Source organism: Streptomyces sp. NPDC026206 (genome assembly GCF_040638465.1).
Classification (GTDB): Bacteria; Actinomycetota; Actinomycetes; order Streptomycetales; family Streptomycetaceae; genus Streptomyces.
In genome coordinates this window covers 1-114,088 of the sequence record NZ_JBEZYL010000009.1, presented here as the reverse complement: position 1 = coordinate 114,088, position 114,088 = coordinate 1, and the positions used below count along the sequence as shown (strand labels likewise).

The 114,088-nt window shown below is 72.0% G+C and carries 102 protein-coding genes, 1 pseudogene and 1 riboswitch (1 of these 104 cut by a window edge); of the genes and pseudogenes, 60 read left to right on the top strand and 43 right to left on the bottom strand.

Features of this window, described 5'->3' with window-relative positions:
- On the top strand, positions 1-908 hold the 3' portion of the coding sequence (locus AB0F13_RS15695) for a glycosyltransferase 87 family protein (RefSeq protein WP_362081235.1). 334 nt of this gene lie to the left of the window's left edge; 908 of the gene's 1,242 nt are visible here — the last part of the coding sequence; the start codon falls outside the window, past its left edge; the stop codon is at positions 906-908.
- Here AB0F13_RS15695 and AB0F13_RS15690 read toward each other — a convergent pair.
- From AB0F13_RS15690 to AB0F13_RS15670, 5 genes are all read right to left on the bottom strand, one after another.
- A complete protein-coding gene (locus AB0F13_RS15690; protein WP_362081606.1) occupies positions 898-2,133 on the bottom strand; it encodes a hypothetical protein in 1,236 nt (411 codons plus the stop codon). The two genes, AB0F13_RS15695 and AB0F13_RS15690, sit on opposite strands and share 11 nt — an antisense overlap.
- Positions 2,134-2,232: 99 nt before the next feature.
- A complete protein-coding gene (locus tag AB0F13_RS15685) occupies positions 2,233-3,288 on the bottom strand; it encodes an NlpC/P60 family protein (RefSeq protein WP_362081232.1) in 1,056 nt (351 codons plus the stop codon).
- Positions 3,289-3,563: 275 nt separating this feature from the next.
- Positions 3,564-4,634, bottom strand: a complete 1,071-nt coding sequence (locus AB0F13_RS15680) for an NlpC/P60 family protein (RefSeq protein ID WP_362081229.1) — start codon at positions 4,632-4,634, stop codon at positions 3,564-3,566.
- Positions 4,635-4,807: 173 nt separating this feature from the next.
- On the bottom strand, positions 4,808-6,160 hold the full coding sequence (locus tag AB0F13_RS15675; RefSeq protein ID WP_362081603.1) for an NYN domain-containing protein: 1,353 nt from the start codon (positions 6,158-6,160) through the stop codon (positions 4,808-4,810).
- Between the two features lie 40 nt (positions 6,161-6,200).
- Positions 6,201-6,440 (bottom strand): hypothetical protein, encoded by a 240-nt coding sequence (locus AB0F13_RS15670; RefSeq protein WP_362081600.1) that lies wholly within the window; start codon positions 6,438-6,440, stop codon positions 6,201-6,203.
- Positions 6,441-6,597: 157 nt separating this feature from the next.
- Here AB0F13_RS15670 and AB0F13_RS15665 point away from each other — a divergent pair, with 157 nt between their 5' ends.
- Entirely contained in the window at positions 6,598-7,317 is a 720-nt protein-coding gene (locus tag AB0F13_RS15665) for a rhomboid family intramembrane serine protease (protein ID WP_362081226.1), read from the top strand.
- Complete coding sequence (locus AB0F13_RS15660; protein ID WP_362081223.1) at positions 7,314-7,595, top strand: Lrp/AsnC ligand binding domain-containing protein; 282 nt, start codon at positions 7,314-7,316, stop codon at positions 7,593-7,595. The genes AB0F13_RS15665 and AB0F13_RS15660 overlap by 4 nt, the downstream gene beginning before the upstream one ends.
- A 39-nt stretch (positions 7,596-7,634) precedes the next feature.
- Here AB0F13_RS15660 and AB0F13_RS15655 read toward each other — a convergent pair whose 3' ends face one another.
- The 6 genes from AB0F13_RS15655 to AB0F13_RS15630 form a co-directional block, all read right to left on the bottom strand.
- Entirely contained in the window at positions 7,635-8,993 is a 1,359-nt protein-coding gene (locus AB0F13_RS15655; RefSeq protein WP_362081220.1) for an aminotransferase class V-fold PLP-dependent enzyme, read from the bottom strand.
- Between the two features lie 161 nt (positions 8,994-9,154).
- A riboswitch (SAM riboswitch) is annotated at positions 9,155-9,271 on the bottom strand.
- 77 nt (positions 9,272-9,348) lie between these two features.
- A complete protein-coding gene (gene trpD / locus AB0F13_RS15650; protein ID WP_362081218.1) occupies positions 9,349-10,413 on the bottom strand; it encodes an anthranilate phosphoribosyltransferase in 1,065 nt (354 codons plus the stop codon).
- Positions 10,414-10,564: 151 nt separating this feature from the next.
- A complete protein-coding gene (locus AB0F13_RS15645; RefSeq protein ID WP_362081215.1) occupies positions 10,565-12,211 on the bottom strand; it encodes a cytochrome bc complex cytochrome b subunit in 1,647 nt (548 codons plus the stop codon).
- The gene (locus AB0F13_RS15640) at positions 12,208-13,260 is read right to left on the bottom strand and encodes a Rieske 2Fe-2S domain-containing protein (RefSeq protein WP_362081213.1); all 1,053 of its coding nucleotides are present in this window, start codon (positions 13,258-13,260) and stop codon (positions 12,208-12,210) included. The genes AB0F13_RS15645 and AB0F13_RS15640 overlap by 4 nt, the downstream gene beginning before the upstream one ends.
- Positions 13,257-14,066 (bottom strand): c-type cytochrome, encoded by an 810-nt coding sequence (locus tag AB0F13_RS15635; protein WP_362081210.1) that lies wholly within the window; start codon positions 14,064-14,066, stop codon positions 13,257-13,259. Before AB0F13_RS15635 ends, AB0F13_RS15640 begins: the two co-directional genes overlap by 4 nt.
- 68 nt (positions 14,067-14,134) lie before the next feature.
- Positions 14,135-14,755 carry a heme-copper oxidase subunit III gene (locus tag AB0F13_RS15630; protein WP_071963529.1) on the bottom strand — a complete coding sequence of 207 codons (621 nt, stop codon included), beginning with the start codon at positions 14,753-14,755 and terminating at the stop codon, positions 14,135-14,137.
- A gap of 238 nt (positions 14,756-14,993) precedes the next feature.
- Between AB0F13_RS15630 and AB0F13_RS15625 the strand changes: the two genes are divergently transcribed.
- Positions 14,994-15,416 (top strand): hypothetical protein, encoded by a 423-nt coding sequence (locus tag AB0F13_RS15625; protein ID WP_362081207.1) that lies wholly within the window; start codon positions 14,994-14,996, stop codon positions 15,414-15,416.
- Positions 15,417-15,419: 3 nt separating this feature from the next.
- Here AB0F13_RS15625 and AB0F13_RS15620 read toward each other — a convergent pair whose 3' ends face one another.
- From AB0F13_RS15620 to coxB, 4 genes are all read right to left on the bottom strand, one after another.
- Positions 15,420-16,670, bottom strand: coding sequence for an Ig-like domain-containing protein (locus AB0F13_RS15620; RefSeq protein WP_362081204.1), 1,251 nt, complete (start codon positions 16,668-16,670; stop codon positions 15,420-15,422).
- Positions 16,671-16,787: 117 nt separating this feature from the next.
- Positions 16,788-17,186, bottom strand: a complete 399-nt coding sequence (locus AB0F13_RS15615; protein WP_362081201.1) for a cytochrome c oxidase subunit 4 — start codon at positions 17,184-17,186, stop codon at positions 16,788-16,790.
- The gene (ctaD, locus tag AB0F13_RS15610; RefSeq protein WP_362081198.1) at positions 17,183-18,910 is read right to left on the bottom strand and encodes a cytochrome c oxidase subunit I; all 1,728 of its coding nucleotides are present in this window, start codon (positions 18,908-18,910) and stop codon (positions 17,183-17,185) included. Before ctaD ends, AB0F13_RS15615 begins: the two co-directional genes overlap by 4 nt.
- Positions 18,907-19,878, bottom strand: coding sequence for a cytochrome c oxidase subunit II (gene coxB / locus AB0F13_RS15605; protein ID WP_362081195.1), 972 nt, complete (start codon positions 19,876-19,878; stop codon positions 18,907-18,909). The genes ctaD and coxB overlap by 4 nt, the downstream gene beginning before the upstream one ends.
- A gap of 347 nt (positions 19,879-20,225) precedes the next feature.
- Here coxB and AB0F13_RS15600 point away from each other — a divergent pair, with 347 nt between their 5' ends.
- On the top strand, positions 20,226-21,611 hold the full coding sequence (locus tag AB0F13_RS15600; protein WP_362081192.1) for an aminotransferase class V-fold PLP-dependent enzyme: 1,386 nt from the start codon (positions 20,226-20,228) through the stop codon (positions 21,609-21,611).
- A 92-nt stretch (positions 21,612-21,703) separates the two neighbouring features.
- Here AB0F13_RS15600 and AB0F13_RS15595 read toward each other — a convergent pair whose 3' ends face one another.
- Entirely contained in the window at positions 21,704-22,678 is a 975-nt protein-coding gene (locus AB0F13_RS15595) for a carbohydrate kinase family protein (RefSeq protein ID WP_362081189.1), read from the bottom strand.
- A 165-nt stretch (positions 22,679-22,843) separates the two neighbouring features.
- Here AB0F13_RS15595 and AB0F13_RS15590 point away from each other — a divergent pair, with 165 nt between their 5' ends.
- Both AB0F13_RS15590 and AB0F13_RS15585 read left to right on the top strand, forming a co-directional pair.
- Positions 22,844-23,068 (top strand): hypothetical protein, encoded by a 225-nt coding sequence (locus AB0F13_RS15590; RefSeq protein WP_362081186.1) that lies wholly within the window; start codon positions 22,844-22,846, stop codon positions 23,066-23,068.
- Positions 23,069-23,191: 123 nt separating this feature from the next.
- Positions 23,192-24,760: a hypothetical protein gene (locus AB0F13_RS15585; RefSeq protein ID WP_362081183.1), complete on the top strand. Its 1,569-nt coding sequence runs from the start codon at positions 23,192-23,194 to the stop codon at positions 24,758-24,760.
- Between the two features lie 111 nt (positions 24,761-24,871).
- Here the strand turns inward: AB0F13_RS15585 and AB0F13_RS15580 are convergent, their stop codons facing one another.
- Complete coding sequence (locus AB0F13_RS15580; RefSeq protein ID WP_362081181.1) at positions 24,872-25,228, bottom strand: iron-sulfur cluster assembly accessory protein; 357 nt, start codon at positions 25,226-25,228, stop codon at positions 24,872-24,874.
- A gap of 249 nt (positions 25,229-25,477) precedes the next feature.
- On the opposite strand from AB0F13_RS15580, the gene nadA reads away from it, so the two are divergent.
- Entirely contained in the window at positions 25,478-26,668 is a 1,191-nt protein-coding gene (gene nadA / locus AB0F13_RS15575) for a quinolinate synthase NadA (protein ID WP_362081178.1), read from the top strand.
- A gap of 76 nt (positions 26,669-26,744) precedes the next feature.
- Here nadA and AB0F13_RS15570 read toward each other — a convergent pair whose 3' ends face one another.
- From AB0F13_RS15570 to AB0F13_RS15555, 4 genes are all read right to left on the bottom strand, one after another.
- Positions 26,745-27,440 carry a response regulator transcription factor gene (locus tag AB0F13_RS15570; RefSeq protein ID WP_362081175.1) on the bottom strand — a complete coding sequence of 232 codons (696 nt, stop codon included), beginning with the start codon at positions 27,438-27,440 and terminating at the stop codon, positions 26,745-26,747.
- Complete coding sequence (locus AB0F13_RS15565) at positions 27,437-28,744, bottom strand: histidine kinase (RefSeq protein WP_362081172.1); 1,308 nt, start codon at positions 28,742-28,744, stop codon at positions 27,437-27,439. The genes AB0F13_RS15570 and AB0F13_RS15565 overlap by 4 nt, the downstream gene beginning before the upstream one ends.
- Before the next feature lie 112 nt (positions 28,745-28,856).
- Positions 28,857-29,135 carry a hypothetical protein gene (locus AB0F13_RS15560; protein WP_362081169.1) on the bottom strand — a complete coding sequence of 93 codons (279 nt, stop codon included), beginning with the start codon at positions 29,133-29,135 and terminating at the stop codon, positions 28,857-28,859.
- Between the two features lie 94 nt (positions 29,136-29,229).
- On the bottom strand, positions 29,230-30,015 hold the full coding sequence (locus AB0F13_RS15555) for a PspA/IM30 family protein (protein ID WP_362081597.1): 786 nt from the start codon (positions 30,013-30,015) through the stop codon (positions 29,230-29,232).
- Positions 30,016-30,309: 294 nt separating this feature from the next.
- On the opposite strand from AB0F13_RS15555, the gene AB0F13_RS15550 reads away from it, so the two are divergent.
- Both AB0F13_RS15550 and AB0F13_RS15545 read left to right on the top strand, forming a co-directional pair.
- Positions 30,310-30,903, top strand: coding sequence for a DUF3043 domain-containing protein (locus AB0F13_RS15550; RefSeq protein ID WP_362081166.1), 594 nt, complete (start codon positions 30,310-30,312; stop codon positions 30,901-30,903).
- Between the two features lie 86 nt (positions 30,904-30,989).
- Entirely contained in the window at positions 30,990-31,718 is a 729-nt protein-coding gene (locus AB0F13_RS15545; RefSeq protein WP_362081594.1) for a methyltransferase domain-containing protein, read from the top strand.
- A 78-nt stretch (positions 31,719-31,796) separates the two neighbouring features.
- Here AB0F13_RS15545 and AB0F13_RS15540 read toward each other — a convergent pair whose 3' ends face one another.
- Positions 31,797-32,012 (bottom strand): hypothetical protein, encoded by a 216-nt coding sequence (locus AB0F13_RS15540; RefSeq protein WP_362081163.1) that lies wholly within the window; start codon positions 32,010-32,012, stop codon positions 31,797-31,799.
- 136 nt (positions 32,013-32,148) lie between these two features.
- Here AB0F13_RS15540 and AB0F13_RS15535 point away from each other — a divergent pair, with 136 nt between their 5' ends.
- From AB0F13_RS15535 to AB0F13_RS15520, 4 genes are all read left to right on the top strand, one after another.
- Complete coding sequence (locus AB0F13_RS15535; RefSeq protein WP_362081160.1) at positions 32,149-33,348, top strand: bifunctional adenosylcobinamide kinase/adenosylcobinamide-phosphate guanylyltransferase; 1,200 nt, start codon at positions 32,149-32,151, stop codon at positions 33,346-33,348.
- A gap of 565 nt (positions 33,349-33,913) precedes the next feature.
- The gene (cobT, locus tag AB0F13_RS15530) at positions 33,914-34,960 is read left to right on the top strand and encodes a nicotinate-nucleotide--dimethylbenzimidazole phosphoribosyltransferase (RefSeq protein WP_362081157.1); all 1,047 of its coding nucleotides are present in this window, start codon (positions 33,914-33,916) and stop codon (positions 34,958-34,960) included.
- Positions 34,961-35,038: 78 nt separating this feature from the next.
- Positions 35,039-36,805: a phosphatidylglycerol lysyltransferase domain-containing protein gene (locus tag AB0F13_RS15525; RefSeq protein WP_362081154.1), complete on the top strand. Its 1,767-nt coding sequence runs from the start codon at positions 35,039-35,041 to the stop codon at positions 36,803-36,805.
- Positions 36,802-37,521: a hypothetical protein gene (locus AB0F13_RS15520; RefSeq protein ID WP_362081151.1), complete on the top strand. Its 720-nt coding sequence runs from the start codon at positions 36,802-36,804 to the stop codon at positions 37,519-37,521. Before AB0F13_RS15525 ends, AB0F13_RS15520 begins: the two co-directional genes overlap by 4 nt.
- Here AB0F13_RS15520 and AB0F13_RS15515 read toward each other — a convergent pair.
- Positions 37,488-38,225, bottom strand: coding sequence for a hypothetical protein (locus tag AB0F13_RS15515; protein WP_362081149.1), 738 nt, complete (start codon positions 38,223-38,225; stop codon positions 37,488-37,490). The genes AB0F13_RS15520 and AB0F13_RS15515 overlap by 34 nt on opposite strands.
- 70 nt (positions 38,226-38,295) lie before the next feature.
- Here AB0F13_RS15515 and AB0F13_RS15510 point away from each other — a divergent pair, with 70 nt between their 5' ends.
- From AB0F13_RS15510 to AB0F13_RS15485, 6 genes are all read left to right on the top strand, one after another.
- Positions 38,296-39,093 carry an adenosylcobinamide-GDP ribazoletransferase gene (locus AB0F13_RS15510; protein ID WP_362081146.1) on the top strand — a complete coding sequence of 266 codons (798 nt, stop codon included), beginning with the start codon at positions 38,296-38,298 and terminating at the stop codon, positions 39,091-39,093.
- A gap of 139 nt (positions 39,094-39,232) precedes the next feature.
- Positions 39,233-40,756, top strand: coding sequence for a leucyl aminopeptidase (locus AB0F13_RS15505; RefSeq protein WP_362081143.1), 1,524 nt, complete (start codon positions 39,233-39,235; stop codon positions 40,754-40,756).
- A 323-nt stretch (positions 40,757-41,079) separates the two neighbouring features.
- Entirely contained in the window at positions 41,080-42,468 is a 1,389-nt protein-coding gene (lpdA, locus tag AB0F13_RS15500) for a dihydrolipoyl dehydrogenase (RefSeq protein ID WP_362081140.1), read from the top strand.
- A 49-nt stretch (positions 42,469-42,517) separates the two neighbouring features.
- Positions 42,518-44,335: a 2-oxoglutarate dehydrogenase, E2 component, dihydrolipoamide succinyltransferase gene (gene sucB / locus AB0F13_RS15495; RefSeq protein ID WP_362081137.1), complete on the top strand. Its 1,818-nt coding sequence runs from the start codon at positions 42,518-42,520 to the stop codon at positions 44,333-44,335.
- 181 nt (positions 44,336-44,516) lie between these two features.
- On the top strand, positions 44,517-45,140 hold the full coding sequence (locus tag AB0F13_RS15490) for a GntR family transcriptional regulator (protein ID WP_362081134.1): 624 nt from the start codon (positions 44,517-44,519) through the stop codon (positions 45,138-45,140).
- 252 nt (positions 45,141-45,392) lie between these two features.
- On the top strand, positions 45,393-46,358 hold the full coding sequence (locus AB0F13_RS15485) for a WYL domain-containing protein (RefSeq protein ID WP_362081131.1): 966 nt from the start codon (positions 45,393-45,395) through the stop codon (positions 46,356-46,358).
- Here the strand turns inward: AB0F13_RS15485 and AB0F13_RS15480 are convergent.
- On the bottom strand, positions 46,349-47,278 hold the full coding sequence (locus AB0F13_RS15480; protein ID WP_362081128.1) for an SDR family oxidoreductase: 930 nt from the start codon (positions 47,276-47,278) through the stop codon (positions 46,349-46,351). The genes AB0F13_RS15485 and AB0F13_RS15480 overlap by 10 nt on opposite strands.
- Before the next feature lie 177 nt (positions 47,279-47,455).
- On the opposite strand from AB0F13_RS15480, the gene AB0F13_RS15475 reads away from it, so the two are divergent.
- The 3 genes from AB0F13_RS15475 to AB0F13_RS15465 all read left to right on the top strand — a co-directional run bounded on the left by AB0F13_RS15475 (position 47,456) and on the right by AB0F13_RS15465 (position 50,389).
- On the top strand, positions 47,456-47,974 hold the full coding sequence (locus AB0F13_RS15475) for a DUF4240 domain-containing protein (RefSeq protein WP_362081591.1): 519 nt from the start codon (positions 47,456-47,458) through the stop codon (positions 47,972-47,974).
- Between the two features lie 18 nt (positions 47,975-47,992).
- Positions 47,993-48,889, top strand: a complete 897-nt coding sequence (locus AB0F13_RS15470; protein ID WP_362081125.1) for a TIGR01777 family oxidoreductase — start codon at positions 47,993-47,995, stop codon at positions 48,887-48,889.
- A gap of 177 nt (positions 48,890-49,066) precedes the next feature.
- The gene (locus tag AB0F13_RS15465; RefSeq protein WP_362081122.1) at positions 49,067-50,389 is read left to right on the top strand and encodes an NAD(P)/FAD-dependent oxidoreductase; all 1,323 of its coding nucleotides are present in this window, start codon (positions 49,067-49,069) and stop codon (positions 50,387-50,389) included.
- A 183-nt stretch (positions 50,390-50,572) separates the two neighbouring features.
- Here the strand turns inward: AB0F13_RS15465 and AB0F13_RS15460 are convergent, their stop codons facing one another.
- Complete coding sequence (locus AB0F13_RS15460) at positions 50,573-52,030, bottom strand: regulator (protein WP_362081119.1); 1,458 nt, start codon at positions 52,028-52,030, stop codon at positions 50,573-50,575.
- A gap of 265 nt (positions 52,031-52,295) precedes the next feature.
- Between AB0F13_RS15460 and lipB the strand changes: the two genes are divergently transcribed.
- The 4 genes from lipB (at position 52,296) to AB0F13_RS15440 (ending at position 55,441) form a co-directional block, all read left to right on the top strand.
- On the top strand, positions 52,296-53,102 hold the full coding sequence (gene lipB, locus AB0F13_RS15455) for a lipoyl(octanoyl) transferase LipB (RefSeq protein WP_362081116.1): 807 nt from the start codon (positions 52,296-52,298) through the stop codon (positions 53,100-53,102).
- An 85-nt stretch (positions 53,103-53,187) separates the two neighbouring features.
- A complete protein-coding gene (gene lipA, locus AB0F13_RS15450) occupies positions 53,188-54,141 on the top strand; it encodes a lipoyl synthase (protein WP_362081113.1) in 954 nt (317 codons plus the stop codon).
- Between the two features lie 345 nt (positions 54,142-54,486).
- Entirely contained in the window at positions 54,487-54,747 is a 261-nt protein-coding gene (locus AB0F13_RS15445) for a hypothetical protein (RefSeq protein WP_362081110.1), read from the top strand.
- Positions 54,748-54,757: 10 nt separating this feature from the next.
- Positions 54,758-55,441: a DUF4191 domain-containing protein gene (locus AB0F13_RS15440; protein ID WP_362081107.1), complete on the top strand. Its 684-nt coding sequence runs from the start codon at positions 54,758-54,760 to the stop codon at positions 55,439-55,441.
- 97 nt (positions 55,442-55,538) lie between these two features.
- Here the strand turns inward: AB0F13_RS15440 and AB0F13_RS15435 are convergent, their stop codons facing one another.
- Entirely contained in the window at positions 55,539-56,006 is a 468-nt protein-coding gene (locus tag AB0F13_RS15435) for an RDD family protein (protein ID WP_362081104.1), read from the bottom strand.
- Positions 56,007-56,239: 233 nt separating this feature from the next.
- On the opposite strand from AB0F13_RS15435, the gene glnA (AB0F13_RS15430) reads away from it, so the two are divergent.
- From glnA (AB0F13_RS15430) to AB0F13_RS15380, 11 genes are all read left to right on the top strand, one after another.
- The gene (gene glnA, locus AB0F13_RS15430; protein WP_362081101.1) at positions 56,240-57,649 is read left to right on the top strand and encodes a type I glutamate--ammonia ligase; all 1,410 of its coding nucleotides are present in this window, start codon (positions 56,240-56,242) and stop codon (positions 57,647-57,649) included.
- A gap of 377 nt (positions 57,650-58,026) precedes the next feature.
- Complete coding sequence (locus AB0F13_RS15425) at positions 58,027-58,230, top strand: cold-shock protein (protein WP_030228921.1); 204 nt, start codon at positions 58,027-58,029, stop codon at positions 58,228-58,230.
- A gap of 280 nt (positions 58,231-58,510) precedes the next feature.
- Positions 58,511-59,866, top strand: coding sequence for a DEAD/DEAH box helicase (locus AB0F13_RS15420; protein ID WP_362081097.1), 1,356 nt, complete (start codon positions 58,511-58,513; stop codon positions 59,864-59,866).
- A 126-nt stretch (positions 59,867-59,992) separates the two neighbouring features.
- A complete protein-coding gene (locus AB0F13_RS15415) occupies positions 59,993-60,343 on the top strand; it encodes an SCO5918 family protein (protein ID WP_362081094.1) in 351 nt (116 codons plus the stop codon).
- A 301-nt stretch (positions 60,344-60,644) separates the two neighbouring features.
- Positions 60,645-61,589 (top strand): sphingomyelin phosphodiesterase, encoded by a 945-nt coding sequence (gene sph / locus AB0F13_RS15410; protein ID WP_362081588.1) that lies wholly within the window; start codon positions 60,645-60,647, stop codon positions 61,587-61,589.
- An 89-nt stretch (positions 61,590-61,678) separates the two neighbouring features.
- Positions 61,679-62,305 carry a hypothetical protein gene (locus AB0F13_RS15405; protein WP_362081092.1) on the top strand — a complete coding sequence of 209 codons (627 nt, stop codon included), beginning with the start codon at positions 61,679-61,681 and terminating at the stop codon, positions 62,303-62,305.
- Positions 62,306-62,751: 446 nt separating this feature from the next.
- Complete coding sequence (locus AB0F13_RS15400) at positions 62,752-63,360, top strand: winged helix-turn-helix domain-containing protein (RefSeq protein ID WP_362081090.1); 609 nt, start codon at positions 62,752-62,754, stop codon at positions 63,358-63,360.
- Between the two features lie 65 nt (positions 63,361-63,425).
- Entirely contained in the window at positions 63,426-63,878 is a 453-nt protein-coding gene (locus AB0F13_RS15395; protein ID WP_362081087.1) for a cupin domain-containing protein, read from the top strand.
- A gap of 147 nt (positions 63,879-64,025) precedes the next feature.
- Positions 64,026-64,646 (top strand): rhomboid-like protein, encoded by a 621-nt coding sequence (locus tag AB0F13_RS15390; RefSeq protein WP_362081084.1) that lies wholly within the window; start codon positions 64,026-64,028, stop codon positions 64,644-64,646.
- A gap of 49 nt (positions 64,647-64,695) precedes the next feature.
- The gene (locus tag AB0F13_RS15385; protein ID WP_362081082.1) at positions 64,696-65,505 is read left to right on the top strand and encodes a tyrosine-protein phosphatase; all 810 of its coding nucleotides are present in this window, start codon (positions 64,696-64,698) and stop codon (positions 65,503-65,505) included.
- 78 nt (positions 65,506-65,583) lie between these two features.
- Entirely contained in the window at positions 65,584-67,530 is a 1,947-nt protein-coding gene (locus tag AB0F13_RS15380; protein ID WP_362081079.1) for a hypothetical protein, read from the top strand.
- Positions 67,531-67,537: 7 nt separating this feature from the next.
- On the opposite strand, the gene pulA is transcribed toward AB0F13_RS15380, so the two are convergent.
- Together pulA and AB0F13_RS15370 are read right to left on the bottom strand one after the other, a co-directional pair.
- Positions 67,538-70,117 carry a pullulanase-type alpha-1,6-glucosidase gene (gene pulA, locus AB0F13_RS15375; protein ID WP_362081076.1) on the bottom strand — a complete coding sequence of 860 codons (2,580 nt, stop codon included), beginning with the start codon at positions 70,115-70,117 and terminating at the stop codon, positions 67,538-67,540.
- A 149-nt stretch (positions 70,118-70,266) separates the two neighbouring features.
- Positions 70,267-71,664 (bottom strand): alpha-amylase family protein, encoded by a 1,398-nt coding sequence (locus AB0F13_RS15370; RefSeq protein ID WP_362081074.1) that lies wholly within the window; start codon positions 71,662-71,664, stop codon positions 70,267-70,269.
- Between the two features lie 305 nt (positions 71,665-71,969).
- On the opposite strand from AB0F13_RS15370, the gene AB0F13_RS15365 reads away from it, so the two are divergent.
- From AB0F13_RS15365 to AB0F13_RS15340, 6 genes are all read left to right on the top strand, one after another.
- On the top strand, positions 71,970-73,271 hold the full coding sequence (locus tag AB0F13_RS15365) for an extracellular solute-binding protein (RefSeq protein WP_362081071.1): 1,302 nt from the start codon (positions 71,970-71,972) through the stop codon (positions 73,269-73,271).
- A 6-nt stretch (positions 73,272-73,277) separates the two neighbouring features.
- Positions 73,278-74,222, top strand: a complete 945-nt coding sequence (locus AB0F13_RS15360; protein WP_362081068.1) for a sugar ABC transporter permease — start codon at positions 73,278-73,280, stop codon at positions 74,220-74,222.
- Complete coding sequence (locus AB0F13_RS15355; RefSeq protein ID WP_362081065.1) at positions 74,219-75,070, top strand: carbohydrate ABC transporter permease; 852 nt, start codon at positions 74,219-74,221, stop codon at positions 75,068-75,070. Before AB0F13_RS15360 ends, AB0F13_RS15355 begins: the two co-directional genes overlap by 4 nt.
- 76 nt (positions 75,071-75,146) lie before the next feature.
- A complete protein-coding gene (locus AB0F13_RS15350; protein WP_362081062.1) occupies positions 75,147-76,787 on the top strand; it encodes an alpha-amylase family glycosyl hydrolase in 1,641 nt (546 codons plus the stop codon).
- A 25-nt stretch (positions 76,788-76,812) separates the two neighbouring features.
- The gene (locus tag AB0F13_RS15345) at positions 76,813-77,889 is read left to right on the top strand and encodes a LacI family DNA-binding transcriptional regulator (protein ID WP_362081059.1); all 1,077 of its coding nucleotides are present in this window, start codon (positions 76,813-76,815) and stop codon (positions 77,887-77,889) included.
- A 54-nt stretch (positions 77,890-77,943) separates the two neighbouring features.
- Positions 77,944-78,789 carry a phosphatase PAP2 family protein gene (locus tag AB0F13_RS15340; protein ID WP_362081056.1) on the top strand — a complete coding sequence of 282 codons (846 nt, stop codon included), beginning with the start codon at positions 77,944-77,946 and terminating at the stop codon, positions 78,787-78,789.
- A gap of 27 nt (positions 78,790-78,816) precedes the next feature.
- On the opposite strand, the gene AB0F13_RS15335 is transcribed toward AB0F13_RS15340, so the two are convergent.
- The 5 genes from AB0F13_RS15335 to AB0F13_RS15315 form a co-directional block, all read right to left on the bottom strand.
- Positions 78,817-81,906: a bifunctional [glutamine synthetase] adenylyltransferase/[glutamine synthetase]-adenylyl-L-tyrosine phosphorylase gene (locus AB0F13_RS15335; RefSeq protein ID WP_362081053.1), complete on the bottom strand. Its 3,090-nt coding sequence runs from the start codon at positions 81,904-81,906 to the stop codon at positions 78,817-78,819.
- A gap of 42 nt (positions 81,907-81,948) precedes the next feature.
- The gene (gene glnA, locus AB0F13_RS15330) at positions 81,949-83,310 is read right to left on the bottom strand and encodes a type I glutamate--ammonia ligase (RefSeq protein ID WP_362081050.1); all 1,362 of its coding nucleotides are present in this window, start codon (positions 83,308-83,310) and stop codon (positions 81,949-81,951) included.
- A gap of 264 nt (positions 83,311-83,574) precedes the next feature.
- Positions 83,575-84,054, bottom strand: coding sequence for a hypothetical protein (locus AB0F13_RS15325; protein WP_362081046.1), 480 nt, complete (start codon positions 84,052-84,054; stop codon positions 83,575-83,577).
- 127 nt (positions 84,055-84,181) lie between these two features.
- Positions 84,182-85,054: an alpha/beta hydrolase gene (locus AB0F13_RS15320; protein WP_362081043.1), complete on the bottom strand. Its 873-nt coding sequence runs from the start codon at positions 85,052-85,054 to the stop codon at positions 84,182-84,184.
- 46 nt (positions 85,055-85,100) lie between these two features.
- Positions 85,101-86,576 carry an APC family permease gene (locus AB0F13_RS15315; RefSeq protein WP_362081040.1) on the bottom strand — a complete coding sequence of 492 codons (1,476 nt, stop codon included), beginning with the start codon at positions 86,574-86,576 and terminating at the stop codon, positions 85,101-85,103.
- Positions 86,577-86,974: 398 nt separating this feature from the next.
- On the opposite strand from AB0F13_RS15315, the gene AB0F13_RS15310 reads away from it, so the two are divergent.
- Entirely contained in the window at positions 86,975-88,729 is a 1,755-nt protein-coding gene (locus AB0F13_RS15310) for an NAD+ synthase (RefSeq protein ID WP_362081037.1), read from the top strand.
- Positions 88,730-88,846: 117 nt separating this feature from the next.
- Here AB0F13_RS15310 and AB0F13_RS15305 read toward each other — a convergent pair whose 3' ends face one another.
- The 4 genes from AB0F13_RS15305 to AB0F13_RS15290 form a co-directional block, all read right to left on the bottom strand.
- Complete coding sequence (locus AB0F13_RS15305) at positions 88,847-89,059, bottom strand: DUF2277 domain-containing protein (RefSeq protein ID WP_362081034.1); 213 nt, start codon at positions 89,057-89,059, stop codon at positions 88,847-88,849.
- A gap of 40 nt (positions 89,060-89,099) precedes the next feature.
- Positions 89,100-90,194 (bottom strand): endonuclease/exonuclease/phosphatase family protein, encoded by a 1,095-nt coding sequence (locus tag AB0F13_RS15300; RefSeq protein WP_362081031.1) that lies wholly within the window; start codon positions 90,192-90,194, stop codon positions 89,100-89,102.
- A gap of 199 nt (positions 90,195-90,393) precedes the next feature.
- A complete protein-coding gene (locus AB0F13_RS15295) occupies positions 90,394-91,023 on the bottom strand; it encodes a TetR/AcrR family transcriptional regulator (RefSeq protein ID WP_362081028.1) in 630 nt (209 codons plus the stop codon).
- Positions 91,020-92,639 carry an MFS transporter gene (locus AB0F13_RS15290; RefSeq protein ID WP_362081024.1) on the bottom strand — a complete coding sequence of 540 codons (1,620 nt, stop codon included), beginning with the start codon at positions 92,637-92,639 and terminating at the stop codon, positions 91,020-91,022. Before AB0F13_RS15290 ends, AB0F13_RS15295 begins: the two co-directional genes overlap by 4 nt.
- Before the next feature lie 210 nt (positions 92,640-92,849).
- Between AB0F13_RS15290 and panB the strand changes: the two genes are divergently transcribed.
- The 3 genes from panB (at position 92,850) to AB0F13_RS15275 (ending at position 95,812) form a co-directional block, all read left to right on the top strand.
- A complete protein-coding gene (gene panB / locus AB0F13_RS15285) occupies positions 92,850-93,719 on the top strand; it encodes a 3-methyl-2-oxobutanoate hydroxymethyltransferase (RefSeq protein ID WP_362081021.1) in 870 nt (289 codons plus the stop codon).
- A 246-nt stretch (positions 93,720-93,965) separates the two neighbouring features.
- Positions 93,966-94,988, top strand: a complete 1,023-nt coding sequence (locus AB0F13_RS15280; RefSeq protein ID WP_362081018.1) for an ATP-binding cassette domain-containing protein — start codon at positions 93,966-93,968, stop codon at positions 94,986-94,988.
- Complete coding sequence (locus tag AB0F13_RS15275) at positions 94,985-95,812, top strand: ABC transporter permease (protein ID WP_362081015.1); 828 nt, start codon at positions 94,985-94,987, stop codon at positions 95,810-95,812. The genes AB0F13_RS15280 and AB0F13_RS15275 overlap by 4 nt, the downstream gene beginning before the upstream one ends.
- Positions 95,813-95,831: 19 nt before the next feature.
- On the opposite strand, the gene AB0F13_RS15270 is transcribed toward AB0F13_RS15275, so the two are convergent.
- Positions 95,832-99,647, bottom strand: a complete 3,816-nt coding sequence (locus AB0F13_RS15270) for a BTAD domain-containing putative transcriptional regulator (protein ID WP_362081012.1) — start codon at positions 99,645-99,647, stop codon at positions 95,832-95,834.
- Positions 99,648-99,772: 125 nt separating this feature from the next.
- Between AB0F13_RS15270 and AB0F13_RS15265 the strand changes: the two genes are divergently transcribed.
- A complete protein-coding gene (locus AB0F13_RS15265) occupies positions 99,773-100,582 on the top strand; it encodes a site-2 protease family protein (protein ID WP_362081010.1) in 810 nt (269 codons plus the stop codon).
- Positions 100,583-100,643: 61 nt separating this feature from the next.
- Here AB0F13_RS15265 and AB0F13_RS15260 read toward each other — a convergent pair whose 3' ends face one another.
- Together AB0F13_RS15260 and npdG are read right to left on the bottom strand one after the other, a co-directional pair.
- On the bottom strand, positions 100,644-100,838 hold the full coding sequence (locus tag AB0F13_RS15260; protein ID WP_362081007.1) for a hypothetical protein: 195 nt from the start codon (positions 100,836-100,838) through the stop codon (positions 100,644-100,646).
- 92 nt (positions 100,839-100,930) lie between these two features.
- Positions 100,931-101,644 carry an NADPH-dependent F420 reductase gene (gene npdG / locus AB0F13_RS15255; protein ID WP_362081004.1) on the bottom strand — a complete coding sequence of 238 codons (714 nt, stop codon included), beginning with the start codon at positions 101,642-101,644 and terminating at the stop codon, positions 100,931-100,933.
- 133 nt (positions 101,645-101,777) lie between these two features.
- Here npdG and AB0F13_RS15250 point away from each other — a divergent pair, with 133 nt between their 5' ends.
- A complete protein-coding gene (locus AB0F13_RS15250) occupies positions 101,778-102,404 on the top strand; it encodes a hypothetical protein (protein ID WP_362081001.1) in 627 nt (208 codons plus the stop codon).
- A gap of 76 nt (positions 102,405-102,480) precedes the next feature.
- Complete coding sequence (locus tag AB0F13_RS15245; RefSeq protein ID WP_362080998.1) at positions 102,481-103,794, top strand: MFS transporter; 1,314 nt, start codon at positions 102,481-102,483, stop codon at positions 103,792-103,794.
- A 205-nt stretch (positions 103,795-103,999) separates the two neighbouring features.
- Here the strand turns inward: AB0F13_RS15245 and AB0F13_RS15240 are convergent, their stop codons facing one another.
- Entirely contained in the window at positions 104,000-104,209 is a 210-nt protein-coding gene (locus AB0F13_RS15240; RefSeq protein ID WP_362080995.1) for a hypothetical protein, read from the bottom strand.
- A gap of 66 nt (positions 104,210-104,275) precedes the next feature.
- Here AB0F13_RS15240 and map point away from each other — a divergent pair, with 66 nt between their 5' ends.
- The 7 genes and pseudogenes from map to AB0F13_RS15205 all read left to right on the top strand — a co-directional run bounded on the left by map (position 104,276) and on the right by AB0F13_RS15205 (position 111,097).
- Positions 104,276-105,133 carry a type I methionyl aminopeptidase gene (map, locus tag AB0F13_RS15235; RefSeq protein WP_362080992.1) on the top strand — a complete coding sequence of 286 codons (858 nt, stop codon included), beginning with the start codon at positions 104,276-104,278 and terminating at the stop codon, positions 105,131-105,133.
- A gap of 146 nt (positions 105,134-105,279) precedes the next feature.
- On the top strand, positions 105,280-105,942 hold the full coding sequence (locus AB0F13_RS15230; protein ID WP_362080989.1) for a biliverdin-producing heme oxygenase: 663 nt from the start codon (positions 105,280-105,282) through the stop codon (positions 105,940-105,942).
- Positions 105,943-106,035: 93 nt separating this feature from the next.
- Positions 106,036-106,574, top strand: a pseudogene (locus AB0F13_RS15225) (ATP-binding cassette domain-containing protein).
- Positions 106,575-106,698: 124 nt separating this feature from the next.
- On the top strand, positions 106,699-107,835 hold the full coding sequence (efeO, locus tag AB0F13_RS15220) for an iron uptake system protein EfeO (protein ID WP_362080986.1): 1,137 nt from the start codon (positions 106,699-106,701) through the stop codon (positions 107,833-107,835).
- Positions 107,836-107,906: 71 nt separating this feature from the next.
- Positions 107,907-109,199, top strand: coding sequence for an iron uptake transporter deferrochelatase/peroxidase subunit (gene efeB, locus AB0F13_RS15215; RefSeq protein ID WP_362081585.1), 1,293 nt, complete (start codon positions 107,907-107,909; stop codon positions 109,197-109,199).
- Positions 109,200-109,230: 31 nt separating this feature from the next.
- A complete protein-coding gene (gene efeU, locus AB0F13_RS15210) occupies positions 109,231-110,208 on the top strand; it encodes an iron uptake transporter permease EfeU (RefSeq protein WP_362080984.1) in 978 nt (325 codons plus the stop codon).
- On the top strand, positions 110,195-111,097 hold the full coding sequence (locus tag AB0F13_RS15205; protein ID WP_362080981.1) for a hypothetical protein: 903 nt from the start codon (positions 110,195-110,197) through the stop codon (positions 111,095-111,097). The genes efeU and AB0F13_RS15205 overlap by 14 nt, the downstream gene beginning before the upstream one ends.
- Positions 111,098-111,174: 77 nt before the next feature.
- On the opposite strand, the gene AB0F13_RS15200 is transcribed toward AB0F13_RS15205, so the two are convergent.
- Entirely contained in the window at positions 111,175-111,903 is a 729-nt protein-coding gene (locus AB0F13_RS15200) for a bifunctional DNA primase/polymerase (protein ID WP_362080978.1), read from the bottom strand.
- Positions 111,904-112,033: 130 nt separating this feature from the next.
- Positions 112,034-112,636, bottom strand: a complete 603-nt coding sequence (locus AB0F13_RS15195; protein WP_362080975.1) for a TetR/AcrR family transcriptional regulator — start codon at positions 112,634-112,636, stop codon at positions 112,034-112,036.
- A gap of 142 nt (positions 112,637-112,778) precedes the next feature.
- On the opposite strand from AB0F13_RS15195, the gene AB0F13_RS15190 reads away from it, so the two are divergent.
- Entirely contained in the window at positions 112,779-112,964 is a 186-nt protein-coding gene (locus tag AB0F13_RS15190) for a DUF6243 family protein (RefSeq protein ID WP_362080972.1), read from the top strand.
- A gap of 92 nt (positions 112,965-113,056) precedes the next feature.
- Positions 113,057-113,911, top strand: coding sequence for a dimethylargininase (gene ddaH / locus AB0F13_RS15185; RefSeq protein ID WP_362081582.1), 855 nt, complete (start codon positions 113,057-113,059; stop codon positions 113,909-113,911).
- Positions 113,912-114,088 lie beyond the last annotated feature (177 nt).

Below are 114,088 nucleotides of genomic sequence, written 5' to 3'. Positions count from 1 at the left end.
GCAGCCCGCTGGGCGTGTGGGTGTGGGTGGCGGGGGTGCCGCTGCTGGGGCCCATCGTCTACGCCCGCTACGACGTCATGGTCACCGCCGTCGCCGTGGCGGCCCTGCTGACGGCCACGCGCCGCACCCGGCTCTCGGGGGCGCTGACGGGCCTCGGGGCGCTGCTGAAGGTCTGGCCGGTGCTGCTGCTCATCGGCACGCCGCGCGGCCCGCGCACCCGTTCCACGTGGAGTGCGGCCCTGGCGACGGCGCTGCTGCTGGCCATGTTCTGCATGGCGGCGATGCCGGGGGCGCTGGCCTTCCTCACCTTCCAGCGCGACCGGGGCACCGAGGTGGAGTCCCTGGGGGCTCTGGTCTTCCATCTGGCGCGGCACTTCGGCTGGCACGGCAAGGCGCGGCTGAACTACGGCTCGGTGGAGTTCCTCGGCCGGCACGTCCACGCGGTGAGCGCCCTGGCGCTGGGCCTGAGCGTGCTGGCCTTCGTCTGGCTGCTGCTGTGGCGGCTGCGGGCGCGCAGGTTCAACGCCACCACGCCCTACGACGCGGCGTTCGCGGCGGTGCTGCTGTTCACCACCACCAGCCGGGTGATCAGCCCGCAGTACATGGTGTGGCTCATCGGCCTGGCGGCGGTGTGCGTGGCGATGCGCACGCCCCGGCAGAGCCTGCCGGTCGTGCTGGTGCTCCTCGCGGCGCCGCTGACCCAGCTCGAGTTCCCCCTCTGGTTCTCGCACGTCGTGGCCAGCGACAAGCTCGGCGTCGCCACGCTGACGCTGCGCAACGGGCTGCTGGTGGCGGCGACGCTGGTCTCCTGCAGCCGGCTGTGGCGGGAGACGGTGTCCGAGCCGCCGGCGGCCGGCGAGCCGGAACCACCGACGGAACCCAGGGAGTCGGCGCTGGTCAGCCGGTAGAGCGGCCGAGCCCGGCCGCCACGTAGGAGCGCCAGCGCTCGGTGAACTCGTCCTGGCCGAGGCCGAGCACCTCGCGCAGCGCCGCCTCCAGCGCCCCCTCGCGGCGCCGGTGGCCGCCCACCGCGCGGTAGAAGGCGACGAGCTTCTCCTCGCCCCACTGCTCGGCGATCATGCGGCAGGCCAGCCAGCCCTCCTCGTAGGCGCGGGCCAGCCGGCCGGCCTCGCCCGCGAAGCCGAAGTCCGCGTCCTCGGGCAGCGCCTGCGGCAGCCGTCCCGCGGAGACGGCGGCGGCCAGTTCGGGGGCGGCCTGCCGGGCGGTGCGGCCGGTGTCGCGGTAGGCGGCCCAGTCGGCGAAGCCCTCGGAGAGCCACAGGGGCGTGGCGGGCGAGGTCAGGGCGCGGGTGGCCACGTGGGCGGTCTCGTGGGTGAGCACGATCCGGCGCCCGAAGTCGCCGAGCACGCCGTACGCCTCGGGGTTGACGATGATCCGGTCGGCGGGGGCCGCGCCGTCCCCCGTAAGGGCACGGGAGGTACCCCCGTCGCCGGCCTCGCCGGTGGTCACGGCCGCGATGCCGCGGTAGTGGGAGGCGGGCGCGCCCAGCAGGGCCGCCATCCGGTCCAGCGAGGCGGGCATCTCGACCACCACCCGCTCCGCCCAGGTGCCGGGCCAGGCCGCGGCCACGGCGGGCACCGCCCGGTCGGCGAGGTCCGCCAGCGCCCGCAGCCGCGCCCGGTCCTGGCCCACTCCCAGGACCAGGCTGTGCTCGCCGCGTACGGCCGTGACCGCGCCCTGCTCCCACAGCGGCCCGCCGCCGCCCGGTGCCTCCTGCCCGGCCACGTACCAGCGGTCGGCGCGCTTCACCAGCGTCAGCCGCAGCGAGGTGGTGACGGGTGCGGTGTCGTAGCCGTCGAGCCGGTAGCGCAGTTCGGTCTCGGCCGTGACGCGGCGGCCGTCGCCCGGGGCGGGGCTGAAGCCTCCGGTGCGCACCAGGCGGTACTCCCAGGAGGCCAGCGGTACGGCCGCGAGGCTGGCGAACGCCCGGCGCCGCTCGGTCCGGTAGCCGGCGGCGGCCGGGTCCACGGCCGCCAGGTAGGCGCTCTCGTCCCGGTCCCGTACGGCTGCCGCCCAGCGGTCCAGCAGCCGCTGCACGGAGGTGCCGGCGCTCTCGGGGCGGCCGCCGGGGGCACCGGAGCAGCCGGCCAGGGACTGGAGCACGAGCAGCATCGCGGCCAGGCAGCACCATGCCCGCCGTCCACTGCGCCCGCTGCCCGTCACGCCCGCATCGTACGAGCCGGACGGGCCCGGCCGGCGGTCAGGGCACGCTCATGGCCGGGTGACGGAGGAAATCGGCATCATGTCGGCGGGGTCGTAGCGGACCCGCGCCCCGGGGTAAGGGGCGTGCACCACCTGGCCGTTGCCGACGTACATGCCCACGTGGCTGGCGTCGTCCCGGTAGACGACGAGATCTCCGGGGCGGGCCTCGGACAGGGAGACGTGGCGGCCGGCGTTGCGCTGTGCCTGGGAGGTGCGCGGCAGGCCGACCCCGGCCCGTCCGTAGGCCCACTGCATCAGACCGGAGCAGTCGAAGGCGCCGGGCCCGGTCGCCCCCCAGGCATACGGGGAGCCGACCGCCGAGCGGGCCGCCAGGGCCGCGGCGGCGCCACGGCCCGACAGGGCGGTCAGGTCCGGCACGCTGTGCAGGGGGCCGGCCGCGCGGTCGCCGCCGCGCGAGGAGCGGACGAAGTCGGCCCGGTCGGACTCCGGCAGGGAGTTCAGCAGCCGGCGTGCGGCGGCGAGCCTGCCCTCGACCTCGTGCTTGTGGCGCTCGACGGCCGCCCGGCTCGCCTCCAGCTCCGCGAGGGTGCGGGTGGCCTCCAGGCGCTCCTGGCGCAGGCTGCGCTGGGCGGCCAGCAGGGCCCGCAGCTGTTCGGCCTGGCGGCCGGTGACGCGGTCGAGGGTGGCGGCCTTGTCGAGGTAGCCGTCGGGGTCCGAGGACAGCAGCAGCTCGATGGCGGGGTCCACGGCTCCGTTGCGGTACTGGGCAGTGGCGATCATGCCGAGGGCGGTGCGCATGCGGTTGACCTGTTCCTGGCCGCGTGCGACCCGGTCGGCGGCCTGTTCCACCCGCTCGCGCAGGGCGTCGGCGCGCTCGCCCGCCGCGTTGTACTTCTCGGTGGCCTTCTCGGCCTGCTCGTAGAGCCGGTCGAGCTGTGCCTTCACCGTCCCGGGGGCCTTGGTGTCATCGGCGGTGTCACCGGGCCGTGCGGTCGCCGGGGCCGCCGACAGGGCGGCCGCGGCAGTGGCCACGGCGGCGGACAGAACGGTGACCCGGACGCTCTGGGTGCGACCGGACTGCGAAGGACGGCGATGGGACGCCACGGGGTGCCGCACTCCCTTCCACTGTGTGCGGCCCCTGCCGCCCGGTTGACGGGCGGACGACAGCCGGGCACCGCGCGCCAGACAGTAGCGGCGCGCTCACCCTTGGTTCAAAGACCCGGCGGGGCGGGAAAACTGACGCCCCGCCGGAGGCGCAGGTCACCGGCGGGGCGTGGAGTCAGTTGCCGTAGCGGGGATTCGCCCGAACGGGCGGCGTGGCGCGGCGGCGGATTTGGGCCATGGGGGTACCCCCATGCCGTTCGGGCCATGGGGGAGGGTCAGCCGACGCGGACACCGAACTGGAAGGGCATGTTGCTCATGGCCTCGTAGCGGACGACCGTGCCGGTCCGCGGCGCGTGCAGCACCTGGCCGTTGCCCGCGTAGAGGCCGACGTGGTGCTGGTCGCCGTAGAAGATCACCAGGTCGCCGGGCTGGAGCTGGCTCTGGCTGTAGATGTGGGTGCCGGCGTTGGCCTGGTCCTGGGAGATGCGCGGCAGGGAGACGCCGGCCTGACCGTAGGCCCACTGGGTGAGCCCGGAGCAGTCCCACGAGGCCATGCCGGTGGCACCGTAGTGGTACGGCTTGCCGATCTGGCTCTGGGCCGCGCCCAGTGCGGCGCCGCCGCGGCCGGAGCCGGCGGGTATGTTCGGGTGGCTCGACGAGCCGCCGGTGCCGGCGGCGTCGCCGCCCCCCTTGCCACCGGTGCCCTTGGCGCCGTCGGCGCCCTTGTCCGCCCCGGTGATCTCGGCGCGCTCCTTCTCGGAGAAGCCGTTGAGCACCTTCTGGGCCTCGGCCAGCTTGCTCTGGATCTCCCGCTGGCGCTCGCCCAGCGCCTTGCGGGTGGACTCCAGGTCCGCCAGCTTGGCCGTGGCCTCCTGGCGCTGCTGGTGGAGGGCGCGCTGCTTGGCGGCGATCAGCCGCAGGGTGTCCGCCTGCTTGGCGCTGAGCTGGTTGAGGGTGGAGGCCTTCTCCAGGTACGAGTCCGGGTCGGAGGACAGCAGCAGTTGCAGGGTCGGGTCGATGGAGCCGCTGCGGTACTGGGCCGTGGCCATCGAACCGAGGCCGTCGCGGAGCTTGTTGAGCTCCTCCTGGCCCTGGGCGACCTTGTCCTGGAGCTCGTCCACCTGCTTCTGCAGCTTGTCGTGGTGCTCCTTGGCCCCGTTGAACTTCTCGGTGGCCTGCTCCGCGTCTTCGTAGAGCTTGTCGACCTCGGCCTTGGCCTCCGCTTTGGAGGGCCGCGGATCGGCGTGCGCGGCCTGTGCCGAGAGCGCGACGGCCGCGGCGGCGGTCGCGGTCAGGAAGGTCACCCGAGAACGGCTCGGCTGCTTGGGACGGCGGTGGGAGGCCACGGAGACGAGCCCCTCCTCTTCCTCGAACAGAAAATCACGGTACGAAGGTTCGAGGCCCGACCCTAGTGAGCGGAATGTGATCCATTCAAATTCTCGTGCGAAAAATCTGCACCGGCAGTGCAACCTTTACCAAGACGGCCCACAGGTAACGCAGACTTAATGGGACTTAACGCTCAGGTCCGTGCAAGTCGCTTGAGCAGCAAGGCCGATGCGACCGGCCGCGCCCCCGCCTTGGCGACCCCGTCCGCGACCTCGCGGTCGGTGGAGACCACCACGACCGGACGGCCCGGCGGTTCGGCCCGCACGAGCTGGCGGATCAGCTCGTCCGCCGTCACCCCCGGCTTGCTGAAGAGCACCCGTACCCCGCGCGGCGGCGCCAGCAGCACCGGAGCGGCCAGCTCGGCACCGTCGAAGACACAGGTCACCTCGGCGCCGGTCTGCGCCGCCAGCATCGCCAGCCCGCCCAGCAGCCGCAGCCGCTGCTTGTCCAGCGGCATCGTGGGATACCCGGTCTTGGTGACGTTGTAGCCGTCGACCACCAGATGCGCCTGAGGCAGCGCCAACAGCTGGTCCAGCAGCGCCGGGTCGGTCTCCGAGAGCGCACGCGTGGCGATGTCCCTGGGCGTCATCGTGCCCGGCTGGACGGCCTCCACCGTGTCCGCCGGGTGCACGGACGCGGGCGGCAGCGCCAGCTCGCGCCGCAGCCCCTGCGCCGCGTCCAGCACCGTGTCCAGCAGCAGCCGCAGCCGCATGTCCTCCACGCTGCGCCCCTCGCGGGCCGCCCGGCGCGTCGCCTCCAGGCCGGCCTCGGCCTCCGCCAGCCGCGCCTTGACGCGCCGCGTCTCGGCCAGGGCCGCCGCCTTCTCGGCCGCGGCTTCGGAGCGCAGGGACTCCAGCTCCGCCTGCGCCTTGCGCAGCGCCGCCTCGCCGCGCCGCACGTCGCTGACGGCGCTGCGCAGCTTGCGCTGGTGCGACTCGGCCTCCCGGCGCACCGCCTCCAGCTCACCGCGGACGCGCTCGGCCTCCGTCCTGGCCTCCGCGCGCGCCGCCGCCAGCTCCTCGCGCAGCCGGCACAGCTCGCGCCGGTCCTCCTCGCCGGCCCGCTCGGCGCTCGCCCGCTGGGCCTCCTCGCCGGCCGCCGTGACGAGCTTGACCCAGCCGGGCGGGCGCAGCACGAAGGCCATGGCCGCGACGTCCTCGGGGTCCGCGGCCGCCGGCGGCGAACCGGCGTCGAGCGCGTCCGCCAGCTCCGAGCCCGTCTCGCGCAGCCGCGCGGAGATGCGCTGGCGGAAGACGGTGTCGCTCTCGACGGCCGCCGCCATGGCGTTCCCGGCGAACTTGGCCCGCCGGCTGGGGGTGAACCGGGCGTACTGCCGCAGCTGCGCGGGGAGTTCGGCGACCGTCAGCCCGCCGAAGGCCTCCGCTACGAGCCCGACGACCCGCCGCCTGATCCCCTCGGGCAGGGGACGGTCGAGCACCTCGGTGACGCCGTCGTCGGCACCGCCGGCGTCACCGGCCGCCTCCACGCCGTCTGTGTGCTCCACCACCGTTCATCGCTCCCGTTCTTCAGGCACTCGGGCCCGGGCGGTCCACCAGCTCTACCTGGTCGACCGCGTTGCACCACCGGCACCGCACGGACTCGATCGTCTCACTGACGACCTCACGCTCTTCCACCTTGGGCTCCCCCGCGAGATCGAGGTGCACGTAGTCGACGGCCCTGGTCGTGCGCGTGACGTCGAACCGGGTGAGGTTGCCGCACAGCGTGCAGCGCCACCGGGTGTCGGCTGTCGGCCGGGGAACGCCCATCGTGTCGTCCGTCCTCGTCATACGGTCTGCCTACGGTCTGCGGGTGCTTGCCGTAACCCTACGGCCTGGTGGTGGCCGGGCGCGGTGGCACGGGCCCGAGCGGGCGGACCGGCGAGGCACTCTGTGCTGGTTGCGCCTGGTACGCCATGATCTGGCCATGATCAGAACGGCAGGGCGCCCGGACCGGCACGACAGTCCCTGGGTGACCGGGACGCTCATGGGCGGCTGCTGCGCGGCCTTCCTCCTCGGCCCCGTCTCCGGCCTGAACCCCGCCTACGGCACGGGCCCCGCGCTGCTGTCGGCGCAGACCGCCTACTTCGAGCGGTGGGGGGTCGTACCGCAGGAGCTCTGGCACGGGCCGCTGCCGGGTCTGTGCACCCCGCTCACGGCGCTCTTCGTGCACGGCAACTGGCTGCATCTGCTGGGCAACATGCTCTTCCTCTACGTCTTCGGCGCCATGACCGAGGCACGCATGGGCCGCGCCGCCTTCGCCTGCTGCTACCTGCTCACCGGCTATCTGGCCCTGCTCGGCTACGCGGCCGTGCACGCCACATCCGGCCGCACGCTCGTGGGAGCGTCCGGAGCCATCTCCGGCGTGCTGGGTGCGTTCCTCTATCTCTTCCCCAGGGCGCGCGTCACCAGCCTCTTCCCCTTCCTCTTCTTCCTGCCGCTGCGCTTCCCGGCCTGGGCCGTACTGCTGTTCTGGTTCGTCCTGCAGTGGCTGGCGACGGGCACGGCGGCCGGGCAGCCCGGCGTCGCCTATCTGGCCCATGTCCTGGGCTTCTGCCTCGGCTTCGGCTTCGCCTGGGTCCTCCGGACGGCTGCGGCTAGAGTGAAGGGCGCAGCCAGGTCCACCGAAGGAGACAAGCCGACGTGATCACTTCGATCGTGCTCATCAAGACCGACGTGGACCGGATCCCCGAGATCGCCGAGAAGATCGCCACGCTGGACGGGGTGAGCGAGGTCTACTCGGTCACCGGCGCGTACGACCTGATCGCGCTGGTGCGGGTGGCCCGGCACGACGATCTCGCGGAGGTCATCCCGGGCCGGATCAGCAAGGTGCAGGGCGTGACCTCGACGGAGACGCACATCGCCTTCCGTACGTACTCGCAGCACGACCTCGAGGCGGCCTTCGCCATCGGCCTCGACAGCTGAGGGCCCGGCGCGGGAAGTGCGCCGGGCCGGGGCGTCCGCTCAGGCCGCGCCGGCGGGGACGCAGCGGCCGCCCTCGGTGCGGTAGATCCACCGCGCCCCGTTGGAGACCAGCTCCCGCACGGCCCGTACGAACCGCTCGACGTGCTCGTCGGGGGTGCCGGCGCCGAAGCTGACCCGGATGGCGTTGAGCGACTGCCCCTCGTCCGGGGCGCCGCACTCCCCCGGAGCGTCCGGCTCGCCGCCGAGCAGCGTCCGCACCAGCGGATGCGCGCAGAAGAGGCCGTCGCGGACCCCGATGCCGTACTCGGCCGAGAGCGCGGCCGCGAAGTGCGAGCTGTTCCAGCCGTCCACGACGAAGGAGATCACGCCCACGCGCGGGGCGTCGTCGCCGAACAGCGACAGCACCCGGACCCCCGGCACCCCGGCCAGTCCGGCCCGGACCTCGGCGACGAGCCGCTGCTCGCGCTCTACCAGCCGGTCGAAGCCGGCCTCGGTCAGCGCCCTGCAGGCGGCGGCGATGGCGTAGACGCCGATGACGTTGGGCGAGCCCGCCTCGTGCCGGGCGGCGCCCTCGTGCCACTCCACATCGACGCCGCCGTCCGCCCGGCGGGACACCGCGCGGCTGGCCCCGCCGCCCGCCAGGTACGGCTCGGCGCCCCGCAGCCAGTCGGCGCGCCCGGCCAGGACGCCGGAACCGAACGGCGCGTACAGCTTGTGCCCGGAGAAGGCGACCCAGTCCACGTCCAGTTCGGTGATGTCCAGGGGGTGGTGGGGTGCCAGCTGTGCGGCGTCCAGCACGATGCGCGCGCCGTGCGCGTGCGCCGCCGCCGCCAGCTCCCGCACGGGCCACAACTCGCCCGTCACATTGGACGCGCCGGTCACGCAGACCAGGGCCGGTCCGTAGGGGTCACGGTCGGACAGCGCCCGCTCCAGCGTCTCGACGGCCTGCGCCGGGGTGCTCGGCGCGTCCAGGTAGGTGACGTCGGCGCCGCGCCAGGGCAGCAGGGCGGCGTGGTGCTCGGTCTCGAAGACGAACACCCGGCAGCCGGCGGGCAGTACGGACGCCAGCAGGTTGAGCGAGTCGGTGGTGGAGCGGGTGAAGACGACCTGGTCACCCTCGCGGCAGCCGAGGAAGCCGGCGACCGCCGCCCGGCTGTTCTCGAACAGGTCGGTGGACAGCTGCGAGAGGTACCCGGCGCCCCGGTGCACGCTGCCGTAGTAGGGCGCGTACGCGGCGACGTCGTCCCACACCCGTCGCAGGGCGGGCGCGCTGGCCGCGTAGTCCAGCGCCGCGTAGCTCACCTCGCCGCCGGTGACGAGCGGGACACGGACGTCGGCGCCGAGGACGGGCAGCGGGGCACACACCGCGGGACCGGCGGCAAGGGTGGAGACAGACATGGCGAACTCCCGTAACAGGCAGGCGAATTCCACCGCGCGGCCACAACGGGGGCCCGGCGCGGGAAGGGGAAGAGGGTGCACGGAAGAGGGGCTCTCGGAGCCCTAACGCATTCGCTGAATCACGGAGAGATCTCCCTCGACAACCAGGATCCCTGGCGAGGGATCCGCGCTTGCCGCAGACCTCACTGCCTGCGGCCTGGTCATCACCCGGGGCACCCCGCCACGGAAGGAGGGTTGCCGGACAGCAAGCCGGGGCCGTATCGCTGTCGCTCGTGACCTGGCCAGGAGTATGGCACAACCGGTCGTGCCGGCTCAACGGCCGGCGGGCGGGAGCGCCGCCCGCCGGCCCGCGGCCTCAAGCGTTGCTGGCCGCGACCCACCGCTCGAGCGCCCGCCGCGCCGCCCCGGAGTCGATCGACTCCGCGGCACGCGCCATCCCGCCACGGATCCGCTCCGCGAGCGAAGCGTCCGACGGCTCCAACGCCACCAGCGCCGCCGCCGAGTTGAGCAGCACCGCATCGCGCACCGGCCCGGCCTCGCCGGCCAGCAGCCGCCGCGCCACGTCCGCGTTGTACGAGGCGTCGGCGCCCCGCAGCGCCTCCACGGGCACCAGCTCGATCCCCACGTCCCGGGGGTCGAAGGGCTCCTCCCGCACCGCGCCGTCCCGGACGATCCACACCCGGGAGGTCGCCGTCGTCGTCAGCTCGTCCAGTCCGTCGTCGCCGCGGAAGACCAGCGCCGAGGAGCCGCGCTCGGCCAGCACTCCGGCCAGGATCGGCGCCATCCGGGCATCGGCCACGCCCGTCGCCTGGGCGCGGACCCGCGCGGGGTTGGTCAGCGGGCCCAGCACGTTGAAGGTCGTGCGGATGCCCAGTTCACGGCGGGCGGGCGCCACGTGCCGCAGCGCGGGGTGGAACTTGACCGCGAAGCAGAAGGTGATGCCGGCCTCCTGCGCCACCTCCACCACCCGGCGCGGGGTGAGGTCCAGATTGACCCCGAGCTTCTCCAGGACGTCCGAGGCGCCGCTGGCGGAGGACGCCGCGCGGTTGCCGTGCTTGACGACCTTCGCCCCGGTGCCGGCGACGACGATCGAGGACATGGTGGAGATGTTGACGGTCTTGGCGCCGTCACCGCCCGTACCCACGATGTCCACGCTCGGGCCGGGCACCTCGATCACCTTCGCGTGCTCGTACATCGCGCGCACCAGGCCGGAGATCTCGGCGACCGTCTCGCCCTTGGCCCGCAGGGCCACCGCGAAGCCGGCGATCTGGGCGTCGGTGGCCTCGCCGCGCATGATCCGGTCCATGGCCCAGGCGGTGTCGTCGGCGGTGAGGTCGACGCGGCTGAGCAGGGCGTCCAGTACGCGGGGCCAGGAGTAGGCCACCGAGCGCTCGCCGCCTGCCGGGGTCGCAACGTTCATGGTCCACACTCCTGGTGGTCTCTCGTGTCCGCGGGCCCGAAGGAGGCCCTGCTCCAGCCTATCGACGACCGGGGACAGCGAAGAGCCCCGTCCAGGCGATGGACGGGGCTCTCGCTGTGGCGATCAGTCGACTGTGATCAGCAGGCGGGGATCAGTGGTGGCCGTGGCCGCTGGTGATCTCCTGGTACTCCTCCGCGGTGGCCTTGGGGATGTGCGTCCCCTCGCCGTAGAAGCCCTTCGAGAGCTTGACCCGCAGCTTCCGCGTGAGACCCACCTTGCGGACGACACCGTTCTCGTCGACCGCCGGCCCGAGCTCGAGCGGCCGGGGCTGCTCGTGCGCGGTGAGGGTGTGCAGCTGCTCCTGCGAGAGCGGCTCGTGGACCTCGACGAACTCACCGTGCGGCAGGCGCTTGATGATGCCGGACTCGCGTCCGTGCAGCACCTTCTCCTTGTCGCGGCGCTGGAGGCCCAGGCAGATCCGGCGGGTGACGACGAAGGCGATGACCGGGCCGACGAAGAAGCCGATCCGGACGAACCAGGTGATGGCGTTGATCGACAGGTGGAAGTGGGTCGCCCACAGGTCGTTTCCACCACCGACCAGCAGCACCATGTACCAGGTCAGCCAGGCCACACCGAACGCGGTGCGGGTCGGGGCGTTGCGCGGGCGGTCCAGCAGGTGGTGCTCACGCTTGTCGCCGGTGACCCAGGACTCGATGAACGGGTAGACCGCGATGGCCGCGAGGACCAGCGGGAAGATCATCAGCGGGATGAACACACCCAGGACGAGCGTGTGACCCCACAGGTTGATCTCCCAGCCCGGCATCACTCGGATGAGGCCCTCGGAGAAGCCCATGTACCAGTCGGGCTGCGCACCGGTGGACACCTGGTCCGGGCGGTACGGGCCCATGGCCCAGATCGGGTTGATCGTCGCGACCGCGGCGATGGCCGCGATCACACCGAAGACCAGGAAGAAGAAGCCTCCGGCCTTGGCCATGTAGACCGGCAGCAGCGGCATGCCGACCACGTTCTTGTTCGTCCGGCCGGGGCCGGGGAACTGCGTGTGCTTGTGGTAGAAGACCAGGATCAGGTGCGCCACCAGCAGGCCGAGCATGATGCCCGGCAGCAGCAGGACGTGGATCGAGAAGAACCGCGGCACGAAGTCCGAGCCGGGGAACTCTCCGCCGAACAGGAACATCGAGACGTACGTACCGATGATCGGCACGGACAGGATGGCGCCCTCCATGAAGCGGACGCCGGTGCCCGAGAGCAGGTCGTCCGGCAGGGAGTAGCCGGTGAAGCCGGTGAACATGCCGAGCACCAGCAGCAGGAAGCCGAACAGCCAGTTGACCTCACGCGGCTTGCGGAACGCGCCCGTGAAGAACACGCGCATCATGTGCACGAACATGGCCGCGAGGAAGATCAGCGCCGCCCAGTGGTGGATCTGCCGGATGAGCAGACCGCCACGGACGTCGAAGCTGATGTTGACCGTCGACTCGAACGCCTCGGACATCCGCATGCCCTGCATGGGGACGTACGAGCCGTGGTAGACGACCTCTTCCATGCTGGGGTGGAAGAACAGCGTCAGGTACACACCCGTGAGGATGATGATGATGAAGCTGTAGAGGCAGACCTCGCCCAGCATGAAGGACCAGTGGTCCGGGAAGATCTTCCGCATGTTGGACTTGGCCAGGCTGTAGATGCCCAGCCGGCCGTCGGCCCAGTCGGCGACCCGCTCACCGGCGGGTGCCTTGCGGCGGCCCGGGGCGGCAGCGCCTGTCGAATGCGTGTTGTTGCTCATCCGCGCTCCCAGTAGGCAGGACCGACGGGCTCGGCGAAGTCGCCCATGGCCTCAAGGTAGCCCTTGTCGTTGACCTTGATCCGCAGCTGCGGCAGGGCATGGCCGGCCGGGCCGAAGATCACTCGGCCGCCGTCGGCCAGGTCGAAGGTGGACTGGTGGCACGGGCACAGCACGTGGTGCGTCTGCTGCTCGTAGAGGCTGATCGGGCAGCCGACGTGGGTGCAGATCTTGGAGAACGCGACGATGCCGTCGGTCGACCAGTCGAGCTCGCGCTTGTCCTTGATGTTCTCCGGGCGGAGCCGGACGATCATCAGGGCGGCCTTGGCGATCTCCTTCTGGAAGTCGTGGTCCTCCTCCTTCATGCCCTCGGGCATGGCGAAGGTGAGGGAGCCGACCTGGATGTCCTCGGGACGCAGCGGCTGCAGCGTGTTCTGGTTGATCAGCATCTTGCCCTCGGACCATGCGGTCTTGCGGAGCTTGGTGCCCGGCAGCGGACCGAGGTCGCGGAACAGCACCACGGCGGAGAGCGGCAGCATGGCCAGCGCGCCGAACATGGTGTTGCGGATCAGCTTGCGACGGCCGAAGCCCGACTCCTCGGCACCCGCCGCGAAGTCGGCCATGACCTTGGCCCTGACCTCCGGCGGCGCCTCGATCGGGTGCCGCTCGTCGGCGACCTCGACGTCGGACATCAGGGTGCGGGCCCAGTGGACCGCGCCCGCGCCGATGCAGAACAGCGCCACGCCGAGGGTGAGCCCCAGCGAGAAGTTCAGTGCGCTGATGTGCCCGATCGGGAACACGTAGATGTTCCTGTCGACCGGCAGGGACACGTAGGCGGCGATGAAGCCGATCGTGGCCAGCATCGACAGGGTGAACAGGAACGCGACCACGCGCTCGGAGCGCCTGGCGGCCCGCTCGTCGATGTCCTGGATGCGCGGCTCGTGCGGCGGCAGCCCGGGGTCCGCGAACGGGTCGGCGGCGGCTACGGCACCTTCGTGCGCGTCGCCCTGCGTGCTCGGCAGGGTCTCTTCTGGAATGTCTTGGCTACTCATGACTTCTTGGCCTTAGCGGTGTGGGCCGCGACCCAGATGGCGACTGCGATCAGCGCACCCAGACCGAAGATCCACGCGAACAGACCCTCACTGACCGGGCCGAGGCCGCCCAGTTCGAGGCCGCCCGGGCTCTTGGTCTTGTCGCTGTTGACCGTGTCGAGGTACGCGATGATGTCCTTCTTGTTCTTCTCCGACATCGTGGTGTCAGGGAAGGAAGGCATGTTCTGCGGGCCGGTCTGCATGGCCTCGTAGAGGTGCTTCGGGGCGACGCCCTCAAGGCTCGGGGCGTACTTGCCGTTCGAGAGCGCGCCGCCCTTGCCCGTGAAGTTGTGGCACTGGGCGCAGTTGGTGCGGAACAGCTCGCCACCCTTGGCGATGTCGGCACCGTCGGGGCTGTACTGGTTCTTCGTCGGGACCGAGGGGCCCGCGCCGAGGGAGGCGATGTACGCGGCCAGCTGGTCGATCTCGGCCTGCGTGTAGACGGCCTTCTTGCGGGGCGCCTGGGCACCCTGCTGCTGGAGCGGCATACGGCCGGTGGCGACCTGGAAGTCGACGGCGGCGGAACCCACGCCGACCAGGCTCGGCCCGTCGGAGCTGCCCTGACCGCCGGTGCCGTGGCAGCTTGCGCAGCCCACGGAGTAGAGCTTCTTGCCCTCCTCGATGGCGAGGGACTGGGCGGTGTCATCGGCCTTGGCCGTGTCCGCCGGCGCGAACGCGGCGTACAGCCCCCCAGTTACCGCCAGCGCGAAGAGTAGGACGACGACCGCCGCCAGCGGATGGCGTCGTCGTGCGGAGAGCTTTTTCACGGATTACCCCGGTGTCAGGATCTTCTGCGTCGATGCTGGACTGTTGGTCCGGTGCGGGACAGGACCGATTACTTGATCAAGTAGATCGTGGCGAAGAGCCCGATCCAGACCACGTCGACGAAGTGCCAGTAGTAGGACACGACGATGGCCGCTGTCGCCTGGTGATGGGTGAACCTCTTGGCCGCGTACGTCCTGCCCAGGACCAGCAGGAAGGCGATGAGACCGCCCGTCACGTGCAGGCCGTGGAAGCCGGTGGTCAGGTAGAACACCGAACCGTACGGGTCGGAGGACAGCGAGAGGCCCTCCTCCTTGACCAAATCGGTGTATTCGAAGACCTGGCCACCGATGAAGATGGCACCCATCACGAACGTGACCACGAACCACATGCGCAGCTTCTTCACGTCGCCGCGCTCGGCGGCGAAGACGCCGAGCTGGCAGGTGAGGGAGGAGAGCACCAGGATCGTGGTGTTGGTGGCCGAGAACGGAAGGTTCAGCGCGGACGCCATTTCCTTCCAGTGCTCGGCACCGGTCACCGATCGCAGGGTGAAGTACATCGCGAAGAGGGCCGCGAAGAACATCAGCTCGGAACTCAGCCAGATGATGGTTCCGACGCTGGTGAGGTTCGGTCGATTGACCGACGGGTGCGCGTGCCCGGTATCTGTTGCTGTTGCTGTCGCCACGACCGACATTATGTCGGTCGCTTATCTCGCGCTCACTCCGGGGGGTGCCGTTCGGTGTGTCAAGACGGTATGCCCTGCTCGTACGGCCCATTGCGAGCATCCCCCAAAGGGGGGAAGGAACGCTTCCGGGCCCTTGCGGGCCCTGCCGAACCCTCCTCCCGGACGGTCCTCGCGGAGTAGCATCCGCGCACAACAGCCCGACCCACAAGCTGTGCTGCCCATGAGTGTCCACACGCCTGGAGGAACGATGCAGCCGACTGCCACGGTGCTGGTCTACAGCGACGATTCGAGCACTCGCGAGCAGGTGCGGCTGGCCGCCGGGCGCCGCCCGGCGGCCGATGTGCCGCCGGTGCAGTATCTGGAGTGCGCCACCCTTCCGGCCGTACTGAGGACCCTCGCGGAGCACCGGGTCGACGTGTGCGTGCTGGACGGCGAGACGGCGCCGGCGGGCGGCATGGGGGTGTGCCGGCAGCTGAAGGACGAGGTGTTCCGCTGCCCGCCCGTGCTGCTGCTGATCGGCCGTCCGCAGGACGCCTGGCTGGCCACGTGGAGCCGTGCGGACGCGGCCGTCACCCATCCGCTGGACCCGGTGGCGTTCGCGGAGGCCCTGGCCGGCCTGTTGCGCGAGGCCGGCCGGCGGTCCCGGCCCGTGGGGTGCCAAGGCTCCTGAGACCTACATCCGGGGGCGCAGCCGGGCGGTGTCGGCGGGGCTCGTCCCCTCTCGTTTCCCGGCGGCCAGGGCGCTGCCCTCGCGCCACTGCCGCCACGGCATGTTCCAGTCGCCGAAGCCGTTGTCGAAGGGCGTCATGGTGGCGCCCGTGCTGCCCACGACCTTGACGATGTCCCCGACGCGGACGTTGTCGAAGAACCACTTGGCGTTGCCGGTGCTCATGCCCGTGCAGCCGTGGCTGACGTTGTCCGCCCCCTGCGAGCCCTCGGACCAGGGGGCGGCGTGCACGTACTCGCCGCTCCAGGTGACCCGGGTGGCCCAGTAGACCGGCAGGTCGTACGAGTCCGAACTGCCCTCCGCGATGCCGATGCTGGTGCCGCGCATCCGTACGAAGGATTCCCGGCCCAGGATCACCTTGACCCCGTTGCGGGTGGCGTATCCGGGCTTGCCGGTGGTGACGGGGATGGAGCGGATCTCCTGCCCGTTCTTGCGGACGGACATGTAGTGCCCGGCGGCGTCCGTGACGGCTTCGACGCGGTCGCCCGTGGTCAGCCGCACGGGCTTGGAGGCGCCGCCGTAGAGGCCGCCGCCGACCTTGATGCCGTCGAGGGTGGCGCTCACGTCGATCGTGGCGTGGGCGGGCCAGTAGTCCGGCGGGCGGTAGTGCAGGGTCCGGTTGTCCACCCAGTGCCAGGCGCCCTCGACGGCGGGCCGGGACCGCACCTGCAGGGTGCGCTCGACGACGGCGCGTGCGGCCGGGTCCTGGACGGGCTCGCTGAGCTCGGCGGTGATGGGCTGCCCGACGCCGTAGGTGCCGCTCTGCGGGCCGAAGGCGACCCGGAGCAGCCGGTCGGCCGGGTTGGTGTCGAAACCGATCGTGCGGCGCCCCTGGGCGCCGTCCGCGTCCTCCGTGCTGACGCGCACGGTGTAGTGCGCGCCGGCCGCGAGCGCGCCGGTGCTGTGCCAGCGGGAGCCGTCGGCGTCGAGTTCACCCTTGACGTACCGTCCGGCGGCGTCCGTGGCGGTGACGTCCGTGATCCGGTCGCCGCCGGTCGCCGTCACCTCCAGGGGTTTGCTCGGGTCCGCCTTGCGGCCGTCCCCGGCGCCGGCGAGATCCACCTGATCCGTGGCGTCGTAGGGCTTGTCGGCCAGCGGGTTCGACGAGCCGCCGCACGACGCGGTCGCCCCCAGCGCCAGGGAGACCAGCACCAGGGCGCAGAACGGCACCGGACGGATTCGAACTGAGTGACTCATAGTCACACCGTAGGAAGAATCGCAAGGCATGGCCTGCGGAGTGCCGCAAACGGGTGGATATGCGTCGGGCCCCGCACACCGTGAGGCGTGCGGGGCCCGAACTGCTCCGTGCGGAACCTACTGGTTCTGGTTCTCGCCGCGGTAGAACTCGAACACCCAGCCGAAGAGGCCGACCAGGATGATCGGGGCGGAGAAGTACATCAGCCACCAGCCGAAGCAGATGCTCATGAAGGCGAGGGCGCCACCCACGGCCAGGGACAGCGGCTGCCAGCTGTGCGGGGCGAAGAAGCCCAGCTCACCGGCGTCGTCCGCGACGTCCGCGTTCTTGTCGTCCTGGGCACCGGCGTCCACCCGGCGCGCGGTGAACGCCAGGTAGTAGCCGACCATGACGCACAGGCCGAAGGCCATGAAGAGAGCGGTCGTACCGGCCGCTTCCTTCGACCACACGCCATAGACGACCGCCATGGCGAGGATGAAGACGGAGAGCCAGATGAACATCCGGCCTTGGATCTTCACTTGCCGGCCTCCTTGCCACCCGCGAGGGCCTTGTCAGCGGCGAGGGTCTCCTCGAGCTCCAGTGCCACGATCTCCGGGTGGTGGAGGTCGAACGCCGGGGATTCGGAGCGGATGCGCGGCAGCGTGAGGAAGTTGTGCCGCGGCGGCGGGCAGGAGGTCGCCCACTCCAGCGAACGGCCGTAGCCCCAGGGGTCGTCGACCTCGACCTTCTTGCCGTACTTGGCGGTCTTCCACACGTTGTACATGAACGGCAGCATCGACAGACCGAGCAGGAAGGAGCTGATCGTCGAGATGGTGTTCAGCGTGGTGAAACCGTCGGCGGCGAGGTAGTCCGCGTAACGGCGCGGCATGCCCTCGGCGCCCAGCCAGTGCTGCACCAGGAACGTGCCGTGGAAGCCCACGAACAGCGTCCAGAAGGTGATCTTGCCGAGGCGCTCGTCCAGCATCTTGCCGGTGAACTTCGGCCACCAGAAGTGGAAGCCGGAGAACATCGCGAACACCACGGTGCCGAAGATGACGTAGTGGAAGTGCGCGACGACGAAGTACGAGTCGGAGACGTGGAAGTCCATCGGCGGCGAGGCCAGGATGACGCCGGTCAGACCACCGAAGGTGAAGGTGATCAGGAAGCCGACGGCCCACAGCATCGGGGTCTCGAAGGACAGCGAGCCCTTCCACATGGTGCCGATCCAGTTGAAGAACTTCACACCGGTCGGTACCGCGATGAGGAAGGTCATGAAGGAGAAGAACGGCAGGAGTACGCCGCCCGTCACATACATGTGGTGCGCCCACACGGTGACCGAGAGACCGGCGATGGAAATCGTGGCCGCAATCAGGCCCCAGTAACCGAACATCGGCTTCCGGGAGAACACCGGAATGACTTCGGAAATGATGCCGAAGAACGGCAGGGCGATGATGTACACCTCTGGGTGTCCGAAGAACCAGAAGAGGTGTTGCCACAGCAGCGCGCCGCCGTTGGACGCGTCGAATACATGCGCACCGAATTTACGGTCCGCCTCCAGGGCGAACAGCGCAGCGGCCAGCACCGGGAAGGCCAGCAGGACCAGCACACCGGTCAGCAGGACGTTCCAGGTGAAGATCGGCATGCGGAACATCGTCATGCCCGGGGCGCGCATGCAGATGATCGTGGTGATGAAGTTGACCGAGCCGAGGATCGTGCCGAAGCCGGAGAAGGCCAGACCCATGATCCACATGTCGGCGCCGACGCCCGGCGAGCGGACCGCGTCCGACAGCGGGGAGTAGGCGAACCAGCCGAAGTCGGCCGCACCCTGCGGGGTGAGGAAGCCGGCCACCGCGATCAGCGAGCCGAAGAGGTAGAGCCAGTAGGCGAACATGTTCAGCCGCGGGAACGCCACGTCGGGCGCGCCGATCTGCAGCGGCATGATCCAGTTCGCGAATCCGGCGAACAGCGGCGTCGCGAACATCAGCAGCATGATCGTGCCGTGCATCGTGAACGCCTGGTTGAACTGCTCGTTCGACATGATCTGCGTGCCGGGACGGGCCAGCTCGGCGCGCATGAGGAGCGCCATCAGGCCGCCGATGCAGAAGAACGCGAACGACGTGACCAGGTAGAGCGTGCCGATCGTCTTGTGGTCAGTGGTGGTGAGCCACTTGATCACCTGATTGCCGGGCTGCTTCTGGCGTACGGGTGGTGCTGCCGTGGCTGTTGCGGCGGCGGCACCCTGGGGTTCGTTGAGGATGCTCACTTGTTCTTGGTCTCCGCGTTCTTCGCGTGATCCGTCTGCGCGATACCCGCCGGCTGGTAACCGGTCTGGCCCTTGGCCGCCAGCTCCTTCAGGTGCGCCTTGTACCGCTCAGGAGAGACGACCTTGACGTTGAAGAGCATCCGGGAGTGGTCCTGGCCGCACAGCTCGGCGCACTTGCCGAGGAAGGTGCCCTCCTTGTTCGGGGTCACCGTGAAGCTGTTGGTGTGTCCCGGGATGACGTCCTGCTTCATCAGGAACGGCACCACCCAGAAGGAGTGGATGACGTCCCGCGAGGTGAGAACGAACTGCACCGTCTCACCCTTGGGCAGCCACAGAGTGGGGCCCGGGTTGTTCGTCTGCGGGTTGCGTTCGCCGGGGACGCCGACCTCGTAGACGCCCTCGGCGCCCTGCGGTGCCTTCTTCAGGAACCGGTCGGGGATCGCGTCGAGCTCCTTGTTGTCACGGAGCGGCTTGGCCGGGGTGGCGGCGTTGCCGTCGACGTTCTCCATGTAGTTGAACGCCCAGCTCCACTGGAAGCCCACCACGTTGACGACGTGCTGGGGCTTCTCCGGGTTGGCCAGAAGCTTGTTCTCGTCGCGCGCGGTGAAGTAGAAGAGCACCGACACGATGATGATCGGGACCACGGTGTACAGCGCCTCGATGGGCATGTTGTACCGGGTCTGTGTGGGAATCTCCACCTTCGACCTGCTGCGCCGGTGGAAGATGACGCTCCAGATGATCAGGCCCCACACCAGGACACCGACCGCGAGAGCGGCGGCCCAGGAGCCCTGCCAGAGGGAGAGGATCCGCGGCGCCTCTTCCGTGACGGGCGTTGGCATGCCCAGGCGGGGGAAGTCCTTCGATGTGCAACCGGTGGCGGTCGCCAGGACAGCGCCCGCGGCCAGCGCCTGCAGCAGCTTCCGCCGCACCGGGCGCCGCGACGAGCGGTCGGAGCCGTTGGGACTCACGTAGCGCCTTCCCGAGAGTCTCGCCCGTGCGGCCGGCTGCGGCCGTCTCGCTGGTCGGTCGCCGGCCCGCTGCGGGCAGGGGTTTGGATGTTTATGCGGACCAAACCCTACTGGACGCTATTTGGGGTCGCGCGGGGAGGGTGCCCAACGCGCCGGTCCGGTCCCCGAAGGGGTGGAATCTGGGGATCCGGGGGGCGTCTGCGGGACCGTCAGGGCAGCGTGTGACCAGGTCGCAGGGGGTGCGCCCGGTCGTACGGGGCGGAGTCCGCCGGCCGGGCGCAGCCCTGGCCCGCGACCGCCCGGCGACGGCCGGCCGCTCGCACGCGCGGGGGCGTTAGCGTTCGTATGTGCCCTACTTCGACGCGGCCTCCGCCGCCCCCCTGCACCCGGTCGCCCGCCAGGCGCTGCTGGCCGCCCTCGACGAGGGATGGGCCGACCCCGCCCGGCTCTACCGGGAGGGCCGCCGGGCCCGCCTGCTGCTGGATGCCGCGCGCGAGGCCGCGGCGCAGGAGGTGGGCTGCCGGCCCGACGAGCTCGTATTCACCCCTTCGGGGACGCGCGCCCTGCACGACGGCATCGCCGGCGCCCTGGCCGGCCGCCGCCGGGTGGGCCGCCATCTGGTCGTGTCCGCCGTGGAGCACTCCGCCGTCCTGCACTCCGCGGAGGCCCTTCAGGCGGACGGCGGCAGCGTCACCGAGGTCGCGGTGGACCGCGCCGGCCGGGTCGGGCCGGGCGCATTCACGGCCGCGCTGCGCCCGGACACCGCTCTCGCGGTGCTGCAGTCCGCCAACCACGAGGTCGGCACCGAACAGCCGGTGGCCGAGGTGGCCGGGGCCTGCCGGGCGGCGGACGTGCCGCTGCTGGTGGATGCCGCGCAGTCGCTCGGCTGGGGCCCGGTGGCCGGGGGCTGGTCGCTGCTGACGGCGAGCGCGCACAAGTGGGGCGGCCCGTCCGGGGTGGGCCTGCTGGCGGTGCGCAAGGGGGTGCGGTTCGCCGCCCGGGGCCCGGCGGACGAGCGGGAGTCGGGCCGGGCGCCGGGCTTCCCCGACCTGCCCGCCGTCGTCGCGGCCGCGGCCTCTCTGCGGGCCGTGCGCCAGGAGGCGGCGGCCGAGGGGGCCCGGCTGCGCGCCCTGGTGGAGCGGATCCGCTCCCGGGTGCCGCAGCTCGTGCCGGACGTGGAGGTGGTCGGCGACCCGGTGCGGCGGCTGCCGCACCTGGTCACGTTCTCCTGTCTGTACGTGGACGGCGAGACGCTGCTGCACGCACTGGACCGTGCGGGCTTCTCGGTCTCCTCCGGCTCCTCGTGCACCTCCAGCACCCTGAAGCCCAGTCATGTACTGCGGGCCATGGGGGTGCTGTCGGAGGGAAACGTACGGGTCTCGCTGCCGTGGGGGACGCCCGCCGAGGACGTGGAGCGCTTCCTGGAGGTGCTGCCCGCGACCGTGCGGTCCGTGCGGGAGCAGTTGGGCGCGCCCACGGGGACGGCTCCCGCCTCGGCCGGTACGACACCCGAGCGGGTCGTCGACTCGCTGGGGAAGCGGTGTCCGATCCCGGTGATCGAGCTGGCGAAGGTCATCGGGGATGTGCCCGTCGGCGGGCTGATCACCGTGCTGTCCGACGACGAGGCGGCGCGGCTCGACATTCCGGCGTGGTGCGCGATGCGCGACCAGGAGTACGTGGGCGAGCGCCCGGCGGAGCGCGGGGTCGCCTATACGGTGCGGCGCCGCGCCTGACGCCGCCGCTACCGCGGCGTTTTCTCCGACCACCCGCCCATCCGGTTGCCCGGAACGTCGATTCCATTCCGGGCAGCCGGGGTGGGTCAGGGTCAGGCCAGGTGGGCCCGGACCTCGGCGGCGGCCTCGTGGCCGTACGCCTTGGCGAAGCGCTCCATGAAGTGCCCGCGCCGCAGCTCGTACTCCTGGGTGCCCAGCGTCTCGATGACCAGCGTCGCGAGCATGCAGCCGACCTGCGCCGCCCGCTCCAGCGACAGCTGCCACGTCAGGCCCGCGAGGAAGCCCGCGCGGAACGCGTCGCCGACGCCGGTCGGGTCGACCTTGGCCTCCTCCTGGGCGCAGCCGACCTCGACCGCCGGCGCGCCGGCGCGCTCGATGCGCACGCCCTGGGCGCCCAGCGTGGTGATGCGGGTGCCCACCCGGGCGAGGATCTCCTCACCCGTCCAGCCCGTCTTGGACTCGATGAGCGCCTTCTCGTACTCGTTGGTGAAGAGGTAGGTCGCGCCGTCGATCAGGACGCGGATGTCGTCGCCGTCCAAGCGGGCGAGCTGCTGGGAGGGGTCGGCCGCGAAGGGGATGGCGCGGGCGCGGCACTCCTCGGTGTGGCGCAGCATCGCCTCGGGGTCGTCCGCGCCGATCAGCACGAGGTCGAGGCCGCCGACCCGGTCGGCCACCGGCTGGAGCTCGATCTGGCGGGCCTCGCTCATCGCCCCGGCGTAGAAGGACGCGATCTGGTTGTGGTCGGTGTCCGTGGTGCAGACGAAGCGCGCGGTGTGCAGCACCTCGGAGATGTGCACGGAGGCGGTGTCGACGCCGTGCCGGTCGAGCCAGGCGCGGTAGTCGGAGAAGTCCGCGCCGGCGGCGCCGATCAGGACCGGGCGCAGGCCGAGCAGGCCCATGCCGAAGCAGATGTTGGGGCCCACGCCGCCCCGGCGCACGTCCAGGTCGTCGACGAGGAAGGAGAGGGAGACCGTGTGCAGCTGGTCCGCGACGAGCTGATCGGCGAAGCGGCCGGGGAAGGTCATCAGATGGTCGGTGGCGATGGAGCCGGTGACAGCGATACGCACGACGGGTCTGCTCCCTGGGGGGCGAGGTAACGAGGAGGGTGACAAGAAGAGCCACACCACGTTACCGGGTCCTGCACCCGGAGGTCCGGATCCCCCCGTTTGATGCATATATCTACCCCATAGTAGGTCTTTCACGGCCCGCTCTCCGGTGCGTACGGTGCGGGTATGCCGAAGACTGTGAAGGACGTCACTGTCAGCACGGACCCGGAGTCGCTGGACGAGCTGCGCAGGGACTGCGCGCGCATGGCACCGCACTGGACCGGACCTGCCGGAGAGCCCGCCGGGGAGCCGGCCGGGGGCGGGCGGACACCGCTGTCGCTCATCCACGGGGTCACCGTCCCCGCGAGGTCGGCACGGCTGCTGGACGGGATGTCGGAGTACGGCGACTGACGGTCCCGGTTGGCTCACCGGAAGAGACGGTGGAACCGCTCGCTCCTGCGCTCCGTCCAAGCGACGTCCCCTTCACGGGGGATGCGGCAGTACACATATTGAGCGGAGCGAAGGAGCGATGCGGTGAGCACCGAAGGCAGCACTCCGGGCGGCAATCCCGAGAAACGGCAGCGGAGGCACTCGCCGCTGGCGGTGGCATCGGTGGCGGCGGCCGTGCTGCTGGCCGGAGGCGGCGGCGCGTACTGGGCGTCCACGGCGTCGGACGGTGACGGCGGCGGGAGCCCGGCGGGCGCCACCGGTGACGGCGGCTCCCCCGCGCCGCTCGTGCTGGACGGCTACGGGCGCACGGCCGGCTCCGGCGGCCCCTCCCAGGGCATCGCGGTGGGCGAGCCCGACCCCCACGGCACGCGGTACCGGGCCGAGGGCGAGCTGCCCGGCGGCCCGCGGACCGCGGCCGTCCACCTGCCCGGGCAGTCGGTCACGCGCGAGCGGGTGGCGGCCCTGGCCAAGGTTCTCGACGTGCAGGGCACCCCCCGGCTGGCTCAGGGCACCTGGACGGTCGGCGGCGGCCCGGACGCGGCGGGGCCCACGCTGCAGGTGAGCGAGCGGGGACCGGGCAACTGGTCGTACTCGCGCTACGGCGTGCCGGGCGCCACGCACTGCGTGCAGCCGAAGGGGCCGGACGGTACCGCCGGGCCGGAGGAGGAGCCGGGGGCCGGCTCCGTCTCCCCGGGCGGCCACTCCCCCGGGCCGAAGTGCCCCTCCTTCCGTGACGGCTCCCCGCCCCCGGACCCCGCCGCGGCACGGCCGGTGCCGGAGGAGAAGGCGAAGAGCGTCGCCGCGCCCGTGTTCAAGGTGCTGGGCCAGGACGGCGCGAAGACGGACGCGCGCAAGGTGTACGGGGCCGTGCGGGCCGTCACCGCCGATCCCGTGGTGAACGCGCTGCCGACGTACGGCTGGCAGACGAGCCTGCAGATCGGGTCGGACGCGCAAGTGGTCGGCGGCAGCGGACAGTTGGACATGCCGAAGAAGGGCGCGGTCTACCCCCTGGTCACCGCCGCCCAGGCACTCGACGAGCTGAACAAGGGGGCCGGCACCGGTCATGTGAGCGTCGGCGGCTGCGCGACGGCGGTCCCGTACAAGGACGGCGGCGAGTCGCCCTGCCCGGGGAAGCCGGACAAGCCGGAGCCGGTGACGGTGACGGGCGCCGTCTTCGGGCTGTCCGCGCAGTCCGTGTCCGGGCGGCAGGCACTGGTGCCGTCGTGGCTGTTCACGGCCAGGCCGCCGGGCGGCAAGGGTGACACGGTCACGATCGCCCAGCCGGCGATCGACCCGAGGTTCATCGCGAAGCAGGCCTCGCCCCCGGCGGGCGGCGACCTGGGCGGGAAGCCGACGGCGACCCCGCCGGTGTCCGGCCCGGTGCAGGTGGAGTCGTACACCTGGAGCGAGGACGGCAGGAAGCTCGTCCTGCACTTCTGGGGCGGGGTGTGCAGCGACTACGCCGCGTCGGCGGAGCAGTCCTCGTCGGCGGTGACGGTCAAGGTCACCGGCACGGAGAAGCAGCCGGGCCGGTACTGCGTGATGATGATCAAGCGCTTCGACACGACGGTCACCCTCGACGAGCCGCTGGGTGGGCGCAAGGTCGTGGACCTGGCGACCGGGAACACCGTCCGGGAGCAGCAGCAGAAGTAGACCCCGGGCACGCCCCGGGCACGCAAGGACACGCAAAAGGGCGGCATCCCCGGGACCGGGGTGCCGCCCTTTTCGCGGGCGCGTACGCGAGGCGTACGGCGGCGTACGGCTTTAGCTGAACGAGTCGCCGCAGGCGCAGGAGCCGGTGGCGTTGGGGTTGTCGATCGTGAAGCCCTGCTTCTCGATGGTGTCGACGAAGTCGATGGAGGCGCCGCCCAGGTACGGGGCGCTCATGCGGTCGGTGACGACCTTGACACCGTCGAAGTCCTTGACGACGTCGCCGTCGAGCGAGCGCTCGTCGAAGAAGAGCTGGTAGCGCAGGCCGGAGCAGCCGCCGGGCTGGACGGCGACGCGGAGGGCGAGGTCGTCGCGGCCCTCCTGCTCCAGCAGGGCCTTGACCTTGGCGGCCGCGGTGTCGGACAGGAGGATGCCGTCGCTCACCGTGGTCTTCTCGTCCTGAACGGACATCTGCTTCACTCCCGGGTCTGGTGCGGACTGCTTGCCTTCGGCAGCAACCCACGGCGTCCCGGATTCATTCCGGGCCTGGCCTATGTCTTCTTCCGTCTTTCATGCTCGCACACCGCTCACCCGTGCGGGAATGTGTCACATCGACGCGATGGGCATCGTCAAAGTGACGTGAACCGGTTATGATAGATAGCGTCAAATTGACGACAAGGCCCGTACCGGCCGTCCGCAGAAACAGAAAGGGTGCGTGTCGTGACCACCGCCCAGCCCTTGGATGTCCAGCCCAGCCCCCTCGCCCTCCTGCTGCTCGGCCGTGAGTCCGACCCCCGGAGCGAGCGCGGCGTGGAGTGCCCCGGCGACCTGCCGGCGCCGTCCGACCCGGACCTGGTGGAGCGCGCCCGCGCGGCCAAGGCGAAGCTCGGGGACAAGGTCTTCGTGCTCGGCCACCACTACCAGCGCGACGAGGTCATCGAATTCGCGGACGTCACCGGTGACTCCTTCAAGCTCGCGCGCGACGCCGCCGCCCGGCCGGACGCCGAGTACATCGTCTTCTGCGGTGTGCACTTCATGGCCGAGTCCGCGGACATCCTGACCACGGCCGACCAGCAGGTCGTCCTGCCGGACCTGGCCGCGGGCTGCTCGATGGCCGACATGGCCACCGCCGAGCAGGTCGCCGAGTGCTGGGACGTGCTGACCGAGGCCGGCGTAGCCGAGGTGACCGTGCCGGTCTCCTACATGAACTCCTCCGCCGACATCAAGGCCTTCACCGGCAAGCACGGCGGCACGATCTGCACCTCCTCCAACGCGAAGCGGGCGCTGGACTGGGCCTTCGAGCAGGGAGACCCCCGGACGAGCAAGGTGCTCTTCCTCCCCGACCAGCACCTGGGCCGCAACACCGCCGTCCGCGACATGGGGATGTCCCTGGACGACTGCGTCCTGTACAACCCGCACAAGCCGAACGGCGGGCTGACCGCCGAGCAGCTGCGCGCCGCCAAGATGATCCTCTGGCGCGGCCACTGCTCGGTGCACGGCCGCTTCTCCCTCGACTCGGTCAACGACGTGCGCGAGCGCATCCCGGGCGTCAACGTCCTGGTGCACCCCGAGTGCCGGCACGAGGTCGTGGCCGCCGCCGACTACGTGGGCTCGACGGAGTACATCATCAAGGCCCTGGAGGCCGCCCCGGCCGGGTCGAAGTGGGCCATCGGCACCGAGCTGAACCTGGTACGCCGCCTGGCGAACCGTTTCGCCGGTGAGGGCAAGGAGATCGTCTTCCTCGACAAGACGGTGTGCTTCTGCTCGACCATGAACCGCATCGACCTGCCGCACCTGGTGTGGGCACTGGAGTCGCTGGCCGAGGGCAAGGTCGTCAACCGCATCGAGGTCGACCCCGAGGTCGCGAGCTTCTCCAAGCTCGCGCTGGAGCGGATGCTGGCGCTTCCGTAGGGTCCCTCTGCCCTCGATCGCCGGACGGGCTGGATTTTCCAGCCCGTCCGGGGGCACCTCAGCGGGAAGGGGCGGGTCAGGGGAACTGATCCGTTCTCGGCCGCACCAGACCCGACTCGTAGGCGATCACGACCAGCTGCGCCCGGTCACGGGCGCCCAGCTTCGCCATCGCACGGTTGACGTGGGTCTTGACCGTCAGCGGGCTGACCGAGAGCCGCTCGCCGATCTCGTCGTTGGACAGGCCCCCGGCCACCTGTACCAGAACCTGCCGCTCCCGCCCCGTGAGCGCTTCCAGCCGCATCGCCTCCCGCGCCGGAACCGGCGCCGCCGTCGGCTGGGCGGCCAGGAACTTCGCTATCAGGCCCTTCGTCGCGGCAGGCGAGAGCAGCGCCTCCCCCGCCGCCGCGATGCGGATCGCGGCCAGCAGCTCGTCGGGCTCCGCGCCCTTGCCGAGGAAGCCGGAGGCGCCCGCGCGCAGCGACTGCACGACGTACTCGTCGACCTCGAACGTCGTCAGCATCACCACCCGCACCGCCGCCAGCGCGGGGTCGGAGCAGATCGCGCGGGTCGCGGCGAGGCCGTCCGTGCCCGGCATCCGGATGTCCATCAGCACCACGGCGGGGATGTGTAAGCGGGCCAGTTCGATCGCCTGCGCGCCGTCGGCCGCCTCCGCCACCACCCGCATGTCCGGCTCCGAGTCGACCAGCACCTTGAACGCGCTGCGCAGCAGTGCCTGGTCGTCGGCCAGCAGAACGGTGATCGGATCGGTCATGCGCCAAGCCTAGGCTCGGTCGCCGCGGCCCCCTCACCGCCCGTACGGGCCTGCAGCGGCAGCACCGCGCGCACCCGGAAGCCGGGCGCCCCCCGCTCGCGCGGGCCCGCCTCGCACGTGCCGCCGAGGGCGACGGCGCGCTCGCGCATGCCGATCAGCCCGTGCCCGCCGACGGGAGCCCCGGCTCCGGCGGGCCGGTCGCCGCCGTTGTCGACGACGGTCAGGTCCAGGCTGTCGCGGCCGCGCACCAGGGAGACCTCGGCGCGGGCGCCGGTGCCGGCGTGCTTGTGGACGTTGGTCAGGGCCTCCTGGAGCACGCGGTAGGCGGTCAGGTCGACGGCCCCCGGCAGCGGTCCGATGACAGCGGCGGCCGCCGCGGCGCCCGTGCCGGTGCCGGGCCCGCCGGGCAGGGCACAGGCGGCGGTGACATCGACGCTCAGCCCCACCCGGGCGAAGCCGTCGATGAGCTGGTCGAGCACGCCGAGGCCGGGCGCCGGCTCGGTGGGGGCCGCGGGATCGCCGTACTGGCGCAGCAGGCCCACGGTGGCGCGCAGTTCCTCCAGGGCCGAGCGGCTGGCCTGGCGGACGTGGGCGAGGGCCTGTTTGGCCTGGTCGGGACGGCTGTCCATGATGTGCGCGGCCACGCCCGCCTGGACGTTGACGAGCGCGATGTGGTGGGCGACGACGTCGTGCAGCTCGCGGGCGATGCGCAGGCGTTCCTCGGCGACGCGGCGCCGGGCCTCCTCCTCCCGGGAGCGTTCCGCGCGCACGGCCCGTTCCTCGATCGCGGCGACGAAGGCGCGGCGGCTGCGGACGGCGTCCCCGGCGGCGCCGGCCATGCCGATCCAGGCGAACAGGCCCACGTTCTCCTGGGCGTACCAGGGCGGCGGGCCCAGGAGCATGACGGCGGCGGTGAGGGCGCCGACGGTCACGGCGACGATGCGCCAGGCGGCGGGCCGCTCGGTGCGGGTGGCGACGGTGTAGAGGGCCACGGCGACGCTCGTGGCGATCTGGGTACGTGCCGGGCCGCCGCCGTCTGCGACGGCGGTGCCGGCGACCGTCAGGGCGCAGGTCACGCCGAGGACCGTGAGCGGCCGGCTGCGCCGGGCCACGAGGCAGGCGCACGCGGCCACCGCCAGCAGGAGGAAGGCGGGCCCCGGCGGCTGCTGCCCGGTGCGGCCCAGGTAGACGCTGGTGAGGATGAGGCCGAGGACGAAGAGGGCCACCAGGGTGTCGGCGGCGAGCGGGTGGGTGTGCAGCCAGCGGTGCGGGCGGGCGAGGCCCGTGGCGGCGAGGGAGGTCATCGCGGTCCCATCGGAGGGCGGGCCGGTGGTGGGAAGCCGCGACGCCCCCGTCCCGGGAGGGACGGGGGCGCGGCGGGTGCTGAGAGTGCCCGGTGCCTGAAGGCGGCTGCGGTCAGCCCGGGATGAGGCCGTCGTCGCTGAGCATCTCGCGCACGTCCGCCAGGGAGGCGCCGGGCGCGGGCAGGATCAGCTCGGAGGGTTCCAGCGCGTCGTCGGGCAGCGGCTCGCCGAGGCGGCGCACGGCGTCGAGGAGGGCGTCCAGGGTGCGGCGGAAGCCCTCCTCGTCGCCGCTCTCCATCTCGGCGAGCAGCTCGTCGTCCAGCTTGTTGAGCTCGGTGAAGTGGCTGTCGGCCACCTTCACCTGGCCCTCCCCCATGATCCGTACGATCATGACGGTCTCCCTCGTCTCAGGGCGAGCCGGTGCCGTCGGGCGCCTGCCGGCTCTGGTGGTCGGGCAGCTGTGGTGCCGTGAACCGGCCGGCGCGTCAGCTCTTGTCGAAACGCGGCTGCTCCTGGGACCGCTCCGGCCTGGCCTGCCCGGCGGGTCCGCCCTCGATGGCCTGCTGCTGGCCGCTGGTGCCGCCCGACAGCTCGGCCTTCATCCGCTGGAGCTCCAGCTCCACGTCCGAACCGCTGGAGAGGCGGTCCAGCTCGGCGGTGATGTCGTCCTTGGCCGTGCCGGTCGGGTCGTCGAGCGCGCCCGAGGCGAGCAGCTCGTCGATGGCGCCGGCGCGGGCCTGCAGCTGCGCGGTCTTGTCCTCCGCGCGCTGGATGGCCATGCCGACGTCGCCCATCTCCTCGGAGATGCCGGAGAAGGCCTCGCCGATGCGGGTCTGGGCCTGGGCGGCGGTGTAGGTCGCCTTGATGGTCTCCTTCTTCGTACGGAAGGCGTCCACCTTGGCCTGCAGGCGCTGGGAGGCGAGCGTGAGCTTCTCCTCCTCGCCCTGGAGGGTCTGGTGCTGCGTCTCCAGATCGCTGACCTGCTGCTGGAGTGCGGCACGGCGGGTCAGCGCCTCGCGTGCCAGGTCCTCCCGGCCGAGCGCGAGCGCCTTGCGGCCCTGCTCCTCCAGCTTGGTCGACTGGGTCTGCAGCTGGTTGAGCTGGAGCTCCAGACGCTTGCGGGACGTCGCCACGTCGGCGACGCCGCGCCGCACCTTCTGCAGCAGCTCCAGCTGCTTCTGGTACGAGTAATCGAGGGTCTCGCGCGGATCCTCGGCCCGGTCCAGGGCCTTGTTGGCCTTCGCGCGGAAGATCATCCCCATCCGCTTCATGACACCGCTCATGGGCCTCGCGCGCCCCCTTCTGACCGACAAGATCGGGCTTAGGCTCTCAGCACAACTATCAGAACCCACAGTACGGGCCCTGCTTCCATTACCGCACTGTTCGGCCCCGGATGCGCTCCTCCTCCAGGACGATCACAAGGTCACCCTCTCCGGCGCAAGGAGTAGATGCGCCTCCAGGGAGGGTGGGGGGACGCCGCCGCTCCGCCCGGAGGCGCGGGCCGTTGCCGGATCGTTCCCGGGAGGGCTGGGGCAGGACGCCGCGACCCCGTACCCTTGGGTTTCGTGTTCCGAAGCCGTTCGAAAGCGCAGGCCGCACCCACCGAGGTGACCGCGGACCAGCCCAAGCAGCCCCGTGACCCGCAGGCCCCCAAGGGCCGCCCCACCCCAAAGCGCAGTGAGGCCGCTACCCAGCGCCGCTCCCTGGCCAAGACGCCCGCCAACCGCAAGGACGCCGCCAAGCGCCAGCGCGAGGCGCGCCGCGTCGACATGGCCAGGCAGCGCGAGGCGCTGGCCAACGGCGACGAGCGTTACCTGCCCGCCCGTGACAAGGGTCCGGTGCGTTCCTTCGCCCGCGACTTCGTGGACGCGCGGTACTCCGTGGCGGAGTTCTTCCTGCCGCTGGCCGTGCTGATCCTCGTCCTGAGCATGGTCAACCGCGGCAGGTTCCAGTCGTACGTCCTGCTGGCGTGGCTTGTCGTGATCATCCTGATCGTCGTCAACTCCGTCATCACAGGCGTCACCCTCAAGAGTGCTCTCAAGCAGCGCTTCCCGGACCAGCCCACGCGTGGCGCCGTGCCCTACGCCCTGATGCGCACGCTGCAGATGCGCCGGCTGCGCCTGCCCAAGCCGAAGGTCAAGCGCGGGGAGAAGCCCTGAGCGGCTTCGCCTCGGGCAGCGCCTTCGCGTCGGGCTTCGGCGGCGGCGCGGAGGGATGGCTGAGCGGGCTCGGGGGCCTGCGGAACATCGTCCGTCAGGAGCTGGTCGCCCGGCAGGTGGACGAGCAGATATCCGCCCGGTTCCCCGTCGGGCGGCGGCTGCGCGTGCTCGACGTCGGGCCCGGCCAGGGCACCCAGGCGCTGCGCCTGGCCCGGGCCGGTCACGAGGTCACCGGCCTGGAGTCCGATCCCCGGATGGTCTCGGCCATCCGCGAGGCGCTGGCGGCCGAGCCCGAGGGCATCCAGGAGCGGATGCGCATCGTCGAGGGCGACGGCCGGGACACCGGCGCGCACTTCCTGCCGGGCACCTTCGACATCGTGCTCTGTCACGGCGTGCTGATGTACGTGCCCGAGCCCGACCCCATGCTCGCGGGCCTGGCCCGGGTGCTGGCGCCCGGCGGGGTGCTGTCCCTGCTCGTACGCAACGCCGACGCGCTGGCCATGCGGCCGGGGCTGTCCGGCGACTGGAACACCGCCCTGGAGGCCTTCGACTCCCCCGCGTACACCAACCGCATCGGCCTGCGGGTGCGCGCGGACCGGCTGGAGACGCTGACGGCGACCCTCGCCGGCATCGGGGCGCCGCTGCACACCTGGTACGGCGTGCGGGTCTTCACCGACCTGGCGGACGACGAGCAGCAGCCTCCCGCCGGGGACGAACTGCGGCGGCTGCTGGCCGCCGAGGACCGGGCGGGGCGCACCGACCCCTACCGCGCGGTGGCGGCGCTGCTGCACCTGTGCGGGGTACGCGGCGGCTGACGGCGCGAACAGCGACGAGAAATGCCGGGCGGGCCGTCATGACGGCCCGCCCGGCATTTCGTGCCGGCCGGCTGCCGGTCAGTCCTCCGCGGCGGCGTGCAGGCTCATCGGCGCCGCGTAGATCTCCTTGCCGTCCTCGAAGAGCCGCACCTGGTCCACTCCGCCGTCCAGCAGGGCCCGCCACTCCTCACCGATCCAGGACTCCGCGTCGCCCTGCGTGGTGAACTCCTCCGGCTCCACCGCGGGAGCCGTCTCCGTCCCGTCGGCCTTCTCGAACCGCCACGTCCACACCATGTCCGCCTCCTGGGGCTCCTGGGTCCTGGTCCGTACCGCGCGTACTGCCCGTGCGGGGGCAGCCTAACGGCCCGTTACGTACGAGAAAGGGTGAGCCCCGCGCGCCTGCCGTGCGGGGACGCGAGACGATCAGGGCGTGGAACTGACTCTCCTCGGCACCGGAGCCCCCCAGGGGCTGCCGCGCCCCGGCTGCCCCTGCGCCGCCTGCGCCACCGCCGTCGGCGGCGAGGCGCGGGCCGCGACCGCCCTGCTCATCGACGGCGCCCTCCTGCTCGACCTCACCCCGGGCCCGGCGTTCGCCGCCGCCCGCGCGGGGCGCTCGATCGCGGGGGTGCGCCAGGTGCTGCTCTCCCACCCGCACGACGGGCCCGCCGTGGAGTTCCCGGCCGGGCTGCCGACGCCGGTGCGGGTGCCGGACGGGCGCGAGCTGTCGGTGATCAGCGGGCACAGGGTGCGCGCGATCGCGCTGGACGCGCCGGGCACCGGCTACGAGGTGACGTCCCCGGACGGCGAGCGGCTGTTGTACCTGCCGCCGGGCGCGGCACCGGCCGGGCTGTCCGGGCCGCCCCGCCCGTACGAGATGGTGCTGCTCGACGTGCTCGGCCGGCCCGACGCGCTGGCCCGGCTGCGGGAGTCCGGCGCGGTGGCACCGACGACGGATGTCGTCGCTGTCCACCTCGACCACGACGTCCCGCCCGGCCGCGAACTGCGCCGCCGGCTCGCGGCGGCGGGCGCGCGCACGGTGGCGGACGGCACGACGCTGACCGTCGGCGACTACCACGAGGTGCCGGACGTGCCCCGGCGGACGCTGGTGGTGGGCGGTGCCCGCTCGGGCAAGTCCGTGGAGGCCGAGCGGCGGCTGGAATCCTTCCCCGAGGTGCTCTACGTCGCCACGGGCGGTACGCGCGAGGGCGACTCCGACTGGGCGGACCGGGTGAGCCGGCACCGCGAGCGCCGGCCGGGCTCCTGGCGCACGGCCGAGACGTGCGACCTGGTGCCGCTGCTGGCCGGGGAGGGCCCGCCCCTGCTGATCGACTGCCTGGCGCTGTGGCTGACCGACGCGATGGACTCCGTCGACGCGTGGTCCGACGCCACATGGGCCAACGGCGGCGCGGCGGCCCTCGCCGGACGGGTGACGGAGCTGGTGGCCGCGATACGGGCCACGGCGCGCACGGTGGTGGTCGTCAGCAACGAGGTCGGCTCGGGCATCGTCCCGGCGACGTCCTCGGGCCGCCGCTTCCGTGACGAACTGGGCCGCCTGAACGCCGCCGTCGGCGACGAGTGCGAGCACGTACTGCTCGTCGTCGCCGGCCAGACCCTGCCGCTACGCGGCTAGCACCGGCGCGCGAACGAACCCACGGTGCCGTAAGGACACGGCACCGGCCCACCCGACGTCCGAGACGCCACGCAGCCCACCCGGCGCGGAAGATACGGCGCAGCCCAACACCGACTGCCCGCCCGAAGGCTGCGGGCACGCCTCAGCCCGCCCGGCGCCTACGGGCACACCTCAGCCCGTCCGGCACCCGCGAACACCGGCTACCCGCCCGAAGCCCGCGGACACGCCTCAGCCCGCCGGCGCTTGAGAACACGACCCACCCCGCCCGCACCCGCGAACACCGGCTGCCCGCCCGGCGCCTGAAGGCACAACGCCGTCCGTCCGGCGCCTGAGCCAAGCGCGGCCTGCCCGGCGCCTACGGGCACACCTCAGCCCGCCCGGCGGTTACGGACACGCCTCGGCCCGCCCGGCGCCTGCGGGCACACCTCGGCCCGTCCGGCGCTTGAGGACACAACTCAGCCCGTCCGGCGCTTGAGGACACCCCACGGCGGGAGCCCCTGCGCACCGCGGCGCCGGACCGGCCGCAAGCCGAATGGCCAGGCCCCCCGCGGGTAGTGTGTCGCGGATGAGCGGTCTGAATCTTGATGACTTCGCCTCGCTGATCGAGCGCCCCGACTCCGGCGTACGGCGGGACGCCGAGGAACGGCGTGAGCGGCTCGGTCCGCGCCCCGGGGCGCTGGGCCGGCTGGACGAGCTGGCCGAGTGGCTCGCGGCCGCGCAGGGGGTCGTGCCGGTCAAGCCGGTGGAGCGGCCCAGGGCGCTGGTCTTCGCGGGCGACCACGGGGTCGCCGCCCTGGAGGTGTCCGGCGGCCCCAAGGGCGGGGCGCGGGAGCTGGTGCGGGCCGCGCTCGACGGGGAGAGCGCCGGGGCGATCCTGGCCCGGCGCTTCGGCGCGGAGCTGCGTGTGGTCGACATGTCGCTGGACTGCGACCCGGGCGAGCTGCCCCAGGACGTCACCCGGCACCGGGTCCGGCGCGGCTCGGGCCGCATCGACATCGAGGACGCGCTGAGCGCCGAGGAGGCGGAGCGGGCCTTCCGCGCCGGGATGGCGATCGCCGACGAGGAGGCCGACTCCGGCACCGACCTGGTGGTCCTCGGTGACCTGAGCGTCGGCGGCACCACGGCGGCGGGCGCCCTGATCGGCGCGCTGTGCGGCACGGACGCGTCCGTGGTCACCGGCCGGGGCGGCTTCGGGATCGACGACCTGGCCTGGATGCGCAAGTGCGCGGCCATCCGCGACGCGCTGCGCCGGGCCCGCCCGGTGCTGGGCGACCAGCTGGAGCTGCTGGCCGCGGTCGGCGGCGCGGACCTGGCCGCGATGACCGGTTTCCTGCTGCAGAGCGCGGTGCGCCGCACCCCGGTGATCCTCGACGGCGTGGTGTCCGCCGCGTGCGCGCTGGTCGCGCAGCGGGTGGCGTTCCGGGCGCCCGACTGGTGGCTGGCCGGGCAGGCGAGCGGCGACCCGGCGCAGGCGAAGGCGCTCGACCGGATGGCACTCAACCCTCTGCTCGAACACGGCGTCACAGTGGGCGAGGGGACAGGGTCACTGCTCGCTCTGCCATTGGTGCAGGCTGCCGCGGCCCTGGCGGCGGAGCTCCCCGAACGCTCCTGACGACGAGGGCCGGCAGGCCCGTAGCCGTCGTGGGCGCCCGGAATCCGCCGTATACGAGGCCCCATATGATTACTTTTCATGGGAGAAGTCCGCTTGACTCCGGATGAGGGCGCTCGCGGTGGCACCTGGCAGCGGCGCGCGGCGTCGTTCGCGGTGTGGTACCTGCGTGCCGTTACGTTCATCAATCTGCTCGGCGCGGTCTGGGTGTCCTTCGGCTCGGACATCCGCCGGCACAACGTCGAGGAGTACTTCACCCCGTATCTGCTGACGGCCGGCTTCGCACCGGCGGTGGTGTCGCTGTTCATGGCCGTCACGCTGCGCCGGCGCAAGCGGGCCGCGTGGATCCTGAACCTGGTGCTGGCAGGGCTGCTCCTGCTGCTGCTGGCGTTCGTGATGTTCTTCCCGGAGTTCCGGCGGCACGCCCTGAACTGGTTCTCCCTGGTGCTCACCGCGCTCTTCGTGCTCGCGCTGCTCGTGGGCCGCAGGGAGTTCTACGCCAAGGGCGACCGCTCCAACCCCAGGCTCGCCACGGCCGTCGCCGCCGGCGGCCTGCTGGTGACCTCGCTGATCGCCGCCGGGCTGGTCACGGTCACCAACCAGGCCACCGACGAGCAGCGCTCCACCTTCCTGGACCGTTGGCACTACGGCGTGATGCGGCTGATCTCGATCGCCGCCGACGACACCCGCTACGCGGGCATCGCCCCGCCGGGCTGGGTCGACGTCGTCATCAACGTGATGAGCACGGTCCTGCTGATCGTCGTGGCGTACGCGGCCTTCCGCTCGCGCCGCGCCACCGACCCGATCACCGCTGGGGACGAGGCGCGGCTGCGCGAGCTGCTCGCCAGGTGGGGCGACCGCGACTCGCTCGGCTACTTCGCCCTGCGCCGCGAGAAGAGCGTCATCTGGTCGCCCTCCGGCAAGTCCGCCGTCACCTACCGCGTCATCGGCGGCGTCTCGCTCGCCTCCGGCGACCCCATCGGCGACCCCGAGGCGTGGCCCGGCGCCATCGAGCCGTGGCTGGCCGAGGCACGCGAGCACGGCTGGATTCCCGCCGTGATGGGCGCGAGCGAGGAGGCCGGCACGATCTACGCCCGGCATGGCATGGACGCCCTGGAGATCGGTGACGAGGCGATCGTGGACACCGCCGAGTTCACCCTCGACGGCCGCGCCATGCGGACCGTGCGCCAGGCCTACAACCGGGTGAAGCGCGCCGGATACACCGTCACCGTCCGGCGGCACGAGGACATCCCCGAGGAGGAGATGGCCGAGCTGCTGCGCCGCGCCGACGACTGGCGCGACGGTGCCACCGAGCGCGGCTTCTCCATGGCGCTGGGCCGGCTGGGCGACCCGGACGACGGGCGGTGCGTGATGCTGGAGTGCACGGACGGCGAGGGCGAGCTGCGCGCCGTGCTGAGCTTCGTGCCGTGGGGCCCCAAGGGCCTGTCGCTGGACCTGATGCGCCGTGACCGGGACTCCGAGAACGGCCTCATGGAGTTCATGGTCATCGAGTTGCTCCAGCGGGCGAGATCCCTCGGCATCACCCAGGTGTCGCTGAACTTCGCCATGTTCCGGTCCGTCTTCGAGCGCGGCTCGCGGCTGGGCGCGGGCCCGGTGCTGCGGATGTGGCGCTCGCTGCTGAGCTTCTTCTCCCGCTGGTGGCAGATCGAATCGCTGTACCGAGCAAATGCGAAATACCGCCCCATCTGGGAGCCTCGTTTCATGCTCTTCGAGAAGAGCAGTGACCTGCTGCGGATCGGTATCGCCAGCGCCCGGGCCGAGGGCTTCCTGGAGGCACCCGGCCTGCCCAAGTGGCTCAACCGCAAGCACTTGGAGAGCCGGCGATGAACCGCGCGGCGCTGCTTCGCGCCGCGCGCACCGAGTGGGGTCCGCTGTATACGGCCGTGTGGGGGACGTTCGCCCGCAAGCGGATGCGGGCCATCCCCATGACGCTCTCGGCCGTCGCCCTCACCGCGGTCTTCCAGATCGTCCAGAACCAGTCCTGGGGCTTCGGGCCCGTCCAGCGACTCGGCTCGGTCCAGGCCCAGCTGCCCTGGTGGCTGGCGCTGCTGCGGACCCCGCTGTCGCTGTTCGTGCCCGCCCTGGACCTGCCCGTGTGGGGGGCGCTCGCCCAGGTCCTGATCGTCTTCGGCCTCGCCGAGGCCGCCCTGGGCATGTGGCGCACCCTGGCCGTCGCGTACGTCGCCACCCTCGTGGGGACGATGTACGCGCGGCTGGCCATCGCCATCGGGCCCGGCTCCGTCCTCGGACTTCCGCCGGAGGCCGCCAGGATCATCGACACCGGCCCGTCGGCGGCGGTCGTCGGCCTGGCGGTGTACGTCTCCTGGCGCTTCCGCGCCTGGTTCACCTGCGCCGCGGTGGCCCTCACCATGGTGGGCGAGGCCCTCATCAAGCCCAACCTGGCGGGCAAGGAGCACATCGCCGCCGTCGCGGCCATGCTGGTGATGTGCGGCCTGGACGAGTTGCGCCGGCAGCGCAAGCCGCACGGCGACGCCCACCGCGAGCGGGATCAGCGGTCGGGGGCGCCCGCCAGCAGGTCGTGAAGCTTGTTGCGCGTCGCTTCCCAGCGCGCGTCGTGCCGGTAGGCGCGCACCCGGGCCCTGCGCCGGGCCCGCGGCCGGTGCCGGTAGAAGCGCCGCGCCCACGGTGAACCCGGCCGGGCCAGCCGCACCGCGCCCACGATGGCCACGAACGGCACCACCGCACCGATCAGGGCGATCCGCGGCTTGCCCTTGGCCAGGGCGAAGAGGGCGATCAGAAAGTTGACCAGGGTGTTGGTCACCACGATGGTGCGGTTCTGCAGCTCGTCCGGCGTCAGCTCGTTCACCCCGAACGGGGCGAAGCCGGAGAGGACCAGGCCCACCAGAGCCGCCGTCAGCACCACCATCTCGACGCTCTTGCGGCCCTGCTCGGTCCAGTAGACGTCGTCCAGGTGCAGGACGAGCGCGAACTCGTCCAGCACCAGCCCGGCGCCCATGCCGAACAGCACCGCCGCCACCGCCGCCCCGAAGCCGTGCCGTCCCTCGGCCACCGCCCCGAAGCCGCCGACCACCATCAGCACCACGCCGGGCACCACGTGGTGGACGTGCATCCCACCGGGCTTGATGTTGCCGAACGGGCCCTTGCCCGCACGGATCAGGCGCGTGATGACACGGGTCACCAGGAACGTCAGTACGAACGCGGTCAGCGCCAGCAGCAGGGGCAGCTTGCCCGGCTCGACGACGTTGCGTGTCAGCCAGTGACCCATCAGACTCCGCTCCCGCATCGCGCCTACCGGCAAAAGTACTGCCCGGAAGGGGCGGGATACCCTGCCCGCGATGACCGACACGACATCCGCCCGCCCGACCCCCGGCGACGCCCTGCGCTTCGCCTTCGGCACCCTCACCGTGCTGCCCGTCCCGCTCACCCGCTGGGACCGGCGGGCCGCGCGCGGCGGGATGCTGGCGGCACCGCTGGCGGGGTTGGTGGTGGGAGGCTGCGCGGCCCTGGCCGGGTGGCTGTTGCTGCTGCTGGGCTCGGGCCCGCTGCTCGCCGCCGTGGCCACGGTCGCGGTGCCCGCGGTGCTCACCCGGGGACTGCACCTGGACGGGCTCGCGGACGTGGCCGACGGGCTGGGCAGCGGCAGGCCCGCCGAGGACGCGCTGCGCATCATGAAGCAGTCCGACATCGGCCCCTTCGGCGTCATCACCCTGCTGCTCACCCTGCTCGGCCAGGTCGCCGCCCTCGCGCAGTTGTACGGCGCAGGCCGGTGGCACGGCGCCGTCGCGGCGGCCGTGGCCGCCCTCGCCGCACGCTGCGCCCTGACCCTCGCCTCCCGCGCCGGCGTCCCGGCGGCCCGCCCCGACGGGCTGGGCGCGGCGGTCGCCGGCGTCGTCCCCCGGCCGGCCGCGCTGGCCGTGGCGGCGCTGACGGCCGCCGTGGCCGCCGGCGCCGGCGCCTTCACCGGCCCGTACGGTGCCCTGCGCGCGGGCCTGGCCGTGCTGCTCGCCCTGGCCGGCGGCGAACTGCTGCTGCGCCACTGCCGGCGCCGCTTCGGCGGGGTCACCGGCGATGTGTTCGGCGCGCTGGCGGAGACCGCCTCGACCGTCGCGCTGCTCGCTCTGACCCTGGGCTGACCGCGCTCGCGGAGATACGCTCTCACGTGCCCGAAGGCCCGAGCCCGAGCGGCAAAAGCGCGGCGCATACGATGCGCAGGGTGCGGCCGGCCACCAGCCATCGGCCGATAATTCGACGGAAGTAGGGACACCCACCACCGTGACTGCTCTGACTCTCAGCACTTCCAGCGCGGCGACGCTGCGCGCGGACGCCATTGTCGTCGGTGTGGCGAAGGGCCCGAAGGGCCCCGTCGTCGCTCCCGGCGCGGAAGCCGTGGACAAGGCGTTCGACGGCAAGCTGGCCACCGTCCTGGAGACCCTCGGCGCCTCCGGCGGCGAGGGCGAGGTGACCAAGCTGCCCGCTCTGTCCGGCCTCAAGGCCCCGGTCGTGCTGGCGGTCGGCCTCGGCGACCTGCCCGCAAAGGGTGACGGCTTCGACGAGGAGACGCTGCGCCGCGCCGCCGGCAGCGCCGCCCGCACGCTGACCGGCGTGAAGAAGGCCGCGTTCGCCCTGCCCGTCGGGGACGCGGAGTCCGTCGCCGCCATCGGTGAGGGCGCGGTGCTGGGTGCGTACACCTTCACCACGTACCGCAGCAACGGCGGCGCGAAGAAGGACGCCAAGGGTGCCCCGCTGGCCGAGGCCACGATCCTGGGCGCCAAGCCCCGCGACAAGGCCTTCAAGGCCGCCGTCGAGCGCGCCACCACCGTGGCCGCCGAGGTCAACCGCGCCCGCGACCTGGTCAACATCCCCTCCAACGACCTCAACCCGAAGTCGTTCGCCACCGAGGCCCAGGCCGCCGCCAAGGAGTTCGGCCTCAAGGTCGAGGTGCTGGACGAGAAGGCGCTGCTCAAGGGCGGCTACGGCGGCCTGATGGGCGTCGGCCAGGGTTCGGCCAACCCGCCGCGCCTGGTGCGCATCGCCTACACCCACCCCAAGGCGGCGAAGACCCTCGCCCTGGTCGGCAAGGGCATCACCTACGACTCGGGCGGCATCTCCCTGAAGCCGGCGGGCCACAACGAGACCATGAAGTGCGACATGAGCGGTGCCGCCGCCGTGTTCGCCGCGGTCGTCGCGGTCGCCAAGCTCGGCCTCGAGGTCAACGTCACCGGCTGGCTGGCCCTCGCGGAGAACATGCCGTCCGGCAACGCCACCCGTCCGGGCGACGTGCTGAAGATGTACAGCGGCAAGACGGTGGAGGTGCTCAACACCGACGCCGAGGGCCGCCTGGTCCTGGCCGACGCCCTGACCCGCGCCTCGCAGGAGAACCCGGACGCGATCGTGGACGTCGCCACCCTCACGGGTGCCATGGTTCTCGCGCTCGGCAACCGCACCTTCGGTGTGATGGCGAACGACGACGCGTTCCGCACCGCGCTCTACGAGATCGCCGAGGAGGTCGGCGAGCCGGCGTGGCCGATGCCGCTGCCGGCCGACCTCCGCAAGAGCATGGACTCTCCCGTGGCCGACCTCGCCAACATGGGTGAGCGCATGGGCGGCGGCCTGGTGGCCGGTCTCTTCCTGCAGGAGTTCGTGGGCGAGGGCATCACCTGGGCGCACCTGGACATCGCGGGCCCGGCCTTCCACGAGAGCGCGCCGTACGGCTACACGCCCAAGGGCGGCACCGGCTCGGCCGTCCGCACCCTGGTCCGGCTTGCCGAGCGCACGGCCGACGGCGACCTCGGCTGACCGCTGCGACCGGTCACGGCTGAACGGCCCCGGGCGTCCGCCCGGGGCCTCAGGCGTCTTTTCGCCACCCCCGCGTCCTGTTCGCTACGGACGAAACTGCACGAATCAGCACGTTCGTACGCGCCGGTAACCCCGTGAAGGTGACGCATCAGTCGTCCCGGACCCCGGCCCGGCGTCCCGTCGTCCGTCAACAAGTGCGAAGATGTTGTCTCGGCAGGACAGGGCCCCCTTATTCACAGGGCCGAAGCACAAGCGGCCGAACAACAGCCGCCGCCCGGTCACGGACGACCGGCAACGGCGTACCCATGCATGGAGGACGTGACGTGGCGAACGACGCCAGCACCGTTTTCGACCTAGTGATCCTCGGAGGCGGTAGCGGCGGTTACGCCGCTGCCCTGCGCGGAGCGCAGCTGGGTCTCGACGTCGCCCTGATCGAGAAGGACAAGCTGGGCGGCACCTGCCTGCACCGTGGCTGCATCCCCACCAAGGCTCTGCTGCACGCCGGCGAGATCGCCGACCAGGCTCGTGAGGCCGAGCAGTTCGGTGTCAAGGCCACCCTTGAGGGCATCGACATCGCGGGCGTCCACAAGTACAAGGACGACGTGATCTCGGGCCTGTACAAGGGCCTGCAGGGCCTGGTCGCCTCCCGCAAGGTCACCTACGTGACCGGCGAGGGCCGCCTGTCCTCCCCGACGTCCGTCGACGTCAACGGCCAGACCTACACCGGCCGCCACGTCCTGCTGGCCACCGGCTCCGTGCCGAAGTCGCTGCCGGGCCTGACCATCGACGGCAACCGCGTCATCTCCTCGGACCACGCGCTGGTCCTGGACCGCGTGCCGAAGTCCGCGATCGTGCTAGGCGGCGGCGTCATCGGCGTCGAGTTCGCCTCCGCGTGGAAGTCCTTCGGCACCGACGTCACCATCGTCGAGGCGCTTCCCCACCTCGTCCCGGTCGAGGACGAGAACAGCTCCAAGCTGCTGGAGCGCGCCTTCCGCAAGCGCGGCATCAACTTCTCCCTCGGCTCCCGCTTCTCGGGCGTGGAATACACGGCCGACGGTGTGAAGGTCTCCCTGGAGAACGGCAAGACCTTCGAGGCCGAGCTGCTGCTCGTCGCCGTGGGCCGTGGCCCGGTCTCCCAGGGCCTGGGCTACGAGGAGGCCGGGGTCGCCATGGACCGCGGCTACGTCCTGGTCGACGAGTACATGCAGACCAACGTGGAGACGGTCTCGGCCGTCGGTGACCTCGTCCCGACCCTCCAGCTCGCGCACGTCGGCTTCGCCGAGGGCATCCTGGTTGCGGAGCGTCTGGCCGGTCTCAAGCCCGTGCCGGTCGACTACGACGGCGTGCCGCGCGTCACGTACTGCCACCCGGAGGTCGCTTCGGTCGGTATCACCGAGGCGAAGGCCAAGGAGCTGTACGGCGCCGACAAGGTCGTCGCTCTGAAGTACAACCTCGCGGGCAACGGCAAGAGCAAGATCCTCAAGACCGCGGGCGAGATCAAGCTCGTCCAGGTGCGGGACGGTGCCGTGGTCGGCGTCCACATGGTCGGCGACCGTATGGGTGAGCAGGTCGGCGAAGCCCAGCTGATCTACAACTGGGAGGCGCTGCCGGCCGAGGTCGCGCAGCTCATCCACGCGCACCCGACGCAGAGCGAGGCTCTGGGCGAGGCCCACCTGGCTCTGGCCGGCAAGCCGCTGCACTCGCACGACTAAGTCCCGAGCGCACCACCATCCGCACTATTCGTAAGGAGCAACCGCAACCATGGCGGTTTCCGTAACCCTGCCGGCGCTCGGCGAGAGCGTGTCCGAGGGCACCGTCACCCGTTGGCTCAAGGCCGAGGGTGAGCGCGTGGAGGCCGACGAGCCGCTGCTCGAGGTCTCCACCGACAAGGTCGACACCGAAATTCCGGCCCCCGCGTCCGGCATCCTGGCCTCCATCAAGGTGGCCGAGGACGAGACGGTCGAGGTCGGCTCCGAGCTGGCGATCATCGACGACGGCTCCGGCGCCCCCGCCGCTGCCGAGGCTCCGGCCGCGGCCGAGGCCCCCGCCCCGGCCGCCGAGGCCCCCGCCGCCCCTGCCCCCGTGGCCGAGGCCCCCGCCGCCGCTCCGGCTGCCGCCGAGGCCCCGGCCGCTCCGGCCGCCGGTGCCGCCGAGGGCACCGACGTCGTCCTGCCCGCGCTGGGCGAGTCGGTCACCGAGGGGACCGTCACGCGCTGGCTCAAGGAGGTCGGCGAGAGCGTCGAGGCCGACGAGCCGCTGCTCGAGGTCTCCACCGACAAGGTCGACACCGAGATCCCGGCCCCGGTTTCCGGCGTGCTGCTGGAGATCGCCGTCGCCGAGGACGAGACCGCCGAGGTCGGCGCCAAGCTCGCCGTGATCGGTTCTGCTGTTGCCGGGGGCGTCGCGGCTCCGGCCGCCGCTGCTCCGGCCGCCCCGGCCCCCGCCCCCGTTCAGGAGGCTCCGGCCGCCCCCGCGGCTCCGGCACCGGCTCCGGCCGCCCCGGCTCCCGCCCCGGCTGCCCCGGCCCCGGCTGCCCCCGTCGCGCCCGCCGCGCCTGCCGCCCCGGCTCCGGCCGCCCCGGCCCCGGCTGCCGCGCCGAAGGCTCCGGCCGCCCCGGCCGCCGTCACCCCGGCTGCCGACGGCGCCTACGTCACCCCGCTGGTGCGCAAGCTCGCCGCCGAGTCCGGCGTCGACCTCACCGCCGTGCAGGGCACCGGCGTCGGTGGCCGCATCCGCAAACAGGACGTGGTGAGCGCGGCCGCCGCGGCCGAGGCCGCCAAGGCCGCGCCGGCTCCGGCCGCCGCCGCCCCGGCTGCCGCCGCCGCGCCGAAGGCCCCGGCTCTGGAGGCGTCCCCGCTGCGCGGTCAGACGGTCAAGATGCCGCGCATGCGCAAGGTCATCGCCGACAACATGATGAAGGCGCTGCACGGCCAGGCGCAGCTGACCTCCGTGGTCGAGGTGGACATCACCAAGATCATGCGGATGCGCAACAAGGCCAAGGACGCGTTCGCGGCTCGCGAGGGCGTCAAGCTCTCCCCGATGCCGTTCTTCGTCAAGGCCGCCGTCCAGGCGCTGAAGGCCCACCCGGTCGTCAACGCCCGGATCAACGAGGACGAGAACACCATCACCTACTTCGACTCCGAGAACGTCGGCATCGCCGTCGACTCGGAGAAGGGCCTGATGACCCCGGTCATCAAGGGTGCGGGTGACCTCAACATCGCGGGCATCGCCAAGAAGACGGCGGAGCTGGCCGGCAAGGTCCGTTCCAGCAAGATCAGCCCGGACGACCTGGCGGGTGCGACCTTCACGATCAGCAACACCGGCTCGCGCGGTGCGCTGTTCGACACGGTCATCGTGCCCCCGAACCAGGTCGGCATCCTGGGTATCGGTGCGACCGTCAAGCGCCCGGTGGTCATCGACCACCCGGAGCTGGGCGAGACCATCGCGATCCGCGACATGACCTACCTGGCGCTCTCCTACGACCACCGTCTGGTGGACGGTGCCGACGCGGCCCGCTACCTGACCACGGTCAAGCAGATTCTGGAGGCCGCCGAGTTCGAGACCGAGATCGGTCTCTGACCCGAGGGCTGCACGCGTTGAGGGGCGCGGCCCCGGTCTCGTACTCCGTACGAGCCGGGGCCGCGCCCTTCGCCTTGCCGGGCTGTATTTCCCGGGGACAACGCCCCGGCCCCCCGGCCGGGCCGGTAGCCGCGGGAAACGCCGATAATGACGTTCCCGGCAGATCCGACCAAGGAGAGAAATGACCCCGCCCGTCGTCCATTCGCTGCGCGAGCAGATCCGCGAGCACATCCTCGAGGGGATCGTCAGCGGGCGCTGGCAGCCGGGCGAGCGGATCGTGGAGCGGCGGATCGCCGCCGAGCTGCTGGTGAGCCAGACCCCGGTGCGCGAGGCGCTGCGCGAGCTGGAGTCGCTGCGGCTGATCGAGTCGGCCCCCAACAAGGGCGTGCGCGTCCGCGATCTGAGCGCGGCCGACCTCAAGGAGTCCTATCCGGTCCGGGCGGGCCTGGAGCGGGTGGCCGCCGAGCTGGCGGCGGACGCGCTGGCGGGTGACGTCTCGGCGCTGGAGCGGGAGGTGGCCGCCCTGCGGACGGCCGATCTGGCGGACGACAGCGAGGCGCAGGCCCGGCACACGGTGGCCTTCCACCGCGAGATCGTGCGGGCCTCGGGGAACTCCGTGCTGCTGCACACCTGGGAGTCGCTGGGCATCGAGGTGTGGACGACGCTGTCGATCCGCTGGCTGAGCCCGGAGCCACGGGCCCACGCGGAGGATCACGCCGCGCTCGTGCGGGCCTTCCGGCAGCGCGATCCGCGAATCGGCGAGCTGTTGAACGCGCACGTCCTGAGCTGCGCGCCCCAGGTCTGAGGCCGCCCCGGACCACCGGAGTCCGGTTCCACTCGTCCAGGCCATTGATCGATCATCGATCAAAGGCGTATCGTCTCCGCCGGAGCCGCGCCGCGCGCCCTGTCCTGTGACGCGGAACGGCTCAGGGGTGACGACAGGACCCCGCGCGCTCGTCCATGCCCTGGCTCGGCACGCGGGCTCCTGTCGTCACGCCCCACTGTCAGTGGCCCCCGAGCGGCGGAGCGCGACCGGCGAACCCGGCATCATGGGCTCATGCGTGCGGCTCGTTTGATCAAGATGGTGCTCCTGCTCCAGACCCGCCCGTCCATGACCGGCACCGAGCTGGCGCGCCACCTGGAGGTCTCCGAGCGTACGGTCGCCCGGGACGTCCTCGCCCTGTCCGAGGCCGGCGTGCCCGTCTACGCCGACCGCGGCCGCGCAGGCGGCTACCGCCTGATCGGCGGCTACCGCACACGTCTCACCGGCCTGGGCCGCACGGAGGCCGAAGCCCTCTTCCTCTCCGGCGTGCCGTCCGCGCTGCGCGACATGGGCCTGGCGGACGCGGCCTCCGCCGCCCGTCTGAAGGTCTCCGCCGCGCTCCTGCCCGAACTCAGCGACGCCCCCGCGAGCGCCGCCCAGCGCTTCCACCTGGACGCCCCCGGCTGGTGGGCCCACCACGACGCGCCCGCCCTGCTGCCCGCCCTCGCGGACGCGGTCTGGGACGACCGCCGCGTGACCGCCCGCTACAGCTCGCGGGGCACCGAGGCGGAGCGGGACCTGGAGCCGTACGGCCTCGTCCTCAAGGCGGGCGTGTGGTATCTGGCGGCCCGCGCCGGCGAGGACTTCCGCGTCTACCGGGTGGACCGCTTCACCGCGGCCACCGTGGGCGAGGAGAGGTTCCGCCGCCTTGCGGACTTCGACCTGCCGGCCTTCTGGGTGGAGCGTGCGGCGCAGTTCGCCCGCTCGATCCTGCGCGACCGGGTGAAGTTGCGCCTGTCCCCCGCCGGAGCGCGCGGGCTGCCGCATGCGACCGACCCCGCGGCGGCCCGGGAGGCCCTCGCGGAGGCCGGGGCCCCCGACGGCCTGGGCCGGGTCACGCTCACACTGCCGGTGGAGACGCTCGATGTGGCGTACGAACAACTGCTCGCGCTGGGCCCGGAGGCGGAGGTGCTGGGGCCGCCGGAGCTGCGCGAGCGGTTCGCGCGGGCGGCGGCCCGGGCCGGCGCCCTCTACCGGTAGTCGTCGGCGGTCCCGGCCCCGCCGCCGAAGACGACGTCCTTGAAGTACGCGAAGCAGTCGGGCCGTGACCCGTCGGCGTCGTCGAACCCGTAGACCTCGGCCAGCTCACCGCTGGAGACCGACCGGCCGTTCCAGCGCGCGCGGTCCGGGTCGGCGGCGAGCGCCGCCACGCCGCGGCCGATGAAGACCGGGGACTCGGAGATCGCGAAGTGCGGGCTCTTCTCCACCGCGTCCCGCCACGTGGCCTCGGTGACACCGAAGTGGTCGAGCATCGCCTCCGAGCGCAGGAAACCGGGCGTCAGGCACACCGCCGTACCGCCGTACTCCTTCAGCTCCTGGGAGAGCCCGAAGGCCATGCGGATGGGGGCGTACTTCGCCAGGTCGAAGAAGAGGTTCTCCCGGTAGGTCCGGTTGAACTCCTCCGTGCCGTCGGTGATCTCCACAACGAGTCCCCCGGGCCGCCGGATCAACAGCGGAAGGGCGAAGTGACTGGTGATGACGTGGGTGTCCACGGAGAGCCGCAGCATTCGCAGGCCCTTCTCCAGGTCCACTTCCCACACCTTCGTGCCGAACTCGATCAGGTGATCTCCGCCCCACACGTCGTTGACGAGGATGTCGAGCCGCCCGTGATCGCGGTCGATGCGCTCGACGAGGGCCCGCACCTGCTCCGGCTCCAAGTGGTCGGTGGGCACGGCGATGCCGGTGCCGCCGGCGGCGGTCACCAGTTCGGCGGTCTCCTCGATGGTCTCGGGCCGGTCGACCTCGCTGCGCCGAGCGCGCGTGGAACGCCCCGTCACATAGACGACGGCGCCCGCGGCCCCCAGTTCCACGGCCATGGCCCGCCCCGCACCCCGCGTGGCGCCCGCGACCAGGGCGATGCTTTCCGCCGGCAGCGGGCCTGCGGTCTCCGATGCAGTCACGAAAGGTGTCCTCTCCCTCGGCCTTCGATGACAGGAGCGACACTCGCAGCTATACCGGACACCTCCTGTCCTGTATTTCCGGCGACTGAACACCGGACCCACCGATAACAACACGGCCGCATCCGGCCCGCTCCGGGTGCGTCGCCCAGCGTCAGGACCGATGCTGGTCCCGTGATGATGGACGAGACGGAGTTCTGGGAGCTGATCGACAGCGCACGCGAGACCGCAGAGGGAGACCCCGAGGACCAGGCCGACGCCCTGATCGAGAGGCTGATGCAGCTCGATCCGGACGCCGTGCTCGACTTCGCCCGGCACTTCGAGGCGCGGTACAACCGGGCGTACCTCTGGGACCTGTGGGGTGCGGCGGCCGTGCTGCTCGACGGCGCGAGCGACGACGTCTTCGACTACTTCCGCTGCTGGCTGATCGGCCAGGGCAGGGAGGTCTTCGAGGGCGCCGTGCACGACCCGGACGCCCTCGCGGAGCTGCTGGACGACTTCGACGAAGAGGTGGACGGGGACGGTGAGGACCTCGGCTACGCGGCGGACGAGGCGTACGAGCAGCTGACGGGGGCCGAGACGCCCGACCTCGGGCTGCCGCCCCAGCCGGCCGAACCGCTCGGTACGCCGGTGGACCTGGAGTCCGAGGCGGTACTGGCCGAACGCTTCCCGAGGCTGTGGGAAAGATTCAGGACCTGAGGGGAGCACGGGCCAGACATGCGGATCGCGGTAACCGGTTCCACCGGCCTCATCGGCAGGGCCCTGGTGCGCTCCCTGGAGACCGACGGCCACCACGTCGTACGCCTGGTGCGCCGTCCGCCCGCTGATGCCCGCGAGGCCCAGTGGGACCCGCGGCGCCAGTGGGTGGACACCGGAGCCCTGGCCGGCTGCGAGGCCGTGGTGCACCTGGCCGGGGCCGGGGTGGGCGACCACCGCTGGACGGACGCCTACAAGAAGGAGATCCGCGACAGCCGGGTCCACGGCACAGGAGCGATCGCCGAGGCCGTGGCGTCCCTCGGCGAGCCGCCGCGCGTCCTGCTCAGCGCCAGCGCGACCGGCATCTACGGCGACACGGGGACGCGGACCGTCGACGAGAGCACCCCGCCCGGCCACGGCTTCCTGGCCGGCGTCTGCCAGGACTGGGAGGAGGCGACGGGCGCCGCGGCGGAGGCCGGCGTACGCACGGTGCTCCTGCGCACCGGCCTGGTCGTCTCCCGCGAGGGCGGAGCCTGGGCCCGCCTCTTCCCGCTCTTCGGACTGGGCCTCGGGGGGCGGCTGGGGAGCGGACGGCAGTACTGGAGCTTCATCGCCCTGCACGATCACATCGCCGCCCTGCGCCACCTCCTGGACTCCCCCTCTCTCTCGGGCCCGTTCAACCTCACCGCACCGCATCCGGTCACCAACCGCGAGGTGACCGAGGCGATGGGGCGCGTACTGAAGCGTCCGACGCCCTTCCCGGCGCCCGCTCCGGCGCTCAGGCTCGCGCTGGGCGGCATGGCCACAGAAGTGCTGGCCAGCCAGCGGGTCCTGCCCCGGCGGCTGCTGGACTCGGGCTTCGGCTTCGCGTTCCCGGACATCGAGAGCGCCGTACGCGCGGCGCTGGGGAAGAGTTGACGCACCCGGTCCCCGCACCGGAACGGCGATGTGTGCGACCGCTGTGCGACCGTGCTCGCCCTGTGCGCGACTGTTATTGACCGGATTTCTCTCTACGGTCGAGGCGAACTCGCGCATCGCCGCCGCCGGTTGAGGGCATCAGGCCCCCGAGCGAGCGGACCGACCCCGGGAGGGCACGTGCTCAGCAGCGCACGCCACACCGCACACCACGCTGACGTCGTCGTCGTGGGAGCCGGCCTGGCCGGCCTCTCTGCGGCTCACCATCTCATCAGCGCCGGGGTAACAGTCACCGTCCTGGAGGAAGCCCCTTACCCGGGCGGCCGCATGACGACCGAAGAGGTCGACGGCTTCCTGCTGGACCGCACGGGCCAGCTGCTCAACACCTCGTTCCCGGAGCTGCTCCGCACCCCCGGCCTGGAGGCGCTCAAGCTGCGCCCCTTCACCCCCGGAGTGCTGGTCCACACCGACGGGCGCAACCACCGCACCGGCGAACTCCGCGGCGCCAAGCGCGCCTTCACCACGGCCCGCGCCTTCGCGGCGGCCCGGGCCTCACGGAGCGCCGGCCTCGATCAGGCGCGGCTCGGCGCGGCACTGGCCCGCCTTGCCGCGCTGCCCATCGACCGGATGCTGGCCCGCCCGGACCGCCCCACGGCCACGACGCTCACCAGCCGCGGCCTGCCGACCCGCACGGTGGAAGGCTTCCTGCGCCCCCTCCTCGCATCCCTGCTGTCCGACCCGGACCTCACCACATCCAGCCGCTGCGCGGACCTGGTGCTGCGCGGCTACGCACGCGGGCGCCTGTGCCTCCCGGCCGGAGGCGCGGGGGTCATCCCCCGGCTGCTGGCGGCCCAGTTGCCGCAGGACACAATCCGTACAGGCGTCCAGGCCACGTCCGTCGGCACCACGTCCGTCGGCACGGCGGCGCACGGGGAGCTCAAGTGCCGTTCGGTGATCGTGGCGACGGGCGCCCGCGCCGCCGCCGAACTGATCCCGGGCCTGCGGCTGCCCGGCTTCCACCCCGTGACGGTCCTGCACCACACGGCGGACTCGCCGCCCCTGCGCGACGCCTCCCTGATCCTGACGGGGACCCACCGGGGCCCGGTCGCGCACACGACGGTGGCCAGCGAGGTGGACCCCGACCGCGCGCCCCTGGGCCGGACCCTGATCAGCTCGACGGTCCTGGGCACGGCGGCGGCGCTCCCGACGGCCGAACTGGACCGCGCGGCCCGGGCCCAGCTGTCCCGGGTCTACAACACCTCCACCACCACCTGGCGCCTCCTGGCCGCCCACCACGACCCGGACGCGGTCCCCGCGATGCCGGCCCCCCACGACGTCCGCCGCCCGGTCCGGCTCCTGTCGGGCCTCTACGTCTGCGGCGATCACCGCGACACCAGCACGGTCCAGGGCGCCCTCTTCTCCGGCCGCCGCGCCGCCCAAGCAGTCCTCCGCGACCTGGGCATCCGTCCGGGCTACGCCGCCCAGAGCCTGCGGGCGGCGTAACTCCGCCGCCCGCTGACCCGTACCCAGCCGATCGAAGGACGGCCCGCGGGCAGGCCACCGACGGTGGGCCGGGGCGGAACGGGCCGCCCCTGCCGCCGCGTGGTGCACGCGCCTGCGGCGGGTGGATCGAGCGGGCGGCCCGGCGACCCGCAACAGGCAGTGGGCTCACCGGGCGGCCGAACGTCAGAGCCCCGCCACCTTCTCCCGGTACGCCCGCACCGCCGCCGCATCCCGATAGGGCTCCAGCCGCCGCTCGAAGTCCCGCACACACTCCAGCGCCCGCACCGACCGCATCTCCATCGACTGCTGCGCCGCCTCGGCCCCCAGCAGGCAGGCCTGCTCCAGCTCCCCCAGCCCCAGCCGCGCCGACGCCAGCACCACCCGGCAGAAGAGCCGGCTCCGCGCGTACGCCGGGCTCCGCAGCTGCAAGGACCGTTCTGCGTGCTGCGCCGCGGCCCGGTACTGCTGCAGATCCCGGTGGCAGTGCGCGAAGTCGTCCGCGAGCTGCGCCTCGTCGAAGAAGCGCGCCCAGTACGGCACGTCGTCCCCCGCCCGCGAGGTCTCCAGCGCCCGCTCCGCCCGCGCCAGCGACGCCGAGCAGGCCCGTACCTCGCCCAGCACACCCTGCCCGCGCGCCTCCACCGCGTGCAGCAGCGACTGCACGACGGGCGGGGCGCTCGACCCCACCCCCTGCTGCGCCACCCGCGCCAGCTGGACGGCCTCGCGCCCGTGCCCGAGGTAGACGGCCTGCCGGCTCATCGTGACGAGGACGAACGAGCCGTAGGCCCGGTCCCCCGCGGCCTGGGCGAGCCGCAGCGCCTGCACGTAGTAGCGCTGCGCGAGCCCGTGCGCGGCGATGTCGTAGGAGGTCCACCCGGCGAGCCGGGTGAGGTCCGCGGCCGCCCCGAAGAGCCGCCGCCCGGTCGTCTCCCCGTACGTCCCGCGCAGCATCGGCTCCGTCTCGTGCTCCAGGTACCGCACGAGGGCCTGCCGGGCGTGGCCGCCGCCGTAGGCGTGGTCGATGGTCCGGAAGAGCTCTCCCACGGACCGCAGTGCCGCGATGTCGCCCATGGAGACCCGGCTGCCGGGTGCCCGCTCGGCGAGCCGCTGGCGTGGCAGCGACACCTGCCCGCCGCGCGCCTGGAGCGGTGGGCGCGCGCCCTCGCCCGAGGGCGCGGGGCTCGCGCCGCGCGCCACCTTCTCGTCCGCGCGCCCGATGAGCCAGTCACGGCTCGGCACCACGAGCCCGGCCGGGGTGAATGCGATCTTCCGCAGCTCGGTGTGGCTGCCGGAGTCCTTTCGCCACAGCCCGCTGACGATGTCAATGGCCTCCTCGGGCGACGCGGCGAATTCCAGCCCGGCGTACACGGGGGCGCATGCGTCCAGCCCCAGGTCCTGGGCCGAAAGCCGCCGCCCGAGCCGTCGGGTGAACACCTCGGCGATCAGCGCGGGGGTCGTGCCGCGGGGCTGCTGCCCGCGCAGCCACCGGGTGACCGAGGTCTTGTCGTATCGCAGGTCGAGCCCGTGCTCGAGCCCCAATTGATCGACGCGGCGGGCGAGGCCCGCGTTGGAAAAGCCGGCCTCCGCGATGAGCGCAGCGAGCTGACGGTTGGGGATGCGCTGTGGGGGTCGTTCCGTCATCAGCCTGCCGGTCTCCCTGGATCTTTGTTCCTGGAACGGCGTGAACTTAGCGGCCCCCGCCGCCCCGATCGCCACCTTCGCCCCGCATTCATCCGATCGTGTGAGGACAGATCAAATCGCCTCGGAAGATCACTCCGGGCGACGGCCGCCTGCTGGGTTGCCGGACCTCCGCCGTACAGTGGCAAGGACGTGCCGCATGCCGGGGCACGCCGAGACCGAACGAGACAGACCGAGTGACAACCAACCGGTTCGAAGAGGAGCTGCCGTGACTGAGCTGCGCTTTGTCCACCTGGGCTTCGGGGCTGACGCCGTCGAGTACCAGGAGGCGTGGCAGGAGCAGCGGAGGGTCCACTCGGCCCGGTTCGCCGACGAGATCCCGGACACCTGCCTGCTGCTGGAGCACCCGGCGGTCTATACGGCGGGACGGCGCACGGAGGACAGCGAGCGCCCCCTGGACGGCACACCCGTGGTGGACGTGGACCGGGGCGGCAAGATCACCTGGCACGGCCCGGGCCAGCTCGTCGGTTACCCCATCCTGAAGCTCCCCCGCCCGGTGGATGTGATCGCGCACGTCCGCCGCCTGGAGGAGGCCCTGATCCGCACGTGTGCGGAGCTCGGCCTGGAGACGACCCGGGTGGAGGGCCGCAGCGGTGTGTGGGTGCTGGGGGACGCCAAGGAGGCGGCGGACCAGCGCGCGGCCCTCGGCGGACTCAGCCTGGACTTCGACCCCCGACTGGCGGACGACGAGTTCGACCCCCGGCTGAACGGCCCGGAGTACGCCCCGTCCAACGCCGGCCAGCGCCGCGAGGACCGCAAGCTGGCGGCGATCGGCATCCGGATCGCCAAGGGCGTCACGATGCACGGCTTCTCGCTGAACTGTGATCCGGACAACACCTGGTTCGACCGGATCGTCCCCTGCGGCATCCGCGACGCCGGTGTGACCTCGCTCTCCAACGAGCTGGGCCGCCGGGTGGCCGTGACGGAGGTGGTCCCGCTGATGGAAAGGCATCTGCGGGAGGTCCTGGAGGCGGAGGAGCCCGTCCCCCGGGCGGTAGAGGCCCAGGCGAGCTGACCGGGTCCCCCCGGCCGTCAGGGCAGAGGAAATAACGGGCGTACCCTGGTGTTCGCCGAGGAATCGAAGTCATAGGGAGCCGGACGTGTCCGCTGTCGCACCCGACGGACGCAAGATGCTGCGCTTGGAGGTCCGGAACGCCCAGACCCCCATCGAGCGCAAGCCCGAGTGGATCAAGACCAGGGCGAAGATGGGCCCCGAGTACACCGAGCTGCAGGGCCTGGTGAAGCGCGAGGGCCTGCACACGGTGTGCCAGGAGGCGGGCTGTCCCAACATCTACGAATGCTGGGAGGACCGCGAGGCCACGTTCCTCATCGGCGGCGACCAGTGCACCCGGCGCTGTGACTTCTGCCAGATCGACACCGGCAAGCCGCAGGCCCTGGACCGCGACGAGCCGCGCCGCGTGGGCGAGTCCGTCGTCACGATGGACCTGAACTACGCCACCATCACCGGCGTGGCCCGCGACGATCTCCCGGACGGCGGCGCCTGGCTGTACGCCGAGACCGTGCGCCAGATCCACCTGCAGACCGCCGGCCGCGAGGGCGGTCACACCGGGGTCGAGCTGCTCGCCCCCGACTTCAACGCGGTCCCCGAGCTGCTCGACGAGGTCTTCGCCTCCCGCCCGGAGGTCTTCGCGCACAACGTCGAGACGGTCCCGCGCATCTTCAAGCGGATCCGCCCCGGCTTCCGCTACGAGCGCTCGCTCGAGGTCATCACGCGGGCCCGCGAGGCCGGCCTGGTGACGAAGTCGAACCTGATCCTCGGCATGGGCGAGACGCGCGAGGAGATCAGCGAGGCGCTGCACGACCTGCACGAGGCGGGCTGCGAGCTGATCACCATCACCCAGTACCTGCGCCCGTCGGTGCGCCACCACCCGGTGGAGCGCTGGGTGAAGCCGCAGGAGTTCGTGGAGCTGAAGGAGGAGGCGGACGAGATCGGCTACGCCGGTGTCATGTCCGGCCCCCTGGTCCGTTCCTCCTACCGCGCGGGCCGGCTGTACCAGCAGGCGATCGAGCGGCGTAGCCGAGCTGAAGCGTAGGTCGAGGGTCCGTCCGAGGAACGAGGGCGGGCACTCGGCCGCAGCGCAAGCGAGGCGGAGCGCGACCAACAACGCCGAGCGGCGTAGCCGAGCTGAAGCGTAGGTCGCCGCTCATCCCGGCCTTGACCCCAGCGGTCCGACGCGGCCCGCACCCCCGGTGACAGTCCGGGCGGTGCGGGCCGCGTCAACGTTTCATAGGTGTTTGACCAACAGGTCATCCGTTGGTAACACCGTTCAGTGACGATGGATGTACGCACAGCAGTACGACACGGCACGACAGCAGTGCGCGCAGCACGATCCACACCCTCCACGCCCCACCTTTTCCGCTTCCGAGGGGACACCGACATGCAGGCCGCGCCCGGTACCGCAGTCTTGGCGACCGCCACCCGCGCCTCTTCCGCTCTGCCTTCCACACTCTCCGTACGACCGCCATCCGTGACCGGGGCCCTGCGCGCACTGGAGGAATTGCTGATGCGCGGCGGTCAGCGCACAGCCCGCCGAAACGCCTGGACAGCGGTGCTGGAGGACCGCCGCAGGGCCAAGGACCGGCGCGAGGCACAGCACGTGCTGGAGGCCGTGGCCACCCCTGGCCCGCGAGCCACGTAAACTTCGCCGTATGGCGAGGAAGGAAACATCCGAGAACCCCGGGCGACTGAAGCAGATCGCCCTGACCTACAAGATGACCAAGAAGGTCGACTCGAAGGTCGGTCTTGTCGTCGCGGCTGTGGGCATTGTCACCTTCGGTGTACTCCTTGCCATCGGCTTCTGGATCGACCACCCGATTTACCTGGGCATCCTGGGCTTCCTGCTGGCGTTCCTCGCGATGGCGATCGTCTTCGGACGACGCGCCGAGCGCGCTGCCTTCGGGCAGATGGAAGGCCAGCCGGGAGCGGCCGCCGCGGTCCTGGAGAACATCCGGCGCGGTGGCTGGACGACCACTCCCGCGGTGGCGATGAACCGCAGCCAGGACGTCGTCCACCGGGCCGTCGGCAAGGCCGGCATCGTGCTCGTCGGCGAGGGCAACCCCAACCGGGTCAAGGCCCTGCTGGCCGCCGAGAAGAAGCGCATGGCGCGCATCGTCGCGGACGTGCCGGTGCACGACATCGTCGTGGGTGACGGCGAGGGCCAGGTGTCGCTGCAGAAGCTGCACACCACGCTGCTGAAGCTGCCGCGGGTGCTGCCCGGCGCGCAGGTGACGGCCGTGAACGACCGCCTGCGGGCACTGGGCGACCTGATGAGCAACATGCCGATCCCGAAGGGGCCGATGCCGAAGGGCACCCGGATGCCGAAGGGCCGCTGACCGAAACCGTAAGACGAAGGGGCGGGCGGGAACCGAATGGTTCCCGCCCGCCCCTTCGCCATGCGCTGTGCGTCGTCGCCCAGGCGTCGTTCGAGGATCAGATCCGGACCTGGACGGCCCGGGCGAACCGGTCGTGCAGGCCGCGCGTGTCGCGGTCCCAGACGACGGCGGGCACGACGAGCACCAGGAGCACGCTCCTCAGCAGCACCCGCGGCAGGGACAGCCGGGCGCCGTCCTCACCGATGACGCGCAGGCCCAGCAGGCGCTTGCCGGGGGTGCAGCCGACCGTACCCACGGTGAGCAGGCTGAGTACGAAGAAGATCGCCAGCGCCCAGTTGCCCGCTCGCTGCGGGTCACCGTGCGCGAGAAAGCCGTATGCGATGAGCATGGAGAGCGCCCAGTCGATGGCGAGGGCCCCGAAGCGCCGCCCGAGCGGGGCGATGGCCCCCGGCCCGCTCTCCGGCAGCCCCAGGCGCTCGCCCCGGTGGCCGAATTCGATGCCCATGTCCTCCGCTGCCGCACGGGGGCCGGAGAGCCATGATCCGATTGCTTGCCTGTTGTCCACCCATCCACGGTACTGCGACCGCATACGTTCCCCGGGGCCCGGGTCCTGCGAAAGCCACCGCGCGCACGTCGCGTGACAGGACACCGACCGCGCGGCGGTTAACCTCGGCGAAACAAATGGGTCATGCTTGGGAAATCCCGTCTCTCTAGGGTCGGCCGCAGCGCGCCATTGCGATACGGACCGCGCCACCGAAGCAATCCCCGACCGCGTTCGGCCGGGCTAGGAGGAGTTGGATGTTCCAGAACGCCGACGAGGCCAAGAAGTTCATCAAGGATGAGGACGTCAAGTTCGTCGACGTCCGATTCTGCGACCTGCCTGGCGTGATGCAGCACTTCACGATCCCGGCCGCGGTCTTCGACCCGAACGAGGAGCTGGCGTTCGACGGCTCCTCCATCCGTGGCTTCCAGGCCATTCACGAGTCGGACATGGCGCTGCGCGCGGACCTGTCCACGGCCCGGATGGACCCGTTCCGCCGCGACAAGACGCTCAACATCAACTTCTTTATCCACGACCCGATCACGGGCGAGCAGTACAGCCGCGACCCGCGCAACATCGCCAAGAAGGCCGAGGCCTACCTCGCCTCCACCGGCATCGCGGACACCGCGTACTTCGGCCCCGAGGCCGAGTTCTACGTCTTCGACAGCGTGCGCTTCAACACCGCCGCGAACGAGTCCTTCTACCACATCGACTCCGAGGCCGGCGCCTGGAACACCGGTGCGGTCGAGGACAACCGCGGTTACAAGGTCCGTTACAAGGGCGGCTACTTCCCGGCCCCGCCGGTCGACCACTTCGCCGACCTGCGCGCCGAGATCTCCCTTGAGCTGGACAAGGCCGGCCTGCAGGTCGAGCGCCAGCACCACGAGGTCGGCACGGCCGGCCAGGCGGAGATCAACTACAAGTTCAACACGCTGCTCGCCGCGGCCGACGACCTGATGCTCTTCAAGTACATCGTGAAGAACGTCGCCTGGCGCAACGGCAAGACCGCGACCTTCATGCCCAAGCCGATCTTCGGCGACAACGGCTCCGGCATGCACGTCCACCAGTCGCTGTGGTCCAACGGCGACCCGCTCTTCTACGACGAGCAGGGCTACGCGGGCCTCTCCGACACCGCCCGCTACTACATCGGCGGCATTCTCAAGCACGCCCCGTCGCTGCTGGCGTTCACCAACCCCACGGTGAACTCCTACCACCGCCTGGTGCCCGGCTTCGAGGCCCCGGTCAACCTGGTCTACTCCCAGCGCAACCGCTCCGCCGCGATGCGCATCCCGATCACGGGCTCCAACCCCAAGGCCAAGCGCGTCGAGTTCCGCGCCCCGGACCCGTCCTCGAACCCCTACCTCGCCTTCTCGGCCCTCCTCCTGGCCGGCCTCGACGGCGTCAAGAACAAGATCGAGCCCGCCGAGCCGATCGACAAGGACCTCTACGAGCTCGCCCCCGACGAGCACGCCAACGTCCCCCAGGTCCCCACCTCCCTCCCGGCGGTCCTCGAGGCCCTCGAGGCGGACAACGAGTACCTCCAGGCCGGCGGTGTCTTCACCTCCGACCTGATCGAGACCTGGATCGACTACAAGCGCACGCAGGAGATCGCCCCGATCCAGCTGCGCCCGCACCCGCACGAGTTCGAGATGTACTTCGACATCTAAGACGCGGCTTCGCGCCTGGAGCGCGGATGCCTCCGAGCCCCGTCAACGCCCATCGGGCGGTGGCGGGGCTCAGTGCTGCGCCCGGAGCGAACGAATATCTATTGCGGCAACCATAGACTTCGGGGTGCCGGTGGGGGCGAATTCGTCTTCCAACGGGTGACGTGAGGAAACTCGCCGTGCCCGGCGCCCCATCACGTGCTACTGTCGATTTCAGTTGCAGTTGTGGTTCCCAAAGACTTCAAGTGCGCTGACCGGCTTCCCATGCCGGTTAAGTGCACTTTTGTATTTCTGGTGTCTTTTCCGGACGGGGCAATCATCGCGGCGACGCAGGGGCCCGCACAGTGCGGTCCCCCGGAACTGCCCCAAGGAGATTTGACATGGCCAGTGGCACCGTGAAGTGGTTCAACGCCGAAAAGGGCTTCGGCTTCATCGAGCAGGACGGTGGCGGCGCCGACGTCTTCGCCCACTACTCGAACATCGCCACCCAGGGCTTCCGTGAGCTCCAGGAGGGCCAGAAGGTGAACTTCGACGTCACGCAGGGCCAGAAGGGCCCGCAGGCGGAGAACATCGTTCCCGCCTGATCGCCGACGCGTTCACGTGGCTGGGGCCCGCACCTTGGGGTGCGGGCCCCAGCCTCGTTGCTTTTCGTCGCTCTTTCTCGTGTGCCGAGGGACGACGTGTTGCGGGGTCGAAGCGTCCGCGGTGGCCCCGTCCGGGCGGAATACCCCGCCCGTTCGGATAATCCGCCTTTGTTCCGCCGACTTCGTTTCATCTTTTCTTCGGCTCGTTCCTGTGATTCCCCTCGCGGCCCATTCGCCGTCGAGAATTCCTCGCTACGCGCCGCATCGAGGAAGGTTCTGCATGAACGGCACAGTCCGCACGAACCATCACTCCCCCGCACTTCCGGCCGCGACCACTCCGGGACTTCCTCCCGTCGAGTCCTTCGCCGACCTGGACATGCCCCCCGTGCTGCTGGCGTCCCTCGCCGCCCAGGGCATCACCGTGCCCTTCCCGATCCAGGCCGTCACGCTGCCGAACTCACTTGCCGGCCGGGACGTGCTGGGCCGCGGGCGCACCGGATCCGGCAAGACCCTGGCCTTCGGCCTGGCCCTGCTGGCCCGCACCGCCGGGCAGCGCGCCGAGCCGCGGCAGCCGCTCGCCCTCGTCCTGGTCCCGACCCGGGAGCTGGCCCAGCAGGTCACGGACGCGCTCACCCCCTACGCCCGGTCGCTCGGGCTGCGGATGACCGCCGTCGTCGGCGGGATGCCCCTCGGCGGGCAGGCCAGGACCCTGCGCAGCGGGGTCGAGGTCGTCGTCGCGACGCCCGGACGCCTGAAGGACCTGGCCGGTCGCGGCGACTGCCGGCTGGACCGGGTGGGCATCACCGTGCTGGACGAGGCGGACCAGATGGCCGACATGGGCTTCCTGCCGACGGTCACGGAGCTGCTCGGCCAGGTGTGCGCGGACGGCCAGCGGATGCTCTTCTCGGCCACGCTCGACCGTAATGTCGACCTTCTGGTGCGCCGGTACCTGCGCGACCCGGTCGTGCACTCGGCGGACCCGGCGACGGACACCGTGACGACGATGGAGCACCACGTGCTGTACGTCCACGGCGCCGACAAGCACGCCACCACCACCGAGATCGCCGCCCGCGACGGGCGAGTGATCATGTTTCTGGACACCAAGCACGCCGTGGACCGGCTCACCTGTCATCTGCTGAACAGTGGCGTACGCGCCGCCGCCCTGCACGGCGGCAAGTCGCAGCCGCAGCGGAACCTCACGCTCGCCCAGTTCCGGGCCGGGGACATCACGGTGCTGGTGGCCACCAACGTCGCGGCGCGCGGCATCCACGTCGACAAGCTGGACCTCGTCGTCAACGTCGACCCGCCCAGCGACCACAAGGAATACCTGCACCGTGGCGGCCGCACCGCCCGTGCCGGGGAGTCCGGCAGTGTCGTCACCCTCGTCCTGCCCCACCAGCGCCGCGGCATGAGCCGGCTGATGACCGCGGCCGGCATCACCCCGCGGACCACCCGGGTCTGCTCCGGCGAGCCCGAACTGGGCCGTATCACCGGCGCCCGGGCGCCCTCCGGCGTCCCCGTCACCATCGCCGCCCCGGCCGTGGAGCGTCCCGGGCGCGGTACGTCCTCGCCGCGTGGCCGGCGCGGCCGGGCCGGCCCTGCCCGGCGCAGTCCCCCGCTCGGCGGCGCCGCCTAGGCGCGTACCCGCGCCCGCGCGTCCGACGCGCGTCGCTCCTCGCACGACCTCGCCCGATCCCCCTCGAACCACCTCGGGCCGGCAAATTCCGAGCCGGCCCACTCCTCACAACCCTGCGGAGGCACCATGCGCTGTGTTATCGCCCGTTTCCCCTTCGACCTGGTCAAGAGCGAGGTGGAGAAGTCGATGAAGGGCATCAAGCCCGAGCCCGTCACCGGGGCGTCCGTGACCATCGGCCGCCACACCTACCCCGTCAAGCAGGTGGGCGAAGTGATCACCGGACAGGACCGCCGTGACTTCACCGCCGGCGAGGTCACCCGGGCGCTGACCCGTCTCGGCTTCACGTGCCAGGCGCTCCCCGAGCCCGCCCCCGCCGCCGCGCCCACTCCGCTGGAGACGGCCACGGCCCTGTTCGGGACCCCGATGCCCGACTACCTGCCGCCCGCCGGCGATCACCACGGCGGCCAGGGCCACTGAACGCACCGGGCCCTCCTCTCCCGCCTCGCCGGGGGCGCTGGGCAGCGCCGTAAGGCACCGGTCCCGCTGGGCACGAGCCCCGTCACCGTCTTCGGACAGCGACGGGGCTCAGCGCTGTGCCGGGCGCGGCAGCCCGTAAAGGGTTGGGGCGGTGGTCTCCGGCAGGTCATCCGACGGCCATCTGCGGGTAACGGCAGCTGATTTGATGTGCGAGGCCCGTTCCGCACCAGCCCGCACAGGGTTTCACCCCACCGAGGGAGACGCAGTGCCGTTCTTGAAGAACGCCGGTTCCGCCACCCTGATCACAGCCGCGGCCGCCGCGCTCGCCGTGGCCCTACCGCAGCCGGCCGTTGCCGCGCCCGCCGCGCCGCCGCAGCTGAAGGTGCTCAGCTACAACACGTTCCTCATGAGCACGAGCCTGTACCCCAATTGGGGGCAGCAGCACCGGGCCGAGGCGATAGCAGCCGCCGGTTTCTTCCAGGGCAATGACGTCGTCGTCCTGCAGGAGGCGTTCGACAACGCCTCCTCGGATGCGCTGAAGTCCAGGGCGGCGGACCGGTATCCGTACCAGACGCCGGTCGTCGGACGGAGCAAGGACGGCTGGGACGCGACCGGGGGCAGATACTCCGCCACCACGCCGGAGGACGGCGGGGTCACCGTACTCAGCAAGTGGCCGGTCGTCCGCAAGGAGCAGGTCGTCTTCAACGACGCGTGCGGCGCCGACTGGTGGTCCAACAAGGGCTTCGCGTACGTCGTGCTGAACGTGGGCGGCACCAAGGTGCACGTCGTGGGGACGCACCTGCAGTCGACCGACGGCGGGTGCAAGGCGGGCGAGGCCGCGGCGGACCGCTCCCGGCAGCTCCGGCAGATCGACGCCTTCCTCGACGCGAAGAACATTCCGGCGGACGAGCAGGTCATGCTCGCCGGGGACCTGAACGTGGACTCCCGCAGCGCCGAGTACCGCTCGATGCTGGCCGACGGCGACCTCGCTCCGGCGGACATCCGCACCGGGCACCCCTACTCCTTCGACACGAAGGAGAACTCGGTGGCGGCCTACCGCTACCCGTCCGACGCACGCGAGGACCTGGACTACGTGCTCCACCGCAAGGGACACGCACGGCCGCAGGGCTGGAACAACACGGTCGTCAACGAGCGGTCCGCGCCGTGGACGGTCTCCAGTTGGGGCAAGGAGTACACGTACACCGACCTCTCCGACCACTATCCGGTGATCGCCGGCACCGGCTGACCGGCACCGGCCGGTTGTCAGTGGTGGGTGCCACGATGTTCCTCGTCGGGCCGCCGGTCACGGGCGGCCCACGGAACGAGGGGGAAATCGTGCTGCCCACCACCGGCGAGAACGCCACCGACGAGAACGCCGCCGCCCTGGACGCCCGGCTGCTGGAGGAGGCCGAGGAGCACGCCCGGGCGCTGATCCGGCGCGGTTCGGGCTCCGCCCGGCAGGTGGCGGAGCAGGTGTCCGACTACTTCTACGCCGACGGCGGCACCCCTCTCTCCCTGGCGGCCGCGGGAGACATCGTCGGCAGGCTCTGGCGCGAGCGCCTGGCCGAGCAGGAGACGTGGCCGGAGGTGACGGACGCCGACCGGCTGGCGGCGGCCTTCGCGGCCCTGGACGCCGGCGGCATCACGGCCCGGATGGACTTCACCTGCTGCGGTACCTGCGGAACAGCGGAGATCCGCGGCGAGGCCGCCGACGAGGACCACGGCTATGTCTTCTTCGACCACCAGGACGCCGAGGCGGCGGCCGACGGCCACGGTCTGTGGCTGAGGTACGGCGCCCACGGCGAGGATGCGGACGGCAGCCTCACCGTGGCGGTCGGGCAGTCGGTGGTGGCCGCCCTCGCGGAGGCCGGTCTCGGCGCCGCGTGGGACGGCGATCCCAGCAGGGCGATAAGCGTCGACCGGCTGGACTGGCGCCGACGGCTGGCCCCGCTGCCGGGCTGAGACGGACGAACAGCGGGACGAACCGTGCTGCCGAGCCGGGGCGGGGCGGGGGCGGGGCGGAGCGGAGGCAGGCCGGGGGCGGGCCGGACGGGCCGGGGGCGGGTCGGCGCCGGAGTGGAGGCATTCTGCGGGCCGGTCAAGGGCATTCCGCGCCAAAGGCCGGTATCAACTGCGCGAACTGATCTGCTGCCCCGTCGCGGGCCATGCTTCAATAGGGGGCATGGCCAGCTACCAGAACAGCGCGACGGGTCGCAGCGACCTCGAGCCATTCTGGCCTTCCCGACAGCACCACGACTTCGACCGAGTGTGTTGTCGCGCGTCCTCCGCGCAGGCCCTCTCCTTCCGCTGACGCCCACGTCGAAGTCAGCCGCCGGCACCGGTTCCGGCCAAGCGGCCCGCGCCCTGCACGTCCTCTCGACGTACTCCGCGCGAAAGAGCTGAGCCCCATGTCGAACCTCCGCACCCTGCCCTCCTCGTCCGCCGCCCTCACGGCACCCGCCGGTCACCCCGCACACCGCCACCGACTGCGGGCCGTGTCCCCGGACGAGGTGCCTCCCGTCGCCGACCTGCTGCACCCGGGGGCGACCTGGATGCCCGCGCCGCAGCACACCCTGCCCACCCTGCCCGGACAGCCCCCGATGATCGGCTACCTGGTGCTCGTACCGGCCGATCAGCCGGCCGCACCCGGCATCACACATCCCGGCACCACGCATCCCGGCGCCGGCCTGCCCGACGCCGGGCCGCCCGCCGGCACCGAGGGCGACGCCCTGGTGAGCATCGATCCCGAGCAGCGCACCGCGCGCGTCGAGGGCCGTCCGCTGGACCTGACCTACCTGGAGTTCGAGCTGCTGGCCCACCTCGTCGCGCACCCGCACCGGGTGCACACCCGCGATCAGCTGGTGACGACCGTGTGGGGCTACGGACACGTGGGCGACGGCCGTACCGTCGACGTCCACGTCGCCCGGCTGCGCCGCAAGATGGGTGCCGAGCACCGCTCATCGATCGTCACCGTCCGCCGGGTCGGCTACAAGTACGCGCCCCCGGCCGGTTACTGAAACGTCCTGGCCGGAGAGTGGCGCCAGGAAGGCTCCCGGTCGTCGGGCGGTGAGAACCTGGGGCCATGACCGATACCTCCGAGCTCGTCACGCTCCTCGGCCTCCAACGCCACGTCGAGGGCGGCTGGTTCCGTGAGACCTGGCAGACACGGGGCACCGCCGTTCCCGAGGGGTACGGCGGTCCGCGCGCGTACGCGAGCGGCATCTACTTCCTGCTGCACCCCGGCGAGGCCTCCCGCTGGCACAAGGTGCGCTCCGACGAGCTGTGGCTGTGGCACCGCGGCGGCCCCCTGCGGATGCGGCTGGGCGGTACCGGCGCGGCCCCCGACGAGGAGGCTGCCACGGATGCCGTGCTGGGCCCTGGTGTCGAGCACGGGCAGCGGCCCCAGCTGCTGATCCCCGGCGGGGTCTGGCAGTCCGCCGAACCGGACGGTGCCGAACCGGTGTTGGTGACCTGCGTCGTCGCCCCCGGCTTCCACTACGAGGACTTCACGCTGGCGGAGGATACGTCCGCGTAGTCCTCGCCGATGTGACCTGTTCCTCGTGCGGGAGGGGCTCGTCCGGCCGCTCGGGGCCTACGACTTCGGCGCGTCCCGGCCGTGCCGGCTCGTCCCGGCCGGGGACGAGGGTGGCCACCGGGGCGGGGCAGGGACGATCATTGCCGGATGACCTCCGCCGTTGATCGCCTGCCCCGTCTCGCTCCCGTCTACGTCGGGGGCGTGCAGCTCGGCGCGTACGCCGCGCGGCGCCTGCTCACGCCGGCTGTGCGCGAGCGCCTGTTGCGCCACTGCTCCACCAATGTCGACAACTTGCAGACCGGTCGCTGGTCCACCCTGGCCAGCAGTTCGCTGGTGGTCGAGGCGCCGATGGAGCTGCCGTACGCGCTGCTGCTCCTGGCGGTGCTGGGCTATACGGAGTACGCGTACGGCGCGTGGTGGACGGTGGGCGCCTTCCTGTACGGGCACGTGGGCGCGTCTCTGGTGGTGTACGGAGGGCTGCGCGCCCTGCGCGCGGGGGCGCGCACGCGGTCCGCGATCGACGTGGGCGTCAGCTACGGCTTCAACGCCATAGCCGGCGCCCTCGCCACCGCGCTGCCTCGCGGGCCCGTGCGCACGGGGGTCTGCGGCGGGCTGCTCGCGCTGGGTGCCCGGCCCTACGTGCGCGGACGCGGGCACACGAGCTTCACGGACGCGGGACACCTGTTGGCACTGGTCCTGGGAATGGGTCTGGGACCGGCCCTGGCCCAGGGGCGGCGTCGCGGACTCGGCTACCGTTCTTCACAATAAAAGAGCAGCAAATGCGATAAACAGAACAGGCACCTAGGGAGACCGGCCCATGCCGCAGCAGTTCGATGCCTCGACGATCATCAATTTCCGCGACCTCGGCGGCATCGCGCTCGCCGGCAACTCCGCCGTCCGCCCCGGCCTGCTGCTGCGCTCCGGCCAGCTGGACCGCCTGGACCCGGAGGCCGACCCCGCCGTCGCCGCCCTCGGTATCCACACGGTCGTCGACCTGCGCACCGGGCACGAGCGCCGCGAGCGCCCCGACCGCGTCCCCGACGGCGCCCGGCTGATCGTCGCGGACGTCATGTCCGGCATGCTCGCCCAGCGGGACGGCTCCCCCGAGGACCAGGCGCCCGCCCGGCTGGAGACGATCCTCGGCAACCCGGCCGCCGCCGAGGAACACCTGGGCGGCGGCAAGGCGGAGAAGCTGATGTGCGACACCTACCGGTCGTTCGTCACCTCCGAGTCCGCCTGCCAGGCCTACCGCCTGCTGCTGACCACCCTCGCCGAGCCGGACTGCGGGCCGCTGCTCTTCCACTGCACGGCCGGCAAGGACCGCACGGGCTGGGCGGCCACCGTGATCCTCATGCTGCTCGGCGCGGACGCGGCGGCCGTCGAGCGCGAATACCTCGACGTCGTCCCGGCCGTCCGGGCGGCCTTCGCCCCGCACATCGACCGCTTCACGGCCGCCGGCGGCAACCCGGACATCGCCGGGGCCATCCTGAGCGTCCGCCCCGGCTACCTCGCGGCGGCCCTGGAGGAGATGGACCGCGCGTACGGCGGCGTCGAGGCATACGTGCGCGACGGGCTCGGCATCCCCGACGCCGCCGTCGACCGCATCCGCGCCCGCTGCATCGCCTAGCGGGCGAAGGCCGCCGCCCGAGGGCCCGGAGGGCGCCTCCACAAGGGTGAAGTGACCATCCCACCATTCATTCGTTCTATGAATGTGGAGCAGCAAGCTACAGCCCTCCGGCCCTTCGCCCCGGCCCCCGTCGACGTCGAGCAGGCCGAGGCCGCGCTCATCGAGCACTACCCGCGCCTGGTCCGGCTCGGGTATCTCGTGCTGCCGCCGGCGCTGGGCCGCCACCGCCGCGTCCTGACCGCGCACGCCCTCGTCCAGCGGGCCCTGCCGCGCAATCGTTCCGCCGCCGCGTCCGGGCCGGCCGTGCCGTCCCCCCGCGACGCCGAGGGCTGCCCCGACGACCCCGGGTACGCCTACGTACGGCAGCGGGTGCTGCGGGCTGCGCTGCGCGCGGGCCGACCGCGCGGGCGGTGGCAGCTGCCCCGGCCGGGGCAGCTGCCACCGTTGCTGCCGCAGGTGTGGGGGCTGCGCCTCTTCCCGCGCTCGGGCGGTGCCGACGAGCTCGCCCTGGACCAGGCCCTGGCCGCGCTCTCCGGGCCGGGCCGGGCCGCGTACGTCCTGCGCGAGCTGGAGCTGCCCACCGGCCGCGACGTGCGGGAGCTGCTGGCCGCCGCCGGGGTGGGCGATCCGGACGCGGCGCTGGCCGAGGCGGACCGGGTGTACGCACCGGCCGGCAGCAGGGACGCCTCATTGCTGGAGTCGGTGGAGTTCGACCCGTGCTCCCTCCAGGCCAGGCCCACCGACCTGATGCGCCGCCGCCAGCACACCCGCGCGGCCCTCGCGGCCGCCGCCGCTGCCGTCGTGTGCGGCACGCTGCTGGGGCTGCCGGGCGAGAGCTGGGGCCCCGACGGCGCGGCCGCGCCGCCCTACGCGCAGAACGCGTCGGCGCGACAGGCCCTGGACCCCGCCCGGCTGGCCATGGCCGCCGACGCCGCCTGGAAGCGCGCCGACCGCCCCGGCTTCGCCGCCTGGCCCGCGCGCGGTCCCCGTACCGGCGACCGGCAGCTGCTGCGCCGGGCGCTCGCCGTCTGGGCCCGCCCGGGGCGCTCGGTCCAGGTCACGGCGACGCCCGGCACCGCCGCCGGCCCGGCGGCCGGGCCGCCGCAGCTGCTGTACGCGGGCGAGGTCGACTCCGCGGTGGTCGTCCTGCTCTACGACGGGCTGCGCGTGGTGCGTTACGCCGAGGCCAGGAGCGGCGACACCCGGTCCGCAGCGCTGGACTTCGCGCGGACCGACGCGGCGGACACCGGCACCGCCACGGCCCTCGTGGTCAGCCGCACCGACGGCAACGTCCGCTACCTCACGGCCCCGTGGGTGGACAGCGCCGCCGTGCGCGATCTGCTGCAGCCCACCGGTGCCGCCCAGCCGCTGCACCGGGACTCCGACGGCCTCACCGATGCCGTGCCCAGCCCGGCCGCCACCAGCGACTGCCACGGCTGGACCGCCCTGCAGTTCGGCGATCATCTGGTCACCGACCTCGGCGAGCTGCTCCCGGCCCGGCTCACCGCCGGTTCCCCCACCGCCCCGCACGACGTCGACGGCGGCAAGGAGCGCGCCGGCTGGGCCCACACCGCCTGCCACCTCGCCTCCGTCCGGGGGCAGGGCGTACGGTCCGTGAACTCCTGGCAGTTCGCGACGCAGGTGCTGCCCGGGGCCGCCGGGAGCGCGGAGTGGTTCTGCACGCGCGCGGAGACCTGGCGGGGAGCGGGCAGCCGCGTGCTGGCCCAGTTCCAGGCCCCCGGTACGAGGGCGGGAGCGCCCGGCGCGGTCGTCGCCCGCGCCGAGGACTCCCCCGCGTGCGGTGCCCGTGAGCCGCACGTACTGGCGGGCGCCCTGTGGAAGTCGGCCTCCGGCAGCTGGTACGCCCTCGCGGCGGGCGGCGGCAACGTCAGCTCGGTCGCCGCGAGCGGCGGGGTGAGCGGCAGCGCGCTCGGCCCGCTCCTGGCCGTCCCCGCGAAGCCGGGCGCCCAGGCTCAGCTGACCGCCCGGCTCACGGACGGCACGAGGATCACTCCCCTGCGCTGACCGCTTCTCAGTTGCGCCGGAACACCGCGACCGTCCGGCCGGGCACCGAGAAGGTGCCCGTCCCCGCCTCGTACGAGGCGGACTTGACGACGGCGTCCGAGCCGTGTGCCTGGACCGGGTGCAGGGCGTAGCCGGTGCCTGCGAGGGCACCGACCCGCTGACTCTGCTGCTGCGGTGTGGCGTTGAGGACGACGACGAGGTCGCCGGCGCGCATGGTGATGACGCCGGGGGTCTCGTCCTTGCCGGAGAGCGGGAACGACAGCGTCTCCTGGACGGCCTGGGCGGTCGGCCGGCTGAACGCCTTCTCCGTCGTGCGGATGCGCAGCAGGTCCCGGTAGGCGGCGGACGCCGCGGTGACCGTGGGGCAGCCGGGGCGCAGCGCCGGGTCGGCCAGGAGCGGCTTGGCGTACGGCCACTTGGCGGCGTTGTCGGCGGCCGGGGGCAGGCCCCGGCCGAAGCCGTTGCCTTCGGCGCAGTCCCAGTGGATGGCGTTGAACCAGTCGCCGCTGTCGTAGGAGTTGCGGTCCAGGGACTTCGAGCGCAGCAGGTCCGTACCGGCCTGGGAGAGGGCCGGGCCCTGGGAGAGCGCGGCCGTGGCCATGGCGAGGACCTGTGCCCTGGCCCGGTCGGCGGCGGGCGTCGACGGCGGGAGCTTGTATGCGAGGGCGTCGTGGAGGGTTTCGTTGTCGTGGGCGTCCGCGTAGGACAGGGCGTCGCCGGGGGCGGCGGCGTAGCCGGCGGGTGAGCCGTTGTAGTCGACGTCGGCGCCGCGGACGCTGCGGCCGGTGGAGTCGGTGAAGCGGTAGTCGGCGAGGTTGCCGGTCAGGCCGACCTTGATGAGGTCCTGGGCGTGCAGGAGCCGGGCCCGCTGTTCGTCGCGGGTGCCGCCGGCGGGCGAGCCGTTGGGGTCGGTGAACAGGCCCGAGGCGAAGCCCTGGACGCGGGGGTCGTCGTCGAAGGGGCCGCCGCCGCGGATGGCGTCGCGGGAGCGGTCGGAGAAAGTGGCGATGCCGGTGCCGGCCATGTTCTTCTGGGTGGCCTGGACGAAGCGGGCGTCGTTCGCGGCCTCGCCGAAGTTCCAGCCCTCGCCGTAGAGGATGACGGCCTTGCCGTCGACGCCGTCCCTGGCGACGGTCAGGGCGTCGAGGGCCTTGCGGACGGCCAGGACGTTGGCCTTGGGGTGGTGGCCCATGAGGTCGAAGCGGAAGCCGTCGACCTTGTACTCCTTCGCCCAGGTGACGACGGAGTCGACGACGAGCTTGCCCATCATGGCGTGCTCGGGCGCGGTGCCCGCGCAGCAGGTGGAGGTGGCGACGCCGCCGTCGTCGAGGAGGCGGTGGTAGTAGCCGGGCACGATGCGGTCGAGGACGGATCTGTCGTCCTGCCCGGAGGCGGCGGTGTGGTTGTAGACGACGTCCATGACGGTCCGCAGCCCGGCGCCCGCCAGGCCCTGCACCATCCGCCGGAATTCGACGGTCCGGCGCGTGCCGTCCGGGTCGGAGGCGTACGAACCCTCGGGGACGGTGTAGTGCAGCGGGTCGTAGCCCCAGTTGTAGGCGTCGCGGGCGGCGGTCTTCGTCAGGCATTCCTGCTGCCGCTCGGAGTCCGCGGGCAGGGCGGCGAGGTCGCAGCCGGGGACGGCTTGGTCGGCGCGCCTTTCGGGGACGGTGGCCATGTCGAAGACGGGCAGGAGGTGGACGTAGGAGGTCCCGGCGCCGGCGAGCTCCGAGAGGTGGCGCATGCCGGCCGAGTCGCGGTCGGTGAAGGCGAGGTACTGCCCGGGGTGGCGGGAGGTGCGGTCGGCGACGGAGAAGTCGCGGACGTGCAGCTCCTGGATCTGCGCGTCGCGCAGCGGTACGGCCGTGGGCTTGCGCAGGGTCCGCCAGCCCGCGGGGGCCAGCGCCGGGTCGGTGAGGTCGGTGACCAGGCTGCGGGCGGAATCGGCGGTCAGGGCGGTGGAATACGGGTCGGTGACGTGGTTGGTGACGACCTTCTGGACGGCCGGGGCCCAGACGGTGACGGCGTAGCGGTAGGGCCTGCCGGTCCAGCCGCGGTCACCGGTCACGCTCCAGACGCCGCTGGCGGCGTCGCGGCGCATGGGGACGGTGCGGCCGTCCAGTTCCAGGGTGACGCGCTGGGCGGTGGGGGCCCACAGGGAGAGGGTGGGGCGGCCGTTGCTGAATGCCGGGCCGAGCTTCGCCCTGGTGGCGGCGGGGGCGTAGAGGTCGTCCAGGACGCCGGGTATCTGGACGCCGGTGGTGAGGCCGTCCGTCTCGGCGACGAGGCGGCCGCGGAGCGCCGTGCGCTCCTGGCCGTGGGCGTCGACGCGGAAGGCGTCGTGGGTGGCGGCCAGGCGTGGGTACTTCGCCAGGCCCCCCGGCCGGTGGGTGAGGGCGAAGCTGCCGCGGTCGTGTACGAGGTGGTGGGGGTGGGTGGGGTTGCCGAGGCTTTTGGGCCAGGCGACGGTGTGCTGGTCGAGCCACTGGACCTTGGCGTGGGCGGGGGTGGGGTGTTCGGCGGCGTGGGCAGTGCCGGTCGTTGGCATCGCCAGCCCTATCGCTGCCGCGAGTGCGGCAAGTCGTTTCACGCGGGGTCTCCTTCGGCTGAGGTCAGAACATGGTGGTGTGCCCCGGTCCCGCCCTTTCGCCGTTTCCTGGGGCCTCGCCCCAGACCCCGGACCGCGCTGACGCGCGGTGTCCTCAATCGCCGGACGGGCTGAACTCGGGGAAAGCTCACTCAGCTGCACGTACGGGCGGCCGCGTGCAGCGCCATTGCCGTGTTCGGGGCGAGCGTGGCCGCGAAGCGGCCGGACGGGTCCACCGTCACGCGGCGGCCGCTCTGGACGTCGCAGTAGTCGCCGGCCGGCAGCGACGTCTGGAAGGTGCGGCTCAGCGGGTAGGTCTCGTGGTTGATGGCCACGTAACCCTTGTCGCCCCGTCCGAAGGCGACGGCCTGGTAGCCGTTGTCCCACCAGCCGGTCACGGCCGTGCCCCGCACGGCATTGCGGAAGGCCACCATGTTTTTGATCTCGGGCCACTTGTGCTGGCACTTCCAGCCGTCCTGCCAGCACGCGGTGACGGAACCGCCGTTGGGAGGTCCGGCGTCGCGCTCGGTGAACTCGTAGCCCGAGTGGATGTCGGGTGAGCCGTACGGCCAGGCGAGCATGAAGACGTTCGCCAGGGTGTAGTCCGCGCCGTCCTTGTAAGTGAGGGTGTCGCCGCCGCGCTCGGTGTCGTGGTTGTCGACGAAGACGGACGCCTGGGAGCCGGGCAGGTAGCCCCAGCCCTCGCCGTAGTTCTTGAGGTAGGCGAGCCGCTCGTTGCCGAACACCCGCTTGAGGTCCCGTGCGTAGCGGAACTCCTGGACGTCTCCCGTGCCGGTGTACTCCTGCGGCTGTACGGCCTCTGAGGCACCGTGGATGGTCTCCTGCTTCCAGTACACGCCGGGCTTGGCGAGCCTGGCCTTGATGGCGGCGAGGTCCTCGGCGGGGATGTGCTTGGCGGCGTCGACGCGGAAGCCGTCGACGCCGAGGGAGAGCAGGTCGTCGAGGTAGCCGGCGATGCGGTTGCGGACGTGGTCCTCGCCGGTGTCCAGGTCGGCGAGTTCGACGAGTTCGCAGTCCTGGACGTTGCGGCGGTCCCGGTAGTCGCTGACGACCGTCGTGCAGTCGTCCATGTCCTGGCGCTGGTAGGTGCCGGGGTAGTCGTACTTCGTATACGAGGTCCCGCCGGTGCCGGTGCCGGAGCCCGCCGCCATGTGGTTGACGACGGCGTCGACGACGACCTTCACCCCGGCGCCGTGGCAGGCGGCGATCATGCCGGCGAAGGCCGCGCGGTCACCGAGCCGGCCGGCGATGCGGTAGCTGACGGGCTGGTACGAGGTCCACCACTGGGGGCCCTGGATGTGTTCCTGGGGCGGGGAGACCTGGACGTAGCCGTAGCCGGCGGGGCCGAGGGTGTCCTTGCACTCCTTGGCCACGGAGGCGTATTTCCACTCGAAAAGGACTGCCGTGACGTCCTTGTCGCCGGGCGTGCCCGCCCGGGCGGGGGGCGGGGAGACGACCGCGGCCGCGACGAGGGCGAGCGCGGCGGCCAGGGCTCTGCGGGCGATTGTGGGCATGGCGGTGGGGGCCATGGTCCCTCCTGAGGTGGGGGAAGGAAGCGATGCGGCCTTGAGCGGCAACGCGCCGCGCCCGTAGGGCCCCTGAGGGGTGGAAGCTTCTTGCTGCAAGCTTGCCCGCACGGCAGCAAGCGCTTGCCGGTCGTGACCGTACGAGCCCCACCTTCACCGGTCAACCCTTTGGACACGGTCCGGTTACAACCAGGAAATCTCGCGATTCCCTTCTTGCAAGGTCTTTCGCAAGAGATTGCAGCCTGTTAGCTTCCTCCTCAGCTCGGGCCGCCCTGCCCCCCAGGCGGCCTCCTGGAAGAGGAGTCCATATGCGAAGAGGCATATCGGTCGCCGCCGTCGTCGGCGTGCTGGCCCTGACCGCGACCGCGTGCGGAGGTGGCGGCGACAACGGGAGCGACGGCTCCAAGGCGGCACAGGACCCGGGCAGTGTGAGCGGGACCGTCACCTGGTGGGACACCTCGGACGCCACCAACGAGGCGCCCGCGTTCAAGAAGCTGGTCGCGGCCTTCGAGGCGAAGCACCCGAAGATCAAGGTCGAGTACGTCAACGTCCCCTTCGACCAGGCGCAGCAGAAGTTCAAGACCGCCGCCTCCACCGGCAAGGGCGCCCCCGACGTGCTGCGCTCCGATGTGGGCTGGACCCCCGGCTTCGCGCAGCTCGGCTACCTCAAGGACCTCACGGGCACCCCGGCCCTCGACAAGTCGGACGACTTCCTCGAAGGCCCGCTGAAGAACGCGGCGTACCAGGGCAAGACGTACGGCGTCCCGCAGGTCACCGACACCCTCGGGCTCCTCTACAACAAGGAGCTGTTCCAGAAGGCCGGCATCGACAAGCCGCCGGCCAGCTGGCAGGAGGTCAAGGAGGCCGCCGGGAAGATCAAGGACAAGACGGGCGCCGCCGGCATCGGGCTGAGCCCCGACAGTTACTACTCGCTGCCCTTCCTCTACGGCGAGAACAGCGACCTGGTCGACGCCGGCAAGAAGAAGATCACGATCGCCGACGCCGCCTCGCGCAAGGGCATCGAGACCGCCGTCGACCTCGTCAAGTCCGGTGCGGCGCCCAAGCCGGCGGGCACGGACGGGTACAACGTCCTCAAGACGGACTTCAAGAACGGCAAGCTGGCGATGCTGATCGACGGTCCCTGGGCGACCAAGGAGATCTTCGGCGGCGACGCCTACACGTCGCGCGACAACCTGGGCATCGCACCCGTCCCCGCCGGCTCCACCGGCACTGCGGGCGCGCCCGTCGGCGGCCACAACCTCGTGGTCTACGCGGGTTCGAAGAACTTCGACGCCTCCTACCTCTTCACGCGCTTCATGACCGAGGCCGCGCAGCAGGAGAGCGTCGCCACCGCCATCGGCGTGCTGCCGACCCGCAAGTCGGCCTACACCAAGGACGTGCTGTCCGACCCGGTGCGCAGCGCCTACTACCACGCGCTGGACAAGGCCCACCCACGGCCGCCGATCCCGCAGGGCGGTGACCTGTTCACCGACTGGCTTCAGCACTACACCAAGATCCTCACGCTGAAGGAGGACCCGAAGGAGGGTATGGACGCCACGGCCAAGGCCTGGCAGTCCGCGCTCCTCAAGGACTACGGCATCGAGGAGTAGGACCTCATGTCCACAGTCGTCACCCGGGTCAGGCGCTCCTTCGACACCCACTGGTATGCGTGGGCGATGGTGCTGCCGGTGGTCGTGGTCCTGGCCGTGCTCGTCGGCTATCCGCTGGGCAGGGGCATCTACCTGTCCTTCACCGATGCCAACGAGGCGAACGTCGGCCGGACCATCGGCGTCAACCACATCGCCTCGACCTACCAGTTCGTCGGCCTCGACAATTACTGGAAGGTGCTCTCCGGCCAGGAGGGCCACTTCTACTCCCGCCTGACCTGGACCGTCCTGTGGACCGCGTCCTGCGTCGTCCTGCACTACACCATCGGCCTGGGCCTGGCGCTGCTGCTCAACCGCCAGGTGCGGTTCCGGGCGCTGTACCGGGTGCTGCTGATCCTGCCGTGGGCGGTGCCTGCGTTCGTCGCCACGTTCTCCTGGCGGCTGATGTTCAACGAGAAGTACGGCGTCCTCAACGCCTTCCTGACCGGCCTGGGCATGGACCCCGTGGACTGGCTGGGCGACAGCACCCTGCAGAAGGTCTCCGCCGTCGCGGTCAACGTGTGGCTGGGCGTGCCGTTCATGATGGTGGCCATCCTCGGCGGCCTGCAGTCGATACCGGCCGAGCTGCACGAGGCGGCGGAGATGGACGGGGCCTCGCCCTGGCAGCGGTTCCGGCACGTGACGCTGCCGGGGCTGCGGCCGGTGAGCGGGACGGTGATCCTGCTGGGCGTCATCTGGACGTTCAACATGTTCCAGGTCATCTACCTGCTGATCGGGCAGGGGGCGAGCTCGGAGAGCGAGATCCTGGTGACGTACTCCTACCGGCTCGCCTTCCAGGGCGTACGCGACTACGCGGGCTCGGCGACGTACGGCATCCTCATCCTCTCGCTGCTGCTGGTCTTCGCCGTCTCCTACCGCCGGATGCTCGCCCGACAGGAGGCCACGACGCGATGAGCAGCACCCTCAAGCCGCGCGAGCGCGGGCAGCGCTCGCGCGCGGCCTCCGTCGCCCTGCACACGGCGCTGATCGGCGCCTCCGCCATCTCCCTGTTCCCCGTCCTGTTCATCGTCTTCGTCTCCCTGCGGGGGCGGGACGGCTGGCAGGAGCCCACCCGCTTCGTCGGGTTCGGCTTCTCGAACTACACGCACATCCTGAGCGAGACCAAGTTCCTGACCTGGTTCGGCAACTCGGTGATCGTGGCGCTGGGCGCGACCGTGCTGGGCGTGCTCATCGCGGCGACCGCCGGGTACGCCGTGTCACGGATGCGCTTCCCCGGGCACCGGCCGCTGATGTGGACGTTCCTGGTGGTGCAGATGTTCCCGATGGCGGTGCTGATCGTGCCGCTGTACAACATCCTCGGGCAGCTGGGACTGCTGGACTCCTACGCGGGGCTGATCGTCACCTACTGCTCGGTGTCGGTGCCGTTCTGCGCGTGGATGCTCAAGGGCTACTTCGACTCGATCCCGGCCGAGATCGACGAGGCGGGCCGGGTGGACGGGCTGACGCCGTTCGGCACGTTCTGGCGGCTGATCGTGCCGCTGGCCCGGCCGGGGCTGGCCGTCACCGGCTTCTACTCCTTCGTCACGGCCTGGGGCGAGGTCGCCTTCGCCAGCCAGTTCATGAGCAGCGAGGAGCACTACACCCTGGCCGTGGGCCTGCAGACCTTCGTCGGCCAGCAGAAGGCCGAGTGGGGGCTGATGACGGCGGCGGCCGTGCTCATCACGATCCCGGCCGGCCTGGTCTTCTTCATCGCCCAGCGGCACCTGGTCGCCGGCCTGACCGCGGGCGGCACCAAGGGCTGACCTTGAGCCGCCGGCGTCGTTGAGCCCCACACACGCACCGCCCCGTCCTACGAGACTACGAGCCGATAGGAAGTACATGACCCAGGATCTCGCGCCCTCCGTCCGCCCGGCCGCCGAAGCCTGCGCCGTGCGAGCCGACGGCTGGTGGCGCAGCGCCGTCATCTACCAGGTGTACGTGCGCTCGTTCGCCGACAGCGACGGCGACGGCATCGGCGACCTGCGCGGGATCCGCGAGCGGCTGCCGTACCTGGCGGGCCTGGGTGTGAACGCGGTGTGGCTCACCCCGTTCTACGCCTCGCCGCAGGCGGACGGCGGTTACGACGTGGCGGACTACCGGGCCGTGGACCCGCTGTTCGGGCAGCTGTCGGACGCGGACGACCTGGTGCGCGAGGCACACCGGCTGGGCCTGCGGGTGATCGTGGACATCGTGCCCAATCACACCTCGGACCAGCACGCGTGGTTCAGGGCCGCGCTCGCGGACCGCTCCGGGGGGACGGCCCGCGAGCGCTATCACTTCCGCCCCGGCAAGGGGGCACAGGGCGAACTGCCGCCGAACGACTGGGAGTCCGTCTTCGGCGGCCCGGCCTGGACGCGCACGACCGGCGCGGACGGCACCCCCGGCGAGTGGTACCTGCACCTGTTCGCGCCCGAGCAGCCCGACCTCAACTGGGACAACGCGGAGGTCCGGGCGGAGTTCGAGTCGGTGCTGCGGTTCTGGCTGGACCTGGGCGTGGACGGCTTCCGCATCGACGTGGCGCACGGCATGGTCAAGGCCGAGGGGCTGCCGGACATCGGGCTGAGCGAGCAGGCCAAGCTGATCGGCGCGCAGGTGCTGCCGTTCTTCGACCAGGACGGCGTGCACGAGATCCACCGCTCCTGGCGGCGGCTGCTGGACTCCTACGAGGGGCAGCGGATCGGGGTGGCGGAGGCGTGGGCGCCGACGTCCGAGCGGCTCGCCCTGTACGTGCGCCCCGACGAGCTGCACCAGGCGTTCAACTTCCAGTTCCTGACCTGCGACTGGGGAGCGGGGCCGATGCGGGAGGTCATCGACGGGTCGCTGGCGGCGACGCTGTCGGTGGGGGCGCCCACGACGTGGGTGCTGTCCAACCACGACGTGGTACGGCACGCCACCCGCTACGGCGGCGGCGACGCGGAACTCGGCCTGCGCCGGGCCCGTGCCGCGGCGCTGCTGATGCTGGCGCTGCCCGGCTCGGCCTACGTCTACCAGGGCGAGGAGCTGGGGCTGCCGGAGGTCGTGGACCTTCCCGACGGGGTGCGCCAGGACCCGGCGTTCTTCCGCGGCGACGGCCAGGACGGCACGCGGGACGGCTGCCGGGTGCCGCTGCCGTGGTCGGGCGAATCGGCCCCGTACGGCTTCGGGCCGGGCGGCAGCTGGCTGCCGCAGCCCGAGGCGTGGCGGGGGCTGTCGGTTCAGGCGCAGTCCGGCGACCCACGCTCGACGCTGGAGCTGTACCGCTCGGCACTGGCGCTGCGGGGCGAGCTGCCGGGGCTGGGCGACGGCGAAATGACGTGGCTGGACGCGCCGGAGGGCGTGCTGGCGTTCTCCCGGCCGGGCTTCGTGTGCACCTTCAACACGCTCGGTGACGAGGTGGCGCTCCCTGTCCCGGGCCGTCCGCTCCTGGCGACCGCGGCCCTGGAATTCGCCGGTGGAACGGTCCGGATTCCTTCGGATACATGCGTGTGGTGGGCAGTCTGAGATGCGACCGGTACAGTCACCTCCTGTGACCGCCCGGCTTGCCGATATCGCAGCTCAGGCGGGTGTCAGCGAAGCAACCGTCAGCCGCGTCCTCAATGGAAAGCCGGGGGTCGCCGCCACCACCCGTCAGTCGGTGCTGGCCGCGCTCGACGTCCTGGGCTACGAACGGCCGGTCCGACTGCGGCAGCGCAGCGCGGGCCTGGTCGGACTGATCACCCCCGAGCTGGACAACCCCATATTCCCGGCCTTCGCCCAGGTGATAGGGCAGGCGCTCACCCGGCAGGGGTACACCCCCGTCCTCGCCACCCAGACGCCGGGCGGCTCCACGGAGGACGAGCTGACGGAGATGCTGGTCGACCGGGGCGTCGCAGGCATCCTCTTCGTCTCCGGACTGCACGCCGACACCTCGGCGGACACCCAGCGTTACGAGCGGCTGCGCGCCCAGGGCGTGCCGTTCGTGCTGATCAACGGCTTCTCCTCGAAGGTGCAGGCGCCCTTCGTCTCGCCCGACGACCGGGCGGCCATGGGCCTGGCCGTCACCCATTTGGCCGCACTGGGCCACCGGCGGATCGGGCTGGCCCTGGGGCCCAGGCGGTACGTCCCGGTGCAGCGGAAGATCGAGGGCTTCCTGCTCGGCATGAAGGAGCAGCTCGGGGTGGCGGGTCCGGAGGCCGAGCAGCTGATACAGCACTCGCTGTTCACCCTTGAGGGTGGTCAGGCGGCGGCCTCCGCGCTCATCGCGCGGGGCTGCACTGCGGTGGTGTGCGCGAGCGACATGATGGCGCTGGGGGCGATCCGGGCGGCGCGTCAGAGCGGCCTCGAAGTACCGCGCGACGTCTCGGTGGTGGGCTTCGACGACTCGCCTCTCATCGCGTTCACCGATCCGCCGCTGACGACGATCCGGCAGCCCGTGCAGTCGATGGGGCAGGCCGCGGTGGGTGCGCTGCTGGAGGAGATCGGCGGTACTCCGGCGCCGCACAGCGAGTTCGTCTTCCTGCCCGAACTCGTGGTGCGCGGATCGACGGCGTCCGCTCCGGGAGCGCGCACGCGGGCACCTGCCGGTGCTCCCGGGACCGGGGAGATACAGACCGGAAGCGGCTGAGACCAGACCTGGGGATGATCTGCCGCCGAGCGCTTTCTGGCAGACTCTTTCCCTATGGGTGAAGCGACAGTAAGGACCCTGGAAGGCCGGACGGCCGCTCCGCCACCCACCGAGGATCGCGCGGCGGCGTCGGCGGACAGCGGCTCGGCGCGAAGTCCACGGCGCGTTCCGCGGCGTCCTCGCCTGTGGTTCGAGGTGCTGCTGATCGCGGTCAGTTACTGGACGTATTCCCTCGTCCGCAATGCCGTGCCCGAGCAGAAGGCGGCGGCGCTGCGCAACGCCGACTGGGTCTGGCAGGCCGAGCGGACGTTGCACATCGCCGTCGAGCACACCGTCAACCAGGCCGTGAATTCGGTGACCTGGCTGGTGGTGGGCATGAACTACTACTACGCGACCTTGCATTTCGTGCTGACGATCGGCGTGCTGGTCTGGCTGTACCGCTGGCATCCGGGTCGTTACGCCGCGGCCCGGCTGGCGCTCTTCGCCACGACGGCCGTGGCATTGCTCGGTTACTACCTGTACCCACTGGCGCCACCGCGGCTGATGGACGGCATCGGTTTCGTCGACACGGTCGTGGTGCACCACACGTGGGGCTCGATGGCCTCGGGAAACCTGGCCAACGTCTCGAACCAGTACGCGGCGATGCCGTCGATGCACATCGGCTGGTCGACGTGGTGCGGGCTGACCATCGCCATGCTGGCGCGGCCGGTGTGGGCGAAGGTGCTGGGGGCGCTGTACCCGGTCCTGACGCTGGTCGTGATCGTGTCGACGGCCAACCACTTCTGGCTGGACGCGGTGGGCGGCGTGCTGTGCCTGGGCTTCGGCTCCGCCCTGTCCTACGCCTGGTTCGGGGCGTTTCCCTGCCGGCTCGCCCGCCATGTGGCGCTCCAGGGCGCATAGCGCGATGCTGGAGACGGCTCCCGCCGCTCAGGCGCCGTAGAACAGCTCCTCGACCACGGCCCGGGCCCGCCGCGTGACACGGCGGTAGTCGTCGAGCATGTCCCCGACGTGGCCCGGTCCGTAGCCGAGGTAGCGGCCGACGGCGGCCAGCTCGCGGGCGTCGCCCGGGAAGGTGTCCCCGGCGCGGCCGCGGACCAGCATCACGGCGTTGCGCACGCTGGTCGCGAGGACCCATGCCTCGTCCAGGATGCGGGCGTCCTCGGTGGGGATCAGGCCGGCGGCGCAGGCCGCGGCGAGCGCCTCGCGGGTGCGGGTGGTGCGCAGCCCGGGTTCGGCCCAGCCGTGGCGCATCTGCAGCAGCTGGACGGTCCATTCGACGTCCGACAGGCCGCCGCGCCCGAGCTTGGTGTGGGTGGTCGGGTCGGCGCCGCGGGGCAGCCGCTCGGACTCCATGCGGGCCTTGAGGCGGCGGATCTCGCGCACCGCGTCCTCCCCCAGGCCCTCGGCGGGGTAGCGCAACGGGTCGGCCAGTTCGATGAAGCGCCGGCCCAGGTCCGCGTCGCCCGCGACCGGCTCGGCCCGCAGCAGGGCCTGGCTCTCCCACACCAGCGACCAGCGCCGGTAGTAGGCGGCGTAGGAGGCGAGGCTGCGCACGATGGGCCCGGACTTGCCCTCGGGGCGCAGGTCGGCGTCGACGAGCAGCGGCGGGTCGGTGGTGGGCAGCTGCAGCAGCCGGCGCATCTCGCCCGCGACGGCGAACGCGGCCTTGGCGGCGTCCTCGTCGGATACGCCGTCGCGCGGCTCGTGGACGAAGAGGACGTCTGCGTCGGAGCCGTAGCCCTGTTCGTGGCCGCCGAAGCGGCCCATGCCGATGACCGCGAACCGGGTGGGCAGGGTGTCACCCCACTCGCCCCGTACGGCCGCGCGCAGGGCACCGGCGATGGCGGCGGCGTTGAGGTCGGAGACGGCGTCGCCGGCGGTGCGGGTGCGGTCCCCGGGGTCGCTGCCGGCCGTCTCGGCGTGGCCGCGGGAGCCGGTGCCGCGCTCGCCGTTGGCGTGGGCGCCGTCACGGGCGTGCCCGTAGGCCCCGATGATGTCGGCGGCGGCGGTGCGGAACAGCTCGCGGCGGCGCACGCCGCGTACGGCGACGATGGCCGCTTCGGCGTTGTCGGCGCGGCCCACGGCGGCCAGCACCTCCTGTTCGAGGGCTTCGCGGCCGCGCGGGCGCAGGCCGCCGGGGTCGCCGAGCAGGGCGACGGCCTCGGGGGCGCGCAGCAGCAGGTCGGGGGCGAGGCGTCCGGCGGACAGTACCCGGGCGAGGTTCTCGGCGGCGGCGCCCTCGTCGCGCAGCAGGCGCAGGTACCAGGGGGTCCTGCCGAGGGCGTCGGAGACCTTGTGGAAGTTGAGCAGGCCGGCGTCGGGGTCGGCGGAGTCGGCGAACCAGCCGAGCAGGACGGGCAGCAGGGTGCGCTGGATGGCCGCCTTGCGGGTGACGCCGGAGGCGAGGGCCTCCAGGTGGCGCAGGGCGGCCGCGGGGTCGGCGTAGCCGAGGGCCTTCAGGCGCTGGCCCGCCGCCTTGGGGCTGAGCCGGATCTCGCCGGGCTCCAGCTGGGCGACGGCGTCCAGCAGCGGGCGGTAGAAGAGCTTCTCGTGCAGCCGCCGCACCTCGCGGGCGTGCAGCTTCCACTGCCTGCCGAGCTCGGCCACGGGCTCCTTGCCGCCGGGCCACTGGTAGGTGCGGGCCAGCGAGCGGCCGAGGCGGCGCAGGTCGGCGTCGGCCTCGGGCACGAGGTGGGTGCGGCGCAGCCGGTGCAGCTGGATGTGGTGTTCCATGGCGCGCAGGAAGCGGTACGCGGCGTCGAGGGCCGCCGCGTCGGCCCGGCCGACGTAGCCGCCCGCGGCGAGGGCGGCCAGTGCGTCGAGGGTGCCGCCGACGCGCAGAGTGGCGTCGCTGCGGCCGTGCACCAACTGCAGCAGCTGGACGGCGAATTCGACGTCGCGCAGGCCGCCGGGGCCGAGCTTGAGCTCGCGGTCGACCTGGGTGGCGGGGATGGAGGCGATGACGCGGCGGCGCATCTGCTGGACGTCGGCGACGAAGTTCTCGCGCTCGGCGGCCTGCCAGACCAGGGGGGAGACGGCGTCCACGTAGCTGTGCCCGAGGGCGAGGTCGCCGGCGACGGGCCGGGCCTTGAGGAGGGCCTGGAACTCCCAGGTCTTCGCCCAGCGCTGGTAGTAGGCGAGGTGGCTGCTCAGGGTGCGGACCAGGGGGCCGTTGCGGCCCTCGGGGCGCAGATTGGCGTCGACGGGCCAGATGGTGCCCTCGGGGGTGACGTCCGAGCAGACCCGCATCATCCGGGACGCGAGCCGGGTCGCGGCCTGCAGGGCGGGCCCCTCGGGCGTGCCGTCCCGGGCCTCGGCCACGAAGATCACGTCGACGTCGGAGACGTAATTGAGTTCCTGGCCGCCGCACTTGCCCATGCCGATGACGGCGAGCCGGCAGGCGGCGGCGTCCGCCGGCTGCTCCTGGGCGGCGATGTCCAGCGCCGCGCGGAGCGTGGCGGTGGCCAGGTCGGCCAGTTCGGCGGCGGCCTGGGCGACATCGGTGGTGCCGCTGACGTCGCGGGCGGCTATGGCCAGCAGGCAGCGGCGGTAGGCGGCGCGCAGTGCGTCGGGTGGCGTGAGCCCGGCGTCGCGCCCGGCCCGGACGCCCGCGGCGAGGGCGCGCTCGAACTCCGGTGTGCCGGGGTGCAGATCGGCCGATTCGAAGCTGTCCAGGGCGTGCCAGTCGGCGGGGTGGCGGGCGAGGTGGTCGCCGAGCGCCTCGGACGCGCCGAGCACGCCCAGCAGCCGGTCGCGCAGCGGCTTGGCGGTGACCAGGGTGCCCAGCAGGGCCCGCCGCTCCCCGTCGTCGCCCTGCGCCTCCACCAGCCGTACGAGCCCGCGCAGTGCGAGGTCGGGGTCGGCGGTGGCGCCGAGCGCGTCGAGGAGCACGGGGTCGGACCCGGCGGCCGCCAGAGGGGGGTCCTCCAGCAGCCGCCCGGCGGCCGCCGGCTCGGTGAAGCCGTAGCGCAGCAGCCGGGTGTAGGTGCTGCTGCGGCGCCCCTCGGGCACGGTCATCGGACTCTCCTCGGGGCGGGGCCGGACCACTTCGGGTACGGGTCAGAGCACCGGCAGCATCTTGCGCAGCTCGAAGGCGGTGACTTCCGAGCGGTATTCCTCCCACTCCTGCTTCTTGTTGCGCAGGAAGAAGTCGAAGACGTGCTCGCCGAGGGTCTCGGCGACGAGCTCGCTGCGCTCCATGAGCTCGATGGCCTCGCCGAGGTTCTGCGGCAGCGGCTCGATGCCCATGGCGCGGCGCTCGGCGTCGGAGAGCGCCCACACGTCGTCGTCGGCGCCGGCGGGGAGCTCGTACCCCTCCTCGATGCCCTTGAGGCCGGCGGCCAGCAGGACCGCGTAGGTCAGGTAGGGGTTGGCGCCGGAGTCGATGGAGCGGACCTCGACGCGGGCCGAGCCGGTCTTGCCGGGCTTGTACATCGGCACGCGGATGAGCGCGGAGCGGTTGTTGTGGCCCCAGCAGATGTACGAGGGGGCCTCGCCGCCCGCGCCGGCGCTGCGGGCCGAGCCGCCCCAGATGCGCTTGTAGGAATTGACCCACTGGTTGGTCACAGCCGAGATCTCGGCGGCGTGCTTGAGCAGGCCCGCGATGAAGGACCGGCCGACCTTGGAGAGCTGGTACTCCGCGCCGGACTCGTAGAAGGCGTTGCGGTCGCCCTCGAAGAGGGAGAGGTGGGTGTGCATGCCGGAGCCGGGGAACTCCGAGAACGGCTTGGGCATGAACGTGGCCTGCACGCCCTGCTCCAGCGCCACCTGCTTCATCACCAGCCGGAACGTCATGACGTTGTCGGCGGTGGAGAGCGCGTCGGCGTAGCGCAGGTCGATCTCCTGCTGGCCGGGGGCGCCCTCGTGGTGGCTGAACTCCACCGAGATGCCCATGGATTCGAGCATGGTGATGGCCTGGCGGCGGAAGTCCATGCCCACGTTCTGCGGGGTGTGGTCGAAGTAGCCGGAGGAGTCGGCGGGCACCGGGCGGGTGCCGTCGACCGGCTTGTCCTTGAGCAGGAAGAACTCGATCTCGGGGTGGGTGTAGAAGGTGAACCCGAGGTCGGAGGTCCTGGCGAGGATGCGCTTGAGGACGTAGCGCGGGTCGGCGTAGGACGGCGAGCCGTCCGGCATGAGGATGTCGCAGAACATCCGGGCGGTGCCGGGAGCCTCGGCGCGCCAGGGCAGGATCTGGAAGGTGCCCGGATCCGGCTTGGCGATCATGTCGGACTCGTAGACCCGGGCGAAGCCCTCGATCGCGGAGCCGTCGAAGCCGATGCCCTCGTCGAAGGCCTGCTCAAGCTCGGCCGGGGCGACGGCCACGGACTTCAGATAGCCGAGGACATCGGTGAACCACAGCCGTACGAACCGGATGTCGCGCTCTTCGAGAGTGCGGAGCACGAACTCCTGCTGCTTATCCATAACTGTCATCCTCGCTGGTCAGGCCGTCCGCTCCCAAGCAGCGGGCCGCATCGGGGGCACATGAGCATCCCACCACACGGTTTCGGCGGCGTTGCCTGCGCACGTCCGAACATCTCGCGCCATGTGCGTGTACCCCCTCTTACGCGTCTGCGCCCATACTGCCTGCTGGGCTCGTGACCCATGCACCCCATTGTGGGGCACCGCCCAGATCTTGGTCGACTCCCTCCCGCGCGAAGGGGACGGGGAGGGCGCGGGGAAGGCCGGTTACGCGGGGGCCTTCAGCAGCTGCCACTCGTGCGCGGGGGCGCCGTTCGCGGGGAGGACCATCGTGATGCCGTAGGAGCCGTCGCCGGACTTGCGGCCCACGTGGACGGCGAGCTTGTCGGCGGTGGAGTGGCGGTGGCTCATCAGGGCACGGCCGGTCCAGTTCCAGCGCTGGGTGCGGTCCGCGGGGGTGGCGAGCCGCCGCAGGACGGGGCTGTGGCCGGCCGGGCCGAGGAGGAGGGTGAGCACGCGCGGCACGTGCTCGCCGGCGTCGGCGGCGAGGGTGACCACCCCGGTAGCGGTGTCGATGTGCCAGGCGTAGTGGTGCTCGGTGACCGTGCCGCGGTCCCGGACGTCGACGAAGCCCTCGGTGGCATGGCCGCACAGGACGTAACGGGGGTCCGCCTTCCACTGGACGGCGTACTTCACGCCCTGCTCGATCTCGCCGCCGAACGGGGTGTAGTGGTGCTGCGTGCTCACGTGGGTGCTCCTCGCCTGCGAAACGACCCGCCCCCTTCCGCTGCTCACACTGGCGCACCCGCACACCGCGCACCCACCGGCCGCGGCCAAGCGGGTGGCGGCACGCGGGCGGGCGGGCCGTTCGGCGTCAGACCCGGACGAACGGAGTGGCGAGCACCGCCGCGGCGATGGCCTGCGGCCGGTCGTACATCAGCAGATGGCCCGCGGGGGCGACCGCCTCGAAGCGGGCGTCGAGGCGGTCGGCGAGGGCGCGCTGGCGCTGGAGCCAGCGCCGCTCCAGCCAGGAACCGGTGCCCGGGGAGGCGGCGAGGACGGTGACGGGGGCGGGCGGCAGGCCGTGGTGGGTGCGCAGCTCCTCGAGCTCGGCGGCCACGTCGCGGTAGCGGGTGTTCTCCATGAGGATGGCGCGCACCACGCGCCCGGTGCCGTAGGTGCGGCGCACCAGGTCCGCGGGGGCGGGGTCGTGGCGCTTGACGGAGGCGGAGCGGACGGAGAACCGGCGCAGGGCGGGGCCCAGCGCGCGGGGCAGCCCGGCCGTGGCGAAGGCCAGGCCCCGCACATGGGCGGCGGCGGTGCGCAGCTCGCGGCCGGGCACGGCGCGGGCGTTCTCCTCCACGCTGCCGTCGACCAGGACGAGCCCGGCCGTGCGCTCGGGGTGGAGCCGGGCGAACGCCTCGGCGTGGAACCCGGCGAGGGAGTGCCCGACGACCGTCGCCGGGCCGGTCAGGCCGAGCGCGTCGAGGACGCCCGCTATGCGGGCGGCCTCGGCGGCGGCGGTGGGCGGTTCGGCGGGCGGGGCGCTGAAGCCCAGTCCGGGGCGGTCGAAGCGGACCACCGTGCGGTGGGGCGTGAGCAGCGGTACGACCGGCTCCCAGTCGAACCACCCCATGCCGAGCCCCGCGCTGAGCACGCACACGGGCCCGGAGCCCTCGCGTACGACGTGCAGTGCGATGCCGCCCACCCGCAGCATCCGCCCCGGTGGCCGTTCCGTACCGCTCATGCGGGTCCCCCTTCGGTCCGTCCCCCACCCGGAGGGCACGGACAAGCTACTCGACGGTGCCCGCCTGCCGGTGCCCGGCCGCCACCCAGTGCGGCTTGCGGAACTTCAGGAAGGCCAGCGGTGCGAGGAGGCCGAGGGTCAGCAGGCCGCCGCCGACCATCGAGACGTAGCGCCAGAGAGGGCCGCCGCCGAACTGGTCCGGCGGTACGAAGCCGATGCACATGGCCCCGGCCGAGGCCGCGAAGCCGATGCCGGCGACGAGGTGCACGGCCGGCACCCGGAAGCCGCGCGGCTGGTCGGGCCGGGTGGCGCGCAGCCGGATGACGGCGGCGAACATCAGCAGGTAGACGACGAGGTAGATCTGCGTGGTGACGACCGAGAAGATCCAGTACGCGCTGGAGACGTCGGGGATGAAGGCGTAGAGCAGGGCGATGAGCGTGGTCAGGACGCCCTGGGCGACCATGATGTTCCGCGGGACGCCGTTCTTGTTGAGCTTCTGCAGAACGGGCGGCAGATAGCCCTCCTGCCGGGAGACCATGAGCAGCCCCTTGGAGGGCCCGGCCAGCCAGGTGAGCATGCCGCCGAGGGCCGCCGCGACGAGCAGGACGCCGACGACCTTGGTCAGCCAGCCCACGTGGAAGTGGTCGAAGAAGCCCTGGAACGCCTGCATCACGCCCGCGGTGAGGCTGAGGTTCTCGCTCGGCATCACCCAGCTGATGGCCAGCGCGGGCAGGATGAAGATCAGCAGGACGAGGCCGGTGGCCGTGAACATCGAGCGCGGGTACTGCCTGCCGGGCTCGCGCAGCGCGGAGACGTGCACACCGTTCATCTCCATGCCCGCGTACGACAGGAAGTTGTTGACGATCAGCACGAGGCTGGCCAGTCCCGTCCACGGCGGGAGGAGGTGGCCGCCGTCCATGGGCGCGGCGGACGGGTTGCCCTGGGCGAGGAAGACCAGGCCGAGGACGACGAGGACGACGCCCGGTATCAGCGTGCCGACGACCAGGCCCGTGCTGGAGAGCCCGGCGACGGCCTTCGTGCCGCGCAGGGAGATCAGCACGCCCGCCCAGTAGATGACGACGATGACGATGGCGATGTAGAGGCCGTTGTCGGCGAGCGAGGGGTCGATGACGTAGGCGAAGGTGCTCGCCACGTACGCCAGCAGGCTCGGGTAGTAGGCGATCGTCATCGCGAACTGGCACCACACGGCCAGGAAGCCCAGCGGCTTGGACAGCCCCTCGCTCACCCACCGGTAGACGCCGCCGGGCCAGCCGGACGCCAGCTCGGCGGAGACGAGGGCGGTCGGCAGCAGGAACACGACGGCGGGCAGGAGGTAGAGGAAGACGGCGGCGAGCCCGTAGATGGCCATGGAGGGCGAGGGGCGCAGGTTCGCGACCGAGGCGGTCGTCATCATCGCGAGGGTCGCCCACGAGATGAACTGCGCCTGGCCGGTGCCCGGCGCGGGGGCGGCGACGGCCGTGGTGGGGGGACGTTCGTCCCGAACCTGTTCCGTGGTGGTCATGGGGAAGAGCGTCCTTCGGGCCGTGCGTCGTCAATCGTTTTCGCCCAATGATCGGGCCTTGGCACCGCTCTGTGCACATCCGGCCCATCGGTCACACCTTGAGTGCGGGGAGGGCGGATACCTGCGCATACCCGGAGGGGGTAGGCGCCCCGGGAAGGTCCGGGGCGGGTGGAGGCAGGTGACGCACGGGCGGCGAAGGGCCGGCGCCCGGCGCGGCCGGCTGCCGCCGTTCGCCGCGCCGGCGCCGGGCACGTGACCAGGCACACACCCGGGCACCCGCGCGCTCACGGCGGGTTGCCCGGTTCCGCGATGACGTCGTCCGCGGGCCGGGAGTGCGGCCGGCCCGTCGTGTCGGCACTCACACCACATTGCGTCAGTCAGACGATTAGACTGACGGCGTGGCTCAACTTCGTCTCGCCCTGAACCAGATCGACTCCCGCGTCGGCGACATCGCCGGGAACGCCGAGTCGATCGTCCACTGGACCCGGCACTCCGCCGAGCAGGGAGCCCATCTCGTGGCGTTCCCTGAGATGGCGCTGACGGGCTATCCCGTCGAGGACCTGGCGCTGCGCTCCTCCTTCGTCACGGCCAGCCGGGAGGCGCTGCGCTCCCTGGCCGCCCGCCTCCAGGCGGAGGGGCTCGGGGAGTTGCCGGTCGTCGTCGGTTACCTCGACCGCAGCGAGGAGGCGCGCCCCCGCCTGGGCCGCCCCGCCGGTGCCCCGCGCAACGCCGCCGCCGTGCTGCACCGCGGCGAGGCCGTGCTGACCTTCGCCAAGCACCACCTGCCGAACTACGGGGTCTTCGACGAGTTCCGGTACTTCGTGCCCGGCGAGACCCTGCCCGTGATCCGCGTCCATGGCGTGGACGTCGCCCTCGCCATCTGCGAGGACCTCTGGCAGGACGGCGGCCGCGTGCCCGCCGCCCGCTCCGCCGGTGCCGGGCTGCTGCTGTCCATCAACGCCTCCCCGTACGAGCGCGAGAAGGACGACACCCGGCTGGAGCTGGTGCGCAAGCGCGCCCAGGAGGCCGGCTGCACCACCGCCTACCTGGCGATGACCGGTGGCCAGGACGAGCTGGTCTTCGACGGCGACTCGATCGTCGTCGACCGCGACGGCGAGGTCGTCGCCCGGGGCCCGCAGTTCGAGGAGACCTGCCTGGTGCTCGACCTGGAGCTGCCGGACGCCCCGGACGGGGTCCCCTCCGGCGTCGTGGACGACGGCCTGCGCATCGAGCACGTGACGATCTCCGCCGAGCCCCTGCCCGGCTACGAGCCGCGGTTCGCCGGCGGGCTCGCCCCGCGCCTCGGCGACGACGAGGAGGTCTACAAGGCGCTGGTGACGGGCCTGCGGGCGTACGCCGAGAAGAATGGTTTCCGCAGCGTGCTCATCGGCCTCTCCGGGGGCATCGACTCGGCGCTCGTCGCGGCCGTCGCCTGCGACGCGGTCGGCGCGCGGAACGTGTACGGCGTGGCCATGCCCTCCCGCTACTCCTCCGACCACTCCATCAGCGACGCCGAGGAGCTCGCCCGGCGCACCGGCCTCAACTTCCGGACCGTGCCGATCGCGCCGATGTTCGACGCGTACATGGGCGCGCTGAGCCTGACCGGGCTCGCTGAGGAGAACCTCCAGTCGCGCCTGCGCGGCACGATGCTGATGGCGATCTCCAACCAGGAGGGGCACATCGTGCTCGCGCCGGGCAACAAGTCCGAGCTGGCGTGCGGCTACTCCACGCTGTACGGGGACTCCGTCGGCGCGTACGGACCGATCAAGGACGTCTACAAGACCGGCATCTTCCGCCTCGCCAACTGGCGCAACCAGGCGGCGGCCGAGCGCGGCGAGACCCCGCCCATCCCGGAGAACTCCATCACCAAGCCGCCGAGCGCCGAGCTGCGCCCCGGCCAGGTCGACACGGACTCGCTGCCGGACTACGAGGTGCTCGACCGGCTCCTGGAGCTGTACGTCGACCGCGACCGGGGCCGCGATGCCATCGTCGCGGCGGGCTTCGACCCGGCGCTGGTCACGCGCGTCCTGCGGATGGTGGACACGGCGGAGTACAAGCGCCGGCAGTACCCGCCGGGCACGAAGATCTCCGCCAAGGGCTTCGGCAAGGACCGCCGCCTGCCGATCACCAACAGCTGGCGCGAGGCCCTCTGACCCCTACCCGGGGCTCCGCCCCGGACCCCGGTCCTCGAACTCCCCCGGCTACCGCTGGCAGGTGCCCCCGGACGGGCTCGATCCGAGCCCGTCCGGCGCTTGAGGACATGGGGCACCTCACTGCCGGCCGCGCACGACCAGCCCGTCCAGCAGCCGCGCCGTGGCACCGGCCACCGCGTCGACCGCCTCGTCGAAGACCGCCTGGTTGTGCGCGGCCGGTGCGCGGAAACCCGACACCTTGCGCACGTACTGCAGGGCGGCCGCCCTGATGTCCTCCTCGCCCACTTCCGGCGTGGCCGGAGGCCTGAGCGTCTTGATGCTGCGGCACATGACTCCAGTGTGCCGCGCGCCCCGCCCCGTCGGGCAGAGGTCAGATCCTGACCCGCGCCGCGACCGGCAGGTGGTCGCTGCGCGTCGCGGGGAGCGTCCACGCCGAGAGCGGGTCCATACCGCGCACCATGATCTGGTCGATGCGCGCCATCGGCAGGCTCGCCGGCCAGCTGAAGCCGAAGCCGTCGCCCGCTGCGCCCTGCGCCGAGCGCAGCTGTGAGGTGATGGGGGCGAGCGAGCGGTCGTTCATGGTGCCGTTGAGGTCACCGAGGAGGACGACCCGCTTCTCCGGCTCCTGGGCGATGGCCCGGCCGAGCGCCTCGGCGCTGCGGTCGCGCTGCCCGGCGGTGAAGCCGGCGTTGAACTTCACCCGCACCGACGGCAGGTGCGCGACGTAGACGGCGACGGGGCCCTGCGGGGTCTTGACGGTGGCACGCAGCGCCCGCGTCCAGCCCAGGCGGATGTCGACGGGCTGGACCAGTTCGAGCGGGTACTTGCTCCAGATGCCGACCGTGCCCTGCACGGAGTGGTACTTGTGCGTGCCCGCCAGCGCCCGCTCGTACCGCGAGGCGTCGCCGAGCTCCTCCAGCGCGACGACGTCGGCGCCCGAGGCGGCCACGGCCCGGGCGGTGGCCGCGGGGTCGGGGTTGCCGGCGTTGACGTTGTGGGTGGCGACCGTGAAGTTGCCGCCCTTGCCGGACTTGTCGCTCAGCAGCCCGCCGAAGAGGTTGGCCCAGACCACCGAGGGCAGCACCAGGGCTATCAGGGCAGTCGCCGAGCGGCGCCACAGCGCCAGGCCGAGCAGCACGGGGACGAAGAGGCCCAGCCAGGGCAGGAAGGTCTCCGTGAGGCTGCCGAGGTTGCCGACCCGGTTGGGGATGTCGGCGTGCACCAGCATCAGCAGGCCGAGCAGCACGGCGAGCACCGCGACGACCAGGCCGCGCTGCCAGACGCCCCGGCCCGTCCACTGTTCCTTCCAGTTCTTCCAGGACGCCTTTTCCCGGTTCCCCTGGTTCCCCTGGTTCCCTTCGTTCCCCCGGCCCTGCCACTGGCCCAGGAAGCGCCGGGGTCCGGAGCCGGTCCGCTCCGGACCTGCTCCCTCGCGGCCCGTCTCCTCCATGTATGCCTGCGGCATCGGCTGTCCTCACTGCTCCGTGTGCTGCGTCCCCGCCACCTGACCATAGGTGATCACCGCGGCGCGGGGCTTACCGGACGCCCCTGGCGGGAGCGTCGGGGAGGAGGACGAGCGTCCGCCCTGCCGGGGTTCCTGCCCGCCGGGCCGCGGAGGGGGCTGTGACACAACGGGCACATTCGGGGCAGGTACGGCAGCGCGGTCAGCGGGCGGCGGGCCGGACCCCTTCCAGCAGGGTGTCGACGATCCGCTCCGCCAGCCCCTCGGGCAGCTCGCTCCGCTCGTGGAACAGGGCGCGGGAGAGCATCGGGCTGACGAACAGATCGGTGAGGAGCTCGGTGTCCAGGTCGGCCCGGATCTCCCCCTCGGCCATGCCGCGCCGCAGCACCGCGTCGAACGCCTCCCGCCGGGCCCGCACGACCGTGTCGTGGTACTCCGCCCACAGCCTGGGGTGCGTGCGCACCTGGGCCACCACGGTGCGCAGCACGGCGGACGAGCGCTTGGCCAGGCCGCGCCGGCGCAGGAACTCCAGCAGGGCGACGAGGTCGTCACGGGCGGAGCCGCCCGTGAGCCGGGGGCCGGCCTCCTCGTCCAGGGAGCGCAGCACGTCGAGCATCAGCGCCTCCTTGCCCGCCCAGCGCCGGTAGACGGTGGCCTTGCCCACGCCCGCCTCGCGGGCTATGCGCTCCATCGACAGCTCGGCGACGGTGACGTCCTCCTCCAGCAGCCGCAGCACGGTCTCGATGACGGCGGTGCCGACGGCGGCATCGCGCGGCCGCCCCCGGCGCCCGGCCGGCGCCCCGGGCCCGGTCATGGCGGTGGGCTCGCTCATTGCCCCGCTCCCGCCTGCTCCTTCTCCGCGCCGGGGCGGGTCCCGCCGGCGGCGGCGCGGGCCGGGATCCCGGCCGGCAGGAAGAGCACGGCGACGAGCGCCCCGAGCAGGGCGACGGCACTGGCGCCGAGGACGGTGACGTGCATGGCGTGGACGAAGGCGTCCTGGGCGGGGCCGATGAGGTCCCGGCCGGCCGGGCCGAGCCTCCCGGCGGCGGCGCGGGTGGCCTCGATGGACTCCCCGGCGGCGTGCCGGGCCTCGTCGCTCAGTCCGGGGACGCCGTCGAGCCGCCCGGAGATGCCGTCGCGGTAGGTGGTGGAGAGCACCGAGCCGAGCACGGCCACGCCGAGGGCGCCGCCGATCTGGCGGAAGGTGTTGTTCACCGCGGAGCCCGAGCCCGCCTTCTCCCGGGGCAGCGACTGCATGATCGAGACGGTGGCGGGCGGCGTGATGTGCGCCATCGCGGCGCCCTGGAAGAAGAACAGCACCTCCAGCACCCAGATCGGGGTGTGCGTGTCGAGCAGTGCGTAGCCGGCCATGGTGGCCGCCATCACCACCATGCCGCCGGTGCACACGGCACGGGCGCCGAACCGCTGGACGACGAGCCGGGCGCGTGGCGCGAAGGCCATCTGGGCCGCGGCGAGCGGCAGCATCAGCAGGCCGCTCTGCAGCGGGGTGAAGCCACGGGCGCTCTGGGTGTAGAAGACCATGAAGAAGGTGACGCCCATCAGCCCGAAGAAGACCAGTCCCAGCGAGGAGACCGCGGCGGAGAAGGCCGGATTGCGGAAGTAGCGGACGTCCATCGCGGGGTGGGTGCTGCGCCGCTCGTGCAGCACGAACAGGGCAAGGACGAGAAGGCCGCCGCCGGCGGTGCCGTAGACCTCGGGGTCGGTGAAGTCGGCGAGCTGGCCGCCCTTGATGATGCCGTAGACCAGCAGCACGAGCCCGACGACGGACAGCAGCACGCCGAGCGGGTCGAGCCGGCCGGGCCGGGGGTCCCTGGAGTCGGGCACGAGCAGCGCCATCACGGCCAGGGCGGCGACGACGATCGGAATGTTGATCAGGAAGACCGAGCCCCACCAGAACCGGCTGAGGAGGATGCCGCCGGTGATCGGCCCTATGGCGATGGCGAGCCCGACCGCCCCGGCCCAGATGCCGATGGCCTTGGGCTGCTCCTCCCGCTCGAAGACGTTCATGATGATCGCGAGGGTCGCGGGCATCACGAAGGCCCCGCCGAAGCCCATGACCGCGCGGTAGGCGATCAGCTCGCCGGGCGAGCCGGCCAGCGAGGCGAGCGCGGAACCGATCCCGAAGACGGTCATGCCGAAGAGCAGGACCTTCTTGCGGCCCAGCCGGTCGCCGAGGAGACCCGCGGTGAACAGTATTCCGGCGAAGACCAGTGTGTAGGCGTTGATCGCCCACTCCAGCTGGCTCTGTGTGGCCCCGAGCCCGGTGGGGGCGGGCGCGGCGATCGTCTTCATCGCCACATTGAGGACCGAGTTGCCCAGCACGACCACGAGCAGGCTGCACAGCAGCACGGCCAGGATCGCCCACCGTCTGCGGTGGACGGCCTCGGGGACCTTGCGGGGCGCCGGCGCGGCGTCGGAGGTTGCCATGGACACCACCCTAGGTGTTGCGATACGGGACCGTCTCGTATTGGGAAGGCCTTGGCCGACGCCGCCGCCGGCCGACCCGGCCCGGCCCGGCCGCCGGGCGTTCAAGCGCTCGGGGGGCCACTTCCGCCCCCGGACGCGGCGTGTCAGCATGGGAGGTGATCCGGGGACGCCGTCAGGGCGCCTCGAGACGACATCACAGGAGCCATGGCAATGACGCATGCCTTGAAGACCCCCGACAGCGGCCAGAAGAGCAACAAGGCGCTGTACGGCGGTACGAGTTCCCGTCGCATCACCGTCCGTGACATCGCCGCCGCCAAGGGGCGCGGCGAGAAGTGGCCCATGCTCACCGCCTACGACGCGATGACCGCCTCCGTCTTCGACGAGTCGGGCATCCCCGTCCTGCTCGTGGGCGACTCGATGGGCAACTGTCACCTCGGCTACGAGTCCACGGTCCCGGTCACCATGGACGAGATCACCATCCTCTCGGCCGCCGTCGTACGGGGCACCAGTCGTGCCCTCGTCATCGGCGACCTGCCCTTCGGCTCGTACCAGGAGGGCGCCGTCCAGGCGCTGCGCAACGCCACCCGGCTGGTCAAGGAGGCGGGCGTCGGCGCGGTCAAGCTGGAGGGCGGCGAGCGCTCGGCCCACCAGATCGAGCTGCTGGTGCAGTCCGGCATCCCGGTCATGGCACACGTCGGGCTGACCCCGCAGTCCGTCAACGCCTACGGCGGCTACCCGGTACAGGGCCGCGGCGAGGAGGCGGCCCAGCAGCTGCTCCGCGACGCCAAGGCCGTTCAGGACGCGGGCGCGTTCGCGGTCGTCCTCGAGCTGGTCCCCGCGGAGCTGGCCGCCGAGGTCACCCGCATCCTGCACATCCCCACCGTCGGCATCGGCGCCGGCGCCGAGTGCGACGCACAGGTGCTGGTGTGGACCGACATGGCCGGGATGACCAGCGGCCGGCTGCCGCGCTTCGTCAAGCAGTACGCGCAGATGCGCGAGGTCCTCGGCGACGCGGCCAAGTCCTTCGCGGAGGAGGTCGTGGGCGGCGCGTACCCGGCGGAGGAGCACTCCTTCCACTGACCGGTGCTCCGCCCGGACTCCGGTCCTCAAGTGCCGGACATGCCGAAAAGCAGCCCGTCCGGCGCTTGAGGACACAGGCACAGCCGGCCCGTCCGGCGCTTGAGGACAAGAAACGGGTGAAAGGCGGGGCAGGGACACCCTCCGCCGGTGCCCTGTCGGCGATCTGTCGGCGGCCTGTCGGCGCCCACGCGGGACCGTCGACAGGCTGTCGGACCGTTGTCAGTGGGACCTGGCACCGTTATCGGCATGACGCGAAACGACATCCCCCCATACGGCGGGAACGCCGTCGAAGTACGGGGCCTGGTCAAGCACTTCGGCGAGACCAAAGCTCTCGACGGGGTCGATCTGACCGTACGCGAGGGCACCGTCCTCGGCGTTCTCGGCCCCAACGGCGCGGGCAAGACCACCCTGGTGAGGTGCCTGTCCACGCTGCTCCGGCCGGACGCGGGCAGCGCCCGCGTCGCGGGCTACGACGTGCTGAGCCAGCCCCGGCAGCTCCGCCGGGTCATCGGGCTCACCGGTCAGTACGCCTCCGTCGACGAGAAGCTCTCCGGGTTCGAGAACCTCTACATGATCGGGCGGTTGCTCGATCTCTCCCGCAAGGACGCGCGACGGCGGGCGGCGGAGATGCTGGAGCGCTTCTCGCTGACGGAGGCCGGCAAGCGCCTCGCCATGAACTACTCCGGCGGCATGCGCCGCCGGCTCGACCTGGCCGCCTCCATGATCGGTCAGCCCGACGTGCTGTACCTGGACGAGCCGACCACCGGCCTCGACCCGCGCACCCGCAACGAGGTGTGGACGGAGGTCCGGCGGATGGTCCACGAGGGTGCCACCGTGCTGCTCACCACGCAGTACATGGAAGAGGCCGAGCAGCTGGCCGACGAGCTGACGGTCATCGACCGGGGAGTGGTGATCGCCGGGGGCCGGGTCGACGAGCTCAAGGCCAGAGTCGGCGGGCGCACGCTGCAGATCCGCCCGGCGGACCGCGCCGAGCTGCCGCGGATGGCCGACGCGGTGACGGTTGCCGGGCTGGCCGGGATCGCCGGCGCGACCGCCGACGAGGCGGAGGGCGTGGTCAACGTCCCGATCATCAGTGACGAGCAGCTGACCGCCGTGGTCGGGCTGCTGGGCGGCCAGGGCTTCACCATCGCCGGCATCGGCACCCATCTGCCCAGCCTGGACGAGGTCTTCCTGGCCGTCACGGGCCAGAAGGCCTCCGCCCCGGACGCGGCGGAGCACATCGACGAGCTCGAGGAGGTCGCGGCATGAGCGCGGCGACGGTCACCCCACCCGCAAAGACGGCGTCCGCCCGCGACGGCCGGATCGGCCTGCGCGGCAATCTGCGGCACATCGGGGCGCTGGCGCGCCGCAATATGCTCCAGATCAAGGCGGACCCCGAGTCGATGACCGACGTCCTGCTGATGCCGGTCATCTTCATCCTGCTGTTCACCTATGTCTTCGGCGGCTCGATCGCCGGCAAGGGCAACGAGCAGGAATACGTCAGCTACCTCGTCCCCGGCCTGATGGCGATGATGGGCATGAACATCGCCATGGCCGTCGGCACAGGCATCAACGACGACTTCAAGAAGGGGGTGATGGACCGCTTCCGCACGATGCCGATAGCCCGGTCCTCCGTCCTCGTCGCGAAGATCGTCGTCGAGATCGGCCGGATGCTCATCGCGACCTCGATCCTCCTGGTCATGGGCTTCGCCATCGGCCTGACCGTCAGCACCTCGGCGCTGCACCTGCTCGCGGCGGTGGCGCTCGCCATGGCCTTCGGCTCCTCGCTGATGTGGATCTTCATGCTGCTGGGCCTGACCATGAAGACGGCGCAGGCTGTTCAGGGGGTCGCCATGCTCGTCCTGATGCCCCTGCAGTTCGGCAGTTCGATCTTCACCCCGCCCACGAAGATGCCGGGCTGGCTGGAGGCCTTCACGAAGTACAACCCGCTCTCCAACCTCGCCGACGCCTCCCGCCACCTGATCAACGGCGGCGCGGTGGCCCACTCGGTGTGGATGACGCTGGCCTGGTCGGCGGGGATCACGCTGGTGACGGCGCCGCTGGCGGTCGCCAAGTTCCGCCAGAAGACCTGAGCTCCGCGCCGGGTGCGCGTCAGACGAGGGCGGTGGCCTCCCCCAGGGAGAGCCGGCCGCCCTCGGCGTACGCGTGCTCGTACGCCTGTGCGCTCAGCGCCGCCCGGATGCGGTCCTCCGTCCATTCGCGGAGATCACGCTCCATGGAGGGGACGTGGAAGCCCGGGGGTCGCAGCACGGTGGCGGCCCCCAGCAGCCGGGCCGCGGTCAGCGCGTGCGCCTCGCCGCCGAGCGCGGCGTAGGCCTGTGCGCCGTGCAACAGTTGCAGGGACATCATGTGCGGCGCGATCAGTCCCGCGAGCGGGTCTTCGCACTTCGCCAGGGCGTTCCGGACCTTCGGCAGCGCCTGCTCCGGATACCCCTGAAGGCTGTCGATCCAGGCGAGCAGCCCGCTGATCAGCCCCTGGAAGAGCGGTATGGCACGGCTACCGAAGTCCGCGGCGATCTCCTCGAAGGTCTCTCTCGCCTCGGCCAGCCGCCCCGAACGTCCGACCCGGATGCCGATCTGGAGGCGGATGAAGGTCGCGGCGTCGAGGCTGAGCCGCTCCACGCCCACGAGCGTCTCGCGCAGGCCGCGCTCGCCCTCCTCCGCGCCCATCCTGCCGTCCTCCATGAGCACCTCGATGAGGTGGGCCCGCAACATGGGCACCTGCCCGTTCGCGCCCAGCTCCTCGACGCGGTCGATGGCCTCCCGGTAGTCCTGCGCGGCAGCCGCGAACCTGCCGTACTTCTCCAGCGCCTCACCGCGGCCGGACAGCGCCTCGGCCACGCCCCAGGAGTCGCCGAGGCGCCGGAAGATCTCCACGCTCTCGTCGGCGTCCGCGATGCCCTGGTCGATGCGGCCCGGGCTGTCGTTGAGCAGCTTGGCCCGCAGCTGCAGGGCGTTGGCGAGCTCCCAGGTGTAACCGAGCTCGCGGCAACGGTCCACGGCGGTGTCACAGATGCCGGACATGTCGTCGACGGCGCCCGTCAGGAGGATCGCGTAGAACCACATCATGCCCGGTACACGGCAGTTCTGCGGCTGCCCGTCGCCGTAGGCGGCGACGATGCCCCGCAGTGTGCGCTGCACTTCGGGGGTGCCGAGCACCCTCATGTCGGATTCCGCGTTGGTGAGCGCTACCAGCCGTACGCCGCGCCGCGCCTCCTCCAGCACGTCCGGCTCCATCGGCGGCGGCGTCTCCGTGCACGCGACGTACAGCGGGCGGGCCGGTGTGATGGGCTCCGCGAACGGGTCGGGGCCCAGTGCGGCGGCGGCGTCCGCCCAGTGGAGGGCGTCGGCACGGTGGTCGCGCAGCTGCCAGAACCAGCTCAGCGACAGCACCAGGCACAGCGCCTCCTGCTCGTCCCGTGCCGCGACGGCGCGCCGCAGCGCGGAGCGCAGGTTGTCGTGCTCCAGCTCCAGCCGTTCCAGCCAGGCACGCTGCTCGGGGCCGCGCAGCAACGGGTCCGCGGTACGGGCCAGTTCGCGGTAGGCGACCAGGTGCCGCCGCTCCACGGTCGCCCGCTCACCGGCTTCGTCCAGGCGCTCGGCGGCGTACTCGCTCACGGTCTCCAGCAGCCGGTAGCGCATCTGGCCGTCGGCGGCGGGGGCCGCCACCACCAGCGACTTGTCGACCAGGGAGCCCAGTAGCGCGGCGATGTCCGCGCCGTCGACGCCGCCGCCCGCGCAGACCTCCTCGGCCAGGGGCAGGTCGCAGCCGCCCGAGAAGACGGACAGCCTGCGCAGCACGGCCCGTTCGGGCGCGGTCAGCAGGTCCCAGGACCAGTCGACGACCGCGCGCAGCGTCTGCTGGCGCGGCAGGACGGTACGGCTGCCGGACGTGAGCAGCCGGAAGCGGTCGTCGAGCCGGTCGGCGAGCCCGCGCGGGGTGAGCAGCCGCAGCCGGGCCGCCGCCAGCTCGATGGCGAGCGGCAGCCCGTCCAGGCGGCGGCAGATCTCGGCGCAGGCCGCGGGGTCGTCCTCCACCCGGAACCCGGGCCGGGCGGCCGCGCCCCGCTCGGCGAACAGCCGCAGCGCGACCGGGTCGGGCAGCGGCTCCACGGGGCGCACCAACTCGCCCGGCACGGCGAGCGGTTCGCGGCTCGTGGCGAGCACGCTGACGCCGGGGCAGTGCGCGAGCAGCGTCTCGGCGAGGAGGGCGGCGGCGTCGATCACGTGCTCGCAGTTGTCGAGCACGAGCAGCATCCGGCGGTGCGCGCAGTGCTCGGCGAGCCGCGCCAGCGGATCGAGCGCGGTCGCGTCGGCGACCGCCCGCAGCCCCTCCGCGGCGGTGCCGCGCACCACGGTCTCCCGCGCCCCCAGTGCCGTCAGCACCGCCTCGGGCACGGTGCCCTCGTCGTCCACGGGTGCCAGCTCAGCGAGCCACACCCCGTCGGGCCAGCCCCCGTCCGAGCCTGCCGCCGCTTCGGCGGCCTCCTGCGACAGCCGTGTCTTGCCGGCCCCGCCGGGCCCGAGCAACGTCACCAGCCGGTGCCGCGCCAGGTCCTCCCGGATCAGCACGAGCTCTTCCTCCCGCCCGACGAACGACGTCAGCCGCGCCCGCAGGTTGCCCCGCGGCGCGGGTGCGGACGCGCCGTACGGCGCGTCCGTGCCCCCACGGCCGCCGGGCGCGCCGTCGGCGCCTCCGCCGCCGGGCGCACCGGGCGCACCCGCGCCCGGCCCCGCCGACGCCCCCGGCCACCGCGCCTCGCCCGCCACCGCCGGTACGACGGAGGCGGGGACGCCCGACTCCGGTACGCCCCGGCCCGGGACACCCACCGCCGGGCCACCCGAGCCCGGGACATCCGCCGCCGGTACACCCGAGCCCGAGGCACCCGACTCCGGGCCACCCGAGCCCGAGGCACCCACCGCCGGTACACCCGAGCCCGAGGCACCCGACTCCGGGCCACCCGAGCCCGGGACACCCACCGCCGGTACACCCGAGCCTGGGCCACCCGAGCCCGGGACACCCACCGCCGGTACGCCCGAGCCCGGGACACCCGTCTCCGGGCCATCGCCCGACGAACCACCAGGCAACGCCCCCGGCGCCGCTCCCGACCCGGAGCCGCCATCCCCCGAGCCGCCCGCCACCGCCGGTACACCTGCCGCCGAGCCGTCGTCCGGCAGCGGGGGCGGGGGCGGGGAGAGCAGTTCCTCGTGGAGGGCGCGGAGTTCCGGGCCGGGGTCGGTGCCGAGGAGGTCCGCTATGGCGCGGCGGACGTCCGCGTAGGCGGCGAGGGCCTCGGAGGGGCGGCCGGCCGCGCGCAGGGCGCGGAGGTGGAGCGCCTGGAGGGGCTCGTCGAGGGGGTGGGACGCGCAGAGCTCGGCCAGCGCGGGCAGGGCCCGGGCCGCATGGCCCATGGCCACCTCCGCGGCCAGGCGCGAGCGGCGGGCGGCGAGATGCCGCCGCTCCAGGCGGAGGGCCGGTGCGGCACGGCCCGGCAGATCCGCCAGGGCCGGACCGCGCCAGAGGGCGAGCGCGTCGTCGAGGACGACCGCGGCCTTCGCCGGGTCCCCTTCGGCGAGGGCCCGCTCCCCCTCGTCGGCGAGGCGCTCGAAGCGGTGCAGGTCCACGTCGTCGGGCTCGGCGCACAGCCGGTAGCCGCCGGCGGCCGAGGCCACCGCGTCGCGGCCGACGGCCCGCCGCAGCCGCCCGACGAGCGCCTGCAGGGCGCCCACCGCGTCGGCGGGCGGCGTGCCGTCCCAGACTTCGTCGATCAGCGCATCGGCAGTACGGAGCCGCCCCGGGTGCAGTGCCAGCGCCGCCAGGAGCGCGCGCAGCCGGGTGCCGCCGAGGGTCAGGGGAAGACCGTCGCCGGTGTGGACCTGGGTGGTGCCGAGGATGCCGTAACGCACCGCCCCATTCTCCCCCGCCCCGCACCGGGCGCTACGACATATCGTTCGCGACCGAGTACCGTCGCCCGGTACATCCGCGCGCCCCGGCCATTCCCGGCGGCCTCACCCCCCAGGAGCACTCAGACATGGCAACCCAAGCGGCCCGCGGCGAAGGGCGCGTGAGCCCGGTCTTCCTCGCCCTCGTCGCCATCATGGCGGTCTCCATATGGGCGGTGTGGACCGGCTTCTCGACAAGCCCCGGCTTCGCCGTGTTCCTGTTCGTGGTCTCGGCGTGGATCGTCTCGCTCTGCCTCCATGAGTACGCGCACGCGCGCACCGCCCTGCACGGCGGTGACATCACCGTCGGGGCGAAGGGCTACCTCACCCTCGACCCGCTCAAGTACACCCACGCCCTGCTGAGCATCGTGCTCCCCGTGATCTTCGTGATCATGGGCGGCATCGGCCTGCCGGGCGGCGCGGTCTTCATCGAGCAGCACCGCATCCGCAGCCGCTGGAAGCAGAGCCTGGTGTCGGCGGCGGGCCCGCTGTCCAACCTCGCGTTCGCGGGCATCGTCAGCGCCCCGTTCTGGCTGGGCCTGATGGACGGCGTGCCGGACAACTTCCGCTACGCGCTCGGCTTCGTGGTCCTGCTCGAGGTCACCGCGACGATCCTCAACGCCCTGCCGATCCCGGGCCTCGACGGCTTCGGCGTGATCGAGCCCTGGCTGTCGTACAACGTGCGCCGCCAGCTGGCGCCGTACGCGTGGATCGGCCTGCTGGCGGTCTTCGGCTTCCTGCAGATCACCGCGGTGAACCACGCCTTCTTCGACATGATCGACGCGATCCTGCGCGCCCTGGGCGTCACCGAGTGGGACACCTACTGGGGCCAGCAGCTGTTCCGCTTCTGGGAGGGGACGCCGGAGATCCCGCCGCTGGACTCCATCGGTCTCGGCTGACCCGTCCCGGCTGCCCCGTCCCGGCCGACCGGCCACAGCTGACCGGCCACGGCCGGCGGCTTCAGCCGGCGGCCGTGCCCTGCTCGGCGGCACGGTCGTTCTTCGCCTTGCGCATGTAGTACCAGGCGATGTTCGACGCGACGCCGAAGAGCAGGATCCACACGACGCCGAGCCAGCTGCCCCGCGCGAAGGAGACGACGGCCGCCGCGACCGCGAGGGCGCAGACGGCGAAGGCGTAAAGGGCGAGGCGGGGCATGGGAGCGGCTCCTGTCCGGCGTCCGGGGGCGCATGTGCGTACGATCCCGGTCATTGTCCCCCACGCCCCGGCCTCCGGCGGACGCCGGCCGGTCAGACGTCGGTGACGCGCAGCCCGGCGTGCGCCTTGTAGCGGCGGTTCACGGAGATCAGGTTGGCCACCAGCGACTCCACCTGGTGGGCGTTGCGCAGCCGGCCCGCGAAGACTCCGCGCATGCCGGGGATGCGGCCGGCCAGCGCCTGCACGATGTCGGTGTCGGCCCGCTTCTCGCCCAGCACCATCACGTCGGTGTCGATCTCGTCGATCTCCGGGTCGGACAGCAGCACGGCGGACAGGTGGTGGAAGGCGGCGGTCACCCGGGAGCCGGGCAGCAGGGCGGCGGCCTGCTGGGCGGCGCTGCCCTCCTCCGGCTTGAGGGCGTAGGCGCCCTGCTTGTCGAAGCCGAGCGGATTGACGCAGTCGATGACGAGCTTGCCCGCCAGCTCCTCGCGCAGCGCCTCAAGGGTCTTTGCGTGGCCGTCCCAGGGCACGGCGACGATCACGATGTCGCTGCGCCGCGCGCACCCGGCGTTGTCGAGTCCCTCGATGCCCAGGCCCAGCTCGTCCGCCGCGGCCTGCGCCCGCTCGGCGGCGCGCGAGCCGATGATGACCCGCTGGCCGGCCTTGGCCAGCCGGTAGGCGAGGCCGCGCCCCTGGTCGCCGGTGCCGCCGAGCACGCCCACCACCAGGCCGGAAACGTCGGGAAGGTCCCAAGGGTCCTTTACCGGGGCCTTCTTCACGTCCTTGGCGTCATCAGAAGTAGTCATGACAGCGATACTGTCACGCCCCTGCCGCACCCGGCGGCCCGGTGCTCCCGGCACAGCCGCACCTGGCGCCCGAACGGGTGAGCTGCCCGGCAACTCCGCGTTCGGCTGGGACGGTTGGGGCAGGATGCGGCGCATGGACGCCGTACGGGTCGCGCTGCTGCGCGAAGCACTGGCCGGGACCGAGTGGCTGCAGGCCACCCGCCGCTTCGCGGGCGCGCTGCGGACCTCGGTCGAAGCGCACGGCGGTGGGCTGCTCCTCGTCGGGACGGCGGAGTACGAGCCCTGGCACCTGGCCGCGCACCTGGACGACGAGGCCGCCTGGTCAGGACTGCCGGAACTGTCCCCCACGCTCGTGCGGCACCGGGTGCCGCCCGGCGCGCCCGCGCATCTGTCGGTCGGGCTCGGCCGCCTGGAGGCGGCCCGGCGCGGGGAGACGCTGCTGGTGGTGGCGGAGGGCCGGCCCGGGGAGGGGCTGCTGGAGCGGGTGCACGACGCCCGGCGCGGCGGAGCGACCGTCCTCGCGTTGGACGGCTGCCCCCCGGCCCCCGGCCCGCGCTCCGACCTGCACTCGCTCGCGCACGACGCGCTGACCGTGCCGGGCGCGGCCGAGCTCGACCTGGACACCGTCCAGCACCTGGTCAGCGCCGCCGCCGGCGAGAACGGCCGGCCGGCGCCGCCCGGGCGCCGCTTCCGCGACCGCCTCTCGCGGCTCGCCGACCAGCTGACCGGGGCGGGGCTCCCGCCCGCGAACCGCTGGTGAGCCGGGGGCCGCCGCCCGCCCGCCGCCCGGAAATTCGTTTGCCTGTACGCGGCAGGGGCCCGGACCATGGTGCCCCGTGACCGAGCACCATCCTCCTCCCGAGTCCCGTACGGGCCGCCTGCGCGCTCTGCTGCCCGACCTGTCCCCCTGGCACTCCTCCCCCGACTTCCGCCGCATGTGGATCGCCGGTCTCGTGACGGTCTTCGGCAGCTTCCTGACCTTCGTCGCGGTGCCGCTGCAGCTCAAGGAGCTGACCGGTTCGGCCCTCGCGGTCGGCGCGGTCGGCGCGGTGGAGCTCGTCCCGCTGATCGCCTTCGGCCTGTACGGCGGTGCCCTCGCCGACGCGCTCGACCGCCGCAAGCTGATCCTGTGGACCGAGGCCGGGCTCGGCGTCCTGAGCGGCATGCTGCTGCTCAACACGCTGCTGCCGCATCCGATGATCTGGCCGCTGTACGTGGTGGCCGCTCTGGTCAGCGCCCTGACCGGCCTGCAGCGCCCGGCGCTGCAGGCGATCGTGCCGCGGATCGTCCCCCATGAGCAGCTGCCCGCCGCGATCGCGCTCAACTCGATGCGCTGGCAGATCGGGGCCATCGCGGGCCCCTCGCTGGCGGGTGTGGTCATCGCCTTCGCCGGGCTGCCGTGGGCGTACTCCCTGGACGTCGTCTCGTTCGCGGTCTCCGTGGCCCTCGCCATGGGCCTGGCCCCCTCCCCCGCCTCGCACGACGCGCAGAAGCCGTCGCTGCGCGGCATCCTGGAGGGCGCCCGCTACGCGTGGAGCCGCAAGGAACTGCTCGGTACGTACGCGGTCGACCTGGCCGCGATGTTCTTCGCCTACCCCACCGCGATCTTCCCGTTCCTCGCCGACGACCTGGACGCCTCCTGGGCGCTGGGCCTGATGTACGGGGCGGGCGCGGTCGGCTCGCTGGTGGTGAGCCTGACCAGCGGCTGGGTCTCCCGCATCCACCGGCACGGCCGCATGGTGGTGCTGGCGGCGGCGGGCTGGGGCCTGGCCATGGCGGTGGCGGGCTGGCTGCACAACATCTGGCTGGTGCTGCTGTTCCTGGCCGTCGCCGGCGGCTGCGACATGGTGAGCGGACTCTTCCGCTCGGCCATGTGGGACCAGACGATCCCCGACGAGCTGCGCGGCCGGCTCGCGGGCATCGAGCTGCTCTCGTACTCGGTCGGCCCCCAGCTGGGCCAGGTCCGCGCGGGCGGCATGGCCTCGCTGACCAACGTCCGCGCCTCGGTGTGGACGGGCGGCCTGGCGTGCGTGGCCTCGGTGGGGCTGCTGGCCCTCTCGCTGCCGAAGCTGATGTCCTACGACGAGCGGACGGATGAGCACGCGGTGCGGATGCGCGCTTCGCGCGCGCGGGTGGCCGAGGCGGCGTAGGCACCGCCGGGCAGGTGGGCGGCGGCTCGGCGCCGTCGCGGCGGGGAGTCTTTCCCCAGCCCCGCCCGTTCCCGAAACCGGGGGCATGCCCCCGGCCCCCGGGGGTCCGGGGCCCAGCCCCCGGGAAACGGCGAAAGGGCGGGACCGGGCCCCCACCGCGACGGCGCTCAGCCACCGCCAACGCACCTGGCGGTACCGAACCCGCTCAGCCCTCGTCCTTCCAGCGCGGATCCTCCCGCCACTCCTCGTCCCGCTCACGCGCCGTCTCCATCGCATGCGCCGCGTCCTGCCGCGTCACATACGGGCCCATTCGGTCAGCGGCCCGGCACTCGGGGCCCTCCTCGACCGTGCCGTGCTTGAGGCAGTAGTACCACTCGCCGGGCTTGCCGGCCGTGCGCCGCTTGAACAGTGCCATCAGGTCTCCTCCAGCGTGTGTGCTCGCCCACATGCTCCCCGATGGACGCTGGCTACACTCGCTGACATGTCTGGCCAGTCGCTTCTTGCCCCGGGGACGCTCTCCCCCGCCCGCCCCGTCCCCGCCTCGATCCCGCGGCCCGAGTACGTCGGGAAGGACGCCCCCACCCCCTACTCCGGCCCCGAGGTCCAGGACGCCGGGACGATCGAGAAGATGCGGATCGCGGGCGGCATCGCCGCGCGGGCGATGGAGGAGGCGGCCAAGCACATCGCTCCGGGCGTCACCACGGACGAGCTGGACCGCGTCGCGCACGAGTACATGTGCGACCACGGCGCCTATCCCTCCACGCTCGGCTACCGCGGTTTCCCCAAGTCGCTGTGCGCCTCCGTCAATGAGGTCATCTGCCACGGCATCCCGGACTCGACCGTGCTGCGCGACGGCGACATCGTCAACCTCGACGTGACCGCCTACATCGGCGGCGTGCACGGCGACAACAACGCCACCTACCTCTGCGGCGACGTCGACGAGGAGTCGCGGCTGCTCGTCGAGCGGACCCGCGAGGCGCTGAACCGGGCGATCAAGGCGGTCAGGCCCGGGCGCCGCATCAACATCATCGGCCGGGTCATCGAGTCGTACGCCAAGCGATTCGGTTACGGCGTCGTCCGCGACTTCACCGGTCACGGCATCAACTCCTCCTTCCACTCCGGCCTGATCGTCCCCCACTACGACAGCCCGCACCACGACACGCTCATCCAGCCCGGCATGACGTTCACGATCGAGCCGATGCTGACGCTGGGGACGTACGAGTACGACATGTGGCAGGACGGCTGGACGGTCGTCACCAAGGACCGTAAGCGGACGGCGCAGTTCGAGCACACGCTCGTCGTGACCGGGACGGGTGCGGAGATCCTGACGCTGCCGTAGGGTTTTACCGACAACGCGTCGGGAAGCAATTGACTTAGGTAAGCCTAAGTCGGAAGGACGGTGGTGGCGGCGCGCCCTGGCCACCCGTTACCGCCCGTCTCTCCGCTTTTGCTTCTTCCCGTCCCCACGGTCACCGGAGGTCCGCCTTGGACGCGCCCGCCACGACTCCGTTCTCCACGCTGATCCGCACCGCCTCGCACGAGCAGCACACGGAAGCCGAGAACTCGTCGTTCATGAGCGACATGCTCGGCGGCCGGCTCGGGGTCGCGGCCTACCGCCGCTACACCGAGCAGCTCTGGTTCGTCTACGACGCCCTGGAGTCCGCCTCCGAGGCCCTCTCCGCCGACCGCGTCGCGGGCCCGTTCATACGTCCGGAACTGGCCCGGGCAGCCCAGTTGGAGCGGGACCTGGCCCACCTCGGCGGCCCGGACTGGCGGGCGGGCCTGGAGCCGCTGCCCGCGACGGCGGCCTATGCGGCCCGCGTCGCGGAGTGCGCCCGCGACTGGCCCGCCGGCTACGTCGCCCACCACTACACGCGCTATCTCGGCGACCTCTCCGGCGGCCAGATCATCCGGGGCACCGCCGAGAAGACCTGGGGCTTCGCCCGCAAGGGCGACGGCGTGCGCTTCTACGTCTTCGAGGGCATCGGCAATCCGGCCGCCTTCAAGCGCGAGTACCGCGAGCTGCTGGACGCGCTGCCGGTCGACGACCTGGAGAAGCAGCGGGTGATCGACGAGTGCAGGCGCGCGTTCGCGCTGAACACCGCCGTATTCCAGGAGCTCGGACAGGAGTTCCCGCTCAGCGCGTAGCCGCCGAGCGCCCGCGGCCCCCCGGGTGACCGCACCCGGGGGGCGCGGGCCGTTTCCGGGGCAGGGCGTCAGCCCCCGGCCGGCCGGCGGCGGGTGGCGCGGCGGTCGGCGGCTCCGCCGTCCCCAGCTGCGCCCGGCACCTTCCGTCCCTCCCCCGTCGGTTCCTTCCGGGCCGAGGTGCGCGCGCTAGGCGTACGACTCGGCGGGCGGACCGTCCCTGCCGGGGTCGATCCGCGCGTCGCCGCGGGCGAAGTCGTGGCGCTCGCCGGCCGAACGGGCCGGGACGTCCACGCTCCTCGCCGCGCTCACCCGCGATCTGCCCGCCGACTCCGGCAAGGCGATCGTCGGCGACCTTCCAGCCGGCGCCTGGAAGGCGGGTGAACTCGCCCTGGGCCGTGCCGTGCTACCGCAGTCGGCCGAGCTGTCGTTCCGTTCACGGTCGAGGAGGCCGTACGGATGGGCCGCGCACCCTGGGCCGGATCCGGATCGCGGCCGGCGGTCCGCCCGCCCGGGACCATGTGCCCGGATTGCTGAACTGTGTCTATTTCCAGCCGATCGATGTAATTGATCATCCGCGGACCGGAGAACCATTGGTGATCCCGAGACGGAAGCGACGAGATTTTGCCTCGTGAGAGCAGAATCACGCTTCGGACGGGGAACAAGGTAGGCAAGGCTCAGATAAGTTAGGGCGGCCTAATTCGGCCACGCCGATTCGGCCACGTCCCCTTCCGCTCTCCGAGCAAGCTGGAGCCCTGCATGCGAGTCCTCCGCTCCTCCGCCGTTACCGCCGTCGCGGCAGCCGCGGCCCTGACCACCGTGTCCGGCTGCGCCGAGAAGTCGGACAGCAAGAGCTCGGACGCCATCAAGGTCACCGCTTCCGACGACAAGTGCAAGGTCTCCACCTCCTCCATCGAGGCCGGGCACGTAAAGATCAACGTGACGAACAAGGGCTCCAAGGTCACCGAGGTCTACGTCTATGCCACGGGCGACCGCATTGTGGCCGAGCGGGAGAACATAGGCCCCGGAACCAAGGCCGAGATCGTCGCGACGATCAAGAAGGCCGGCTCCTATGAAATCGCCTGCAAGCCCGGAATGAAGGGCGACGGCATCCGCCAGAAGATCACCGTGACCGGCGGTGACAAGCAGGAGAAGAGCAACCCGGAGCTGGACAAGGCGGTCGCCGAGTACCGCAGGTACGTGCAGCAGCAGGCCGACGAGACGATCCCGGCAGCGCAGAAGTTCGCCGACGCGGTCAAGAGCGGCGACGTGGACGAGGCGAAGAAGCTCTACGCCGTCTCCCGCATCGGCTGGGAGCGCACCGAGCCGGTGGCGGAGTCCTTCGGTGACATCGACCCGAAGGTCGACGTCCGCGAGGACGGCGTGGAGAAGGACCAGAAGTGGACCGGCTGGCACAAGCTGGAGAAGTCCCTCTGGGAGGGCAAGAAGATCGACGAGGACGACAAGAAGCTGGCCGACCAGCTGATGACCGACCTCAAGGACTGGCAGAAGCGCGTCGGCACCGCCGAGATCACCCCGACCAGCATGGCCAACGGCGCCAAGGAGCTGCTCGACGAGGTGGCCACCGGCAAGGTCACCGGTGAGGAGGAGCGCTACAGCCACACCGACCTCGTCGACTTCAACGGCAACGTCGAGGGTGCCCAGAAGTCCTACGAACTGCTGAAGCCCGTCGCCGGCAAGAGCGATCCCGAGCTCGTCAAGGAGCTGGACAAGCAGTTCGGTGACCTGAAGAAGCTGCTCGACGGCTACCGCGACGGCGACGGCTTCAAGATCTACGACGACAGCATCGGCAAGGACGACCGCAAGAAGCTCTCCGACGCCGTCAACGCCCTGGCCGAGCCGCTGTCCAAGCTCGCCGGCGCGGTCGCGAAGTAGCAGGGGGACGGACTTCTCTCATGGCTGACGACATACGCGGGAACGCGACGGACAAGACGGACGTGACGGGCATGACCGACGTGACAGGCGTGACTGGCGTGACGGACAAGGCGGACGAGTCGGCGAAGGCCGTCCCCTCCCGCCGCTCCGTGATCGGCTGGGGCGGCGCCGGGCTGGCGCTCGGTGCCGCGGCGGCCGGCGGCACCGCCGTCGCCCTGCGCACCGGCAACGACACCGCACCGGCCGCCTCGGCCGGTGACGCGGTGCCCTTCCACGGCCACCACCAGGCCGGCATCGCCACGGCCGTCCAGGACCGGCTGCACTTCGCGGCGTTCGACGTGACCACGTCCGACCGCGCCGCGCTGATCAAGGTGCTGCAGGAGTGGACGGCCGCCGCCGCGCGGATGACGGCCGGGCAGGAGGTCGGCGAGGGCGCGTTCGGCGGCCAGGAGGAGTTGCCGCCGGACGACACCGGCGAGGCGCTGGGCCTCAAGCCGTCGCGGCTGACCCTGACCTTCGGCGTGGGCCCGGGCCTGTTCGAGAAGGACGGCAAGGACCGCTTCGGGCTGAAGTCCCGGCGGCCCCAGGCCCTGGTGGACCTGCCGGCCTTCCCCGGCGACAACCTCGACGCGGCCCGCAGCGGCGGCGACCTGTGCGTGCAGGCCTGCGCCGACGACCCGCAGGTCGCGGTGCACGCGATCCGCAACCTGGCCCGTATCGGCATGGGCAAGGTCGCCATCCGCTGGTCGCAGCTGGGCTTCGGCAAGACGTCCTCGACGACGCCGGACGCGCAGACCCCGCGCAACATGATGGGCTTCAAGGACGGCACCCGGAACGTCTCGGGCACCGACAGGACCGCCCTCGACAAGCACGTGTGGGTGAGCGGGAAGGACGGGCCCGACTGGATGACCGGCGGCTCGTACCTGGTCGCCCGCCGGATCCGGATGCACATCGAGACCTGGGACCGCACCTCGCTCGGGGAGCAGGAGGACATCTTCGGCCGGAACAAGGCCGAGGGCGCCCCGGTCGGCAAGCAGAAGGAGCGGGACGAGCCCCTGCTCAAGGCGATGAAGCCGGACTCCCACGTCCGTCTCGCCCACCCCGACAGCAACAGCGGCGCGACGATCCTGCGCCGCGGCTACTCCTTCACGGACGGCACGGACGGGCTGGGCCGGCTGGACGCGGGCCTGTTCTTCATCGCCTACCAGCGGGACGTACGGGACGCCTTCATTCCGCTGCAGACGAACCTGGCGCGCAACGACGCGCTGAACGAGTACATCCAGCACGTGGGTTCGGCGGTCTTCGCCGTGCCGCCGGGCGTCCGGGACTCCGGCGACTGGTGGGGCAAGGCCCTGTTCGCGTGACCGGCGGACGTTTCACGGAAGGGGAGGCCGCGTGTTCGGCAACTATCTGATCGGCCTGCGCGAGGGCCTGGAGGCCAGCCTGGTCGTCTGCATCCTCGTCGCGTATCTGGTGAAGACCGGCCGCAGGGACGCCCTGCCGCCGGTCTGGCTGGGCATCGGCGTGGCCGTGTTGCTGAGCATGGGCTTCGGTGCGCTGCTGCAGTTCGGCTCGCAGAGCATGACCTTCGAGGCGCAGGAGATGCTCGGCGGCTCGCTGTCGCTCATCGCCGTGGGCCTGGTGACGTGGATGGTCTTCTGGATGCGGCGCACCGCGCGGCATCTGAAGAGCGAGCTGCACGGCAAGCTCGACGCGGCGCTCGCGATGGGCACGGGCGCGCTGGTCGTCACGGCGTTCCTGGCCGTGGGCCGGGAGGGCCTGGAGACCGCGCTGTTCATCTGGGCGGCGGCGGACGCCACCGACGACGGCGTACGGCCGCTGGTCGGGGCGCTGCTGGGGCTGCTGACGGCGGTTCTGCTGGGCTGGCTGTTCTACCGGGGCGCGCTGAAGATCAACCTGGCGAAGTTCTTCACCTGGACCGGCGGCATGCTGATCGTGGTCGCGGCGGGCGTGCTCGCGTACGGCTTCCACGACCTGCAGGAGGCCGACGTCCTGCCGGGCCTGCACAGCAGGGCCTTCGACATCAGCGAGCAAATCCCGGCCGACAGCTGGTACGGCACGCTGCTGAAGGGCATCTTCAATTTCCAGGCCGATCCGACGTGGCTGCAGGTCGCGGTGTGGTCCCTGTATCTGGTCCCCACCCTGGTGCTGTTCTTCGCGCCGGGCAGGGCGGGTAGGGTTGCGCCGTCCCGAGCCGTCACCAAGGAGTCGAAGCGCGATGAGACGCCGGTCGCCACGTCGAGTGTTCCCGGCTCTGGCAGCAGCTCTGACGGTGACGTCGCTGCTGACGGCGACGGGGTGCGTGACGGTGCACGGCGAACGGGCGGTCATCCCGTCGGTGAGCAGGGCTGAGGCCCCCAAGGTCCTCCAGCGGTTCACCGACGGCTACAACATCGCGTACCGCACGCTCGACCCGGCCGCGCTGGACCGGGTCGAGACCGGTGCGCTGGCGGAGATAGGCCGGGCCGACCTGGGTGCCCAGCGCACCGTGACGCCGGGCGGCAACCCCGGCTATCCGGCGCTCGCGCTGGAGGACGCCCGTTTCACGATCCCCAAGATGGCGGGCTGGCCGAAGTTCTTCGTCGCCGACACCCGCAGCAACCGGGACCGGCACCGCTGGGTCCTGGTGTTCACGCGCGCCGGTGCGAAGGAGCCCTGGAAGGCGGCCTACCTCTCGCTGCTGGGCGAGGGGAAGATGCCCAAGTTCGCCGTCGGCGAGGACGGTTACGCCGAGGCCGTGCGGGCCGTCGGCAAGGACACCCCCGACGCCAGGGGCCCGGGCCCCGGCTCGGGCCTCATGGCCGACCCGGGCGTCCTGAGCGGCTCGTACACGGAGTATCTGCGCACCGGCGAGGGCAAGGTCTTCGCTCCGGGCGGGTCGACCACACAGCTGCGGGCGGAGCGCGCCAAGCTGGCGCGGACAGCCACCTTCTGGAGCGAGTACATCGACACGCCCGAGAAGGCCCCGGGCTTCCCCCCGCTGGCGTTGCGCACCGGCGACGGCGGTGCGCTGGTCTTCTTCACCGCCCACCACCGGGAGCGGCGCACGATGGTCAAGGGGGTGCGCCCGGAGGTCACCGATCCGCGGACGAAGGCGCTGCTGCAGGGCGAGCTGAAGCAGGCGGTGACCTACACGCGGATCTCGGAGTCGGCGGTGCAGGTCCCGGCGAGGGCGGCCGACGGCGGCCGGGTGGTCTTCCTCAACCGGATCGAGTCGCTGACCGCCGCGCGGGGCGAGTAGCGGCGGCCCCCCAGGAGGGGGCTGCGGCAGCCCGCGAGACCGGACGGACCCTCGCGCGCCTCGTACCCGGCTCGTGGTCAGCGGCCGATGGGCCAGGGGTGGGCCGGCTCGTGGTCCTGGCGTTCGCCCGCGTACTGGGCGCAGGCGTCGGTGAGGGTCTCCAGCAGGGTCAGCGGGTCGGGCAGCTGGCGCTCGGGGCCGAGGAGCCAGGCGACGCCCTCGTCACCGGGGAGCAGCGAGGGCGGCAGCAGGACGTAGCTGCCGCGGCAGTGCCAGCGCAGCCCCGGATGCTCGTCCATCGTCTCGGGATGGCAGTCCAGCTCGCACGGCCACCATTCGTCCTCGTCGTCCGGGGTGCCGCGGGTGGCGGTGAAGAACAGCATGCGGTCGGGGGCGACGGTGGCGACCGGGCCGACGTCGACGCCGGCCTTCGTCAGCCGGTCCAGGGCCTGCCGGCCGGCGTCGGCGGGCACGTCGAGGACGTCGTGGACGATGCCGGTGGCGGTGACGAAATTGGCCTCCGGCTGGCCGCGCAGCCATTTGGTGACCTTCTCGGCGTCGGTCGTGGCGAGGGTCTGCCAGGCGAAGGAGACGGGGTGGCGGCCGGGCGTGGGACAGCCGATGCGTTCGCAGGAACAGCCGTACCCGGAGGGATGTGCGGCGGGGGCCAGCGGGAAGCCCGCGGCGGCCGCGGCCAGGAGCAGCTCCTCACGGGCGGCGGCTGTCGCCGCTCCCGTCCCCGTATCGCCGCCCGCTCCGCTCCTGGGGCGGCGCAGCCATTGGGAGAACCTGCTCTTGCGTTCCATCTATCCCCTCACTTCGACCGCGGTCTCCGGTCAATGCTGCCACCATCCTGCTCCCGGTGTGACCGCCGAACGCATCCGGGGGGTGTGAGACCGGCCGCGTCGGCGACCCATGGAACGGGGGACGGCGGTCTCAGCGGGGGGCGATGCCGCGCAGGACCTGCTCGACGAGAGTGTCGGTGAACTCGTACGTGAGCGGGCCCGAGCGCATGAGCCAGCGCTGGGCGAAGGGGCTGACGATCGTCTCGGCGGCGATCCGCAGATCGGTGTCCGCGGCGATGTGGCCTGCCTCCCGGGCGCGGTGCAGCCGGTTGACGTAGGCCTGGACGCCCGTGTCCTGCAGCCGGGTCACGAACTGCCGGGACAGCTCGGGGTCGTTCGCCCCGGCGATCGCGAGCGCACGGTAGGGGGCCTCGAACTTGGGGTCGTTGAATTCGTCGACGGTCGCGCGCAGGACGGCCTTGAGGTCGGCCTCCAGGTCGCCGGTGTCGGGCAGCTCGACCGCCCCGCCCTCGGCGTCCGCCGCGTCCGCGGTGAACGCGTCGAGCAGCACGGCGGCCTTCGACGGCCACCAGCGGTAGATCGTCTGCTTGCCCACGCCCGCCCGGGCCGCGATGCCTTCGATGGTGAGCTTGTCGAACCCCACCTCACCGACGAGTTCGAGGGCGGCGTCGAAGATCGCGCGGCGGGAGCGCTCGCTGCGGCGGGTGGCATCGGGGGTCCTGGGGGTGGCCATGCGGGACAGCCTATCGAGCCTCGGAGGCGAAACGTATCGTCTCCAAAGAGGTTGACAAGACGAAACGTCTCGTTCAGAGTGAGGGGTGTTGCGAGACGTACCGTCTCGCTTAAATGAGACGCAAACGAGAGGAGAACCCCCCATGAGCCGGGGTAATTCAGGCAACATGCTGGGCGTCGGCGGCACCCGCAGCAACCTCTCCCGCAAGGCCCTGCGCGGCGGCGGCCGGGGCGGCCGGGGAACCGGGGCCGGTACGGACTCGAACGCGCAGAAGCGGGAGCTGCTGCGGTCCCTGCGGGAGGGGCGGGCCGGCCGCGGCGATGCGTAGGACGCACCTCGGCGGGGCGCGTGTAAACCACCCGTACGGTTCATGCGCGAAGGTCGCCGAGCGTGGACTATTTGGGCACGCACGCCAACGACGTGCGTGCCCAACGCCACCGTGAGGAGCGCGACTTGCGTACTGCCCCGCGTGCATCCACCCCTCGCCGCTATCTGATGTGCCCGCCCGCGTACTTCCGGGTGACGTACTCGATCAACCCCTGGATGGACCCGGGCAAGCCGGTCGACCTGCCGCTCGCCCTCACGCAGTGGGAGGACCTCCGCGACCGCTACCGCGCCCTCGGACACACGGTCGAGGAGCTGACGCCCCGCCCGGACCTGCCCGACATGGTCTATGCCGCCAACGGCGCCACGGTCGTCGACGGCCGCGTCCTCGGCGCCCGCTTCGCCCACCCCGAGCGCTGGGCCGAGGCGGGGGTCCACCTGGAGTGGTTCCGCACGCACGGCTATGCGGAGGTGCGCGAACCGGAGCACATCAACGAGGGCGAGGGCGACTTCGCCGTCACCGCCTCCTGGCTGCTGGCCGGCCGCGGCTTCCGCAGCAGCCCGCTCTCCCACCCGGAGGCGCAGGAGTTCTTCGGCCGCCCGGTGATCGGCCTGGACCTGGTCGACCCGCGCTACTACCACCTGGACACGGCCCTGTCCGTCCTCGACGGGAGCGAGGACGACGTCATGTACTACCCGGGCGCCTTCTCGCCCGGAAGCCGGGCGGTCCTGCGAAGGCTCTTCCCCGAGGCGCTGATCGCCACCGAGGAGGACGCGGCAGCGCTCGGCCTCAACGCGGTGTGCGACGGGCGGCACGTGCTGCTCCCGCAGGCCGCGGTGGGGCTCTTCGAGCCGCTGCGGGAGAGGGGCTACGAGCCGGTCGGAATGGACCTCGGCGAGCTGCTCAAGGGGGGCGGCAGCGTGAAGTGCTGCACGCAGGAACTGCGCTGACCATGCCTTTGTCCTCAAACGCCGGACGGGCTGCTGTGCTCTGTCCTCAAACGCCGGACGGGCTGCTGTGCTCTGCCCTCAAACGCCGGACGGGCTGAATATTCAGCCCGTCCGGGGGCACCTCCCAGCGGTAGCTGGGGGAGCTTGAGGACCGGGGTCCGGGGCGGAGCCCCGGTT

Bases quoted from the DNA above. Each gene is read 5' to 3' on its own strand.
- AB0F13_RS15525 (WP_362081154.1), top strand. From the start codon at position 35,039: ATGGGAGAAGTCCGCTTGACTCCGGATGAGGGCGCTCGCGGTGGCACC.
- AB0F13_RS15315 (WP_362081040.1), bottom strand. From the start codon at position 86,576: ATGACCACCACGGAACAGGTTCGGGACGAACGTCCCCCCACCACGGCC.
- AB0F13_RS15580 (WP_362081181.1), bottom strand. From the start codon at position 25,228: ATGTCCGTTCAGGACGAGAAGACCACGGTGAGCGACGGCATCCTCCTG.
- AB0F13_RS15490 (WP_362081134.1), top strand. From the start codon at position 44,517: ATGACCCCGCCCGTCGTCCATTCGCTGCGCGAGCAGATCCGCGAGCAC.
- AB0F13_RS15630 (WP_071963529.1), bottom strand. From the start codon at position 14,755: ATGTCGGTCGTGGCGACAGCAACAGCAACAGATACCGGGCACGCGCAC.
- AB0F13_RS15250 (WP_362081001.1), top strand. From the start codon at position 101,778: ATGGACGCCGTACGGGTCGCGCTGCTGCGCGAAGCACTGGCCGGGACC.
- AB0F13_RS15440 (WP_362081107.1), top strand. From the start codon at position 54,758: ATGGCGAGGAAGGAAACATCCGAGAACCCCGGGCGACTGAAGCAGATC.
- AB0F13_RS15340 (WP_362081056.1), top strand. From the start codon at position 77,944: ATGGGTGAAGCGACAGTAAGGACCCTGGAAGGCCGGACGGCCGCTCCG.
- AB0F13_RS15390 (WP_362081084.1), top strand. From the start codon at position 64,026: ATGACCTCCGCCGTTGATCGCCTGCCCCGTCTCGCTCCCGTCTACGTC.
- trpD (WP_362081218.1), bottom strand. From the start codon at position 10,413: ATGAACGTTGCGACCCCGGCAGGCGGCGAGCGCTCGGTGGCCTACTCC.
- npdG (WP_362081004.1), bottom strand. From the start codon at position 101,644: ATGACTACTTCTGATGACGCCAAGGACGTGAAGAAGGCCCCGGTAAAG.
- AB0F13_RS15370 (WP_362081074.1), bottom strand. From the start codon at position 71,664: ATGGCCCCCACCGCCATGCCCACAATCGCCCGCAGAGCCCTGGCCGCC.
- efeB (WP_362081585.1), top strand. From the start codon at position 107,907: ATGACCGACGTGACAGGCGTGACTGGCGTGACGGACAAGGCGGACGAG.
- AB0F13_RS15380 (WP_362081079.1), top strand. From the start codon at position 65,584: ATGAATGTGGAGCAGCAAGCTACAGCCCTCCGGCCCTTCGCCCCGGCC.
- AB0F13_RS15460 (WP_362081119.1), bottom strand. From the start codon at position 52,030: ATGACGGAACGACCCCCACAGCGCATCCCCAACCGTCAGCTCGCTGCG.
- AB0F13_RS15355 (WP_362081065.1), top strand. From the start codon at position 74,219: ATGAGCAGCACCCTCAAGCCGCGCGAGCGCGGGCAGCGCTCGCGCGCG.
- AB0F13_RS15470 (WP_362081125.1), top strand. From the start codon at position 47,993: ATGCGGATCGCGGTAACCGGTTCCACCGGCCTCATCGGCAGGGCCCTG.
- AB0F13_RS15570 (WP_362081175.1), bottom strand. From the start codon at position 27,440: ATGACCGATCCGATCACCGTTCTGCTGGCCGACGACCAGGCACTGCTG.
- AB0F13_RS15665 (WP_362081226.1), top strand. From the start codon at position 6,598: ATGATCAGAACGGCAGGGCGCCCGGACCGGCACGACAGTCCCTGGGTG.
- AB0F13_RS15400 (WP_362081090.1), top strand. From the start codon at position 62,752: ATGTCGAACCTCCGCACCCTGCCCTCCTCGTCCGCCGCCCTCACGGCA.
- AB0F13_RS15290 (WP_362081024.1), bottom strand. From the start codon at position 92,639: ATGGCAACCTCCGACGCCGCGCCGGCGCCCCGCAAGGTCCCCGAGGCC.
- AB0F13_RS15640 (WP_362081213.1), bottom strand. From the start codon at position 13,260: ATGAGTAGCCAAGACATTCCAGAAGAGACCCTGCCGAGCACGCAGGGC.
- AB0F13_RS15200 (WP_362080978.1), bottom strand. From the start codon at position 111,903: ATGGAACGCAAGAGCAGGTTCTCCCAATGGCTGCGCCGCCCCAGGAGC.
- AB0F13_RS15645 (WP_362081215.1), bottom strand. From the start codon at position 12,211: ATGAGCAACAACACGCATTCGACAGGCGCTGCCGCCCCGGGCCGCCGC.
- panB (WP_362081021.1), top strand. From the start codon at position 92,850: ATGACGCATGCCTTGAAGACCCCCGACAGCGGCCAGAAGAGCAACAAG.
- AB0F13_RS15560 (WP_362081169.1), bottom strand. From the start codon at position 29,135: ATGATCGTACGGATCATGGGGGAGGGCCAGGTGAAGGTGGCCGACAGC.
- efeO (WP_362080986.1), top strand. From the start codon at position 106,699: ATGCGAGTCCTCCGCTCCTCCGCCGTTACCGCCGTCGCGGCAGCCGCG.
- sucB (WP_362081137.1), top strand. From the start codon at position 42,518: ATGGCGGTTTCCGTAACCCTGCCGGCGCTCGGCGAGAGCGTGTCCGAG.
- cobT (WP_362081157.1), top strand. From the start codon at position 33,914: ATGAGCGGTCTGAATCTTGATGACTTCGCCTCGCTGATCGAGCGCCCC.
- AB0F13_RS15260 (WP_362081007.1), bottom strand. From the start codon at position 100,838: ATGCCCCGCCTCGCCCTTTACGCCTTCGCCGTCTGCGCCCTCGCGGTC.
- AB0F13_RS15420 (WP_362081097.1), top strand. From the start codon at position 58,511: ATGAACGGCACAGTCCGCACGAACCATCACTCCCCCGCACTTCCGGCC.
- AB0F13_RS15445 (WP_362081110.1), top strand. From the start codon at position 54,487: ATGCAGGCCGCGCCCGGTACCGCAGTCTTGGCGACCGCCACCCGCGCC.
- AB0F13_RS15280 (WP_362081018.1), top strand. From the start codon at position 93,966: ATGACGCGAAACGACATCCCCCCATACGGCGGGAACGCCGTCGAAGTA.
- AB0F13_RS15590 (WP_362081186.1), top strand. From the start codon at position 22,844: ATGCCGAAGACTGTGAAGGACGTCACTGTCAGCACGGACCCGGAGTCG.
- glnA (WP_362081050.1), bottom strand. From the start codon at position 83,310: ATGGATAAGCAGCAGGAGTTCGTGCTCCGCACTCTCGAAGAGCGCGAC.
- AB0F13_RS15690 (WP_362081606.1), bottom strand. From the start codon at position 2,133: ATGCTGCTCGTGCTCCAGTCCCTGGCCGGCTGCTCCGGTGCCCCCGGC.
- AB0F13_RS15240 (WP_362080995.1), bottom strand. From the start codon at position 104,209: ATGGCACTGTTCAAGCGGCGCACGGCCGGCAAGCCCGGCGAGTGGTAC.
- glnA (WP_362081101.1), top strand. From the start codon at position 56,240: ATGTTCCAGAACGCCGACGAGGCCAAGAAGTTCATCAAGGATGAGGAC.
- AB0F13_RS15295 (WP_362081028.1), bottom strand. From the start codon at position 91,023: ATGAGCGAGCCCACCGCCATGACCGGGCCCGGGGCGCCGGCCGGGCGC.
- map (WP_362080992.1), top strand. From the start codon at position 104,276: ATGTCTGGCCAGTCGCTTCTTGCCCCGGGGACGCTCTCCCCCGCCCGC.
- AB0F13_RS15320 (WP_362081043.1), bottom strand. From the start codon at position 85,054: ATGAGCGGTACGGAACGGCCACCGGGGCGGATGCTGCGGGTGGGCGGC.
- AB0F13_RS15515 (WP_362081149.1), bottom strand. From the start codon at position 38,225: ATGGGTCACTGGCTGACACGCAACGTCGTCGAGCCGGGCAAGCTGCCC.
- AB0F13_RS15350 (WP_362081062.1), top strand. From the start codon at position 75,147: ATGACCCAGGATCTCGCGCCCTCCGTCCGCCCGGCCGCCGAAGCCTGC.
- AB0F13_RS15265 (WP_362081010.1), top strand. From the start codon at position 99,773: ATGGCAACCCAAGCGGCCCGCGGCGAAGGGCGCGTGAGCCCGGTCTTC.
- AB0F13_RS15305 (WP_362081034.1), bottom strand. From the start codon at position 89,059: ATGTGCCGCAGCATCAAGACGCTCAGGCCTCCGGCCACGCCGGAAGTG.
- AB0F13_RS15555 (WP_362081597.1), bottom strand. From the start codon at position 30,015: ATGAAGCGGATGGGGATGATCTTCCGCGCGAAGGCCAACAAGGCCCTG.
- AB0F13_RS15360 (WP_362081068.1), top strand. From the start codon at position 73,278: ATGTCCACAGTCGTCACCCGGGTCAGGCGCTCCTTCGACACCCACTGG.
- AB0F13_RS15565 (WP_362081172.1), bottom strand. From the start codon at position 28,744: ATGACCTCCCTCGCCGCCACGGGCCTCGCCCGCCCGCACCGCTGGCTG.
- AB0F13_RS15655 (WP_362081220.1), bottom strand. From the start codon at position 8,993: ATGTCTGTCTCCACCCTTGCCGCCGGTCCCGCGGTGTGTGCCCCGCTG.
- AB0F13_RS15475 (WP_362081591.1), top strand. From the start codon at position 47,456: ATGGACGAGACGGAGTTCTGGGAGCTGATCGACAGCGCACGCGAGACC.
- AB0F13_RS15540 (WP_362081163.1), bottom strand. From the start codon at position 32,012: ATGGTGTGGACGTGGCGGTTCGAGAAGGCCGACGGGACGGAGACGGCT.
- AB0F13_RS15275 (WP_362081015.1), top strand. From the start codon at position 94,985: ATGAGCGCGGCGACGGTCACCCCACCCGCAAAGACGGCGTCCGCCCGC.
- AB0F13_RS15190 (WP_362080972.1), top strand. From the start codon at position 112,779: ATGAGCCGGGGTAATTCAGGCAACATGCTGGGCGTCGGCGGCACCCGC.
- AB0F13_RS15415 (WP_362081094.1), top strand. From the start codon at position 59,993: ATGCGCTGTGTTATCGCCCGTTTCCCCTTCGACCTGGTCAAGAGCGAG.
- AB0F13_RS15485 (WP_362081131.1), top strand. From the start codon at position 45,393: ATGCGTGCGGCTCGTTTGATCAAGATGGTGCTCCTGCTCCAGACCCGC.
- AB0F13_RS15510 (WP_362081146.1), top strand. From the start codon at position 38,296: ATGACCGACACGACATCCGCCCGCCCGACCCCCGGCGACGCCCTGCGC.
- AB0F13_RS15385 (WP_362081082.1), top strand. From the start codon at position 64,696: ATGCCGCAGCAGTTCGATGCCTCGACGATCATCAATTTCCGCGACCTC.
- AB0F13_RS15365 (WP_362081071.1), top strand. From the start codon at position 71,970: ATGCGAAGAGGCATATCGGTCGCCGCCGTCGTCGGCGTGCTGGCCCTG.
- AB0F13_RS15670 (WP_362081600.1), bottom strand. From the start codon at position 6,440: ATGGGCGTTCCCCGGCCGACAGCCGACACCCGGTGGCGCTGCACGCTG.
- AB0F13_RS15395 (WP_362081087.1), top strand. From the start codon at position 63,426: ATGACCGATACCTCCGAGCTCGTCACGCTCCTCGGCCTCCAACGCCAC.
- AB0F13_RS15195 (WP_362080975.1), bottom strand. From the start codon at position 112,636: ATGGCCACCCCCAGGACCCCCGATGCCACCCGCCGCAGCGAGCGCTCC.
- AB0F13_RS15625 (WP_362081207.1), top strand. From the start codon at position 14,994: ATGCAGCCGACTGCCACGGTGCTGGTCTACAGCGACGATTCGAGCACT.
- AB0F13_RS15620 (WP_362081204.1), bottom strand. From the start codon at position 16,670: ATGAGTCACTCAGTTCGAATCCGTCCGGTGCCGTTCTGCGCCCTGGTG.
- AB0F13_RS15300 (WP_362081031.1), bottom strand. From the start codon at position 90,194: ATGCCGCAGGCATACATGGAGGAGACGGGCCGCGAGGGAGCAGGTCCG.
- AB0F13_RS15335 (WP_362081053.1), bottom strand. From the start codon at position 81,906: ATGACCGTGCCCGAGGGGCGCCGCAGCAGCACCTACACCCGGCTGCTG.
- AB0F13_RS15425 (WP_030228921.1), top strand. From the start codon at position 58,027: ATGGCCAGTGGCACCGTGAAGTGGTTCAACGCCGAAAAGGGCTTCGGC.
- AB0F13_RS15520 (WP_362081151.1), top strand. From the start codon at position 36,802: ATGAACCGCGCGGCGCTGCTTCGCGCCGCGCGCACCGAGTGGGGTCCG.